The sequence below is a fragment of the Cupriavidus oxalaticus genome, assembly GCF_038900635.1.
Lineage (GTDB): Bacteria > Pseudomonadota > Gammaproteobacteria > Burkholderiales > Burkholderiaceae > Cupriavidus > Cupriavidus oxalaticus_B.
Window position 1 is genome coordinate 1 of the sequence record NZ_JAYMRX010000007.1, and the last position, 113,933, is coordinate 113,933.

Sequence of the window (113,933 nt, forward strand, 5' to 3'; positions counted from 1 at the left end):
CGCCGGCGCTCCGGCCCCGTCAACACTTCCACCAATTCCTGCTTCGTTTTAGTCATAAACACAGTCGTATGCCTACCCGCTATTGTAAGTGGGGGACTGTGTCCGGCGATTCAGGGGGCCGCTCCAGTCTGGCTGGCTTTCCCGCTCCACTCATTCGCTTCCGGCCCACCCTTAAAAGTGATCGAGAGTTGCCTGGCATTCGACGCAATGTCTCCGACCGTATCTATCGAAGAACCTGATGAACCCGGCGTCGTCGATGACGGCTTCATGCGTGGGTATTCAACCTTTACGTATAGACGCAAAGGAAAGGTATTTGGCTACGCAGCGAACAAAGGAAAGCAAACCGACAAGATAGTTTTCGGATCGCAGGCACGCCCGATTTCCAGTGCGAAGCCGGTCGACAATGTAAAGCCGGAAAGGCTATCTACGACGTTGGCTGAGTTCGGTGTGATTCATTACCGATCGAAGGCGTATATGTGTATTTCATCCAACTTCGATGGGATTGGCCGTAGTGGTTCTTATCAAAACGTGAGGTTTGGCTACATTTCCCTCCTAACTGGAAAGGATGGCTCCACACTGGTGGGGCCGTTGTACTTTTTTGTTCGTGACATACGGACGTTTAGGCGGTAGCTGGGCTGAAGGGGGGCGCCAATTCATAGGCGCCCGACTAGTCCGCGCGGCTAGGACCCCGTATAGCCCCATCCACTGGGCGGTCGTCGACGGCTACTGCAGACACGTGCAATCGCGGAAATCGGTGCACGCAAAGGCACCTAGGTAAGTCGGTATCTTTCCTTCATTCGAGGCAATGACCCGCTCGCTGGAGCTGGCTTGTTGTGCTCTGTCCCCCACGGCTGCGCCTTCCGTCTGCCGACCTTATTACGCCCTTCCCCGCCCCCATCTTTCGGGAAAACGAATGTTGACAATCACCAAACCGTGATCTACAACATCGTCTACAGCATCAATCAATTTTGTAGACAATTTAGTAGACAGCACAACAGACCTCCCACGGCGCACAAAAGAGCCAGACGGCCGCACGTTCGCCTATCGTCAAGACAACCATCTGCCAGGAGACTCAGATGATGCAAACGACCGTAACGCCAGACGCGACCGCCGGCGCGCCGCAGGCGGGGCATGCCGCACACGGCAATGCCCTGATCAAGCCCACCTACGACGAACGGCTGACCAACGAGGACCTGGCGCCGCTGCGCAAGCAGACCTGGGGCACCTACAACATCTTTGCCTTCTGGATGTCTGACGTGCACAGCGTGGGCGGCTACATCACCGCCGGCAGCCTGTTCGCGCTGGGGCTGACCAGCTGGCAGGTGCTGGTGTCGCTGCTGGTCGGGATCGTGATCGTGCAATTCTTCTGCAACCTGGTGGCCAAGCCCAGCCAGGTGACCGGCACGCCGTACCCGGTGATCTGCCGGGCCTCGTTCGGCGTGCTCGGCGCGAATATCCCGGCGATCATCCGCGGGCTGATCGCGGTGGCGTGGTACGGGATCCAGACCTACCTGGCATCCAGTGCCTTCCTGGTGCTGGCGCTGCACTTCTTCCCATCGCTGGCGCCGTATGCCGACGTCAAGCTGCACGGCTTCGCCGGGCTGTCGACGCTGGGCTGGGCCGCGTTCATGGTGCTGTGGGTACTGCAGGCGCTGGTGTTCTGGACCGGCATGGAGACCATCCGCAAGTTCATCGACTGGGCCGGCCCGGCGGTGTACGTGGTGATGATCGCGCTGGCGATCTGGCTGGTGAACAAGGCCGGCTGGGAGAACGTCAACTTCACGCTGAGCTTCGTCAAATACACCGGCTGGGAAGCGGTGCCGGTGATGCTGAGCGCGATCGCGCTGGTGGTGTCGTATTTCTCCGGCCCGATGCTGAATTTCGGCGACTTCTCGCGCTATGCCAAGGATTTCAAGTCGGTCAAGCGCGGCAACTTCTGGGGCCTGCCGGTGAACTTCCTGGGCTTCTCGCTGCTGACCGTGATCACCACCTCGGCCACGCTGCCGGTGTTCGGCAAGCTGATCACCGATCCGGTGGAAACGGTGAGCCATATCGACAGCACCTTCGCCATGCTGCTGGGCGCCTTCACCTTCATGACCGCGACCATCGGCATCAACATCGTCGCCAACTTCGTATCGCCGGCGTTCGACTTCTCCAACGTCTCGCCCAAGCACATCAGCTGGCGTAACGGGGGCATGATCGCCGCCGTGGCCTCGATCTTCATCACGCCCTGGAACCTGTACAACAACCCGGCGGTGATCCACTACACGCTGGACGTGCTGGGCGCCTTCATCGGCCCGCTGTTCGGCATCCTGATCGCCGACTACTACCTGGTGCGGCGCCAGCACGTGGAAGTCGACGACCTGTACACGCTGAACCCGCGCGGCCGCTACTGGTACCGCAATGGCTTCAACCCGGCGGCGGTGGCCACCATGATTCCCGCGGCCATCATCCCGATCCTGTGCGTGGTGGTGCCGGCCTGGCAGGCGGCGGCCAACTACAGCTGGTTCATCGGCATGGGCATCGCGCTGGTGCTGTACCGCCAGCTGGCACCGCGCATGATGCCGGGCCACCTTGCCGCGCCCGCCGCCCCGGCCTCCAGCCAGGTTTGAACGACATCCCCCTTCGACAGCATCCATCTCAGAGCCGCACCCATGAAGCTGAAGATCATCAACCCCAATACCACCGAGAGCATGACCGAGAAGATCGGCCAGTGCGCCCGCGCCGTGGCCGAGCAAGGCACGCGCATCAGCGCGGTCAGCCCGCGCATGGGCCCGGCGTCGATCGAGAGCCATTATGACGAGGCGCTGTCGGTGCCCGGCATCCTCGACGAGATCCTGGCGGGCGAGCAGGAAGGCGTGGACGGCTACGTCATCGCCTGCTTCGGCGACCCCGGCCTTTATGCGGCACGCGAGGTGGCGCGCGGCCCTGTGATCGGCATCGCCGAGGCGGCGATGCACATGGCCAGCATGGTCGGCAGTAGCTTCAGCGTGGTGACCACGTTGGCACGCACCTGCAATATCGCCTGGCACCTGGCCGAGCGCTATGGCATGAAGCGCTTCTGCAGCAATGTGCGCGCCTGCGACCTGCCGGTGCTCGACCTGGAGCGCCCCGGCTCGGACGCGCGCCGCATCATCACCGAGGCCTGCCGCCGCGCGCTGGTGGAAGACCGCAGCGAATGCATCGTGCTGGGCTGCGCCGGCATGACCGACCTGTGCGACGAAATCGCCGATGCCATCGGCGCGCCGGTGATCGACGGCGTGACGTGCGCGGTCAAGCTGGCCGAGGCGATGGTCTCGGTGCGGCTGGCCACCAGCAAGCGCGGCGACTGGGCGCGGCCTCTGCCGAAGGCGTATGCCGGCATGCTGGCGCCTTATGCGCTCAACTGAGGCGCTCAACTGAGGCGCTCAACTGAGGCATTGAACTGAGGCGCTCAACCCAGGTGCTGAACTGACGCTTCGAGACCTACTTACCTGATCCAGCAACATGCTCCAGACACCTTATCCACGCGACCTGATCGGCTACGGCGCCCAACCTCCCCACGCGCGCTGGCCGGGCGGTGCGCGCGTTGCGCTGCAGTTCGTCCTCAACTACGAAGAAGGCGGCGAGAACTGCGTGCTGCACGGCGACGCCGCCTCCGAGCAGTTCCTCTCCGAGATCGTCGGCGCCGCGGCCTACCCCGACCGCCATATGAGCATGGAGGGCATCTATGAATACGGCTCGCGCGCCGGCGTCTGGCGCATCCTGCGCGAGTTCGAGCAGCGCGGGCTGCCGCTGACCATCTTCGGCGTGTCGATGGCGCTGCAGCGCCATCCGGAACTGACCCACGCCTTCGTCGAGCTGGGCCACGAGATCGCCTGCCACGGCTGGCGCTGGATCCACTACCAGAACATCGACGAGGCCACCGAGCGCGAGCACATGCGCATCGGCATGCAGATCATCCAGGACCTGACCGGCGAGCTGCCGCTGGGCTGGTACACCGGCCGCGACAGCCCCAACACCCGCCGCCTGGTGGTCGAGCATGGCGGCTTGCTGTACGACTCCGACTATTACGGCGACGACCTGCCCTTCTGGACCGAAGTGGAAGTCACCGGCGGCGAGAAGAAGCCCCACCTGGTGGTGCCATACACGCTGGACTCGAACGACATGCGCTTTGCCACGCCGCAGGGCTTCAATACCGGCGAGCAGTTCTTCCAGTACCTGAAGGATGCGTTCGACGTGCTGTATGAAGAAGGCGACCCGAGCGGACAGGACAGCCCCAAGATGCTGTCGATCGGCATGCACTGCCGGCTGCTCGGCCGTCCCGGCCGCTTCCGCGCGCTGCAGCGCTTCCTCGACTACGTGCAGGGCCATGACAAGGTGTGGATCTGCCGCCGTGTCGACATCGCGCGGCACTGGGCGCAAGTGCACCCGTTCCGCCCCGCGGCGACTGCCTCTGCTGCTGCCAGCCCGGCGCGGGAAGCCGCCACGGCCTGACCCGCGACGTCCGCGTCGCCATATTTGTGTACGATATAGCCGTGTTTCGTCGCCACTTCCGGCGACACCCCGACTGTCCGTACCCCGATATGGCAACCACATCGAAGAAGACGGCGCCCGGCGCGGCGGCGAAAGCGCCGCGCCGGCCCGCATCCAAAGCCGCACCCAAACCCGCGCCGCCAGCCATCCAGGAGGAACCGGCCGGCAACGAATCCGCCGCCGGAGAGGCCTCCGCCACCGAGGCCATCTATCTTGGCCTGCTCACCGCGATCATGGAGCATCGCCTGCTGGCCGGCACCAAGCTGGTAGAAGAGCGCCTGTGCGAAGTCACCGGCGCCAGCCGCGCTCGCATCCGGCAGGTGTTCGCCCGCCTCGCGCATGAAAAGCTGGTGACGCTGGTGCCCAACCGCGGCGCCTTCGTGTCGAGCCCCACGGTCGACGAGGCGCGCGAGGTCTTCCAGGCCCGCCGCGTGGTCGAACCCGCGCTGGCCGCGGAACTGGCGCTGGGCGCCACGCCGGCCAAGGTCCGCAGCCTGCGCCGCCATGCCTTGGAAGAAGACAACGCACGCGCCCGCGGCGACCGCGCCGCGATGATCCGCCTGTCCGGCGAATTCCATATCCTGCTGGCCGAGATGGCCGGCAATGCGATCCTGGAAAAGCTGATCCGCGAGATGGTTTCGCTGACCTGCCTGATCATCACGCTGTACGACCGCCCCGGCGCGCCCGCGTGCGCCGAGCATGAGCACCGCCAGCTGATCGATGCCATCGAGCAGCGCGACGCCGCGCGCGCCAGCGCACTGATGGCCGAGCACCTCGAGCATATCGAAGGCTCGCTCGACCTGAGCATGCCCGACAGCGGCGCGCCCGACTTCTACAGCATCTTCAGCAAGGGTTGAGTGAAGCACCGGCTTCGGCGGCCTGGTATTGCACTCGGCGCATGGCAGCCTAGACTGCCTGGATAACAACCCGCGCTTGCAACGCGCCGCAGGGGGTGCCATGGCCGCCACTGCCGAAACCGTCACAGCCCGTCCGCCGCTGGCCTTCGAGCGTCTCTATGCCGATGCCGACGGCGAATCCCACTTCGGCCCCGTTTCCGTAGCCATCACGGAGCGGCTGTTTGCCCCGCCCGCGCGTGCCTTCTGGGTATCGCCGCTGGCCGAGGCCGGGCGGCAGGGCTTCCTGCTGGTGCCGGCGGGCTGGGTCGGCGCGCTGCACCCATCGCCGATACGCATGTGGATCTTCGTGCTGGCCGGTGCGATGGAGTTCGAAGCCAGCGATGGCGAGCGCCGGGCCCTGTCGGCAGGCAGCGCGCTGCTGCTGGAAGACACCACGGGCAAGGGGCACGTCAGCAGGGTCGTCGGCCCTGACGACGCCACGCTGGCTGCGGTGCAACTGCCGGAAGGCCACGCCTGAGGCTCCGATGGAACCTCCCACCGGCCCCGCTACGCCCCCGAAGCCCGTACCGCCGATGGTACCCAGCGGCTACCGCCAGGGCATCATCACGGCCATCACGGTGCTGCTGGGCTTCTCGCTGGCGTTCTGGCGCTTCTGGGGCTTCGAAAGTCCGGGGCACTGGAATGTGCGCGCGGTGTTCGCCGCGATCTCCCTGCTGGCGGCTGTCTCGCTGCAGATCGTCGCGCTGTTCCGCGCGCTGCGCATCGAGGACGATGCGGTGGAGGAATACCGCAAGACCGTGCGCTGGTTTATCGCTTCCGCACTGGCGTTGCTGACGGGACTCGCCGTGGCCATGATCGACGCGGCGCTGTCACCCTGAACCCCGCATTTCCCCGGCCGGCACATTCAGGCCGCGGCATCGCCGATGTCGATGCTGTCGACGCGATCCGGATAGAAAGCCACATGCGACGCAATCGCGGCGACCGCATCGTAAGGCGCCTCGTAGCTCCATACCGCATTGCGCCCGCGCTCGCCGGCGGCCGGGATGGAGAAGTAGCTGCAATCGCCCTTGTACGGGCAATAGGTGCCGTGATCGCTGCGCGCGAGCTGTGCCATGTCGACATCGGCACGCGGGATGTACTGCACCGGCGCGTAGCTGGCTTCCTGCAGCGTCAGCGCCGCGGTGCTGTCGGCGACAACGCGCCCCGCCACCTTGACCACCACGCGGCCCGGCGTCGGCTCGATGGTGATGGGATGGTCGGGGCCGGGGATCTTGACGGGCTTGCCTGACATCGTCGTGCTCCTGCATGGCGGGATGCAGGACATTCTAGGCGCTTGCCGGGCAGCCCGTCGGCGCGAATACCCCCGGCACGGCGCAAACGGCGAGTCGCGCGCGCAACTTCCTGTGCGTTTCGAGGGTTAGCCCGAGGCGTTTTCGCAAGCTTATGTTGCGTGCCGTTGCGTAGACTGGCTTGCGTTTTTCGCTGCCGGCCACGATGGTTGAAAAAGAAAAAAAGGCGGGCGAAGCCTGATCACGACAATGCGCGCCCCACGGCGCAGGAGAGACGCAAATGAACTTCAACGGCAAGAACGTACTGGTCACCGGCGCAGGCGGCAACCTGGGGCGCGCTGTCGCGCACGCCTTCGCGCAGGCAGGCGCGCGCGTGGTGCTGCTGGACCGCCATGCCGCACCGCTGCCGGAAGCCGGCAGCGGCCACCTTGCTCTGCAGGCCGACCTGCTTGATGCGGACAGCCTCGGCAAGGCAATCGGCGAAGCCGTGCAGGCGTGCGGGCGCATCGACGTGGTGTGCAACCTGGCCGGCGGCTTCGCCATGGGCACGGGCATCCACGAAACCAACGCGGCCGACTGGAACCGCCTGTTCGACATGAACGTGGGCACGGTGCTGAACATGGCGCGCGCCGTGGTGCCGCACATGCTGTCCGCAGGCGGCGGGGCCATCGTCAACGTGGGTGCCAATTCGGCGGCGCGCGGACTGGCGCAGATGGGCGCCTACTGCGCATCGAAGGACGCGCTGGCACGTGTCACCGAATCGATGTCGGCCGAACTGCGCGACCAGGGCATCCGCGTCAACGCGGTGCTGCCCAGCATCCTCGACACGCCCGAGAACCGCCAGGCCATGCCGGATGCCGATACCTCGCGCTGGGTCGGCCTGGATGCGCTGGCCGATGTGATCCTGTTCCTCGCCTCCGACGCGGCCCGCGCGGTGCAAGGCGCACTGGTGCCGGTGGTCAACCGCGCCTGACCGCTGGCCGGGCCGGCTTGCGCGCGGCAGGCCTTTGCTGCGGCTGTGGCTGCGGCTGCGGCTGCGGTTGCGGCTGCAGCGAGCCGGCCACTTCCTGGATCTGCTGGCGCAGCCAGCGCCGCAGCCGGTCGGCATCGGTGCGCGCATGCCAGATCTGCATCATCTCCACCCTGGGCAAGGCGAACGGCACCGGCAGCAGCAACAGGTCCGGGTCGCGCGCGACCGCCTCTTCCGCCACCGACCGCAGGCACGTCAGCAGCAAGGCCGTGCCGCGCACCAGCCGGCTCGGTGCCAGGAAGCTCGACAGCCCCGCCACCACCTTGCGCTTTCGTCCCTGCACCGCCAGCGCGCGGTCGACCACGCCATTGAGGTCGCCGGTCAGCGTCGTCAGCAGGTGCTCGCAGGCAAGGAATGCATCGAGATCGAGGCCGCGCGCCAGGTGAGGGTTGGACTTCGATGCCAGCACGACGAAGTCTTCACTGCACAGGCGCTGCTGGTGAAAGGTATCCGGCAGGTTCTCGTAGAAGCCCGCGATCGCCAGGTCGCAGGTGCCCTTCTCCAGTTCCTCGCGCGGCAGCTCGCCGCGGGTGTTGTGCGTGACCACGACCAGTCCTGGCGCTTCGCGCCGCAGCCGCGGCAGCAGCGCGGGAAGCAGCAATTGCTCCATGTAGTCGGTGGTGTAGAGATGGACGGCCTCGCCGCGTGCAAGGAAGTCGCGGCCATCGCAGGCGTCGTAGAAGGCATCCAGTTCCGCCACCAGCCGCTGCACCTGCGGTGCCAGCTCATGCGCTCGCGGCGTCGGCGTCAGGCCGCGCGGCGCGCGCACGAACAGCGGGTCGCCCAGCTCGTCGCGCAGCCGGTTCAGCTTGTGGCTCAGCGCCGGCTGGCTCAGCGCCATGCGCGCCGCCGCGCGCGAGGCGTTGCCTTCCTGGTAGAGCACATGGAAGACGTAGAGCAGGTTCAGGTCCTTGCCGGCGATATTCATTTTTTGGATGGCAGAAATCGAAGATTCGAAGTTTTCGAATCATAGCCAGCTGCTTAGGATGTTGCCAATGCCGGGGCTGCCCCGGCCTGACCGTAGACGCAAACCGGAGAACGAACATGAAAATCCTGATGGTGCTGACCTCGCACGACCAGCTTGGCAATACGGGCAAGAAGACCGGCTTCTGGCTGGAGGAATTCGCGGCGCCCTACTACGTCTTCAAGGATGCGGGCGCCGACATCACGCTGGCTTCGCCCAAGGGTGGCCAGCCGCCGATCGATCCCAAGAGCGACGATCCGGATGCGCAGACCGATTCGACCCGCCGCTTCCGCGTCGATGCAGCTGCGCAGGGGGCACTGGCCAACACGCTGACGCTGGACCAGGTCAAGGCCGACGACTTCGACGCGGTGTTCTATCCCGGCGGCCATGGCCCGCTGTGGGACCTTGCGGAAGACAAGCGTTCGATCGCGCTGATCGAGCAGTTCGACCGGCTCGGAAAGCCAGTGGGCGCCGTGTGCCATGCGCCGGGGGTGCTGCGGCACGTCAAGGGTGCGGACGGGCAGCCGCTGGTGAAGGGCAAGGAAGTCACCGGCTTTACCAACAGCGAGGAAGCGGCTGTGCAGTTGACCGAGGTGGTGCCATTCCTGGTGGAGGACGTGCTCAAGGCCAGCGGCGGGCGCTTTACGCGTGGGGATGACTGGGCCAGCCATGTTGCGGTAGCTGGAAAACTGGTGACGGGGCAGAATCCGGCGTCGTCGGAGGCGGGGGCTGAGGCGGTGTTGGGGTTGTTGAAGTAAAGCGAGGGTCTTCCCCCTGCTTGAGATTTCGCTCCCCGCACCCGCGCGCAGGAGAATAAGGGGGCGCTTTCGCGCCCCGACCAGACTGATTTTATTTGCCCTTGCTGAACGCCTTAAATTTCTTCGTATTTTCCATCGTGTAATAAAGTTGAAGGAAACGACCCTTCTTTGGCGGAAATTCTCCGATGTATCCATCGACTACGAAAGCTGCGGAACCTTGCCCATTGGCTTGCGTCAAGCAAACATAGCGATGAGCACCATAACGTATCGTTCCGTATGATGCAAGCAGAGGCGATTCTATGCGCTGTGGCTCACGTTCCAGTTCTGACAATGGAATCGCCTTCCTTATGTATCCACGATACTTTCCTATGAATACATAATCGTTTTCATTTTTTTGGCTAGTTGCGTAGCCAACCTGCTCACCCGTCATTCTTTCTGGCCATGTACGCCGATAGCCGGCATCGTCCTGGATGGACATGTAGTGGGTATCACCAAGCTTGACCGTAACACGCTTGATGGATGGATATCCGAGCAAACAACTCTCGACAACGACGCGTGGTGGTTGGGCATACGTCAACTGGCACGTCAAAGTGACAATAATCCCGAATCCGAACCGCTTCATATGTATTCCTTTCCGCCTTTTATTTTCAAATAATCGTCGGAAAATTTCCAGAATATCGTTCCGCCGTACGCTGCAGTTGACTCGTATTGATAGCTTACCGTACCAAGCACCTTCCTTTCCAACACCATCCTTCCCTTGACCCGCCTTTCTACGGTTATCGCTATTTCGAATTTTCCTTCACTTCCCTTGATCTTGTAAATATTGTGCGCCTCATGAGTGAAATGAATCCCCCTTGCCACCTTGAAATGAGTGGAATAACTCGATTTGATGTCCGCGCCATCCCAAAAATAGGCGCCGTTTGAATAATCGATTCCATCACTCATAGCATTTTCGGCTGCTTTCACAGCAGCGGAGAGAACCTTGTCTTTTTCTATCTCCTTTTCCGTTGCCTTCATGAGTCGCCCATACCGCTCATTTCCGTCCTTTACAACAAAGGTAAACGACTTCACTTTACCAACGAAGGCCGAGACGGTAGCAAAACCACGTGCCTTTGCTTGTCGCAGCATAACGCTGGCAATGCCGGCCATCTCTTCATAAACATCCTTCGAGGACGATTCGCCATAGGCGATTGCCGCGAGGAGCCGGGTTTCAGCATTTAGCGTCATTGGGACCCCTCATCGTTCCAAAGCACAATGGAAATTTCTTTAGGTCCATGCACGAAACGCGTGCGTCCGTTTCGCATGGGCTCACTGCTTATATGCAAGTCGCCATTCACGTAAAGGTCATATCGTACATTTGAAACTGCCTCCCCCGTTTTGGCGTTAATATATTCAACATGCTGCCTTATTACTTCACCGCCTTCTTGCATGCGGCCGGCGTAATATGCGGCTTGCGCCAGACTCGTGCCAGATCCGCTTCTATTTACTTCGACGGTGAAATCGTGTTGCGACGCCATAACGGTTGGCTTAACTTGGCATGCGCAATGCACACGAGCGCCGCTCACTAACGTTTGTCTACCGCTTACCTCAAAATTCGGGAAGCAATTATTAAAGACGGGTCCATTCGAATTACATACGGGGCAACTAGCGACGTCTCCCTCTAGAGCCATGGATAGACCAGAGTGTGTTGTATTGGGTCGGATTGCGATCAGCGTACCGCCCGTGCTGGTCGGATCGCCATGACGTAATACATAGCGCATGTCAGCCATGTTATTAGCTCCTTTTAATCGATATTGAAAAGTGCGGCAGCATCCCGCACTATCGGGTCTACCCTAGACGAGGCGGCACTGACCATGGGATTAATCCGATAATGAGGAGGAATCATCCCGGGGTGAAAGCAAAGGCGGCCGTAACCGGTGGTACCAAGAGGAATGAAACGACTGCGCGCGAGTGCACGCGCATGAAGTGCGAGCTTGCGAAAAATGACGCGCATCAGCGCCGACTAAAGCCAACGAAAGCAAGGTGAGCGTTTCTGACCTGTTGGCCAAAGCCAGCGCTGTGCTGGGCGAGCGCACCGAAAGCGGGCAGTGTCGTTAGGGGGCGCCGTCGAAGCCGAGAACGGCCCCGCTGGCGATGATTTGCAAGGCGATGGTTGGGGCAGCCGGACGGCCGAGCTCAGCCTAGAGGCAATGTTGGGCGCGCTGTGGAAGGCTGACGACCGAAGCCCCGCATGTGCCCTGCATCTCTGTAAAAGCGTGTGCAAAGGGCTGCGCGGACGCTGTGATAGTTCGATAAGACCGTGGCTGGTTGCCAGCCAACCACGTTACGCCAAAGACTCCCCCAGATGGCGCGGCCGATTTCCGGAAAACCGCGCCAGACAACGGATACATTTGAGAGGGAGCATTTTCAGGATGGTGCCTCCATAAATTGCGCTTGCGAGGGGTGGGTCAGACGCCTCTCACTGCGGCACCAACTCCAACCTCTCCCTGCTCGCCTTCTCCACCGCCTTGCGCGTATAAACCAGCGGGAAATACTCTCCCTTGGCCCACAACGGCGCCAGGTCGCGGTAATGCGCGCTGGCCGGATTCCCCGACTGCCCCGGCGTGTTGATCACGCGCGAGCCATCCCAGTTGCCCACATCCAGCACCATGCGGAACGAAGCCCCCGCGGTCAGCCGGAAATCGTTGTTGCGGTAGCTGGTATTCATCGGCGTAAAGGCCGAGCCGCCGATCGGGCCGGCGTTGACGTTGAACTGCTGCCGTTCGGCGTCATTCAGGATCGGGTCCATCGGGTGCGTGAAGACCGCGGTGTGCAGCTTGCCCCATTGCCAGCCGCGCGGGTCCGGGCCGAGCTTGCCTTCCAGCTCCGCCATCGCGGCCTTCAGCGATTCGAGCATTACCGCGTTGCGCCGGGCCACCGGCATCCACGGATCGGGCTGCTCCAGCACCGCGACCACGCGCGCGGCATCGCCGGCGCCGACCAGCCGGGCGGCATCTGCGGGCAAGGCCGCGCGCACCACCGCCGGGCGCAGGTGCTTGCTGAACCAGACCTCGAACAACGCCGCCGCGGCGCTGTCGGCGCGTTCGTTGCCGTCCCAGCCGCGCAGCAAATCCAGGCCGCGCGCCAGTTGCGCGTCATCGCTGCGAACGTCGCGCAGCAGCGCCACCACGCGCTGCGCCGGCAGCGACACCGTGTCGTTCTGCCACGCCATCGAGTCCTGCACCGAGCTGCGCGGATTGGCGCCCACCACCGCCTTCAGGCGCCGCGCGCGCGAGCTGTCGCTCCATTCGTAGCCCACGCCCAGCTTCGCCGCCGGATGCTCGGGCGGGATGTTGTTCTCGTTGGCGGTGACGATATAGCCGGGCGCCGGGTTGTAGGCCCACGGCAGTTCATCCATGTTGCGGTAGCCGGCCCATTCATAGCGGCCATCGCCCGGCACCGGCGTGAGCCCGTCCCAGTTGGGGCGCTTGACGGTCAGGCCGCCGGGGATCCAGCCGATATTGCCGCCGGTGTCGGCATAGACCTGGTTTTCGCCGGGCGCGCCCCAGCGGTTCATGGCGGCGCGGAACTGGTCCCAGTTGCGCGCGCGCATGTAGTCCATCGAGCCGAAGTACGGCGCCATGCCGTAGTCGAGCCACGCCGCGCGCAGTACCCAGGCGCGCGCGGCGTCGGCGTGCAGCACGGGGCCGTGGCGGGTGAAGTCGACGGTGACCTTGCGCGGCGCGGACTCGCCCTTGACGACAATCTCCTCGGTGACGGTCTCCATCGGCTCCCAGCGGCCCTTGTACTTGTATTCGCGCGGGTTGGCCGGGTTGAGCTCGTAGCCGTAGAGGTCTTCCTGGTCCATGTAGAAGCGCGTCAGTCCGAACGCGATGGTGCCGTTGTGCCCGATCGAGATGCCCGGCAGGAACGGCTCGCCCGCGCCGATCACCGACATGCCGGGCGCGTTCAGGTGGCTGATGTAGCGCAGGCTGGGCGCGCCATGCGAGCGGTGTGGGTCGTTGGCCAGGATCGGCCGGCCGGTGGTGGTGCGCTTGCCGCCGATGACCCAGTTGTTGGAGCCGAGGCTGCGGCCGGTATCGCTGTTGGGATCGACCAGTGCGTAGAGCTGGTCGAGCGGGATGCTGGCGTTCTGGACGCCGCTCCATGCGTCCTTGGGAAAGCGCGCGGCGGCGGTGGCCAGTTCATAGGCGCGGCGCAGTTCGGCGGCGGGCACCGTGCAGGGATCGAGGCCGGCGCTGAGCCTGGGCTCGACCGGTGGGTCGAGTTCGCGCCGGATCCAGTCGGCGCGTACGGCATCGGCCCTGGCTTCGCAGAACAACCGGGCGCGATCGATCTCGCCGGTGAAGTTCAGTGTCAGGCCGTGGTGGCGGATGCGCACGATGTCATCGGCCTGCCAGCGCGCGGGCTTGTAGCCGAGCTTGCGGAACTCGGGCGGCAGCAGTTCCGGCTTCTGCTCGGTCAGCGCCACGTAGGCGTTCACGCCGGCGACGAAGGCCTCGGCGACGCGCTTGGCGTCGGAGCCGTAGGCCAGCCATTCGCGGTACATGTCGCCGCGGAACAGCACCGCGCGTGCCATGCGGTCGCCGTCGGCGTAGGCGGGGCCGAAGTCCTTCGCCATTTCGCCGAGGCCGCGCTTGCGCCACAGGTCGATCTGCCACAGGCGGTCGCGCGCGGCCATGAAGCCCTGCACGTAGAAGGCGTCGTAAAGCGTGCCGGCGTAGATATGCGGCACGCCCCAGCGGTCGACCAGGACTGTCGCGGGTTTCTCCAGGCCGGGAACAGCGAGGCGGTCGGCGCGCGCGGGCGCCTCGGCCATGGCGGCGGGAATGGTGACGGGGATGGCGGTGGCAACCAAAGCCAGCGCAGCGGCAAGGCGGCGGGGGGTGCGTAGCATCAGGTCTCCTCGGTTTTGTATGTTTGCTGCAAATGCTTTGCAGTCCACACCGAAGATAGTGCATGCGCGGCCGGGGCGCGAGCCGCGCGGCCGATCTCCGCACGGCGCGTGGCGTGATCAGTAGACGTCGCGCCGGTAGCGGCCGTCGTCGGCAAGCTGGCGCAGGGCGGATTCGCCGAGGATTTCCGCGAGGGCCTCGTTGACGCCGCCGGCCATGCCTTGCAGGCTGCCGCAGACATAGATCGCCGCGCCTTCCTGCACCCACTCGCGCACCAGCGCCGCCTGCGCACGCAGGGCGTCCTGCACGTAGCGCGGCGTACCGCCGTCGCGCGACCAGGCTTGGTCGACGCGCTGCAGCGTGCCGTCGGACTGCCACGCGGCCAGTTCGTCGGCGAAGAATGCGTCATGCTGCGCCGAGCGCTCGCCGGACAGCAGCCAGTTGCGGCGCCGTCCCGCCGCGGCGCGCGCCTTCAGGTGCGCGCGCAGGCCAGCCAGGCCGGTGCCGTTGCCGACCAGGATCAGCGGCCGGTCGTCGACGGGCGGATGGAAGCTGCGGTTGGTGCGGATGCGCAGCGCAATGTGCGCGCCCACGGCCGCATGCTCGGTCAGCCAGCCGGAAGCCAGCCCCAGGCGGCCGTCGTCGCGGCGCGCCTGCCGCACCAGCAGATCAAGCCTGCCGTCCTGCGGCAGCGATGCGATCGAATACTCGCGGTGCGGCAGCGGCGACAGTGCATCGACCAGCTGCTGCGCCGGCACGCCCTGCATCGCGGCAAAGTGGGCGTCGGGCAGCGGCATGCGCGTGGCCAGCGCTTCAGCCAGCGTCAGGTCGCGGGCGTCGCAACGCACCGGCGTGGCACCGTCCAGCGCGAGCCGGGCCAGCAGCCGCGCGACCTCGGCCGGCGCGCGGCACGGACCGACCTCGGCGATGTCGCCCGGCTGCCAGTCGAGCGCGTCGCGGTCCTGCGGCGCCAGCACCAGATGGAACGCCGGCGCGCCCTGGCTGCCGGGATTCAGGTGGTGGCGCTGCGCCAGCACCCAGTCGCCGTAGCGCGGGCGCTCCCAGTCGGCAATCTCGGCGCCGCCGCTGAGCGCCGACAGGTGGTTCTGCCAGTGGCGCAGCGCGCCGGCATCGCCGTTGTCGACCTCGATCAGGTCGAACAGCGGCTGCGCGCGATGGCGCTGCAGCCAGTGGTCGAGCGCGTGGCCAAAGGCGCAGAAGCGCGCGTAGCTGCTGTCGCCGAGCGCAAGGATGCCATAGCGCAGCTCGCGCAGGCCGTCCGCACGGCCAGCCAGCAGCCGGCGCGCAAACCCGGATGCACTGTCGGGCGCGTCGCCCTCGCCAGTGGTGCTGACCACGAACAGCGCCTGCCGGCAGGCGGCCAGCCGGCCGGCATCGACCTCGGCCAGCGACAGCAATTGCACCGGCACGCCGGCGCCCTGCAGCGCGGTCGCGGTCTGCAGCGCCAGCTGCTCGGCAAACCCGGTCTGGCTGGCATAGGCAACCAGCGTGGCGCCGTCCGTGGTGTCCGTGGCATTGGCCAGCGCCGCCACGCGCGCGCGCCGCTGGCGGTGGTGCGCCAGCACCGTGCCGCAGAAGCCGGCATAGGCGGCGACCACGCCGGCGGCGATGGCGCCGCGCGACGGCCCCGTCAGCGACAGCGCCACGCCGCCTGCCAGCGCGAGCCAGCTGGCGCCGGCGAAGGGCGAAAAAAGGCCTGAAAGCATGGAGCGGCTCATGCCAGCATCGCGGCAAAAGCCGGGGAATGATGTTCGTCGAAACCGCCCGGCGTGCGCACCAGGAAGCGCGCGGCAATACCGTGGCGGCGCGCGTGCGCCATGCCGGCGTCCGGGCCGAGCACGGTCAGCGCGGTCGACAGCGCATCGGCCAGCATGCACTGCGCGTGGATCACCGTGACCGAAGCCAGCGCGTGGCTGGCCGGATAGCCGGTGCGCGGGTCGATGGTATGGGCATAGCGCCGGCCGTCGCTGTCGAAGTAGCGACGGTAGTCGCCGGAGGTGGCGACAGAAAGGCCGTGCAGCGCCACCAGGGTCTGCCCGTCCTGTTTTTCCTGTGCGTCGCTGCCGAGGCCGGGCGGCGCTTCCAGTGCGACCCACCAGGGCATGCCGTCAGGCTTGACGCCATGGCCGCGCAGTTCGCCGCCGATCTCGGTGAGATGATGGTCCACGCCCTGCGCGTCGAGATAGCGTGCCACCGCGTCTACGGCAAAACCCTTGGCGATAGCGCAGAAATCCAGTGACACGCCGCCGGGCTGGCGTGCGCGCAGTGCGTCGGCATCGAGTTCGATGCGCGACCAGCCGCAGCGGCCGCGTGCCGCCCTGACGGCGTCGGGCGACGGCGGCGCGCTGCGCCGCGGTGCCGGGCCGAAACCCCACAGGTCGACCAGCGGCCCGGCGCTCGGGTCATACGCGCCGCCGCTGTCGCGCGCCACCTGCAGCGCGCATTGCAGCACGGTAAAACAATCGGGGGGCAGCTCGTGCCAGCTGCCCGTCTCGGCGCGGTTGAAGCGGCTGATAGCGGAATCCGGCTCCCAGTTGCTCATCTGGGCAATCACGCCGTCGAGCACGGCGACGATACCCGCGCCGATGGCATCGGCGTCCGCCGCGGGCGGCAGCAATGCCACGACCGACCAGGTCGTGCCCATGCTTGCGCCGCCCCAGCGGTGCTGCCGCGCATCGGGCGCGGGCGGCACCGGGGGCGCCTGCAGCGCGACGGGGACCAGGATGCGGTTCAAACCGGATTCAGCCGAGCCAGGCCACGCTTATTGCGGCAGCACTTCCACCGTCACCGCATAGGTCGCGCGGCGCGACTTGGCCTGCTTGAAGGTAGCCTTGTCGTCGCGCACCTCGGCTTCCATCCAGTACATGCCCGGCGCCGGCCACTTGACGCTGAACTTGCCGTCGGCGTCGGTGGTGGCGCTGATCTCCTGCAGCTTGTCGCGATAGCGGATGCCGCCCGGCACCACCTCGACCTTCAGGTTGGCGGCGGGCTTGCCGTCGAGCAGCAGGCGGAAGCTGGCGGTGTCGCCGGCAACCAGGTCGTTGGGGTGCGTGATCGGCGCCAGTTCCAGGCCGCGGCCGGTGATGCGCAGGCCCTTGTCGCTGGGCTTGCCGGCGGTGACGAAGGACTCGACCCGGCCTTCGGCCTGCGTGACCGTCAGGTCCTGCGCGTTGGCAGGGACTTCCCTGGCGAAGTTGTCCGCCGAGCCGCGCCAGCGCTTGGCCTGGCCATCGACCTTGTAGCTGGCGAACAGGCCCTGGTTGACCACCGCCACGCGGTACGTGCCCGGCTGCGTCAGGTGCAGGTCGAAGGTGCTGCGGTACTTGCCGGTCGCCGCGTTCTCGGCCTTGACGGCGCTGCCGTCGGGCGCGGTCACCTGCAGGTTGTCGAGGCGCAGCGGCACGTGCTCGAAGTAGAACAGGTCGTTGGAGACGGCGGCGTCAACGGTCACCCACGGGTCATTGCCCGACAGCACGGTGGCCGACGGCAGCAGCCACTGGCGGTGCGCGTGCGCGGCCAGCGGCGCCAGCGCGGCAAGGGCGAGCACGGCCATGCGGGTGGCCATGCGGGAACGGGAGGGGGACACGACGGCAGACAGGATCGCGGCAGGTTTCATCGTCAGGCTCCGGAAAGGATTACGGCTTCAGGTCGACGGTGACACCGCCGAGTTCGTGGTCGCCCTTGGCGCGGGCGGTCTGTGCGGATTGCGGCGGCCAGGTGAACGGCACGCGCACCAGTTCGCGCCCGCCGACTTCACGCGCGGCTTCGACCACCAGCTGGTAGTCGCCCGCCGGCAGCTTGCCCAGCGGGTTCTTGCCGTCGCGGAAGCTGACCGAGTGCTCGCCCGGCGCGCGGGTCGCGCCCGAGATGCCGTCGGCCGGCATGTTCAGGTCGCGGCCGGCCTTGCGCCACCACTGGCGCATGTCCTTGAGCCACTTGGTGCCCTCGTTTTCCTTGAGCTTGCCGTCGTACCAGACCGCCAGGGTCTGCACCGGGCTCTGGTCGGCGCGCTCGACCCACATCGCCACGTAGGGCTTGTGATACTCGGCCACGTTGAGTCGCGGGATTTCCACCTTGACGGTCAGGTCGGCGGCCAGCGCGGGACCCGCGAACGGGACCGTGGCCATGCCGGTCAGGGTGACGGAGAGCAGTCGGCGCATATTCGGAGAAACCTCGTCAGTGAGATGCAGCAGGAAAATCGTTCGGGATGCCGGCGTGCCTGGCGCAGGCGATGCTCAGTGAATGAACAACACCGCCAGCAGCAGCGGTACCACCAGCCCCAGGCCGACCAGCGGCCAGGTCGCCAGGCGCCCGCCCGCATGCAGCTTGAGCAGGAACAGGCCGGTGACGCTGAAGACCAGGCACGCGAATGCGAACACATCCAGGAACAGGCTCCATGCCTGGCCGGTGTTGCGGCCCTTGTGCAGGTCGTTCAGGTAGGAGATCGCGCCGCGCGTGGTCTTCTCGTACTGGGCCTCGCCGCTGTCGAGCTCAAGGCTGACCCAGGCATCTCCGCCGGGGCGCGGCAGTGCCACGTAGATCTCGTCGGCCGACCATTCGGCCTCGCGGCCGCTGGCATCGACATCGAGCGCCTGTGCCAGCCATGCGGCCAGCGCTTCGGGCACCGGGGCCTTGCGATCGCGGGACTTGCTTGCGCCGGCGGGCTCCTGTTCGCGCAGCGTGTCGAGCAGCGCGGCGGGCACGGTCGCATGGCGCGTCTCGACCGCGGGCTTTGCCTCGATCTGCGATGCGTGGTTGAGCGTGAAACCGGTCACGGCAAACAACATCATCCCGATCAGGCAGATCGCGGAACTGATCCAGTGCCACTGGTGAAGGTGCTTGAGCCAGAACGCGCGGCGCTGCTGGCCGGAAGCTGGCTGGGTTTCGGTCATTGCGGTGGTAAGCGGCTGGCCCCCGTCGGGCCGGCGGCCGGCCCTGCTGGGAATCCTGGGAAGCTGGAGCGCCGTCGCGCGCTTTAGACGCGGTGGTTGTGCCATTGCCATCACAATGGCCGACGCAGGAGAGAAGGATAATCGTTCGCATTTGAATGCGCAAACGGTTCCGGGGCGCGTCAGGTTACGGCGCATTACAAGGGTCAAGCTGTGTTGTGTGTCGTGCGTGCGGCCCGCGCCCCTTCCTCGGATGCGCCGCTCGGGCCGCCACTGCAGCGGCACTACAGCCACATGCCCGCCGCCCACCCCGCCACGCCGCTGGCCAGCACCACCAGCCAGGGCGGCAGCTTCCACACCATCAGCGCCACCAGCGCCAGCGCGACCAGCACGATATCGAGCGGGCCGCGCACCGCGCTGACCCACACCGGCTGCCACAGCGCCGCCAGCAGCAGCCCGACCACGGCCGCGTTGATGCCGGCCAGCGCGGCTTGCGCCCGGCGGTTGCGGCGCAGGCTTTCCCAGTAGGGCAGCGTGCCGACCACCAGCAGCGCGCCCGGCAGGAAGATCGCCACCGTGCACAGCAGCCCGCCGGCCCAGCCGGCCGGAGGCACCTGCGACGAGGCGCCCAGGAAGGCGGCAAACGTAAACAGCGGGCCGGGCATGGCCTGGGCCACGCCATAGCCGGCGAGGAAGGTTTCCTTGCCGACCCAGCCGGGCGCCACCACTTCGGCGTCCAGCAGCGGCAGCACCACGTGGCCGCCGCCGAAGACCAGCGCCCCGGCGCGGTAGAAGGCGTCGAACAGGCGCATGGCAGGATCGGCGCTCAGTTGCGCCAGCACCGGCAGGCCGGCCAGCAGCACGGCGAACGCCACCAGCAGCAGCGCGCCGGCACGATGGCTGACCGGCAGCCCGAGCGGCTCATGCGTGCCGGCCAACGCCGGCCGCAGCAGCATGGCCCCCGCCAGCGCCGCCAACGCCATCACCGCCACCTGCGTCCACGCCCCCGGCAGCGCCAGCACCGTGCCTGTGGCGGCGACCATGATGGCGATGCGCACCGGGCCCCGGCACAGCGTGCGCGCCATGCCCCACACCGCCTGCGCCACCACCGCCACCGCCACCAGCTTGAGGCCGTGCAGCACCCCGGGTGCCGCCAGCATGCCGTAGTGGGAGATGCCCAGCGCGAACAGGATCATCAGCAATGCCGACGGCAGCGTGAAACCCAGCCATGCGGCGAGGGCGCCGGCATACCCCGCGCGCGCCAGCCCCAGCGCGATCCCGGTCTGGCTGCTGGCCGGGCCGGGCAGGCACTGGCACAGCGCGACCACGTCGGCATAGGCGGCCTCGCTCAGCCACTGCCGGCGCCGCACCAGTTCCTCGCGGAAAAACGCCAGGTGCGCGACGGGGCCACCGAACGAAGTCAGCCCCAGCCGCAGGAACGTGAGAAACACGGCAAGCGGGCCGTCATGGCGGCGGCTGTCTTCGGAGGGACTCGGCAAGGTGGCCATACGTGCGGGCGACAGGCGTGAGGAGAGGGTTGCGTCGGTACAACGCGCAGATTCTGCCGGATTTCAATGGTCAACGGCGTGACAGGAGATGCCGGAATCACGTCACTTGCCCCACCGGCAGCCATTAGCGCCCGTTACATCACTTTAATTTCGCGGTTGTTAAAACCAATCAACCATATGCATGGCATGGACGGTATTACCCCAATCAAGTTAGTTTCCCGTCCCGCCGTTAGCCCGCAGACGCACACGCATGCCCGGACAGGCGTCAACCATGAATGACGCCGCAAATGCGTGTCACCGATGAGCAATGCGCAATGCGCTGACGGAGGAATGGAAAGCATGCTGGACAAACTGAGCCTGAAGAAAAAACTGCTGCTGCCGCTGGTGCTGAGCTGGGTCTGCCTGCTCGGCATCACGCTGTGGAACGCCTGGCACCTGCGCACGCTGCGCATGGATGAGCGCCGGCTCGACCTGGCCCACGTCACCGACACCGCGCTCTCGGTGGTGGCCGAGTACGAGGCGCTGGCGAAGGCGGGCAAGCTGCCGGCCGACGAGGCGAAGCAACAGGCCATCGAGCGCGTGCGCGCGATGCGCTTCGGTGCCGACGGCTACTTCACGCTGATGCGTTCCGACACCGTGGTGCTGATGCACCCGTTCAAGCCGGAGATGAACGGCAAGGCCATGGAGGGAATGAAGGATCCCAACGGGGTCTACCTGTTCCGCGACATCGCCGCGATCGGCAAGGGCGCCGGCAAGGGCTACGTCGAATACCTGTGGCCCAAGCCGGGCGCCGAGGCGCCGCAGCCGAAGCTGAGCTACGTGGCCAACTTCCGCCCGTGGGACTGGAACTTTATCGCCGGACTGTACCTGGATGACATCGAAGCGGCGTTCCGCGCCGAGCTGTGGAAGGCGCTGGGCCTGTTGCTGGCGGTCGGCGCGCTGATGTCGCTGGCGATGGTGCGCGTCTCCGCCAGCCTGCACCGCCAGCTCGGCGGCGAGCCGGCCACCACCGCGCAGATCGCCGGCCGCATTGCCGAGGGCGACCTCGCCGGCCATGTCGAGGTGCGGCCGGGCGACGAGCACAGCGTGCTGTTCGCGATGCAGCGCATGCAGGCGCGCCTGACCGGCGCGATCGGCAGCATCCGCGGCTCGGCCGATGCGATCGCCGGCGCGGCCAAGCAGATCGCCGCGGGCAATGCCGACCTGTCGCGCCGCAGCGAAGAACAGGCCGCCTCGCTGCAGGAAACCGCCGCGAGCATGGAGCAGCTCACCAGCACCGTGCGCCAGAGCGCCGACAACGCGCGCCAGGCCAGCCGCCTGGCCGAGGGTGCCTCGGACATCGCCGTGCGCGGCGGCACCATCGTCAACCAGGTGGTCGGCACCATGGGCGAGATCAAGCAGGCTTCGGGCAAAGTGGTCGACATCATCGGCGTGATCGAGGGCATCGCTTTCCAGACCAACATCCTGGCGCTGAACGCCGCGGTGGAAGCCGCGCGCGCCGGCGAACAGGGGCGCGGCTTCGCCGTGGTGGCCGGCGAGGTGCGCACGCTGGCGCAGCGCAGCGCCACCGCCGCCAAGGAGATCAAGGCGCTGATCGGCGACTCGGCGCAGCGCGTGGAGGACGGCGCGGTGCTGGTGGAAAGCGCCGGCAAGGCGATGGACGAGATCGTGGAAGCGGTCAAGCGCGTGACCGACCTGATGGGCGAGATGCGGGCGGCCACCGAGGAGCAGACCGGCGGCATCGAGCAGGTCAACCAGGCGGTGTCGCAGATGGACCAGATGGCGCAGCAGAACGCGGCATTGGTGGAAGAGGCGGCGGCCGCGGCGGCATCGCTGGAAGACCAGGCCGACATGCTGCACCGGGCCGTCGGTCAGTTCCGGCTGGCACGAGCCTGAGCGCGGCGGCGCTGTCACTCCAGCGTCATACGCAGCCTCCGGCTGCGTGTATCATGAAGCGCAGCCGGCTGCACCATGCAGCCGGCCCCCATCCTAAGCAGTCCTCTACCGGGAGCGCGCCATGATGGCATTCATCGGCACCGTGTTCGTTGGCCTCATCGTCGGACTGATCGCACGGGCGGTGAAGCCCGGCGACGACAAGATGGGCTGGATCATGACCATCATCCTCGGCGTGCTCGGCTCGGTGGTGGCCGGCTACGTCGGGCGCGGAATGGGCTGGTACCAGCCAGGCGAACCGGCTGGCTGGTTCGCCTCGGTGATCGGCGCGATCGTGCTGCTGGTGATCTACGGCATGGTCCGCCGCAAGGGCTGACTGGCCTTGCGCACGGTGATGGCATCGTTGGCATCGGCCAGGCTCGGCGCTTCGGGCTTGGCCGGCGCGGGCGCCGCAGGCTGAGCCACCGCGTCTGCGCGGGGCGGCGCTTCCAGCCCTTGCGCCAGCGTGGCGCCCGGCACGGCTTCGGTCGGTGCCGCCATGGTCGGCATGCGCGGCGTGCGCAGGCCCGGCGCCGCATCGCGGCAGCGCAGCAGCGCGCGGTCGCCGCCTGGCGCCATCGCCGACACCTGTGGCGCGATCGCGCGCAGCACCCGCACCGCCAGCGCGCTGGTAAAGCTGTAGCGCACCGCGTACGGTTCGCGCACGTTGACCACCACGGTGCCGAAGAAACGCTCGCCCAGCGTAAACACGAAAGTCGCCGAGCGGTTCACCGAGCGCGACGAGATCAGCCGCCCGCCCGGCCCGTACACCTGGAAGCGCTGGTCGCCGGTGCCGGTCTTGCCCGCCACCGTCAGCGTCGCGCCGTCGCGGCCCGGCACCGTGAAGGCGCCGCGGATCGACTTGGCGGTGCCGCGTTCCACCACGTCCAGCATCGAACGCCGCGCCAGTTCTGCCACTTCGGCCGGCAGCACGCGCTTGCCCGGTCCCGGCTGCAGCACGTAGCGCGTGGCGTACGGCGTGCCGTCGGCAAAGGCCAGGCTGCGCACCGCGGCGCTCTGCGTGACCACGCCGCCAGCCAGCAGGATGCCGGCCAGTTCGGCCAGCGCCGCCGGACGGTCGCCCGCCGCGCCGATCGCGCTGGCGTACGACGGCGTCAGCGAATCGAACGGGTAGCCCACCCGCTGCCAGCGCCTGGCGATGCGGGTGAAGGCGTCCTGCTCCAGCAGCGTGCGGATGCGGTTGTCCTGGCCCGCCTTGCTGCGCGTCTTGAACAGCCACTTGTAGACTTCCTGGCGCTCCGCCGTGCTGGCGCGCAGCAGCTCCGTCAGCGTGGCGTCGGGGTGCTGGTCCAGGTACTCCACCATCCACAGTTCCAGCGGGTGCACCCGTGACAGGTAGCCGCGGTCGTTCAGGTTGAACTTGTCCTTGCCGTACTTGCGGTACAGCGCGGGCAGGTCTTCCTTGGCCAGCTGCTTGTCGCCCAGGCGCGCGCGCATGATGCGGATATAGCTGTCCTCATCCAGGTACGGGCGCGCGCTCAGCAGCGTCACCGACATGCGCACCGCGTTGATATGCGGGATGGTCATGCGCACGCGGCCCAGCAGCGTGTCCAGCCGCTGCCCGGAGGTCTTGCCACGGTAGCGCTGGTAGAAGTTGACCATGTAGGCGCTGCCTTCCTGGTCGGCGAAGCGCTCCAGGTACTCGCGCCGGCCCGGTGCGTAGCGGTCCTCGAACAGGTCGCCGATGTCCGGGTTGGCGTGGAAGGTCTCGTAGCGCACGATGTCGCGCATCATGCGGATGAAGACCAGGTTGACCGAATGCTGGAACGCGATGCGCACGGTCATGTTGCGCTCGCCCGCCTCGCGCTCGAAGTTGGTGAAGCTCTGCAGCCCGCCGCCGGTGTAGAAGCCTTCCCCGGCGCTGCCGGAGTACTTGCGCTCCATCGCGGCCTCGAGCATCGCCATCAGTTCGCGCTCCTCGGGCTTCTTCGCCTTGGACAGGTAATCCACCGCCCAGTGAGCGAGCGCATCCTGCCGTGCCAGCCGCACCGCGGCCAGCTCCGCGCGGCCCATGCCGGCGTATTGCGCATGCAGTTCGCTGATGATTTCCAGGTAGGTCACCAGCGTGCGCAGCTTGGCGGTCGAACCGAGGTTCAGCCGCGCGCCGCTATTGATGTCGAACGGCTGGTCGATGTTGTCGGCCTGGACCCGCACCACGCTGGCGTTGCCGACACGCTCGAACAGCGTGAAGCTGGTCATCAGCTTCGACGGGTCGTCGTTGTCGCGCAGCAGGTTGTGGCCGTACAGGCCCATGGCGCGCGCATCGGCCTTGTTGTTCACGCGCTGCAGCGTCTCGGTGACGATGCGCTGCGCCTCGCGGTTGATGGTGCTGTCGACCGTCAGGTCGAGCCGGTCCATGTCGTAGCGGCTTTCCACGCCGGTCAGGCGGGTGACATCGGCGCGCACGCGGTTGACGGCCTTGCGCGTGACGAACGGTTCCTGCGGCCCGCGCTGCGGCGGAGCGGCCTTGTCCAGCGGCTGCGCCAGCGCCGCGTCGCGCAACTCGGCGGTGATGACGCTGTTGGCGGCCAGCAGGCGCAGGTAGCTGGCCGTCAGCGCATCCAGGTTGGTGTCGTCGCGGCGCAAATGGTATGACGGCCGGCGCTGCGAGATGATCAGCGACAGCGCTCGCTTGAACACCTGCGCCTGGCGCGGCTCGGGCGCGCGCTGGTCCATTTCCTTGAGCAGCCGGTTGACCTCGCCAAAGTCCTCGCCGTACCACACCCACAGCGCGTCGCCGATGCCGTTGATCTCGCCGAAGCCCTCGCGCGCCGACAGCGGCACGGTGTTGAGGTAGTCGACCACGATGCGTTCGCGCGCGCGCTGCGTGTCGGGCCCGTCCAGGTAGGCGCGCAGCGACGCCGACGCCATCTGCCGGAATTTCTCGGGGATCGACGCGGTGCGGCCCTCGGGCGAGTGGCGGTACTTCTCGATCTGCGTGGCCAGCGTGCTGCCGCCGGGCGCGTCGTGCGAACGGTCGGCCAGCCGGATGAACTGGTCGAGCACCGCGCGCGACAGCCGGCGCCAGTCCAGCGCCGGGTTCATGTTGGGGTATTCGGGGTTGAGCAGGCCCTGGTTCTCGACGTACAGCAGCGCGCTGACCAGCAGCGGAGGCACCGTGGCGAAATCGGGATACTGGCGCTGCGGATAACGCTCGAACGCCAGCGTCAGCCCGTTGCAGTCGCGCAGCAAGATGCCTGCCTGGTTCTTCTCGCGGTAAGGCGCGAACAAGCCCTGGTCCATCAGCCGGACCATGTCGGGCGACATGCGCGCCTGTTCGGCGGGAACGTAGCCGCGCTGCTGCAGCCGCTGCGCGAACTGCGGCAGCAGGCCGTAGCCCATGCGTGCATCATACGGACCGGAATGCGGGAAGCGGATGCTGTCGCTGGCGCCAGGCTGGATCTCGAAGGTCAGCCGCTGGCCGAGCTCGCCGATGAGCCGCGCCTGCCAGTGCGAATTGCGCACTTCGCTCGCGACAAAGCTATACACGACGTAGACGCCCCCGGTGAGGGCGACCGCCAAGCCAGCGAAGATCCAGCCACGACGCGACACGTTTGGGCTTCCCTGTTGGGCCGGCCTTGCGCGCATCGGAATCCGCGCACCAGCTCGAAGCGCAATGTTCTCGCGGCACGCGCAGGGCGCGTGCCGTATATCTTGATATTAGTAGGAGTCTGGCCGGCGTGCAGCAAGCATGCGAGGGGTTGTCGCAAGGTTGCTAACACGCGCTATTCGGAGACGCGCTTGCGGCACATGACGCCGCCTTGCTCCGCCGGCGGGTGTCGCATTTTCACGCTTTCTGCGCGCGTGCCGCCGGCCTTCCCCCGAACGGGTAGCCCGGGTCGTTGTAGCCGTGGGTCGACGCATGCCCCGGCACGACCAGAGCATCGATCATCGATTCTTCCCCGGGCGTGATTGCGACACCCAGCGCACCGAAGTAGTCTTCGAACTGCGCCAGCGTGCGCGGCCCCGCGATGACCGACGAGACGATGGGATTGGCCAGCACCCACGCCGTGGCGAACTGCCCCGGCGTCAGGCCGCGCGCCTCGGCATGCGCCTTGAGTTGCTGCGCGATCACCAGCGATTCCTCGCGGAACTCGGTTTCCATCATGCGGCGGTCTGCGCGTCCGGCGCGCGAGCCCTGTTCCGGCGCCTGGCCGGGCGCGTACTTGCCGGTCAGCACGCCGCGCGCCACCGGGCTGTAAGGCACCACGCCCAGGCCATAGTGCGCGCACGCCGGCAGGATTTCGACCTCGGGCACGCGGTTCAGCAGGTTGTAGTACGGCTGGCAGGCCACCGGGCGCGGCACGCCCAGCTTGCCGCACAGCCGCGCGATCTCGGCGATGCGCCAGCCGCGGAAGTTCGACACCGCCCAGTAGCGGATCTTGCCGCTGCGCACCAGGTCGCCCATCGCGCGAACCGCCTCTTCCAGGTTCTCGCCGGGATAGTCGCGATGCAGGTAGAGGATGTCGATGTAGTCGGTCGCGAGCCGGTGCAGGCTGTCCTCGACCGCGCGCGTGATCCACACGCGCGAGTAGTGCGAGTGGTTGGGCGTGGCCCGCATGGCGTTGCCGAGCTTGGTCGCTAGCACCCAGTCGTGGCGGTTGGCGGCCAGCAGGCGGCCGACCATCTGCTCCGAAGCGCCCTTGGTGTAGACGTCGGCGGTATCGATGAAATTCACGCCGTGGTCACGCGCGCTGGCAACGATGCGCGCGGCCTCGGCTTCGTCGGTCTGGTCGGCAAACATCATGGTGCCCAGACACAGCGCCGAAACGCGCAGGTTGCTGGCGCCGAGACGGCGGTAGGGCATGGTGGTGTCTGGCATGGGGTTCTCCGGAAAGGGTGTGTGACCACGGTCCCACATTTTGCCGGGAGTTCGGCGGGCTTGCCCGCAAGCACACCGGCAGTTGGGCGGCAGCGAAATAAACACGGCCGCCATGCCACTTTTATTGCGCCCTTTGCTGCACGCCGATTCCGCGCGACAGCGGCCTGAAATGGTTTCAAGATGTTGCTGGCACGCCAACTGGGGGCGTTTTGCCGCCATATTCTTGCGTTTGCCAGCGGCCTCTAGCCCGCCGGCTGACCAAGAACAAGGAACGGACACCATGCAAACGGAAACCACGGATGTCGTCATCATCGGCGCGGGCCCGGCAGGCTCGGTCGCGGCGGGCTTGCTGCGCAAGCACGGAATCCCGGTACTGGTGATCGAGAAAGAAATCTTTCCGCGCTTTTCGATCGGCGAGAGTCTGCTGCCGCAGAGCATGGCTTATATCGAAAGCGCCGGCATGCTGCGCGCGGTGGTGGAAGCCGGCTTCCAGTACAAGAACGGCGCCGCGTTCTCCCGCGCCGGCCAGCACACCGCCTTCGACTTCCGGGAAAAGTTCTCTCCCGGCTGGGGCACGACCTACCAGGTGCAGCGCGCCCGCTTCGACGATGTGCTGATCCGCGAGGCGGCACGCCAGGGCGCCGAAGTCCGCTTCGCGCATCTGGTCGAGAATGTCGATGTCAGCGGCGCGCAGCCGGAGGTGACGGTGCGCGCGCCGGACGGCAGCCAGTACCGGGTGCGCGCGAAATTCCTGCTCGATGCCTCGGGCTTCGGCCGCATCCTGCCGCGCCTGCTCAAGCTGGAGTCGCCGTCGGGCTTTCCGGTGCGCAGCGCGCTCTTCACCCATGTCGAAGACCGGGTCGCGCCGGGGGCCTTTGACCGCAACAAGATCCTGATCAGCGTGCATCCGCAGCATCCGGATGTCTGGTACTGGACCATCCCGTTCTCGGACGGCCGCTGCTCGCTCGGCGTAGTCGCCGAGAAGGCATTCCTGGACAACTACACCGGCACCGAGACCGAGCGGCTGCGCGCGCTGGTGGCCGAGGAGCCCGGGCTGGCCAGCCTGCTTGCCGATGCCTGCTGGGACACCCCGGCGCGCCAGATCGCGGGCTATTCGGCCAACGTCAGTTCGCTGTGGGGCAATGGCTACGCGCTGCTCGGCAACGCCGGCGAATTCCTCGACCCGGTGTTTTCCTCCGGCGTCACCATCGCCTTCAAGTCGGCCAGCCTGGCCGCGGACTGCCTGGTGCGCCAGCTCGGCGGCGAAACGGTGGACTGGGAGAAAGATTTCGCGCAGCCGCTGCGCGCGGGCGTGGATTGCTTCCGCGTCTTTGTCGAAGCATGGTATGAAGGCCGCTTCCAGAAGCTGATCTTCCACCCCAATGCCACGCCGGAGATCCGCGGGATGATCAGCGCGGTGCTGGCCGGGTATGCATGGGACCGCAACAACCCGTTCGTCGCCGATCCGCGCCGCCGCATGGCGGTGCTGGAGGAATTCTGCAACGTCTGACCGCCGCCGAGCCGGCATGGTCTTTCTGCAAGGACAACAAGCATGACCAATCCGACCGTACTGGTCACCGGATCGTCGCGCGGCATCGGCCGCGCCATCGCGCTGCGCCTGGCGCGCGATGGCTATGACGTGGTGGTTCATTGCCGCGCACGCCGCGACGAGGCCGAAGCCGTGGCCGACGCGGTGCGCGCCCATGGCAGCAGGTCGCGCGTGCTGTGCTTCGACGTCAGCCGCCGCGACGAGGCAGCGGCCACGCTGCTGGCCGACATCGCCACGCACGGCTGCTACTACGGCGTGGTCTGCAATGCCGGGCTGGCCCGCGACGCGGCGTTTCCGGCCATGACCGGCGCCGAATGGGACGAGGTGGTGCACACCAACCTCGACGCCTTCTACAACGTGCTTAACCCGGTGGTGATGCCGATGGTGCAGCGCCGCCAGCCTGGCCGCATCGTCACGCTGTCGTCGGTCTCCGGACTGGTCGGCAACCGCGGGCAGACCAACTACAGCGCCGCCAAGGCGGGCATCATCGGCGCCACCAAGGCGCTTGCCATCGAACTGGCCAAGCGCGCCATCACAGTTAACTGCGTCGCGCCCGGCCTGATCGACACCGACATGGTCGAGCCGCACGTGCGCGAGGAAGTGCTGCGCCTGATCCCGGCGCGGCGCATGGGCACGCCGGACGAGGTTGCCGCCACCGTGGCCTTCCTGCTGTCGCCCGATGCCGGCTATATCACGCGGCAGGTGATTTCGGTCAACGGCGGGATGTTCGGATAAGGCGCGTCGTACCGCCGTCTTTCCGCCGGCGCTGTCCCCGGCAACGCCGGCAGCGACCCAGCAATGGCCGCGGCATCCGGCGATAGCAAGTGCTGGCTGACGCGGACGCGCGCTGCGTCAGTCCCGGTCCGGAGCGCCGGGCGGAAAGAACGAGCGGTAGGGCCGCGCCTCGTCGACGGCACGGGCGAAGGATGGCCGGGCCAGCAGCCGGGAGCGGTACGCGCGCACATGGGGGCATGACGCAGGAACGGGATGCACCCAGTCCGCATAGAACAGCGACGGCGCCGCCGCACAATCGGCCAGCGTGAAAGCAGCCCCTGAGGCCCATTCGCGGCCGGCGAGCCTGGCGTCCAGCCAGGCATAGGCGCTTTCCAGCAGCTTGCGCGCCTCGGCCACGCCATAGGCATCGCGCTGGCCGGGCGGGCGGAGATAGTCGAGCACGATGCGCTGCATCGGCGTCATCACGTACTGGTCGAAGAAGCGGTCCAGCAGGCGGACTTCGAGCGCGTCATCGGGCGCATCGGGCAGCCAGCGCACTTCGCCCCGGTGATGCTGGTCGAGGTATTCGATGATGATGCTGGACTCGAATACCGTGCGCGGGCCATCGACCAGCACCGGCATCCGCTGCAATGGCCATAGCCGCGCATGTTCGGCTGCATGCTCCGGGTGGTCGGGCGACAGCATGCGAAACTCGAACGGGATCGCGTTCTCGTACAGCGCGATCAGCACCTTCTGGCAGTAGGAAGAAAACGGGTGGGCATAAAGCTGCATCGCGGGCTGCATCGCGGTCTCCTGTTGGCCCGCCCGCCTACGCCTCGGCGAAGCGGTCGGTGGCGGCGATCAGCTGGTCCATGATCCCCGGCTCGGTCCACGCGTGGCCTGCCCCTTCGATCAGGTGGAAATCCGCCTTCGGCCACGCCTTGTGCAGGGCATGGGCATAGCGCACCGGGCAGGGCATGTCATAGCGCCCGTGCACGATGACGCCGGGGATATCGGCCAGCTTGCCTGCGTCGCGCAGCAGCTGTCCATCCTCCAGCCAGCAGCGGTGCGTGAAGTAATGGTTCTCCAGCCGCGCGAAAGCCAGCGCGAAGTGGCTGTCGTCATGCCTGGCGCTGTTGCCGGCATCCGGCAGCAGCGTGATGGTCTCGCCTTCCCACACGCTCCAGGCGCGCGCGGCTTCGATCTGCATGTCCTTGTCGTCGCCGGTCAGCAGCTTGCGATAGGCCGCCATCATGTTGCCGCGTTCCGCTTCGGGCACCGGCGCCTGGAAGCGCTCCCATTTCTCGGGGAACATCTCGGACACGCCGTACTGGTAGTACCAGTCCAGCTCCGCCTGCGACACCGTGTAGATGCCGCGCAGCACCAGTTCGCTGACGCGCTGCGGATGCTTCTGCGCATAAGCCAGGGCCAGCGTCGAGCCCCAGGAACCGCCGAATACCAGCCAGCGCTGCACGCCGGCGATTTCGCGCAGCCGCTCGATATCGTCGACCAGGTGCCACGTCGTGTTGTTTTCCAGCCCCGCATGCGGCGTCGATCGTCCGCAGCCGCGCTGGTCGAACAGCAGCACGTCATAGCGCGCCGGGTCGAACAGCCTCCGATGGTCGGCCGAGATCCCGCCACCGGGGCCGCCGTGCAGGAACACCGCCGGCTTGGCGCCTGGCGTGCCGACGCGCTCGTAGTAGAGGACGTGGCCGTCGCCGACGTCGAGCGTACCGGTGTGGTACGGCTCGACTTCGGGGTAGAGGGTGCGGAGGGGGGACATGAGGTGTGGCTCCGGTAGTCTCGAGGCCACAGTGTACGCCGCCAGATCGTTGGATCGCGTCAGCCGGCGCTCAGCCTTGTTCCATCTCGTGCTGTCCAGCAGGCGTTGCTTGAGGCGGCATAAAAAAACGGCACCCAAAGGTGCCGTTTTGCTTGCCAGGCAGATCGCGCCAGCCGGCGCGATCCCGCTCAGTCTTCCAGCTTCGGCAGCGAAGCGCTCACCTGCGTCGACAGCAGGCCCGTCTTCGCATACGTCTGCAGCTTCTCGCGCGTATCGACGATATCCAGCGTACGCATGGTCAGCTGGCCGATGCGGTCCAGCGGCGTGAACATCGACTCGCCCTTTTCCATGGTCAGCCGTTCCGGCTTGTAGGTCAGGTTGGGCGAGGTGGTGTTCAGGATCGAGTAGTCGTTGCCGCGGCGCAGTTCGATGGTGACTTCGCCGGTGATGGCGCCGGCCACCCAGCGCTGGGCGGTTTCGCGCAGCATGATGGCTTGCGGGTCGAACCAGCGGCCCTGGTACAGCAGGCGGCCCAGGCGGCGGCCGTTGTCGCGGTACTGCTCGATGGTGTCTTCGTTGTGGATGCCGGTGATCAGGCGCTCGTAGGCGATGAACAGCAGCGCCAGGCCCGGGGCTTCGTAGATGCCGCGGCTCTTGGCTTCGATGATGCGGTTCTCGATCTGGTCGCTCATGCCCAGGCCATGGCGGCCGCCGATGCGGTTGGCTTCCATGAACAGGTCGACGGCGTTGGCGAAGGTCTGGCCGTTCAGCGCGACCGGCTGGCCTTCCTCGAAGCGCACGGTGACTTCCTCGCGCTTGACTTCGACGTCATCGCGCCAGAACTGCACGCCCATGATCGGCTGGACGATGCGGATGCCCGAATCCAGGTGCTCCAGGTCCTTGGCCTCGTGGGTGGCGCCCAGCATGTTGGAGTCGGTCGAGTACGCCTTCTCGGCCGACATCTTGTAGTCGAAGCCGTTCTGGCGCATGAACTCGGACATCTCGGCGCGGCCGCCCAGTTCGTCGATGAACTGCTGGTCCAGCCATGGCTTGTAGATCTGCAGGCCGGGGTTGGTCAGGAGGCCGTAGCGGTAGAAGCGCTCAATGTCATTGCCCTTGAACGTGCTGCCATCGCCCCAGATGTTGACGCCATCTTCCTTCATTGCGGCAACCAGCATGGTGCCGGTGACCGCGCGGCCGATCGGGGTGGTGTTGAAGTAGGTGATGCCGGCGGTGGAGATGTGGAACGCGCCGCACTGCATGGCGGCGATGCCTTCGGCCACCAGTTGCGTGCGGCAGTCGACCAGGCGGGCTTCCTCGGCGCCGTAGGCCTTGGCGCGGCGCGGGATGTCGTCGTAGTCGGGCTCGTCGGGCTGGCCCAGGTTGGCGGTGTAGGCGTAGGGGACGGCGCCCTTCTGGCGCATCCAGAGGAGTGCCGCGCTGGTGTCAAGGCCGCCGGAGAAGGCGATACCGACGCGCTCGCCGGTAGGAATGTGCTGCAGGATCGTAGTCATCGCCAGAAATCTAAGTGAATTTGTCGGCTCTTGGGCGGGCTTCCGCCGCGTTGCCCGAAAGGGCGCCAGCGCGCGCGGAAGCACGGCGACGCGGCCGGCCGAGTCACGGGCCGAGTCAGTGCCAAACGCGAATTGTGACACGGCAGCGCCCACGCGCCAAACGGCCGCCGCCGCCGGGCCGTTGGCGGCACCCCGGCCGAGCGTTGAAATGCCGCGAACGCGCCCTTCAAAACTCTCGACTGGTTCGCTCGCGGGACCCCTCCCTATACTCCGCCGCATCGTTGTTTTGAGAGCGGAATCGTCATGCTGCATCGCGCCCTGCAAGGGATCCGGGTCCTGGACCTGTCGCGCATTCTCGCCGGTCCCTGGTGTACCCAGAACCTGGCCGACCTGGGCGCCGAGGTGACCAAGGTCGAACATCCCCGGCGCGGCGACGACACCCGCGGCTGGGGTCCCCCCTACCTCGACGCACCGGCCGGCACCGAAGGCGATCCGCGCCTGTCGGGCTATTTCATTTGCTGCAACCGCGGCAAGCGCTCGGTGGCGATCGACTACGGCACACCGGAAGGCGCCGCGCAGGTGCGCGAGCTGGCGCGCGAGGCCGACGTGCTGGTCGAGAACTACAAGGTCGGCACGCTGCGCCGCTACGGGCTCGACTACGAATCCCTGAAGGCGATCAACCCGCGCCTGGTTTATCTGTCGATCACCGGCTTCGGCCAGGACGGGCCGATGGCCGACAAACCCGGCTACGACTATGTCTTCCAGGGCATGGGCGGCTTGATGAGCTATACCGGCCAGCCCGACGGCGCACCGGGCGCGGGACCGCTGCGCACCGGCGTGGCGGTGGTGGACCTGAGCACCGGCATGTATGCGACCTCGGCGGTGCTGGCCGCGCTGTACCAGCGGCAGTCGACCGGAGTCGGCGCTCACCTCGACATCGCGCTGCTCGACGTGGCGGTGGCGATGAACGCCAACCAGGCTGCCAACTACCTGGTCTCTGGCCAGAACCCGCAGCGCAGCGGCAACGCGCATCCCAACTGCGCGCCGTATGAAGTGTTCCGCTGCGCCGACGGCCACCTGATCCTGGCGATCGGCAATGACGGCCAGTTCGCCCGCTTCTGCGCGGTGGCGGGCATGCCCGAGCTGGCGCAGGATCCGCGCTACGCCACCAATTCGGCGCGCATCGAGCACCTGCCGGCGCTGCGCGCGCTGCTGACCGAGCTCTTCCCTGCCCGCACGCGCACCGACTGGACCGAAGCGTTTGACGCCAACGGCGTGCCGTGGGGCCCGATCCACTCCATGGACGAAGTCTTCGCCCACCCGCAGGTGCAGCACCGCGGCCTGATGCGCGTGGCGGAGCATGCCGTCATGGGCCGCGTGCCGATGGTGCGCAACCCGATGCTGGCGGGCCACGACGGCCCGCTCGTGCCACCGCCGCTGCTGGGCGAGCACAACGCCGCCGACTGATGTTCCTGCCCACACAAGACCGACAAACCCTGCTCCGGAGACACCCGATGAAGCCAGTCCTTTCCACCGTTGCCCTGTTCGCCGCGCTCGCCACTGCCGGCGCCGCGCAGGCCAGCGCCTACCCCGACCGCCCGATCAAGCTGATCGTGCCCTACGCCGCGGGCGGCACCACCGACATCATCGCCCGCATCGTCGGCACGCACCTTGGCCCGGTGCTGGGCCAGCCGGTGGTCGTGGAGAACCGCCCCGGTGCCGGCGGCGCGGTGGGCAGCGCCTATGCCGCCAAGCAGCCTGCCGACGGCTACACGCTGGTGATGGAGGTGGAAAGCTCGCATGCGGTGAATCCCAACGTGTACGTCAAGACCGCGTATGACCCGGTGAAGGACTTCGCGCCGATCAGCAACCTCGCCGACGTCCCGAACGTGCTGGTGGTCAACCCGTCGTTCCCGGCCGGCGACCTGCAGTCATTCATCAAGCTGCTGAAAGCCAATCCCGGCAAGTATTCGTTCGGCTCGTCGGGCAACGGCGGCCTGAGCCACATGAACGGCGAGCTGTTCATGAACGCCACCGGCACGCGCATGCTGCACGTGCCCTACAAGGGCCTGGGGCCGGCGCTCAACGATGCGGTCGCTGGCCAGATCCAGGTTGTGTTCGACAACATTCCGTCGTCGTCCGCGCTGATCCAGGGTGGCCGGCTGAAGCCGCTGGCGGTCGCGGCGAAGCAGCGCCTGAAGGTGCTGCCCAACGTGCCGACCTATGCCGAAGCCGGCCTGCCGGCGATGAACAATCCGTCGTGGTTCGGACTGGGCGCGCCGGCCGGCACGCCGGCCCCTATCCTTGACAAGCTGAACCAGGCCGTGCGCAAGGTGCTGGCCGAACCCGACGTGATCGCCGCGATCGAGAAGCAGGGCGCGATCCCCGCGCCCACCTCGCGCCAGGCCTTCTCCGAACTGGTGCGCGGGCAGAATGCGCACTGGAAGAAGGTCGTCGACGATATCCAGTTCACCAGGCTCCAGTAAGCAAGCCACCAGCAAGGAACGACATGAACGAATCCATCCGGGAACAGCACGCCGGCGTCGACATCGACGCGCGCGGCATTGCCACCGTCACCATCCGCGACGCAGGCTCCCTCAACATCCTCGGCACGCCAGTGATCGCCTCGGTCACGCGCGCGATCGAGGCGCTGGCCGCCAATGACGCCGTGCGCGTGGTGGTACTGCGCGGCACCGGCGACAAGGGCTTTATCGGCGGCGCCGACATCAAGGAAATGGCCGCGCTGGACCGCGCCAGCGCACAGGCATTCATCAGCGGCCTGCGCCGCCTGTGCGACGCGGTGCGTCACTGCCCGGCGCCGGTGATCGCGCGCATGCCGGGCTGGTGCCTGGGCGGCGGGCTGGAGCTGGCGCTGGCGTGCGATATCCGCATTGCCGCCGACAATGCTCAGCTCGGCATGCCCGAGGTCAAGGTCGGCATCCCGTCGGTGATCCACGCGGCGCTGATGCCGCGCCTGATCGGCAATGCGCGCGCGTCATGGCTGCTGCTGACGGGGGAGATCGCCAATGCCGAAGACGCGCTGCAGTGGGGGCTGGTCAGCCGGGTGGTGCCGCTGGATGCGCTGGACCAGGAGGTCGAGCGCGTGGCCGCGCTGCTGGCGGGGTTCGGCCTCGTTGCCGTGCGCCAGCAGAAGCGCCTGCTGCGCGAGTGGGAAGACGCGCCGGTCGATGTGTCGATCAACAACAGCGTGGCGGAATTCGGCAGCGCGTTCGACACCGGCGAGCCGCAGCAGCATATGGCCACGTTTCTCAACCGCAAGCGCTGAGCCGCGCCTCGGTTTGCGCGATTACGGCGCCGTGCTGGCCACGGCGCCACCCTCGCGCGTGGCCACCACGCGCGGATCGTTGAGCAGGAACTGCGCGAACGCCTCGGCAAATGACGGCAGCTTGCCGTCGGCGCGCACGATCAGGTTGAGCTCGCGCAGCGCCCAGGGCTCGGCCAGCCGCACGCCCACTACGCGCGCTTCGCGCAGCGCCTGTGCCGCCACGCTGCGCGGCACGAGTGCCACCCCTACCCCCGCCTCGGCCAGCGACAACACCGCGTCGAAACTGTGCGCATGCAGCCGCACGTTCGGACTTTTGCCCGCACGCTGCGCCATGTCGCGCAGGAACAGGAAGTTGCTGCTGGTGCGGCTCATGCACACAAAGTCGAAAGCCAGTGCCGCGCCGAAGCGGACCTCCGGCTCGCGCGCCAGCGGATGCTCCGCCGCGACCGCCAGGATCAGTTCGTCGCGCGCATAGCGCACCGAGCGCACGCCGGTGGTCTCGAAGTCGCCGGCAAGGATGCCGACGTCTGCCTCGTGCGCCGCGACCGCGGTCAGGATCGACTGGCTGGCGCGTTCCTCCAGGTCGATGTTCACGTCCGGGTTGGCCAGCAGGAAGCGGCTCACGCTCGGGATGATGAAGCCGTTGAGCGAGCTGCTGTTGGCCAGCAGCCGGATATTGCCTTTCAGCCCCGCCGAGAAACGGCCCACCTCGCCGTGCATGCGCTCGACGCCGAGCAGCAACTCGCGCACATGGACCAGCAGTGTCTCCCCGGCCGGTGTCAGTTCCATGCCGCGCGCGGTGCGCACGAACAGCGGCGTGCCCATCGCATGCTCGAGGTTCTTGAGCCGGTAGCTGGCCGCCGAGGCGGTGATATGCGTGGCCGAAGCGCCGCCGGAGAGACTTTGTGCATCGGCAATCGCCTGGAACAGGCGCAGGTCGGTCAGTTCGTAACGCAAGGCAGCCCCGGAGGTCTAAGGTGGTCAGGCGAGAGCCGGATCGTGCCGGTTCGCGGGCATTCTAGTGCAGCCCGGCATGCGCGCCTTCGCCGGCGACGGTTTCGCATTTATGTGGACACCAGTCACTTTGTTTGCTAAGGTATGTGGACGGCGTACACAAAAGCGCTGCGGCCGTTTCCGGATCCCCGAGGCGATCGTCCGCACAACGGACCGTACGACGGCTACGTTCTTCCTGGCTGCCCCGCCCGGGTGGCCCTCACTACAGGAGTTGTCATGCAAGTCCAGCCCTATCTCTTTCTTGAAGGTCGTTGCGATGAAGCTGTCGAGTTCTACAAGAAGATCCTTGGCGCCAAGGTCAATATGCGGATGACGTTCAAGGAGAACCCCGAGCCCGAGAAGGCTGACCCCGGCTGCCAGGCTCCGCCGGGAACGGAAGACAAGGTCATGCACATGGAATTCCAGATCGGCGACAGCGTGATCATGGCTTCCGACGGCCGCTGCTCGAACCAGCCGAAGTTCGAGGGCTTCGGCCTGACCATCAGCTTTGCCGACAAGGCCGGGGGGGAAAAGGCCTTCAACGGCCTGAAGGAAGGCGGCCAGGTGGTGATGCCGCTGGACAAGACTTTCTTCGCCGAGCAGTTTGGGATGGTCACCGACCGCTTCGGCGTCATGTGGATGCTGATCACCGAGCAGAAGTAAGCGCGGCGCGGTTTCGCCGGCGGCGGCATACGGGATTACAATGCGCGCCGCCAGCCGGAGAAACCGGCGAACCCACGACAGCCACGCGCCATGGACGAACGCATCACGGAACTCGAAATCAAGCTCGCCTTCCAGGAAGACCTGCTCGATACGCTCAACACCACGGTGGCGCGCCAGCAGCAGCAGATCGACCTGCTGCAGGAGCAGTTCCGCGCGTTGTACCAGCAGTTGCGCAGCGCCACGTCGACGGCGGCAGAGTCCGATCCCCTGCAGGAAATCCCGCCGCATTACTGAGGCCGCGCGCATGCGCGCCAGCGCAATGTGACGGAACACCATCCCGCGCGCGCGGTCTGACTGGCTGACCCCCATTCATGGCGCGCCGGCGAGGCGCGCACCATCCGCCACATGCGCCTGCGCCCCTCCCTGCTCCTTGCCTCCGCGGCCTTCCTTGCGGCCGTCTGTACGGCCGCCACGCCCGCGCTGGCCGGCTACAACGTCTGGACCGGCGAATACACGCTCACCCGCCAGGAACTGCAGGCCGCGCTGGAGCAGCGTTTTCCCGCCACGCTGCGCTATGCGGAAGTGGTGACCGTACAGCTTAGCCACCCCCGGCTGGTGCTCGACGAGGCCAGCAATCGGCTTATCACCCATGTCGACGCCCGGCTGACCAACGCACTGCTGCCCTCGCCGCCGGTCGACGGCAAGCTGGCGCTCAACAGCGGCGTGCGCTACGACTCAGGCAAGCGCGCCGTGCTGCTCGACAACCCCACGGTGCAGCAAGTCGAGGTGACCGGCATGGCCCAGTACCGCGAGCAGCTCAATGCCATTGGCGCGGTCGTTGCGCAGCAGCTGCTGAAGGACTATCCGGTCTACACCTTCAAGCCCGAGGAACTGCGCTTCGGCGGCAAGGAGGTCGAGCCGGGGACGATCACGGTCGGCAAGGACGAAGTGCGGGTCGAAGTGAAGAACCGCTAACGCTGCACCGTATCCCGCTTGCCGCGGAACACCAGCGCCAGTCCCGCCAGCACCGCCGCCATCCCGGCAACCGCCAGCGGCGCCATCCGGTTGCCCAGCAGCAGGTAATCCAGCACCGCGGTGCCGGCAGGCACCAGGTAGAACAGGCTGGTCACATTGACCAGGTTGCCCGCGCGGATCAGCCGGTAGAACAACAGCGTGGCGCCGATCGAGATGCCGAGCGTCAGCCACAGCAGCGGCAGCGCGAACGGCAGCGACACCTCGAAGGCAAAGGGCTGGAACGGCAGGCACAGCAGGCATGCCGCGAGGCTGGCGCCATACTGCAGCGGCAGCACCTGCGCCGGCTCGCGCGTGATGCGCTTCTGCAGGATGGCGCCGACGGTCATGCAAGCCAGCGATGCCAGCCCGCACAGCACGCCCGCCACGGAAAGCCGTGCCAGCAGCAGGCTGTCCGCGACCACCAGCGCCAACCCGGCGAGCGCGAGCGCCAGACCCGCCATGCGGGTGGCGCTGTAGCGCCGCTCGGTCAGCAACAGGGTCAGCATCGGTTGCGCGCCCAGCACGGTGGCCAGCACACCAGGCGTCATGCCATGGTCGAGTGCAAGGAAGTAGAACACGGCGTAGCCGCCAATCAGCAGCAGGCCGGTCAGCGCCACGTGCAGCCGTTCGCCGCGCGGCGGCAGCACGTGGCCGCGTGCCAGGCCGATGGCGCCGAGCACCGCCAGCGTCATGGCGAAGCGCAATGTCAGCAAGGCAAAGGGCGTGGCATGGTCCAGCCCGAGGCGCGCCGCGATGGCGCCGCTGCTCCACAGCAGCACGAACAGCGGTGTGGCCCAGAACGCGGCGGATACCGCATGCGGGGAGTTGGCCGCGGCGCCCAGTTGCGCCGCGCAGTCTTTTTCGGTGGTCATGGATGTCATCTGTCGAAAGCATGGCAGACCCCGGCGCGCAGGCGCGCGCATCGACCGGTAGCGGCGCGCGGTGCGCGCTGCTACCGTGCCGTCAGGCACACGCAGGCGTGAATACCGGGGACGAGATGCGGGCCGCGATGCGCGCCCGTCAGCCGCGCGGCGGCGGGGGCGGATGCGCGCCGCCGGAGAACGGCGGCGGCGGTGCGACAGAGACGAACGCAGGCTGGCGACGCACGCACGGCAACGCGTCGCACGGCGGTGCGGCGTTGACGGGGCGTTGGCGGTCTGCGGTCATGACGAAATCGGAAATTTGATGCGAGGGTCTGGCGATGCTAAGCCTGCGCGGGGGCCGCGTCAACGGGCGGGATGCATGGCCCCGGCCGCCGCTCAATCTGGAGCGCCTGCATCAAGCTGCGCCACCAGCGCCTGCAGCGTAGGCGCGCAGCCGGCTTCCACCTTCAGCGCCAGCATGTCGTCCGCGCGCGTGGTGCCGAGGTTGAGCGCCGCCACCGGCTTGCCCATCTGCTCAGCCCAGAAGCAGAAGCGGTAGCCCGAGTAGACCATCAGCGACGAGCCCACCACCAGCATCGCATCGGCGGCCTCGAGCGCCGCGCGCGCGGCATCGACGCGCACGCGCGGGACCGACTCGCCGAAGAAGACCACGTCAGGCTTGAGGATGCCGCCGCAGCGCGCGCACTCGGGCACGCGGAACTGCGCGAACAGCGGCGATTCGAAATGCACGTCGCCATCGGCGGCAGGCTCGGCGATCACGTCGCGCAGCGCGGCGTTCTGGTCCAGCAGCCAGTCCTGCAGGCCGGCGCGGTCATGGCGCGCGCCGCAGTCCAGGCAGATGGCGCTGGCCAGACTGCCGTGCAGCTCGATCACGCCGCGGCTGCCGGCACGCTGGTGCAGGCCGTCGACATTCTGCGTGACCAGCGCACCCAGGCGGCCCTGCTCGTCCAGCCGAGCCAGCGCATGGTGCGCGCCGTTGGGCCGCGCCTGCCACGCCACCGGCCAGCCCAGCATGCTGCGCGCCCAGTAGCGCTGGCGCCCGGCGTGCGAGCCGAGGAAGGCCTGCAGCGTGATCGGCTGCGAACGCTGCCACTGGCCGCGCGCGTCGCGATAGCCGGGGATGCCGGAATCCGTGCTGATACCGGCGCCGGTCAGCACGAACAGGCGCGGATGGCGCCGTACGAAGTCGAGCAGCGCGTTCAATTGGCCGGATCCTCCGCGCTGGCCGGATCCTCCGCGCTGGCCGGGTCCTCCGCGTGCCGCGCGGCCTGGCGCGCTTCCCACGCGCGCAGTTCCTCGCGGTAGCGGTCCAGCTCCTGGTAGTAGAAATCGAAGATGCATGGATCGCAGCCGGAGCCGCAGCATTCGTCGTCGCCGGGCCGTTCGGGCGGCACCGGGCGCGGGTCGTCGACGGGGTTGGCGGCAGGATTGACGGGAGACGCTTGGGACACGGACTGCACGCCGCTGCGGGCGCAATTGGCGGATCAGCCGCCAGTATATGCCGCTGGCGCCAACCACGCCGCCGACCCCACTGCGTCCCTGCAGCACCGGGCCAGTGACGCTCAGTGATTCAGCAGCACGTTTCCGACCGGGATCACCAGCGGCGTGCCGGACAGGCAGGCCATGTCATCGTCGGCAAGCCAGCGCGCCACCAGATCGGCCAGCCGCGCGCCGATGCGGGCCAGTTCGGGCGGGTCGGCCAGGTAGACCGCGTCGATCACGTCCTGGTCGAACGCCAGCGACGCGCTGATGCGGCAGCGGCCGGGCGAACCGGGCGGCTCGGCCTGCCAGCTCACCTCCACCTCGCTGCCCCCGGCACGATGGTATTCGGCCGACATCGGGAACAGCCGGCAGGTATGTTCACGGGTCCACTCAACCAGTGCGGTCATGGCGATTCCCCCCCTAAGTATTGTCCGTGCGGTCCCATGCGGCCCGCCGGGTGCGCCGCTGGCGGCTTCAGCGGCTCCGTGCATGGCAGAGCCGGTCGTGCGCGCGTGGCGGCACGCCCGGCGCGCCTGCGTCGATAAGCCGGACCCGCACGCATATCGCGCCGCCGAACAGCGCATTCACCGCTGCCTGGGCATCCGGGTACCGCCCCATCACGCCATTGCCCAGCATCAGCATCCAGCCCCATTTTCCCGGCGAATCAGCGCCAGTTGCTGCGCGGCGGCCTGGCAAAGGAAACAACCGTGCATCTTCCCCACCCGCCCTGGCCTGCGTTCATCTTAGTCACTGCACGCGCCCTGCGCAGTGCGCTCCCGGCAGCGGATGCCGATCTGCATGCTTCCGAGCGGCATGATGAATTGTTTCGCGGCGCACACGCCAGGCGGCCCGAGCGCCGCGTTTTTGCCCGAAGATAAGCCGACGCCCATCCCGGCCGCGCACAGACCGGGCAACCGGCGCCGCATTGCGGCTGCCTGCTGAACGGACGACGACATGAAGGCAGCCACACCCCTGGGGTTGCGGATCCTGCGGCTGGCAGCGCTTGCGCTGGCGGCTTGCCTTGCCGTTGGCGCCCGGGCCGCGCCGGACTCTGCGCCGGCCTCAGCGCCCATACCGGCCTCAGCGCCCATACCGGCATCAGCGATCACGGCACCAGCGATCGCGCCCCCGGCACCCGCCGCGACCGACACGTCCGCCACCGCCACCGCCAACGCCACCGCCGCCCCGGCCCGCGGCACGCGTCCGCGCATCTGCCTGGTGCTGTCCGGCGGCGGCGCGCGCGGCGCCGCGCATATCGGCGTGCTCAAGGTGCTGGAGGAGTTGCGCGTGCCGGTAGACTGCATCGCAGGAACCAGCATGGGTTCGCTGGTCGGCGGCGCCTATGCCACCGGCATGTCGCCCGCCGAGATGGAGCGGCTGGTCAGCGGGCTGAGCACCGAAAAGCTGTTCAAGGAACGCCCGCCGCGCAAGGACCTGACCATCCGCCGCAAGCAGGACGACTTCACCAACCTGTTCACGCCCGAGATCGGCGTGCAGGCGAGCGGCCTGCTGCTGCCCAAGGGCGCGGTCTCGGGCGTGCAGCTGGAAACGGTGCTGCGCCAGCTGGCGCGCACGCCGGGCTACCGCGACTTCGACAAGCTGCCGATTCCCTACCGCGCCGTCGCCACCGACCTGGTCTCCGGCACGCCGGTGGTGTTCAACGCCGGCGAGCTGGCCAACGTGATGCGCGCCAGCATGTCGGTGCCGGGCGCGGTGGCGCCGTCGGAATACCAGGGAAAGCTGCTGGTCGATGGCGGGCTTACCGACAACCTGCCGGTCGGCGTGGCGCGCGCGATGGGCGCCGATGTCATCATCGCCGTCAATCTCGGCACGCCGCTGATGAAGCGCGAGGAGCTGACCTCGGTCATCGGCGTGACAGGCCAGATGCTCAACATCCTGACCGAGCAGAACGTGCGCGCCTCGCTGACCTCGCTGGGTCCCGCCGACGTGCTGATCGAGCCCGCGCTCGGCGATTTTTCCGCGACTGACTTCGACCACCTGACCGCCACCATCCCCATCGGCGAAGCCGCGGCGCGCAAGGTGGCCGAACGCCTCGCGCCGCTGGCGCTGCCGCCGGCGCAGTACGCGCAGCTGCGCGCGGCGCAGCAGGCGGTGCCGCCGCCTGACACGCGGCCGGTCGATGCGATCGAGATGGCGCCGCTGCATCGCGTCAACCCCGAGGTCGCCACGGCGGTGATGGAGACCAAGCCGGGCGAGCCGCTCGACCAGGCCACGCTCGACCAGGACATGCGGCGGCTGTTCGGCACCGGCGACTTCGAGCACGTCAACTACGGCCTCCTGGAAGAGCCGGGCAAGCGCATCCTGGTGGTCAATGCGGTCGAGAAATCGTACGGGCCGGACTATCTGCGCTTCGGCCTCGGGCTCAGTTCGGACTTCCGCGGCGATGCGTTCTTCAACCTGGTCGGCAGCTACCGGCGCACCTGGCTGAACTCGCTTGGCGCCGAATGGCGCACCGATGCCCAGGTGGGCCAGACCACTTCGCTGATAAGCGAGTTCTACCAGCCGCTCGACACGCGCCAGTATTTCTTCATCGCCCCGCGCGTCGAGCTGGAGCGGCGGCCGGTCAACGTGTTTCAGGGCAGCACCCGCCTGGCCACCTATGACCTGCGCCGCTTCGACGTAGCGCTGGACGTGGGCAGCCAGTTCACCAAGTACGGCGAGCTGCGGGTGGGCGTGCAGACCGGCACGCTGGACGCCACGCTGAGCACCGGTCCGGAGGCGCTGTCGCCGGGCCCCGGCAGGATCAAGCGCGGCGCCATTACCGGCCGGCTCTTCTTCGACCAGCTCGACAGCGTCGACTTCCCACGCTTCGGCTATTCGGGCTCGTTACGCGTCTACGCCTCGCAACCGGGGCTTGGTGCCGACGATTCCTATGTCAAGGCGCAGGTTGAAGCGATATATGCGCATTCGTTCGGCAACCATACCGTCTCGCTCGGGCTCAAGGCCGGCACCAATGTCGGCAACCCGCTGCCGCGCTATGACCTGTTCCAGTGGGGCGGCTTCCTGCAGCAATCCGGCTATGCGACCGGGCAACTGCTGGGCGGCAACCTGCAGTTTGCGCGGCTGGTCTACTACAACAAGCTGGCGCGGCAGACGCTGCTGCAGGGCATCTACGCCGGCTTTTCGCTGGAGGCGGGCCGCATGGGCGCGCCGCTGGTGCCGGGCAGCCCGACCGGGCTGCTCAAGTCGGGATCGCTGTTCCTGGCGCTGGACAGCCCGCTCGGGCCGCTCTATTTCGCCTATGGCCGGGCCGCGGCCGGGACATACAGCTTCTACCTCTACCTCGGCAAGCCGTTCTGAGGCGCGAGACCTCCGCAGCGCGGAGGCCGACATGTGCCGCATGCGTACCCCACCAAAGTTGTATGTAATGTCTTAATTCAAATGTCTATACTTTTCCTGTCAGCAAGACCCCTCTTGATTGACAGACCCTTCCCCGGTCGCCGCCACCCCAGCGGCGACTTTTTTATGGGCGGTCGCCGCATGCCAGGCAATGACCGCCAGTGCATGGCTACCCACTCCTATAATCCCCGCCTCGGGCCGCGCTGCCGGCCACACTCGCGGAGATTTCCATGCAGATCGATTTCACCCATTTCACGCCATGGCTGTCGCTGGCCGGCGGGCTCGTCATCGGGCTGGCCGCGGCGCTGCTGATCCTGGGCCTGGGCCGGATTGCCGGCATCAGCGGCATCGTCGGCGGCATGCTGTCGCTGCCGCACGGGGACACCGGGTGGCGCGCCGCCTTTGTCGCCGGGCTGCTGCTGGCGCCGTGGCTGGCCGGCGCCTTCGGGACCATGCCGCAGGCGCGCATCGACGCGGGCTGGGGCACGGTGCTGGCCGCGGGGCTGCTGGTCGGGATCGGCACGCGCTATGCCGGCGGCTGCACCAGCGGCCACGGTGTATGCGGTCTGTCGCGCGGTTCGGTGCGTTCGCTGGTGGCCACGCTGACCTTCATGGCGGCAGGCTTCCTGACGGTGCTGGTGCAACGCCACCTGCTCGGAGGCTGACATGACGGTCTGGTTTGCGCTGCTGGCCGGGCTGGTGTTCGGCATCGGGCTGATCGTGTCCGGCATGGCCGATCCGGGCAAGGTGCTTGGCTTCCTGGACCTGGCGGGTGCCTGGGATCCGTCGCTGGCATTCGTGATGGCCGGCGCCGTGCTGGTGGGCACGCTGGCGTTTGCGCTGGCGCGCCGGCGCTCGCATGCGTGGCTGGGCCAGGCCATGCATTGGCCCACCGCGTCCGCGATCACGCCCCGGCTGGTGCTGGGCAGCGCCGCGTTCGGGGTGGGCTGGGGGCTCGCCGGTTTCTGTCCCGGCCCGGCACTGGTGGCGCTGGGCGCGGGCTATGCCAAGGCGTGGGGTTTTGTCGGCGCGATGCTGGCCGGCATGGCGTTGTTCGAGGTGGCGGAGCGGGTACGCAGGCGGCGCTGAGCCCGACGCCTCAAGGCAAAGCATCGATCACAGAACGTGCATCGTGCCCACCGGGACACACTTGGATGCACGCAATGCTGGCCCGTTGCGCCAAGCCGGTTTAAGATTGCGCGATTATCGAACAACGAACCCGGACAAGCACAGCCCAATGGAAGTCCTCCGCCCCATCGGTCTCGGTCATGCACAGGCCGACACCGTCCGCGTCGCCCGGCCGCACGCCGATTTGCTGAGCAGCTTTGCCGGCGATCCCAATTTCATGCTGTCGCTGGCGCGCGGGCTTACCGTGCTGGAGGCCTTCTCGGAACGCAAGCGTCCGCTGACCATCTCGCAGGTGGCACAGCGCACGCAGCTGTCGCGCGCGTCGGTGCGGCGCTGCCTCTATACGCTGGAACAGCTCGGCTATGTCAGCCAGCAGGACGGCCAGTTCGCGCTGCGTCCGCGCGTGCTGCACCTGGGGCATGCGTATTTCTCTTCGACTTCGCTGGTGTCGCTGGCGCAGCCGATCCTGGACAACCTGAGCGCGCGCATCCACGAGACCTGCGCACTGGCCATCCTTGACGGCACCGACATCCTCTACCTGGTCCGTTCCGAAGTGCAGCGCGTGCTGAACTACTCGCTGGGCATGGGCAGCCGCCTGCCGGCCTACTGCACCTCAAACGGCCGGCTGCTGCTGGCGCACCAGCCGGCCACGGTGCTCGACGGCTTTTTCGAGCATGCCGAGCTGCGGCCGCGCACGCTGCAGACCAAGGTGTCGCGGCAGGAGCTGGAGGCATGCTTCGAGCGAGCGCGCGAAGTCGACTACGTGATCGTCGATGAGGAACTGGAGCCGGGCCTGCGCGCGATGTCCGTGCCGGTGCGCTCGGCCTCGGGCATCGTGCTGGCCGGCCTGAGCGTGAGCGTGCGCGCCGCGCGCGTGTCGGAAAGCGAGATGGTTACGCGGCTGCTGCCGCCGATGCGCGAAGCCGCCGCGGCGATCGGGCGGCTGATCGGCTCCTAGGCGCGCAGCCGCGCCGGGCTGGGCATGGCCGCGGTCACGCCGTGGCCGGCGATATGCTGCGGCACCAGACGTCCCTGCGCCAGCGCGGCACAGGCCTCGCGCCCGGCGCGGACCCTTCAGCCCCGGTGTGCCAGTTCCAGCGCGAACACCAGCCGCTGCAGGAAGTTTTCCATGCGGCCGTCCGGATTGATAAAGGCGCAGCCGAAGTGGTGGATGGCGTTGCCGTCGTGGCCGACCAGCCAGTGGCCGACCACCTGCAGGTCGAGCTCGACCTTGCCCAGCTCGCGGAAGTCGAGGCGGCACTTGGCCACGGTGGTGCCGACCGGCAACTGCTCGTCGGTGACGGTCTTGGAGCGCAGCCCGACGCCGGACAGCGACAGGTCGGCAATGTCCAGGCACAGCAGCGCATTGTCGACGTTGCGGATCTCGCAGCGATAGCCCTTGGTCACCAGCGTGCGCGCGCGGAAATGGCGGCGGCGCTGGAAGTGATAGAGCTTTTCCGGAAACTCGACGAGAAAGGCCGGGCCTTGCTCGAAGCGGGTCGCGGCCGGCTGCCCGACCATGAAGTTCACCGGCACGCCGCGCAGCAAACCCGAGAACGCATTTTCTTCCGAGGTCATCAGCGACTGCCGCTCGGCGTCGGCATTGCACCAGTCGAACACGAAGGTCCGGTTGACCGGATCGACATGCAGGATCGAGGTGACGAACTGGTGGCCGGTGCGGGTACGCACACTCAGCATGCACTTCTGCCACGACAGGTCGCGCAGCACGGTGCCGATCTGGGAGTTGTGCGTGAGGCGGTAACGATCATCCGCCGGCGTGGCGGCGTCGACAGTGTCGGTATCGGTTCCGGTGCCGGCCCCGGTGGCTTCGTGCTGATTCATGGATTCACGCAACGTCTGGTATAGCGGGATGCCGCCGGGTAATGGGGTGTGGGGGCGCGGCAGCCAGTCGGCCTGCCGGCCGCGCGCCGCATGTTAAGCGCGTGCCCCCGCGTCCGGCAAGACTCATGGCGACACCTTCGGCAAAACTGTGGCAGAACTTGAGCACAGACTTACGGGGGGTAGCGTCCGCGCCGCTTTCAGGCGTCCTTCGGCTCCAATGGCGGGCCCGCGGGGGACGCGGCCGGCGCCGCAAGGGTAGCCTGCGCCTCTTCGCGCAGCCATGCGAGCAGCAGCAGCCGGCGCGTGTCGTGCTCGAACGGCGCCGGCGACAACAGATGGTACGCCGATCCGTCCGGCGTGAAGCCGAACGGGGCAGCCAGGCGCCCGTCCGCGATCTCGTCGGCGGCCATCAGCCGCGAAGCCATGGCCCAGCCCAGACCCGCCGCGGTGGCCTGCAGGCTCAGGTAGAAGTGCTCGTACCAGGCATCGCCCTCGAACCGGGCAGCCAGCGCGGCCGGCCCGGCCGCGGCCAGCCAGCGTTGCCAGGCATCGGGCCGGGTGCGCGTATGCAACCGTGCCGGAACAGCGGCGGCACCCTGGGCCAGCAGCGGGCGGCACACCGGCCCGACCCATTCCTGCGCCACCTCGCGCGCGTGCCAGCGCGGCTCGAAGGCGAAGTCATTGCGCCGCAGCGCCAGGTCGGCGCCGCTGCGCGCGAAATCGATCGGCCCGCCCGCCGCCATCAAGTGCAGCGGGATGTCTGGGTGGCGCGCGGCAAAGCGCGGCAAGCGCGGGATCAGCCAGCGCATCGCCACGGTGGGCTCGCACGACAGCACCAGCGCGCGGCCGGGCGGCTGGGTGCGGATGCGCGCGGCGGCGCCGGCCAGCATCTCCATTGACTGGGAGGCGGCTGCGAACAGCGTGCGCCCCGCTTCGGTCAGGAAGACGCCGCAGCCAGTGCATCGGTATTTTCAGTCAGTTTTTCTCACGGATTTGCGCGAGTATATATCGGTTGTGGGCCCCGTTGCCGGCACGCAGAATTGGGTACGCTTTGCCGTGCCGGGCCAGTCCGGAGGCGGCGATCTGCCCAACCACCCACAACGTAATCTCACACAAGATGATTCCCTTCGCCGAATCGCTGGCGGTCGCCGCGGTGACCGTGCTAGCCGTGGTCAGTCCCGGCCCGGACTTCGCCATGGTGACCCGCAACAGTTACCTGTACGGCCGCCGCGCCGGGCTGCTCAGCGCCTCTGGCATCGCGCTCGGGGTGCAGGTCCATGTGCTGTACACGATGTTCGGCGTGGCGCTGCTGATGGCGCATGCGCACAGCGTGCTGACGGTGGTGAAGGCGCTGGGCGCGGCCTACCTGGTGTGGATCGGCCTGCAGACGCTGCGCCGGCGCGCGCCGCTGACGGTCGACCTGCACGGCGCACCGGCACTGCGGCCGGCCGCGGCCTTGCGCATGGGCTTCCTGACCAATGCGCTGAACCCGAAATGCACGCTGTTCGTGGTCAGCACCTATACGCAGGTGGTCGATGCGCACACGCCGGTGCCGGTGCAGTTCGGCTATGGCGCTTTCATGTCGCTGGCGCACCTCGCGTGGTTCAGCCTGGTGGCCTGTGTGTTCACCGCGCCGGCGCTGCGGGCGGCAATGCTGCGCCGGCAGCGGCTGCTTGACGGCACCATCGGGTCGGCGCTGTGCGGGCTCGGAGTCGCCCTGGGGCTCAGCAACCTGGCGTAGCAGCGGGCCGGGCAAGCGGCCACGCCTGCTGCACCAGGTGCTCCGCGCCCTGCGGTCCAAGCCGGCTTTCGAACAGCACCAGCCGCTGCACCGGCCAGGGATCGCTGGCGAGCATGCGTTGCGCGTCGAGCCAGGCGCGCAACATGGCCTCGGGTACCGTCGGGCGGCAGCGCGCCAGCGTCAGGTGGGGGTGGTAGCGGCGGCGTTCCGGCTCAATGCCGGCGGCCTGCGCCAGCGCCTGACCCACCGCGGCGTGCAGCGCGCGCAGCGCGTCAAGCCCTGGGCCCGGGGCAAGGCCCGCCCACAGCACCGACCCCTGGCCGGTGCGGAAGCGGCCAGTGCCTGCGGCCTGCAGCGTGAAGGCGGGCGCGACGAGTCCGCCGAGCGCGGCATTCAGCTGCGCCTCGGGCACGCCGCATTCGCCGAGAAAATGCAGGGTGAGATGAACCTGGGTGGCCGGCACCGGGCGCAGGCCACTCGCGTCCGGCAGGGTCGACAGCAACCGCGCCGCCTGCGCCGGCGGGACTTCCACGGCGAAAAACAGGCGCGGCATGGCGCCGGCTCAAGCGCCCGCCGGGCCGACGCCCTCGCGCCGCAGCAGCGCGCGCTTGCGCTCGATGCCGCCGGCGTAGCCGGTCAGCGCGCCGGCGGTGCCGATCACGCGATGGCAGGGCACGATCACCGACAGCGGGTTGCGCCCCACCGCGCCGCCGACCGCGCGCGCGTGCGTCGGCGGCAGGCCGAGGGCGCCGGCCAGTTCGCCGTAGGACGCGGTTGCGCCGCATGGAATGTCCTGCAGCGCCTGCCACACGCGCTGCTGGAACCGGCTGCCCGCGAAGCGCACCGGCACGGCAAAGGTGTCGCGCTTGCCGGCGAAGTATTCGGCCAGCTCCAGCGCGGCGCGTTCGAGCACGGCCGCTTCCTGCGGCGATGCCTCGCCACTGTTTCCTGCCACGTTGGCGGGATAGTACTTCTGCCCGGCGAAGAACACGCCGGTCAGGCACGCCCCTTCCGCGCGCAGCAGCATGGTGCCCAGCGGGCTGTCGATCTCGCGATAGCTGCTCATGTCATGGTCTCCGGTTCGGACGCGGCAGGCGCGTCCTTCATGGTCTCATAGCGATGCCACAGGTGCACCGCCGCATAGGCCCGCCATGGCGCCCATTGTGCGGTGCGCGCGTGCATCGCACGCACGGTGTCGACGCCCAGCACCTTGCGCAGCGCATAGTCGGTGCCAGGGAAGGCATCAGGCCAGCCGAGCGCGCGCATGGCGACATACTGCGCGGTCCAGTCGCCGATGCCGTCGATGGCGCGCAGCGCAGCGACGGTCGCTTCGGGCGGCGCGAGCGCGTCAAGCGCGAGTGTGCCGTCGGCCACGCGCTGCGCCAGCGCTTGCAAGGTACGCGCCTTGCCCGCCGTCACGCCGGCGTCGCGCAGGTCCTGCGGCGGCATGGCGGCGATGGCGGCGGCGCTCGGGAACAGGCAGCGCAGGCTGCCCGGCAGGGTATCGGGCAGCGTTGTCGCCGATTCCGCACGCTGCGCCAGTGCGGCCAGGATGCGGCGTGCATGCACGACCGAAATGACCTGCCCCACCACTGCACGCACGGCAATCTCGAACCCGTCGACGCTGCCCGGCAGCCGCATGCCCGGCACGGCCTGCGCGAGCTCGCCGAGATGGCGGTCGACCACATCGGGACGGCAGCCCAGGTCGCACAGCCGCCGCACCTTGCCCAGCGCCTGCGGGATCGCGCGCGCCAGCGACGCCGACAAGGTCACGCGCAACACCATGCGGCGCGGCACATGCTCGATGCGGACCCAGCCGTCATACACGGTGCCGCCCGCTTCCACGCGCAGCGTGCGCGCATAGGCGCCGTCGCGGATCTCTTCGATGCCATCCACCGCGCGCGCGGCCAGGAAACGCAGCAGCGCCTCCCAAGCCAGCGGCGGCCGGTAGCCAAGCTCGAACACGAGCCGGTCGGCCACGCCGTCGGCGGCGCGCCGGCGCAGCGCGAGCGGGGTCAGGCCGTAACGCGTCTTCAGCACATCGTTGAAGCGGCGCACGCTGCCGAAGCCCGCCGCCAGTGCCACCTCGGTCACCGGCAGCGCGGTGTCGGCCAGCAGGCGCTTGGCCAGCAGCAGTCGCTGCGTCTGCGCGTACTCGAGCACCGAGACACCGAACTGCGCATCGAACAGGCGCCGCAAATGCCGCTCGGTCACGCCGATGCGCGCAGCCAGCGTGGTGACGCTGCCTTCGGCCATGAAGCCTTCGTCGATCAGCGTGGCGGCAGCCTGCGCGAGCCGGCCCGAAATATCGGCAAGGCCGTGCCCGGGCGCCAGTTCGGGGCGGCAGCGCAGGCAGGGACGGAAGCCATGCTTCTCGGCGGCGGCGGCACTTTCGTAGAAGGTGCAATTCTCGCGCTTGGGGGTGCGTACTGCGCACACCGGCCGGCAGTACACGCCGGTCGAGGATACGCCCACGAAGAAGCGCCCGTCGAAGCGGCGGTCGTGCGATGCCACGGCCTTGTAGCAGGTATCGGGATCGAGGTTCATGCCGGCATGCTACCGCTTCGGCCGCCTGCGCACCGGCTGGATTCGGACATTCCCCTCTGGCATGCAGAGGTGGGCTGCGGCACAGTTCCAGGTACGGGCGGCAGCTAGAATTGCGCTTTGCGCCACTGCCATCTGGCTCCTCACCCGGCAGCCAGCCCACACCGGAGACGCCATGCGCCGCTTTGTCCTGCACTTGTCGATGCTCGCCTCGCTGGCCCCGCTGCCCGCGCCGGCACAAACCGTGCAGCCCATGCAGCCGGTGCCGGCGGCATCGCCTGCGCTGGCGCAGGTCGCCACCGTGGAAGGCATCACCGAATACCGCCTGCCCAACGGCCTGCGCATCGTACTGGCGCCGGATGCGGCCAAGCCCACCACCACGGTCAACATCACCTACCTCGTGGGCAGCCGCCACGAGAACTACGGCGAGACCGGCATGGCCCACCTGCTCGAGCACCTGCTGTTCAAGGGCACGCCTTCGCTGCCGGGCAAGGCCATTCCGACCGAGTTCGCGCGGCGCGGCATGAGCGTCAATGGCACCACCACGCAGGACCGTACCAACTACTTCGGCACCTTTGCCGCCAGCGACGAAAACCTCGACTGGGCGCTGCGCATGGAAGCGGACCGCATGGTCAACAGCGTGCTGTCCAAGGCCGACCTCGACAGCGAAATGACCGTGGTGCGCAACGAGATGGAAATGGGCGAGAACAGCCCGTCGCGCATGCTGATGCAGCAGACCATGTCGGCCGCATACCGCTGGCACAACTACGGCAAGGCACCGATCGGCGCGCGCAGCGACGTCGAGAGCGTCAGCATCGACAACCTGCGCGCGTTCTACCGGCGCTACTACCAGCCCGACAACGCGGTACTGGTGGTGGCGGGCAAGTTCGATCCCGCCGCCACGCTGGCCCGCATCGAGCGCTACTTCGGCCCGATCCCGCGCCCCACGCGCGTGCTGCCGCCCGAGCATACGGTCGAGCCGGCGCAGGAAGGCGCGCGCGAACTGGTGATCTTGCGGCCCGGCGACAACAGCCTGGTGGCCGCGCAGTACCACGTCAGCCCCGGCGCACATCCCGATACCACGGCGCTCTCGATGCTGACGATCATCCTCGGCGACACACCCGGCGGGCGCCTGTACAAGGCGCTGGTCGAGCGCGGCCAGGCCGCTTCGATCGGCAGCGCGTTCTATGCAATGAAGGATCCCGGCACGCTGCTGTTCATGGCGGAGACGTCCAGGGACCAGTCGCTGGCCGCCGCGCGCGCAGGCCTGATCACGCAGGTCGAAGGCTTTGCCGAGGCCCCCGTGACCGAAGCCGAGCTGGAACGCGCACGCGTGCGCATGCGCAATGCCTACGACCACTACATGAGCGACCCGGGCGCGCTTGGCATCGCCCTGTCGGAGGCCATTGCAAAAGGCGACTGGCGGCTGTTCTTCGTGAACCGCGATCGCATCGAGACCACCACACTGGCGGACGTGCAGCGCGTGGCACAGAATTACCTGCAGTCGTCGAACCGCACCGTGGGCCTGTTCGTGCCGTCAGCGCAGCCGGCCCGCGCACAGGTACCCGCTACGGCGGACGTGGCCGCGATGGTCAACGGCTACCAGGGCAAGCCGGCGCTGGCGGCGGTCGCGCCGTTCGACCCCAGTCCCGCCAATATCGACGCCCATACCACGCGCCAGACGCTGGCCAACGGTATGCAGCTGGCCCTGCTGCCGAAGCCCGCGCGCGGCGAGGTGGTGCATGGCATGCTGGTGCTGCGCATGGGCGACGTGCAGAGCCTGCAAGGGCTGACCACGGTGGGGGCGATGACCGCGTCGATGCTTCGGCGCGGCGCCGGCGGCATGAACCGCGAGCAGCTCGCCGACCGCATCGAGGCGCTGCGCGCGCGCGTCGGCATCGGCGGCAGTTCGGAGCGGGTGACCGTCAGCTTCGAGACACGCCGGGCGCAATTGCCCGAGCTGCTGGCACTGCTGCGCGAGATCCTGCGCGCGCCCGACTTTCCCGAAGCGGAATTCGAGACGCTGCGCAAGACCAGCATCGCGGATATCGAAAGCGTCCAGAGCCAGCCGGGCGTGATGGCGTCGAATGCACTGGGCCGTCACGGCGATCCCTATCCCGCGGGCGATCCGCGCCACGCGCGCAGCTTTGCCGAGAACATCGCCGACCTGCGCGCGGCCACGCTGGCGCAGGTGCGTGATTTCCACGCACGCTTCTACGGTGCGGGGAATGCGCAGTTGAGCCTGGTCGGCGACTTCGACGCGCCGGCCGCGGCGGCGCAGGTCGCGCAATTGTTCGGCGACTGGACTGCGGCGCAGCCATATGCGCACGTCGAGCGGCCATTCGTGCCGATTCCGCCGGCAGAATTGACACTGCCCGCGCCGGGCAAGGCCAATGCCGTCTACGTGGCCGCCGCGCCGATCGACCTGATCAACGACTCGCCGGACTATGCGCTGCTGATGATCGCGAATCGCGTGCTGGGTGGCGCCAGCCTGCGCAGCCGGCTGGCCGACCGCCTGCGCCAGCAGGAGGGGTTGAGCTATGGCGCCAGCAGCTGGGTACAGGTGGGCGCGCTCGACCGCGCCGGCCGCTTTGGCGTGCAGGCGCAGTACGCGCCGCAGAACCTCGCGCGCTTGCAGCGCGCGGTCGCCGACGAGCTCGAGCGCTTCACGCGCGACGGCATCACCGCACCGGAACTGGCGGAAGCGGTCAGCGGCCTGCTGCAGCAAGGCACGGTCAGCCGCAGCAATGACGCGGCGCTGGCGGGTACGCTTGCCAACCAGCTCTACCTGGGCCGCACCATGGCCTTCACCGCGGAACTCGAGGCGCGGCTGCGCGCGGCCACGACGGAATCGGTCAACGCCGCGATCCGGCGCTATATGCAGGCGGGCGGAATGTCCCGCGTCTATGCGGGCGACTTCAGCGGCGCCCCCGCGCCGCAGCCGACCCAGGCACGCGATGCGGCCAACGGCAGCCAGGCAGGCGGCGGGACGAGCACCGAAGCGGCCGGCACCACGCCTGCCGCGCAGCCCTGACATACCGGGGAAACAAAGTTCGGCTGCACTGGCGGGAAGCGCAGGAACGGCCAGGCAGCGTCATGCTGCCCGGGCGGCCAGGGTAAGGGCCCTGCGCGAAAGACCGGGCACGGCAGGCTGGGCGCACAAGGCCAGGCGCGAAAGATTAGGCTGGCAGGCACCGCCGCGGTGCAGGCTCTTGCCGCGACCCCGGGTTGACTGTATATTCGTACAGTATAAGTCGATACAAGAGGTGTGGATGTCAATCGTGCGAGCTGGCAGCAAGGCAGAAGCGCTCCGGCTTCTGGCCTCGGAAGACGTGCTGGCGCTGGAGCTGGACTACGAGACAGGCTGGCAGGATGCGGTCGAACTCGGCAGGCTCGGAGAAAAGCGCGGTATCAAGGTGCAGTATCGCGGACAGGAAAGCATCGCTGTCCGCTCCCGCGAAGCCCTGATCGAAGGGCTCGCCAAACCCAAGGGCACGTTCCGCCAACGCAATCTCTATTGCCAGTTCGATCTCGGCACGCTGGCGGATCATGAACTGCTCGACCTCGAGGCCAAGGCCACGCGGCTCGGGGACTATATTCTCGCGGGCCACCTGCTGCGCGATGTCGATGGAGTGTGGCCGCAGCAATAGACGCTGCGATCAGATCGGCACTGCAAGCAAAAATAAAGGCCGCCATGCCGGCGGCCTTCGACCTTCCGATCGCGCGCGGTGCGATCAGTGCCAGAGCCGCGTCGCGTTGGCCCAGCGCGCCGCGCACGATTGCGTGGCGGCGGCAGCGGTCGCCTCGGCTGCAGCACCGGCTTCGGCAAACAGGCCGTCATCGGCCAACGTCTGCGCGGCGCTGTCCAGTGCCGTGCGCCACATGACTGCCGATACCAGCGTCTTGCATTGGCGGCGTTCGCCATGCGCCAGCGCCAGCAGGCGCTCGAAGCCCTCCATCACGATCAGGCGGTCGCCGCGGCACGGCTGCAGTTGCAGCGTGTACAGGTGATCGCATTCGCAATGCAGGCTACCGCCGCTTACCGCCAGCACGATTGCGCCGGGCAGCGCGATACCGCTGGCCTGCACCTCGCAGCGCAAGCGCGCCAGGTGCGCCTGCGCGCGCGGGTCGCTGCCCTGGGCGATGTCGGCCGGCACCGCGCCCAGCGCCATCAACTCCGCGGGCGATACCGCCAGCGTGTACGCCTGCAGCGCACTGCGATAGGACGCCACCACCGCGCGCAGGCGGTGCGGCGTGTCAACCTCATGGCCTGCCGGCCCGCGATCCTGCCAATCGTTCATGTCGACTCCTGCCGCGCCGGGCGGTTACATGGTCAGTCGCGCAGCAGCTGCTTGGCGATGATCAACTGCTGGATCTGCGTGGTGCCTTCATACAGGCGCAGCAGGCGCACGTCGCGGTAGAAGCGCTCGGCCTTGTACTCGGCGATATAGCCGGCGCCGCCGTGGATCTGCACCGCGCGGTCGGCCACGCGGCCCACCATCTCGGTACAGAACATCTTGGTGCAGGAGGCCAGCATGCTGACTTCCGGGTCGCTCTTGCCGGCGGGCTTCGCATCGTAGCGCTGCGCGCAGTCGCGCACCATCGACAGGCCGGCATAGAGTTCGGCCTGACTGTCGGCCAGCATCGCCTGGATCAGCTGGAAATCGCCGATGGGCTTGCCGAACTGCTTGCGCTCCTTGGCATAGGCCACGGCATCGGTGATCAGGCGATGCGCCATGCCGCAGGCCAGTGCCGAGATATGCAGACGGCCGCGGTCGAGCACCTTCATGGCGGTCTTGAAACCCATGCCCGGCACGCCGCCGATAATGTTGGCGGCGGGCACGCGCGCGTTCTCCAGCACCACGTCGCAAGTCTTGGTGCCACGCTGGCCCATCTTCTTGTCGGGCTTGCCCAGCGAGATGCCCGGGGTGTCGGCCGGCACGATGAAGGACGAAATGCCCGAGGCACCCGCACCGCCGGTGCGCGCCATCAGCGTAAAGGCGCCGGCGCGCGGTGCATTGGTGATAAAGCGCTTGGTGCCGTTGATGACGTAGTGGTCGCCGTCCAGCTCGGCCCTGGTCTGCAGCGAGGCCGCGTCGGAGCCGGCATTCGGTTCGGTCAGCGCAAACGAGATGATCAGGTCGCCGCTGGCGATACGCGGCAGGTAAGACTGCTTCTGCTCTTCGGTGCCATCCATCAGGATGCCCTGCGAGCCGATGCCGACGTTGGTGCCGAACACCGAGCGGAAGGCAAACGCGGTGTGGCCAAGGTCGTACACCACATCGCATTCCTGCGACATCGACAGGCCGATGCCGCCGTAGTTTTCGGGAATGGAGATGCCGAACAGGCCCATCTCCTTCATGTCCGCGACGATATCGGCGGGGACGTCGTCGGTCTCTTCCAGCGTGTCCTCGGCGGGCTTCAGGCGTTCGTCGATGAAGCGCTGCACCGAGGCGCGCAGCAGGGCAAAGGATTCTTGGTCAAGGGCCATGAGGATTCTCCGGGTCAGGCGATACGACTGTCTGGCCGACATGGTACGCCGGCCGCGTGATTTGACAATCCACTGGAGATTGGACAGAAGCGTCAATGGAATTTGACAATCCGCCGCTGTCAGCGCCACGTCACTGCGAACAGCCCCGCCAGCCCGAGCGCCAGCGCCGCCAGCGCGTCGCCGGCGATCAGGCCGCCGCCCAGCAGCGATGCGGTGCTCATGTCCTCTGGCAGTGCCTGCCGCTCCCGCCTGGCCCCAGGCCTGGGCCCGGCCATGGCGCCACCGACGCTTGCCACCACGCCGCCCGCGGCCATCCAGCCAGCAGCCGCCAGGTTGACGAAGCCGCCGAAGGACGACGCATAGGGTGACGGCAGCAGCACTGCATCGAGCAGGAAGTCCGCCACCTTGCCCCGCCGGCCGGATTGCGCGAAGCGCCGCCATGCCGGGCCGCCCAGGATGACCTTGCGCAGCACCGCCGTTGCCAGACCCAGTGCCAGCCCCAGCGCCACCGCGGCGTGCTGGGCGGCGCGCGGCTGTGCCAGCCCGTGCAGCACGCCGACGATCTTGTAGGTCATGGCCGAGGCCCAGCGCGCCGGCTGCTGGTCCGCGGGCAGCCGGGTCTGGTCCAGCGCCAGCACCGGATATGCCTGCATGAACAGCCGCGCCATCGCCACGGCAACGAGGGCTCCCACCACGATGCCTGCGACCTGGTAGCCGAACTGCACCATGCGGTCGCTGCCCAGGCGCCAGCCGGTGGAACGGTCCTGCTGCATGTCGCTGGCTTCGGCGGTCGCCACCAGCAGCACGGTCGCCGCGATCAGGCCGACATGCGGCGCGCGCAAACCGGCCGCGGCCATCAGGATCACCGTCAGCACGAAGGCGGACGAGATCGGGTTCTGGTCGACCATGCCGACCGAGATGCCGTTGACCAGCGCGAACACCAGCACCAGCAGCACCGCCATCAGCTGGAATCCCAACGGCTGGCCGAACCACGCCACGCCCGCCGCAACCGTGGCTGCGCCCCACAGCAGCGCCCACGCGGCCACCCACGCCATGCCGGGCCCACGCCGCGGCTGCGCCGCCCGCGGGGCCCGGCTGCGCCACTGTCGCCACGCCTGCGCCAGCAGCAGCGCGACGTCGAGCGCGGCCGCGCCCATGATCATGCCCAGCGCCACCAGGAAAGTGGCCTTGCGATACGGCTCGCCAGGCGCGAGCCACCCCACGGACACGAACCACGGCGTCAGCGCCCAGCCGGCAAGCCCGCCCATCAGCGCCGCAATACCGATACGCGCCCCGACGATCATGCCGGCGCCGAAGGTCGCCGCCGACAGGTCCAGCGCCGCCAGCCACGGCACTCGCGCGGCGCCCAGGCCGCTGGCCAGCCCCAGCGCCATGCCACCGCCCAGCCGCGCAACCGAGCGCCGCAGCAGCACCGGGTCGGTCAGCGCGCGCAGGATATTGGCAACCGCCAGTCCCGACGGGAACGTCAGCTGCATCCGGTCCACCAGCAATGGCGTGTACAGCATGCCGATGCCCACGCCGTACATGCCGATGCACAGCATGTAGAGCACCAGCTGCCACAGCGGCGGCTGTGGAAGGCCGAGCCAGGTCATCGCCTGCAGTACCACCGCCATGCCGCCCATGCCAGCCACCGATGCCGCCGCGGTCTGGATGTAATTGGCGCCATGCCGGCCCGGTGCGCCATAACCGGCCGTCACCACCGAGCCAAGTATGCCGGCCAGCACCTGGCCCCCGACAAAGAAGCCCAGCGAGAAATTCATGTAAGCCGCGGCAATGCCGCCGAGCGGCCCGAGCACCAGCATGCCGGCTGCGCCCAGCAGCGCGTGGTAGCGCCAGCTGCCGCCAGCGGGCAGCCAGCTGGCGCGGGGCACGGCATCGGTGGGCAAGGTCGGCATGGCGAAGGCTCGGAGGCAGCAGCGGGTTGCGCTCTGCGAAGCATAGGCCACGACACCGGATGGGCGATGTGCGCCTTGTCTCCCTTTGGTGGCGGAACCGCCGCGCCAACCGGGTAAACACTAGTTTCGTGCGCAACCATCTGGTATATAGTTGCGCACGAAACCAATTACATCGAGCGAGACCAGCCATGACCGACTCCACCGCCCCGCACGCCGCAGTGCCACCGGCACCGCCTCCCGCTACCCGGCGCCCCTGGCCGCGCCACGTACCCGTGCTGATCGCCGGCGGTGGCCCGGTCGGGCTGGCGCTGGCGGCGCTGCTGGCGCGCTACGGCATCGACACGCTGGTGGTCGAGGCCGACGATGGCTACTGCGCCGGCAGCCGCGCCATCTGCATGTCGCGCCGCTCGCTCGAGATCCTGGGCTGGGTCGGCGCGGACCAGCAAACCGTCGAAACGGGCCTGCCCTGGGTGGGCGGCCGCAGTTACTACCGCGACGCCGAGGTGCTGCACTTCCGCATGCCGAGCGAGCCCGACGAGCGCTTCGCGCCGATGGTCAATATCCAGCAGTACTACCTTGAGGCGTTCGCGCACGAGGCCGCGCTGCGCGGCACCACGCCGGCGGACGTGCGCTTCGGCGCGCGCGTGCGCACGGTGCGTCCGCATGACGGCGGCGTGGTCGCGGAAATCGAGAGCGCCGACGGCGTGGCGCAGGTCGACGCGCAATGGCTGGTGGCCTGCGACGGCGGGCGCAGCACCGTGCGCGAGCAAATGGGCCTGCGCATGGAGGGCACGCAATATGAAGGCCGCTATGTGATCGTCGACATCGTGCAGAAGACCCGGCGCGAGGTGGAGCGGCTGGCCTGGTTCGACCCGCCGTCGAATCCGGGCTCGACCATCCTGATGCACCGCCAGCCCGACGACGTCTGGCGCATCGACTACCAGATCCGCGACGACGAGGACCCCGAGGAAGCGGTCAAGCCGGAGAACGTGCTGCCGCGCGTGCAGAGCCACCTCGACATGATCGGCGAGACCGAACCCTGGCAGCCGCTGTGGATCTCGATCTACAACGCCAAGTGCCTGTCGCTGCAGGACTATCGCCACGGCCGCGTGCTGTTCGCCGGCGACGCCGCGCACCTGGTGCCGATCTTCGGCGTGCGCGGGCTCAACTCGGGGCTGGATGATGCCGGCAACCTGGCGTGGAAGCTGGCCGCGGTCGTGCGCGGCCAGGCCGCCGACAGCCTGCTCGACTCCTATTCGGCCGAGCGCGTCCACGCCAGCCGGCAGAACATCGCCTACGGCGCCAAGAGCACCGAATTCATGGCGCCGCCCGACTTTGCCTTCCGCCTGATGCGCGAGGCCACGCTGCGGCTGGCGCAGGGCGACAGCCCGGTGCGTTCGCTGATCAACCCGCGCCAGTCGGCACCAATCGCCTACGCCGGATCGCCGCTGAACGGCGCCAGCGACTTCGGCGACGACTGCCCCGGCGCCGCGCCCGGGTTGCCCGCTCCGGAGGCGCGCGTCGCCAGCGCGCAAGGTGTCGGCCACCTGACGCAATGCTTCGGGCAGCGCTTCACGTTGCTCTACTTCGGCGATTCGCCCGCGCTGCCCGCCCCGCTGGCCGCGCTGGCGCAGGCCCATCCGCATACGTTGCAGGCACGCGTGATCGTCGACGGTACCGCCGCCCCCGCGGAGGGTACGCTCGCCGATGTCGCCGGCCAGGCGCGGGCGCGCTACGGCGCCCGGCCCGGCACGCTCTACGCGATCCGCCCCGACGGCTACGTGCTGTCGCGCTGGCGCGCGCCGGCCTGGGAAGACGTCGTCGCAACCCTCGCCCCCCTGATGCAAACCCCGCAATCCCCGCAACCCCAACCGGCCGGAGCCCCCCATGCAAGCTGATGACCTCGACCTCGCCTATACCCGCCTGTGCGAAGCCATGGGCCGCGTCGGCGAAGAACGATCCCCGCTGCTGCTGGCGATGATGTGCCTGGGACTGATGAGCCGGCAGGAAACGCTGGCGCCCGTGCTTGCATTGATCGACGAGGCGGAGGCGCGCAGCCAGGCCTAGGGTCTGTTCCCATATAACGCGCGTGCGTTTTATACGGGGACAGACCCTACGCACTACAATGCCGACGCCCGACCGGACATCGCCATGAAACCACTGCCACGCCTGGACCAGTTCCTGACCTACCGCCTGCACCAGGTCAACAAGCTCAGCGACAAGGACAGCGCCGCCGCCTACCTGGAGCAGTGCGGCCTGCTGCTGAGCGAAGGCCGCTGCCTGGCGGCGATCGGCGCGTTTGCGCCGCTGTCGGTCAATGCGCTGGCGCACCGCGCCAACCTGACCAAGGGCCAGGCCAGCCGCTCGGCGCAGGCGCTGGTGGAACGGGGGCTGGTGAGCAAGGAAACCAGCGCGGACGATGGCCGCGGCGTGGTGCTGTCGCTGACCGCGCAGGGCAAGCCGCTGTACCGGCAGGCGATCGCCATGATTGCGCGGCGCAATGACGAGATCTTCGGCTGCCTGAGCGAGGTCGAGCAGGCGCTGCTGGGCAGCCTGCTCGACCGGCTGGCCGCGTACGCCGCCGCGCAGGACGGCGCGGCGGAGAGTGACGAGGCCTAGCGGCGCAAGCCGTCTACGTGCGCGCGCGCACCGTCGCGGCGCGCGGCGTCGGCTACCTCATTGGGGACCACGGTCTGGCCGATCGGAGCCAGCGCGATGCCGGCCAGCTTCAGGTGCTGGATCGCGAACGGGATGCCGATGATGGTGACGAAGTTGGCGACTGCCGCCATCACGTGGCCGATCGCCAGCCACACGCCGGCAAACACAAACCAAAGCACATTGCCCACCAGCCCCAGCGCGCCGGTGCCGACATCGTCGCGCCCGGTCAGCTCGCGCCGGCTGATAGCCTGCTTGCCAAACGGGAAGAAGGTGAAGCTGCCGATCACGAAGCAGGCCTTGCCCCACGGGATGCCGACAATCGAGATAAAGCAGAGCAGCCCTGCCAGCCACCAGGCCAGGCCCATCACCACGCCGCCGAGGATGAACCAGAGAAAGTTGCCGATTGCGCGCATGCGAGCCTTTTGTATGTGAGCAGGAGAGGACTCCGATGATACGCGCGGCGCCGGAGCGTACCCGTTTCTGCGTGTCGCGCCAGGGGATGCCCAACACGCTTCTGAACACGACGTGCGCGCCCTCCAACGTGCCGCTTCTGCGAGCCAATCGCTGCCGCCAAGCGCGGTCCGGCGCCGGCTCGCGACGGCAAAGCGTACCCGTTTCTGCGTACTCGTTTCGGTGTGACCGCTGCAGCCGTGGCCGCCTCCAGAAAGCTCGCGATGGCGGCGCAAAATTGTGACGCCCGACGGCCATTTGCCCGGCATCACGGAGATTGACGTCGGCAGGCCCGGGCTCAGGCGGCCGGAAAGGCGACCCTGACGCGCAGCCCCGGCCGCGCGTCTTCCAGCGCCACGCGGGCGCCGTGCGACTGCGCGATCTCGGCCACGATCGCCAGGCCCAGTCCGCTGCCGCCGGTGGGCGCCTCGGGCACGCGGTAGAAGCGGTCGAACACGCGTTCGCGTTCCTCGGCCGGAATGCCGGGGCCATTGTCGCTGACCACCAGCTCGACCGAACGCCCGTCGCTGCCGCGTGCCACCCGCACGTCGATGCGGCTGCCGGCCGGGACATAAGCCAGCGCGTTATCCAGCAGGTTGGTCAGCAGGATGCGCAAGGCATCGGCATCGCCATGCACGATGGCCGGCACCGCACCGGCTTCGCCATCCACGCCCAGGTCGATGTCGCGATCCAGCGCGGCCTGGGCCAGCTCGGCCACCACGCCGGTGGCGAGCGCGCGCAGCTCGACCGGCTCATGCGGCGGCGTGGCAGCGCCGGGCTCCTGCCGCGCCAGCGTCAGCAATTGCGTGACGAGGTGGGTCAGCCGCTCCAGCCCCTGGCGCAACTTCGCCACGGCCTCGTCGCGCGCCGCACCGTTGTCGGCACGCTCGACCAGCTGGGCCTGCAGTTGCAGCGCGGCCAGCGGCGTGCGCAGCGCGTGGGCGGCGTCGGCCACAAAGGCGCGCTGCGTGTCGATGGCGTGCGAGAGCCGCGCCAGCAGCTGGTTCAGCGCGGCGCTGAGCGGCGCGATCTCGTCCGGCATCTGCCGCACCGCCAGCGGTGCGAGCGTAGTGGCATCGCGCGCGCGCACTTCAGCGGCGATCTCGCGCAGCGGCCGCAGCCCGCGGCCCACCGCCATCCACACCAGCCAGCCAAGCAGCGGCAGCAGCAACAGCAGCGGCGCCACGGTGCGCAGCGCCATGCGCGCGGCCAGCGTGCGGCGCGCGCTCATGGGCTGCGCGATCTGCACCACGGTGGGTCCGAGCTGCATGCTGTACAGCCGCCATTCGCCTTGCTGCGTGGTCACGTTGGAGAAGCCCAGCTCGGCGCGCGCTGGCAGCGCCGTGTGCGAGTGCGACAGGTACAGGCTGCGCCCGGAGCCATCCCAGATATGGATGACGACGTCCTCGTCGGCATGCGACAGGTCGCCGGGCGAGCCGATGAAGGGCGGCACCACCGGGTCGGCAAACTGGCTCGGCAGCGCCGCGGCCATCTGCTTCATCTGGTAGTCGAACAGCGCATTGGCTTCCTGGCGCGCCTGGCCGTAGATCAGCGCGGTGGCAATGGCAATGCCGGCGAGCAGTCCCGCGGCCAGCCACCACAGCAGCGTTCGCTGGATGGAGCGCATCAGCCGGGCTCTCCCTCGCCATCCAGACGCGGCACCACGTAGCCCACGCCGCGGATATTGCGGATCAGCGCGGCGCCGAGCTTCTTGCGCAGCGCGTGGATATAGACCTCGACGGTATTGCTGCCAACCTCGTCGTCCCAGCCGTACAGGCGCTCCTGCAGCTGCGGCACCGACCACACCTTGCCCGGCCGCGACATCAGCGCCGACAGCAGCGCAAACTCGCGCGCCGACAGCCGCACCGGCTCGCCGCGGTGCGTGACCTCGCGCGTGGACGGGTTGAGCACGATCTCGCCATAGGTCACCAGCGGCTCGGCCCGCCCCGCGGCGCGGCGCGCGAGCGCGTGCATGCGCGCGGCCAGTTCCTGCAGGTCGAAGGGCTTGACCAGGTAGTCGTCGGCGCCGGCATTGAGGCCGGCGACGCGGTCGGCGACCGCGTCGCGCGCGGTCAGGATCAGCACCGGCGTCGGCACGCCGCGCGTGCGCAGCGCACGCAGCACGTCCAGCCCCGAGCGGCGCGGCAGGCCGAGATCGAGCAGCACCAGGTCGTAGCAGGCTTCACCGTCCTGCGACGAGGTGGCCGCGGCCAGGCCCGCTTCGCCATCGCGTACCCAGTCGACGGTAAAGCCCTCCTGCCGCAGCGCCTGCCTGACGCTGTCGCCGATCATGGCGTCGTCTTCCACCAGCAGGACGCGCATGGCTAGGCGTTCCCCGCTTCGCGGTCCAGGCGCTCGGCCAGCGCCCGCGCCAACCCGGGCAGCGCGGGGTGGCGCGCGGTGACGACATGGACCGGCACGTCTTCGAGCCAGCCGCGCATGCGGCCCTTGGCGACAAAGCGCTCGGCGAAGGAAGAATCCTGCAGCGCCGGCACGAAACGCGGCAGGATGCCGCCGCCCAGATAGACGCCACCGCGCGCGCCCAGCACCAGCGCGATATCGGCCACGACCGAGCCCAGCAGCCCGAAGAACACCGTCATGGTGCGCTGGCACAGCGGGTCGTTGCGCTGGAAAGCGCCGTCGGTGACCTGCTCCGGCTGCAGCGGCGCGAGCAAAAGCGTACCCGTTTCTGCGGCGAGCGCGGCATGGATCTGCGACAGCCCCGCGCCCGACAACAGCCTTTCCGCGGACACCCGTCCGAGCTGTCGATGCGCCGCGCGCCATGCCACCCACTCGTCGTCGGTAGCCGGCATCAGCTCCATATGGCCGCCCTCGCCGGCCAGCGCCACCATCTGCCCGCCCGGTGCCGGCACCAGCCCCGACACGCCCAGTCCGGTGCCCGGTCCCACCAGCGCCAGCGGCGCGGTCGGCACCGCGGTGCCGGCGCGCACCCGCGCCAGGCCGTCCGCCGGCAGGTGCGGCAGCGCCAGCGCCAGCGCGGTGAAGTCGTTCAGCGCCACCAGCGTCTGCAGGCCGAGCGCGCGGCGCATGCCCTCGATCGAGAACGACCAGTTGTGATTGGTCAGCTTGACCTGGTCGCCGGTGACCGGATTGGCCAACCCGATCGCCGCATGGCGCGGCACGCGCTGCCCGGTGGCCGTCAGGCCATCCAGGAACTGGCGCAGCGCAGCTTCGAGCGAGGGAAAGTCGGCGACCTTGAGCGCGGTCACCGGGCCGATCTGCATCGGCGCGGACTCGAGCGCGAAGCGCACGTTGGTGCCGCCGACATCGCCGAGCAGCCGCGGGAAGCTGGCGGTGGCGGTCGCGGGAGTGGAGGCGGTGTCAGCCATGGCGTCGGTCACGTCCCCTTCAGTCAGAATTCAGGCCTTGAACACATCGAATCCGTGCCGGTGGCGCGACGCCACCAGGCTCACCGGCAGCGTGGGCGTCGGCGCCTGCAGCGCGCATTCGAGCACCTTGGCCTTGGCTGCCCCGGTGATGGACAGGAATGCGCGTTCGGCCGCCAGCAGCGCGGCCAGGTTCAGCGTGATGCGCGCATGCGGCGCGGTGCCCGGATGCGTCAGCAGGTAGGCGGGCTGCGGATCGCTCAGCGCGTCCTGGAGTTCGGGCGCGTCCGGGAACAGCGACGCGGTATGGCCATCCTCGCCCATGCCGAGCACCACCACGTCAGGCTGGCGGAACGCGCGATTGGCGCGCGCCGTCGCCGCGGCCGGATCGGCCGCGTCCTGTGCATCGGCCACCAGCGGGATGAAGGCGGCACTGCCGGCGGCCTCGCGCAGCAAGTGCGCGCGCACCAGCGCGGCATTGCTGTCGGAGTGGTCGGGCGGTACCACGCGTTCGTCGACCAGCGTCACCGTCACCGCGTCCCAGCGCAGCGGGCGGTAGCGCAGCCGCTCGAACATCGGCACCGGCGAGCGTCCGCCGGACACCGCCAGCACCGCCCAGCCGTTGACGCGGATGGCGAGTTCGAGCGCATTGCTGATCGAGATGGCCAGGGCCTCGGCCTGGTCCATTGGAGTGGGATGTTCGAACAGGCGCATGTTGTTTCCTCTGGTTCAAGCTTCTTCGTGCCACAAGCCGCCGTCGCGCGACATCAGCGCCGACGACGCGGCCGGGCCCCAGGTGCCGGCGGTGTAGGGCTTGGGCGGTACCGTGCTGGCTTCCCAGGTATCGATGATGGGCTCGACCCAGCGCCACGCCTGCACCTGCTCGTCGCGGCGCACGAACAGGCCCAACCGGCCGCGGATCACGTCGAGCAGCAGCCGCTCGTAGGCGCCGGCGCGGCGCACCTTGAACGAGTTGGCGAAGTCGAGGTCGAGCGAGGTCGGCGTCAGCTCGAGCGTGTCGCCGGGCTGCTTGACCAGGCAATACAGCCGGATGCTTTCCTCGGGCTGCAGCTGGATCACCAGCCGGTTCTGCGGCGACAGCGTCAGCGGGCGCGGGAAGATCGCATGCGGCACGTCGCGGAAGTGGATCACGATCTCGGCCACGCGCGCCTGCATGCGCTTGCCGGTGCGCAGGTAGAACGGCACGCCTTCCCAGCGCCAGTTGGCGATCTCGGCCTTGATCGCGACAAAGGTCTCGGTGCGGCTGTCGGGCGCAATGCCGGCCTCATCGGTGTAGCCCGGCACCGGCTTGCCGCCGATGGCGCCCGCGCGGTACTGGCCGCGCACGGTTTTTTCGGCAACGTCCTGCGGCGTGATCGGCTTGAGCGCCTTCAGGATCTTGATCTTCTCGTCGCGGATGGCGTCTTCCGAAAGGCTCGCGGGCGGCTCCATCGCGACCATGCACAGCAGCTGCAGCAGGTGGTTCTGCACCATGTCGCGCAGCGCGCCGGTCTGGTCGTAGAAATCGCCGCGCGTTTCCACGCCGAGCTCTTCGGCGATGGTGATCTGCACGTCCTGCACCCACTCGCGCCGCCACAGCGGCTCGAACAGGGCATTGCCGAAGCGGATCGCCATCAGGTTCTGCACCGACTCCTTGCCGAGGTAGTGGTCGATACGGTAGATCTGCTCTTCGGCGAAGAAATTCGCCACCGCCGAGTTGATCGCCTCGTTCGATTCGAGGTCGTGGCCCAGCGGTTTTTCCAGCACGATACGTACGTTCGGCACATTGGGCGCCGTGCGCGTATTGAGGCCCGTGCGCGCAAGCTGTTCGCAGATCGACACGAACAGGTGCGGCGCGGTGGCGAGATAGCACACCACCACTTCCGGCTTGCGCGACAGCACCTTGTCGGCGAGCGCGTCGAAATGCGCGGGCACGCGTGCGTCGGCCTGCACGTAGCTGATGCGCGCGCAGAACTTCTCCCATGACTCCGGCGGCGCATGGGCCAGCGCGGGCCGCACGGTCTGCTCCAGTGACGCGAGGTAGTCGCCGGTCGACAAGGGCTGGCTGCCGGTGGCGAGGATGCGCGCGGCCGGATGCAGCAGGCCGGCGTGGTGCGCGTCGAACAGGGAAGGCAGCAGCTTGCGCCGCGCCAGGTCGCCGGTGCCGCCGAACAGCACCATGTCGAAATCAGGCATGCTCACCCTGCGCTCCTTGAGGATTCGAGTTGTCGCGGCCAGCGCGCGATGGCGGGCCGTGTTGCGGCCAGTTTACGTGAGTCGCTACGGCTTGGCGAGGCAAGCGTACCCATTTCTGCGTGGCTCGCCTGGACTGCGGGCGGGCATCCGGCGTGCAGCGTCCGGCAAAGTGCGCTAGGCTGAAAGCTCCCCCGCAGGAGAACCCCATGCCACGTCATCCAGTGCTCGAGCGGGTCACCGCCCGCATCGTCTCCCGCAGTGCCGCCACGCGCCAGGCGTACCTGGACCGCACCCGCGCCATGGCCGGGCAGAAAGTGGAACGCGCCCAGCTCTCTTGTACCAACCTGGCCCACGCGGTAGCCGCGATGCCTGACGAAGCCAAGATCCGGCTGAAGGCCGATGAGCGGCCTAACCTGGCGATCGTCTCCGCCTACAACGACATGCTGTCGGCGCACCAGCCGCTGGCGGCCTATCCCCAATGGATCAAGGAGGCGGCGCTCGAGGCCGGCGGCACCGCGCAGTTCGCCGGCGGCACGCCGGCAATGTGCGATGGCGTGACGCAGGGCCAGGACGGCATGGACCTGTCGCTGTTCTCGCGCGACGTGATTGCGCTGGCCTCGGCCGTGGCGCTGTCGCACCAGATGTTCGACGCCGCGCTGTACCTGGGCGTGTGCGACAAGATCGTGCCCGGCCTGGTGATGGGCGCGCTGTCGTTCGGCCACCTGCCCGCGGTGTTCGTGCCGGGCGGGCCGATGACCACCGGTATCAGCAACGACGAAAAGGCGCACACGCGCCAGCTCTATGCGGAAGGCAAGATCGGGCGCGAGGCACTGCTCGAAGCCGAGACCCGCTCCTATCACGGCCCCGGCACCTGCACCTTCTACGGCACCGCCAATTCCAACCAGATGCTGATGGAAATGATGGGGCTGCACCTGCCGGGCACCGCCTTCGTCAACCCCGGCACGCCGCTGCGCGAGGCGCTGACGCGCGAGGCCGCGCGCCAGGCGCTCAAGCTCGTGCATGGCGGCGAGCGCTACACGCCGGTGGCCGAAGTGCTGGATGAACGCGCCTTCGTCAACGGCATCGTCGGGCTGCTGGCCACCGGCGGCTCCACCAACCACACGCTGCACCTGATTGCGATGGCGCGCGTGGGTGGCATCGTGCTGGGATGGGACGACTTTGACGAATTGTCCGCGGTGGTGCCGCTGCTGGCGCGCGTGTACCCCAACGGCAAGGCCGACGTGAACCAGTTCCAGGCCGCGGGCGGACTGCCGGTGGTGATCCGCGGGCTGCTGTCGCTGGGACTGCTGCACGACGACGTGACCACCATCTTCGGGCGCGGGCTGGAGGACTATACGCGCGAGCCGGTGCTGCGCGACGGCAAGCTCGGCTGGATCGACGGCCCTGCGGCGCCGCTCGACGACAGCATCGTGCGCAGCGCCGGCCAGCCGTTCGCGCCGGACGGCGGCATCAAGGTCCTCGATGGCAAGCTGGGCCGGGCGGTCATCAAGACCTCGGCGGTCAAGCCCGAGCACCAGGTGGTGCAGGCGCCGGCGATCGTGTTCGAGCGTCAGGACGACGTGCTGCACGCGTTCAAGCGCGGCGAGCTGGAGCGCGACTTTATCGCGGTGCTGCCGTGGCAGGGCCCGGCCGCGTGCGGCATGCCCGAGCTGCACAAGCTGACGCCGACGCTGACGGTGCTGCAGGATCGCGGCTTTCATGTCGCGCTGGTCACCGACGGGCGCATGTCGGGCGCATCGGGCAAGGTGCCGGCAGCGATCCATGTCTGTCCGGAAGCGTTGCGCGGCGGCGCGATCGCGCGTGTGCGCACTGGCGACCTGATGCGCGTGGATGCGCCTGCGGGCGTGCTCGAGGTGCTGGTGCCGGATGACGAATGGCGTGCGCGCGAGGCGGCCAATCCGGACCTCAGTGCCAACCGGCACGGTGTCGGCCGCGACCTGTTCGCGGCCTTCCGCAGCAACGTCAGCACGGCCGAAAGCGGTGCCTGCACGCTGTTTGCCGACGAAGGCAAGGCCGCCTAGCCGAGCCCCTGCACCGGCTGGCGCGGCGCGGCGCCGGCGGCGCGCGCATGGGCCGGGTTTGGGGCCGGGTTTGGCGCGGCGTTTGGGGCCGATACCGGCGCGCCCTCCGACACCTTCACGGAGCCGGGCACCGAGCCCGCGCCCGGCACGTGCAGTTCCTGGATCGGCACCGCCAGCTTGCTGCCCGCTTGCTCCAGCACTTGCTTGATGCGCTCGTAGAAGGCGAAGCGCACGTTCCAGTAGTCGCCGTTCGAGGTCCAGTAGCGCACGTTGAGCGTGATGCCCTGCTGCGTGTAGTTGACCACCATGGCTTCCGGGCGCGGCTCGGACAGCAGGCGCGACTCGCGCGCCAGCATGCCGCGCAGCGCTTCGAGGCTGTGCTGCACATCGCTGTCGAAGGTCACCGTGGCCTCGATATCCGCGCGGCGCGTGGCGTTCTCGCTGTAGTTGGTGATCGCGCTGCCCCACAGCTTGCCGTTGGGCACGCGCAGGCAGACGCCGTCGAAGGTGGTCAGCTCGGTCATGAACAGGCCCGTCTCCCGCACCGTGCCCGCCACGCCCTGCGCATCGATGTACTGGCCGACGCGGAACGGGCGCAGCAGCACCAGCATGATGCCGGCGGCGATGTTCTGCAGCGTGCCCTGCAGCGCCAGGCCTATGGCCAGCCCCGCGGCGCCCAGCATGGCGATGATGCTGGCCGTCTGCACGCCGAACTGCGACAGCACCAGCACGATGGTCAGCACACGCACCATCCACTGCAGCGCATTGGCCAGCAGCGGCCGCATGGTTTCATCCACGTGGGTACCGCTCAGCGCGCGCCGGGCCGCATTGGCCACGCGCCCGGACAGCCACCAGCCGGCGAACAGGATCAGGATCGCCGCCAGGCAGTTCATGCCCTGGTTGATGGCGAACTGGACCAGGTAGGTCCAGCCCGCCTCCAGCTTGTTGGCATCGATGAAGTTCAGGTCCATGCGTCGGCTCCGATTGTTAGTGTTGGTTAGGGTTGGTCTGCGGGTAGCGGGATGCGTACCCGTTTCTGCGTACTCGCCGGCAGGATGCGGGCCGCGCCGGCAGCCGGCGGCCCGCTCAAACTTTCCATTAATTACCGGCTTTTTGTGCGCAAGATGTCAGACGATCACCAACAAAGGCATCGCCCGCGCCACAGTGAAGGGGACAACCGACGGGGCAATTGGTTTCCCGTGCAATCCGCCAGGAGCGCGTGCACCGTCTCGCCAGCCCTTGCCCGGCAAGGGCTGGCGGCGAATCACGCGGAGCGCGGCAATCCAGCGCGCCAGGTGCCGGGTGTGACCCCGAAAGCGGCACGGAAGCGGTGGCTCAAGTGGCTGGCGGAGGCAAACCCGGCACGCGCGGCCACTTCGTTCAGGCCCGGCCGTGGCTCGGCCAGTAGCTGGCGGGCGCGCTCGAGCCGCGCCCGCAGGATCCACGCATGCGGCGGCATGCCGAACGACACCCGGAACATGCGCGCGAAGTGGAACTCCGACAGGCCCGCCAGCGCAGCCAGCTCGCCCAGGGTCGGGTTGTGCGCGGGGTGGCTTTCGATCCAGTCGCGCACCGTGCGCCTGGCCTGCGCCGACAGGCCGCCGCGCCAGTCCGTCGGCGCAGCGCGCCCGGCATGTTGCAGCACCAGGTGGCTGACTGCCTCATGCGCCAGCGCGTTGCAGGCCATGCGCGCCTCGGGCTGCTGCCAGTCGAGCGCGGCCAGCCGCTGGCTCAATGCATACAGGAACGGATCGTCGGCAAAGGTCAGGTCCCGCAGCGCGACCGAACGCGGCTCGCGGTCGAGCAGGCGCACGCAGTGCCAGGCCAGCATCTCCGGCCTGAAATACAGGTGAAAGAATCGCTGCGGGCCGCCCACATGCCAGCGCGACTCCTGGTCCGCCGGCAACAGACAGAGCCGACCGGGCGCGCCCTTGTTTCCGGGCTGGTCGTACCGGTAGGTGCCAAGGCCGCCTTCCAGGTAGACCGAAATGGTGTGATGGCCGGGATGGGCGTAGGCGGTATCGTCGTCCCGGTTGCGCCACAGCGCCACGCCCAGCCCATCGCCCAGCACGGCCGCGCGCTCCAGCGACGCGCGCGAACTGGTGAGCACGGCAAAGACCGCGTGGCGCCGGAGCGAATCGGACGGAGCGGTCATGTGGTGGAGGCTGATACGCGTTGACGGGGCGACGTCGGCGACGCCTGAGGCCAACTTTCAGCGACGAAAGTCGGGCCGAAAAGCGGCCGTACAAGGCTTTACTATACCGTCAGCCGGGGCTGGCGGCTGATGCGGCAGCCAGCCAGGGGCCACGCAGCGACTACGCAGAAATGGGTACGCTTTGCGGCAACGCCAGCCCGGACTTGCCCGGGCGGCGAACGATCTGCGCTCATCAGGTGGCGTGCTCATGCAGCCGGTCGCGCGACGCCAGCGCCGGGAACAGCCGCATCCACACCGCCACCACCAGCAGCGTGCCAACGCCCCCAAGGATCACCGCGCCCACCGGGCCGAACAGCGCCGCGGTCACGCCGGACTCGAACTCGCCCAACTGGTTGGAGGCACCGATGAATACCGAGTTGACCGCGCCAACACGCCCGCGCATGTCGTCTGGCGTATCCAGCTGGACCAGCGTCGAGCGCACCACCACGCTGATCATGTCCGAGGCGCCCAGCACAACCAGCGCGGCCATCGACAGCGGCAGCCACGTCGACACCCCGAACACCACGGTGGCGACGCCGAACAGCGCGACCGCGCCGAACATGATGGGCCCGGCGCGCCGGTTCAGCGGGTGGCGCGCCAGCCACAGCGCCATGACCAGCGCACCGACCGCCGGCGACGAGCGCAGCAATCCCAGGCCCCACGGCCCGGTATGCAGGATGTCGCGCGCGTAGATCGGCAGCAGCGCCACCGCGCCGCCCAGCAGCACCGCGAACAGGTCCAGCGAGATCGCACCCAGCAGCACCGGCCGGCTGCGGATATAGGAAAAGCCGGCAAACACCGTGCTCAGGCTGACCGGCGCGGTCAGCCGCTGCGCGGCCTGGCGCAGCGTGATGCCGCTGACCAGCACCGCGGCGATGACGAACAGCGTCGCGCTCAGCGCGTACACCACGCCGGGGCCCGCCACGTACGCGAAGCCGCCGATGGCCGGGCCGATGATGATCGCGGTCTGCCCGGCGGAGCTGGCCAGCGCCACCGCGCGTGGCAGCTGGCGAGGTGTCACCACGCTGGGCAGCAGCGCCTGCAGCGTGGGATTCTCGAACGCGCGCGTGGCGCCGATCAGTGCGACGAAGACAAAGATGTGATGGCTGTCGATCCAGCCGGTCAGGCTGGCCACGGCCATGCCGGCGGCCAGCAGCGCTTCGATCGACTGGCAGGTGCGCACGATACGGCGCCGGTCGAAGCGGTCGGCGACGTGGCCGGACATCAGGATCAGCACCACCGAGGGCAGGAACTGCACCAGCCCGACCATGCCCAGCATCAGCGGGTCGCGCGTCAGGTCATACATCTGCCAGCCCACCGCCACGGTAAAGATCTGGTAGCCGATGGTGGTGCACAGGCGGGCGAACCAGTAGCGGCGGAACACGGCGTCGCCGAAGACGCTATCCGGCTCGGCGGCCGGGACGGTGGCAGGGGAAGACATGAATGCGGGAGGCGGGGTCAGACAGAGAAGGGGCGCCATGCAGGCGCCACAGCGATACGGCGGCGACGCGACGGCATAAAGGCACGATTTTACGGTGACCGCTGAATTAGTGCATACACATGCATGCGTTGCGAACTGACTGACGGCAGGCGTTATTTTTTAGTCACATTTCGTGGTCTAAATGTATTAGCTGTGATGCATGGATGCGACAAACGCACCGACTTTGATCTGGCTAATCGCATCTGAGAATCACTCGCACCTATAATCCGACCCCATTCGGCGCATCCGCCAGTGGACTGCGCTGCCTTTCCAGGACCCCTCATCTTGCAGCCCGCTTTCCGACTCACCGCCAGTGCCATCGGCGCCGCCCTGCTGTTCACCCTCCCCGCCCACGCCCAGACTGCCACTACGGCCACCGCCGCCGGCAATGCCAACGCCAACGCGGAAGCCACCCTCAATGCCGTCACCGTGGTCGGCAACTGGCTGGACAATGCCGATGAAGCCAAGGTGCTGGAGCATCCCGGCGCCCGCACCATCGTCGACCGCGTAACCTTCCAGGAAGCCGGCGCAAACAACGTGCGCGAGGTGCTGCGCCGCGTTCCGGGCGTGCAGGTGCAGGAGAACAACGGCACCGGCGGCAGCGATGTGTCACTGAACGTGGGCGTGCGCGGCCTGACGTCACGCCTGTCGCCGCGCTCGACCATCCTGATGGACGGCGTGCCGCTGGCGGTGGCGCCCTATGGCCAGCCGCAGCTGTCGATGGCACCGCTGTCACTGGGGAATCTGGAAAGCATCGACGTGGTGCGCGGCGCGGGTTCGGTGCGCTACGGCCCGCAGAACGTGGGCGGCATCATCAACTTCGCGACGCGCTCGATCCCGAAGAACTTCGCGGCCGATGCCTCGGTTTCGACCGACATCTACAGCCACGGCGGCAACGTCAAGACCAACCCGACCGCGTTCATCGGCGGCACCAACGACAACGGGCTGGGCGGCGCGCTGCTGTATTCGGGCATCCACGGCAATGGCTATCGCGAGAGCAACGACCACGTCAATATCGACGACCTGCTGCTCAAGGGCAACTACCGGATCTCCAAGACCGACGAACTGAGCGCTGCCTTCCACTATTACGAGGGCAGGGCCGGCATGCCCGGCGGCCTGACGGCGGCGCAGTACGCGGCCGATCCGTTCCAGTCGGTGCGGCCCTACGACAATTTCGACGGCCGCCGCAACGACTTCAGCCTGAAGTACAGCCACAACGACAACAACCGCAAGTTCGAGGTGCTGACGTACTACACCGACAGCTTCCGCGGCAGCAACATCGAGCAGCAAGGCACGGGCGCATCGGCCAACTTGCGCCGCCTGACCTCGGCGCCGCGCAACTACCATACATTCGCGATCGAGCCGCGCTACTCGCAGCTGTTCCGCGGCGAGAACATGAGCCACGAGGTCAGCGTCGGCTACCGCTTCCTGCGCGAAGCCAGCGACGAGAAGGCCTCGCGCACGGTGTTCTACACGCCGGGCACCATCGATCCGACCACGCTGCCGTCGCCGGTGTACCAGTCGCGCACGGGCGGCACTACCGCCAACGCCGTCTATATCGACGACACCATCAACGTCGGCAGCTGGACCATCACGCCGGGCCTGCGCTACGAATTCATCCGTTCGTACGTGACCGACAACTTCACCGGCGCGCGCAACGATGTCTCGTCCAACGAGCCGCTGCCGTCGCTGGCGGTGATGTACCACGTCAGCGACCAGTGGAAACTGTTTGCCAACGCCGGCGTCTCGTTCGGGCCGCTGCAGTACTTCCAGATCGCGCAGACCACCAACGGCCTGGTGCCCGAGAAGGCAAAGACGTACGAAATCGGCACGCACTTCAACAGCAGCGGCTGGGGCGGCGAGCTGACGCTGTTCAATATCGACTTCGACGACGAGCTGCAACTGCGCGGCGGCACCGGCGGGGCGCCGGATGCGTGGACCAACCTCGGCGCCACCACGCACCGCGGCGTGGAATCGTCGCTGCGCTATGACTTCGGCGCGCTCGACAAGTCGCTGGCCGGCCTGTCGGCGTACGCGACCTACACCTTCACCGAAGCCACCTACAACCAGGGCAACTTCGCCGGGCGCGACCTGCCGTTCTATTCGCGGCATGTGGCCACCGTGGGCATGCGCTATGCGCGCAATCGCTGGGCCTTCAATATCGACGGCTACGCGCAGTCGAAGCAGCATTCGCCGGGTGACCCGAGCACGTCGACCACGTACCAGACCGCGGAGAGCGCCAATGGCGCGCTGGGCGACATCCCCGGGTACGCGCTGCTGAACATGCGGCTGGGCTACGACTTCGGCAAGTCGGCGCAGAACCTGAAGCTGGCGGTGGGGGTGAAGAACCTGTTCGACAAGCGCTATTTCACGCGCTCGACGGACAACAATTTGGGCAAGTATGTGGGGATGCCGCGGACGTTCTATATCCAGGCGTCGCTGGCGTACTGAGCAGACTTCCGGACAAGAAAACGGCTCGCCTTGGCGAGCCGTTTTTTTTGCAATTCGGATACCGATCAGACGATCTCGCGCGTCTCCAGGAACTGCAGCTCCGGGAACCGCTCCTGCGTCAGCCGCAGGTTCACCATGCTCGGCGCCAGGTAGACGTGGTCGCCGGCGCCGTCCAGCGCCACGTTATGCCCGGCCTTGGCGATCAGCTTCTCGATCTCCGCGGGCGAACCCTTGAGCCAGCGCGCCGTGGCGCACTCGTGCGACTCGAAAATGGCATCGACGCCGTACTCATGCTCGAGCCGGTGCGCCACCACATCGAATTGCAGGATGCCGACCGCGCCCAGCACCAGGTCGTTGGAGACGAGCGGTCGGAACATCTGCGTCGCGCCCTCTTCGGCCAGCTGCTGCAGGCCCTTCTGCAGCTGCTTGACCTTGAGCGGGTTGTTCAGGCGCGCGCGGCGGAAGAATTCCGGCGCGAACGACGGGATGCCGGTGAACTTGAGCGGCTCGCCTTCGGTGAAGACATCGCCCAGGCGGATGGTGCCGTGGTTGGGCACGCCGATGATGTCGCCGGCGTAGGCCTCTTCCGTCGTGTTGCGGTCCTGCGCCATGAAGGTGATGGCGTTGTTGATCGCCACGGTCTTGCCGGCGGAGACGTGCAGCAGTTTCATGCCGCGCTCGAAGCGGCCGGAGCATACGCGCACGAAGGCAATGCGGTCGCGATGGCGCGGGTCCATATTGGCCTGGATCTTGAAGACGAAGCCGGTGAACTTGCCTTCGTTCGGCTCGACCACGCGCGTGTCGGTGTTGCGCGCCAGCGGCGGCGGCGACAGCTCGCACAGCGCGTCCAGCAGCGACTGCACGCCGAAGTTGTTGATCGCCGAGCCGAAGTAGACCGGGGTCTGCTTGCCGGCAAGGAACGCTTCCTTGTCGAAGGTGTGCGACGCGCCGCGCACCAGCTCGATCTCCACGCGCAGCTCCTCGGCCTGGCTGCCGAGGATGCGGTCCAGTTCCGGGTTATCCAGGCCGTCCAGGACCGCCGCGGTGCCCTTGTCGCCTTTCGGGTCGAACAGCTGCACCTTGTCGTCGATCAGGTGGTACACGCCGCGGAACTGCTTGCCCATGCCGATCGGCCAGGTCATCGGCGCGCACTGGATCTGCAGCACGTCTTCGATCTCATCGAGCAGCTCGATCGGCGAGCGGCCTTCGCGGTCAAGCTTGTTGATGAAGGTCAGGATGGGGGTGTCGCGCAGGCGGCAGACGTTGAGCAGCTTGATGGTCTGCGCTTCCACGCCGTTGACGGAGTCGATCACCATCACGGCCGAGTCGACCGCAGTCAGCGTGCGGTAGGTATCTTCCGAGAAGTCCTCGTGGCCCGGCGTGTCGAGCAGGTTGACGATGTTCTCCTGCGCGTTGCCGTCAGCGGTCTCACGGCCATACGGGAACTGCATCACCGACGAGGTTACCGAGATGCCGCGCTGCTTTTCCAGTTCCATCCAGTCGGAGGTGGCATGGCGGTCGGCCTTGCGCGCGCGCACCTCGCCCGCGACCTGGATGGCGCCGCCGAACCACAGCAGCTTTTCGGTCAGGGTCGTCTTGCCCGCGTCGGGGTGGGAGATGATGGCAAAGGTGCGACGACGCGCAATTTCGGATACGAGCGAGCTCACGGAATCTGGCTGGGAAAAGTAGAGGGTGCGGCATCAGCCGGCACCCGGACCGGCGCCGCCGCAGGCGGCACTGCGCCGGGCCCTGCGGGACTTACGGAAGGAATGGGGCGCTATTTTACCGGTTCGCGGGCCAGGCCGGGGTTTTGCCTTCGCGCTTGCCATCCCCCTCTCCTCCCATGCCCGGCACGCCGCGCAGGCTGCCGAACTGCAGCGCGTACTGGCGCGTCAGCTCGGCGCCAAAGAAGAAGATCTGCGCCGAGTAGTAGATCCACAGCATCAGCGCCACCACCGAGCCCGCCGCGCCGTACGAGGAGGCCACGGCACTATTGCCCAGATAGAGGCCGATCAGCCGCTTGCCCACCGAAAACAGCAGCGCGGTAATGACGGCGCCCATGGTCACATCGCGCCAGGCGATGCGCGCGTTGGGCAGCATCTTGAAGATCACCGCGAACAACGCGGTCACGACCGCAAAGGAAAACGCCGTCGAGATCACGTCAGCCACCGGGGCGAACCAGGATTGCGTCCACAGCTGGCCCCAGATGCGCTCGACCACCGCCAGCGCGGCATTGACGATCAGCGACACCAGCAGCATGAAGGCCAGCACCAGCACCAGGCTGAACGACAGCAGGCGCGCGCGCAGCAGCGTCTGCCAGCCCGCGGTCTTGGGTACCGGCACATGCCAGATGTCGTCGAGGCTGCTCTTGAGTTCGGCGAAGGCGCTGGTGGCGCCGACAAACAGGATACCCATGGCGATCAACGCGGCCATGCCGCTGCCGCCGGCGCGGTGCGTGGCAGCCAGGATCTGCTCGATCGCGGTGGCGCCCTGTTCGCCGACCAGTCCTTCGATCTGGGTGAAGATTTCGCCGCGCGCGGCCTCGGCGCCGAAGAACAGGCCGGCGATCGAGATCACCAGTACCAGGATCGGCGCGAGCGAGAACAGCATGTAGAAGGACAGCGCCGCGCCCTTGCTGGCGGCGCGGTGGTCGAACCAGGAGGCCACCGCCGCGGTGACCACGCGCAGCGTGCGCGCGCCGGTGTGGCGGTCCGGCAGCCAGTGAGGGCGGTGGGGTCGCGGCTGCGGGGCGTCGCTGCCAGCGGGCGATGCGGGTCGGTGTTCGGAGTTGTCGTTCACGGCCTTGGGTTTGCCCGGTTCGGGAGCCCTGGTACGCAATGGTACGCAGGGACGGGTAACCGGAACGCCTGGCGCGAGCGGCGGCGGGACGCTCCGGTAGCGAGGGCGCTTGCGTTCATCATACTGCGCATCGCGCGGCTTGCCCAAGCGGCACCCCCGGGGCGACCTGCTACAGTAAGACCAGGCACACCTGCCGGCGCATCCGTGCCAGCGCGCCGGCGCAAGGAGGCATCCGTGATCCGTTTCCTCTCCGCACGCCCGGTGGCCGCCATGCTCGTGGTCGGGATGCTGGGTGTCGCCGGCTGCGAGCGCAGCCAGCCCGGCCCCAAACCCATCTCAGGCACTGCCACGACCTCATCCGCCGCGGCCGCTCAGCCGGCTGCACCCAGCACTCCAGGCAAGGCCCGCTGACCCGCTCACCCGCGGATGCGCCCTGCCACGAAGGACGCTGCGTACCCGTTTCTGCGTACTGCGCCGTGCTTCTCGACCACGCGGACAGCGCTCGCTGATGTCCAGGACTCGGCACTCTGGGTCCTGGACAGCGGGGTCCCGGCATTCCCCGGTGTTCCCCGCTGTTACGCCTATGCAAGGCTGAAGTAACTCCGGTTTCAAAGATGCAACCCGGTGCAGAGCGGAGAATGCGCCGCTGCCCGGGCGCGCTATCCCGCACCCGGCGTGGGTATCAGGCGGCCATACGCGCACATGCGCGGGCGCGGCGGGCGGTGGCGCTGGCCGCACGCGTTGCAACGGCGAAACCGAATGGTCCCGTGGCGACGTCGCGGCCGCGCGCCGCGCGGCCGGGCTGGCCGCAAACCCGCATGGCACAAGCCTTTGCGGCCATTGGCACACTTGTCGCTCAGCATTCGCAGGGACGCCGCGCGTCCAGACCATCAACCAGCCACTACTGCGGAGAGAGACCAGCCATGCGTCATCCGCCTTCACGCATGACGGCGCGCCGGCGCTCATACCGGTTGGCGGGCCCCCCGCCTACGGTGACGGACCTGCTTTCGCCGCCACTGCTGCCCTACCCGCGCGCGCGGGTCGAGCCGGCACTGCTGGATACGGCCAGCGCACCGTGCCCCGGCGGTGCACGCCGGGCCAGGGGGCCGTCCTGCACGCGCGCGGCCGGCAGGCGTCCGGCCGGGAAGCGGCGCGCCTGACCGGGAGCAGGTGCGAAACAAGCGGCACGCGGGCCAGCGTGCCCGTGCGGATTTGTGCTCCGTCCCCCGGCGGGCACTTTTTTTCCACGAGGAGGAGACACAATGAAAGCCGCAACCCCTGCCGCAGGCGTGCTGGCCGCCCTGGCGGTCTTCTCGGCCCCTGCCCTGGCAGCCAGCTATGCCTGGTTCGATCGTCCGGACGACGCCAGCGCGAACAGCCACGCGGCGGTCAGCAATGATGTTTATGTGCGCGGCTTCGGCTGGGCCTGGGGCGAACTGCGCATGCAGCAGGACACCTCGCCGGGCGCGGCAGCACCTGCGGCGCCGCAAGGCCGCCGTCAGGCGCGCGACTACCCGGACCGGCGCGACGCGCCGCCTTGGCTGCAACGGGACGACAACGACCCGCCGCGCACGCCGCGCGGCAAGATCAGCATGAATCTCGCGGCTGTCCCGGCGGATGGGACCCTTGGAGCAGGCGCGGCCGTCCAGCCTCGCGCGGTTGTGCGCTGACGTGCCAGCGGGCACGGGGAAAGGCGGAACCGGCGAGCGGACGTCGGCGGTTCCCCTTTCCTGTGGCGCGCAGCCTGATGCGAGGCAGCGTGGTGCCCCACGGCGTGGCGCTCAACAGCAACGGATGGCGGCAGCCGGCGCTTGCGCGGTGGCTTGCCGGCCTACTCGCCCGCGACGGGCTGGCTCTCCACGCGGATATTGTGCTTGTGCATCAGCCGGTACAGGGTCACGCGCGACACGTTGAGTTCGCGCGCGGCCGGCACCACGTGGAAGCCATGGCTGGCCATCACGTTGCGGATCGCCTCGCGCTCGGCCTCCTCGCGGATCGCATCGAGGGTCTTGCGCGGCAGTTCGGCACCGCCGTGCAGTTGCAGATCCTCGGCCGTGATCTTGCGGTTGTCGGTCATCACGATGGCGCGGCGCACGCGGTTGATCAGCTCGCGCACGTTGCCTGGCCACGCGTACTGCATCATGGCCTGGGTCGCGCATGCCGAGAAGCCGCGGATGCGCCGGTGCGCCTCGTGCCCGTGCTCGGCCAGCACGGCGTTGGCCAACTGCAGGATGTCCTCGCCGCGCTCGCGCAGCGGCGGAATGCCCAGCGTCAGCACACACAGCCGGTGGAACAGGTCGGAGCGGAAGCGTCCGTCGCCCTGCGCGGCCACCAGGTCCACGTGCGTGGCCGAGATGATGCGCAGGTTCAGCGGGATCGACTGGTGCCCGCCGAGCCGCGTGATGGTGCCCTGCTGCAGAAAGCGCAGCAGCGCCACCTGGCTTTCCAGCGGCAGGTCGCCGATCTCGTCGAGAAACAGCGTGCCTCCCTGTGCCTGCTCGATCCAGCCGATCTTGCGCTGGTTGGCGCCGGTGAACGCGCCCTTCTCGTAGCCGAACAGCTCCGACTGCACCAGGTGCGAGGGGATGGCACCGCAGTTGATGGCGATGAACGGCCCCTTGCGCCGGCTCGAGGCATCGTGGATTGCCTGCGCGGCCAGTTCCTTGCCGGTGCCGGATTCGCCGGAGATGAATACCGGCGCCTCGTTGTGCGCCACCTTGGCCAGCGAGCGGAACATGGCGCGCATGGCCGCGCACTCGCCGATCATGGTGCCGCGCGATGGCGTCTCCTGCGCGCGCGCGCCATGCAGCGACGCCATGCCATGCGCGTGCTTGAGTGTGTAGATCAGCTCCTGCACCGAGAACGGCGTGCGCACATAGTCCACGCAATAATCGCGGATCAGCCTGCGCACGCGCTCGTCGGCAAGCATCGCGTTGCAGGTGATGGCCACCCAGGTGACATGCAGATGCTGCAGCGCGAGTTCGAGCTGGCCGAGCTCGGCATCGCTGTATTCCGCCTGCAGGTCGATCACGCCGGCGGCGGGCGGGCTCGCGCGCACCACGCGTTCGACGTCACGGATCTGCTGCACGCGGCGCAGTTCCCATCCCGGTCCGAAGCTGGACGGGTCAAAACCAAAATCTTCATGACGCGACACGACCACGATCTGCGCAGTGCGTGGCGCCTTGCACAGTCGGTCCATCACGATCTCCCGGACGTTCGGCTTGTTCTTGGTTCCGGCACCCGGCGCCGCGGCCTGTGGCCGTGGCGCGGACTGGGGCTGGACTGGCTGCGGGTTGGCGCCCGCCAGCAACGTCGGTATCACGAGGTGGACAGACTGCGGGACGGCTCTTCGGGCGCGGCGAGATAGCCGCTGCCCCCCTGGAGCTGTTCGCGGATGCGCCGCCGCACCGCTTCCTTCTCACGCATCAGCTCTACGCGCGGTGCCTCGGGCGTCTGTCCGGAGTACTGGTAGTAGAGCGACTTGTAGGTGAGCTGGCTCAGGATCCATTCCTGCAGCATGGCGCGCTGGCGTACCAGCTCGCCCTCCAGCAGACGATGGCGGCGCAACAGGTTTTCCACCGCGGCACGGGCGCTCTCGCTGAGCGCGCTGTCATCAGCCAGCAGGGCCGCCACGTCGGCAGCGGCGCCATCGTGGCTGGCGCGGTTTGCGGGCATTTCGCCTGCGGCTTCCCCCAAAGCAGCCCAGGCATGGTGAATGGATCGGCTAGTGGATCGGCTTATGGACTCCCTGATGGGCCCGATGGCGGGTCGCCGGATCTCTCCTGCGGTCATGATTATCCCCGTTGAACAACATCCCCCGGCACTACACGTCTGCGGATACCACTTGTCAGTCTTGGAATTATTTGTCTCTGCGTGGCGCACGTGTTTTCCGCACGCTCCCTGGTCGTGGCCTGCCGCCTTGCCTGGCGGTCTCATCCGAGCTGTCCACCGACTGGCGGACGGCGCCAACGCGCGCTCGGTGTGCTCCGGCAATCCAGCCGCATGCACCGGAGTCAAGAAGGGGCGCCTTGCCGCGCCCCTCTTTGCCACGCCTATAGTTCAGTGCATTTGGGGCGGTTTGTCCAGTCCTGAGTGGGTGACTTACACCCAATCTCATACTTTGGAATGAGCCGGCCTGCACACCGCCAATCCGGCCCGCCGGACGCGGCCTTCGGGCTGTTTCGTGACATATTTGCGACCGAATTTCGAGCCAAATTTCGGACTGAATTTTGGACTAAATTTCGGACTGGATTGCTGCCTGCCTGTCACGCTGCCGGCTCCCTTTTCGACGCCCGCATGGTACGCAGAAACGGGTACGCTTTCGCGCCCCGAACGGGTGATGGCAACGGTGTCGGCAGGCACCCGCGGTTGGCGTGCGGGGTGGTATCGCTTGCGGCAAGGCGTATCGGATTGCGGCCCGCAGAAACAGGTACGCCGCGGGTTCTCATGTGGCCGCGGACGGGCCCCGGAAGGGCCGCAGAAACGGGTACGCCTTGCGCGCGTTCCGGCATTCCGGCCTGGCGCCATTGTGTTGAAGGAACAACTGGTGGGCGCAAAAAAAATGGGCGGCCTGTGCCGCCCATGTCTGCTCTCGCCGCCACGAGGGGTCAGTGACCCGGCAGGTAGTAGAACTTGAAGACAAAGATCGCGGCAATGATCCAGACCATTACCGGCACGCCCCGCGCGCGCCCGGTCAGCAGCTTGAGCGCCGCGTAGCTGATGAAGCCGAACGCCACCCCGTTCGCGACCGAATACGTGAAGGGCATGCCCAGCGCGGTCATGACCGCCGGCACGACTTCGGTGACATCGTTCCAGTCGATCTCAAGCAGCTCGCGCAACATCAGGCAGGACACATACAGCAGCGCCGGCGCGGTGGCATAGGCCGGAACCGTGCCCGCCAGAGGCGCGATGAACAGCGCCGCCAGGAACAACACCGCCACGGTCACCGCGGTCAGCCCCGTGCGCCCGCCGGCCTGCACGCCGGAAGCGCTTTCGATATACGCAGTAGTCGACGACGTACCGAGGAACGAGCCGGCCATGATGGCGGTGCTGTCCGCCATCAGCGCCTTGTTCAGCCGGTCCATGCGGCCCGCTTTGAGCAGGCCGGCGCGGTTGGCCACGCCCATCAGCGTGCCGGTGGCATCGAACAGCTCGACCAGGAAGAACACCAGCACGACATTGATGATGCCGATCGACAACGCCGCGGAGATATCGAGCTTCAGCAGCGTCGGGCTCAGCGAAGGCGGCGCGGAAAACACGCCGTGGAAAGTATTGCCGGCAAAGGCGAAGCTCAGCAGCGTGGTCAGCAGGATACCGATCAGGATCGCGCCCTTCACGCGCAGGTGGTCCAGCGCGACGATCACAAAGAAGCCCACGATGGCCAGCACAGCCGGGGGTTGGTGCAGGTCGCCGAGGGTGACCAGCGTTGCCGGGCTCGCGGCCACGATGCCGGCATTCTTCAGCGCGACGATCGCCAGGAACAAGCCGATGCCCGCGGTGATCGCCACGCGGATGGAATGCGGGATGCCGTTGACGATCATCTCGCGCACGCGGAACAGCGTCACCAGCAGGAACAGGCAGCCCGAGATAAAGACCGCGCCCAGCGCCGCCTCCCACGGAAAGCCCATGCCCTTCACCACGGTGTACGCAAAGTACGCGTTCAGGCCCATGCCGGGTGCCAGCGCGATCGGGTAATTGGCATAGAACCCCATGATCAGGGTACCGATCGCCGCGGCCACGCAGGTGGCGACGAATACCGCGTCCTTGGGCATGCCGGCGTCGCCCAGGATCGACGGGTTGACGAAGATGATGTACGCCATCGTCAGGAAGGTGGTGATGCCTGCAAGGATCTCCGTGCGGACATCGGTCTGGTGCTCGCGCAGCTTGAACAGGCGCTCGAGCAGCGTCGGCTGGCCGCGCGAGGGGTTGACGGAAGGCGTACCCGGCTTGGAAGCGGGTTCCGGCATCGACATGACTAAGTCTCCTGGTATCGTTATCGTGTCCGCGTCAGGCATCGCCGCGCAGCCGGGACAGCGTGGCGCGCCATCATTCGGCAAGCGTACTCTCGTCCAGCATGGGCCCGATACGCCACGGCGCACACGAATGAGCGATATGCAAAAGGCGTGATGATCGCACAGCGGATACCGGCGCACAGGGGCGCGGCGCGGCGCCGGCACGTCCGTGCGGGACCGGGTCGGGGCTGGCCCCAACTTGACGCTGGCTCCAATCCCCCGTATAAACCCGGCTAGATTCAAGCGACGAGGCAACAGTTCATTCGTTAGCCACCGTCTGGTACTTCGGTTGTCCATGGTGTCCTTTCCTTGAGTTCCCCTGTCGGATGGCGCGTGCGTCGTGCGACGTTTTATATCCTTTTTCTGGAAAGCAAATCATGCAAACCGGTATCGTCAAGTGGTTCAACGACGCCAAGGGTTTCGGCTTCATCAAGCCGGACGCAGGTGGTGACGACCTCTTCGCCCACTTCTCGGAAATCCGCTCCGAGGGCTTCAAGTCGCTGCAGGAAAACCAGCGCGTGCAGTTCGAAGTCAAGAACGGCCCGAAGGGCCTGCAGGCAGCGAACATCACCCCGCTGTAAGCGTTGCCCATGGCGCGCCATGTGCGCGCTACGCAACTGAAAAACCCCGCCTTGGCGGGGTTTTTTGTTTTCTGGCGGTTCGGGCTGCGGGGGCTTGATGTTCCGCCAGGATGGCCCGCCGCTTTCTCGCCATCCCGCTCCCGGCCTCCCCGGCCTCCCCGGCCTCCCAGCCTCCCCAGCCTCCCCAGCCTCCCCAGCCTCCCCAGCCTCCCCAGCCTCGTCGCCTCCCCAGCCTCGTCGCCTCGTCGCCTTCGGCTTCCCGCTTCCCCGGTTCCCAACTCCTCGCCTCCCAGATTTCCGCGGCCTTCGCGATGTCAGCGCACATTGCTGTCCATGCGCCTTCCGCAGAAACGGGTACGCCTTGCTGCAGTGCGAACCGAGGTCGTTACTCCGCGGCATACGCAGAAACGGGTACGCCCGCCGCATAACGCCTCCCCCACGCCCGCGAGAACGCAGAAATGGGTACGGTTGGTGCAAGCGCTACCCGCGCGCGTCCATGCCCTCGCAGAAATAGGTACGCCCCGGTCCCGCCACGTTGCCTGGCTTGCTGGGTTCAATGGAGGCGAGAAGAACAGCCGGACACTGAGATATCCACACGACCGGCCCGCAGACGCCACGCAGAAACGGGTACGCCTCGCATTGCAGTGCACAAAATACATTCCTCCAAAGATTTGAAACGTGCCGCCGCAGAAACAGGTACGCCCCATGTGCTCGCGCCCGCCGTTCTGTCGCGCAGAAACGGGTACGGCGGCCGGGCTATCCGGCCACTTCGGCTTGCTGGGGCGAAGCGCGGCGCCGGCTGACTCGCAGAATCAGGTACGCCCACTCAAAAGACGGCCTTCTCACGTATACGTTGAGTGTAAGCGCTAGCTTTTTGTGTATTGCCGATGTACAATGGAAACTTGGCAATGCGTCTATCCGCATACTCGCTTCATTCAGCGCAGAAACAGGTACGGATACGATCACGGCGCCGCGGGGTCACCCCGCAGAAACGGGTACGCAGACCAAAGCCTGGCGCATAGCTGTATGGACGCAGAATTGGGTACGCCGCAGAAATGGGTACGCGGAGACAAAGACCGGGGCGTTTTTCTTCGCCACGCAGAATCGGGTACGGCTCCGGGCCGCCTTCCGCAGAAATAGGTACGCTGCCGCCGCTGGACGCCTGTCGGCGGTCCGGGGTTCGAACCCTTTTCTGCGTGGATAACCCATGCCGCAGACCCCGTGACGGCGCAATCTGACGGTAAACCGGGCGTAAACGGCGTATACCGGCCCGGCCGCCGCAGAAACAGGTACGCTTTGCAGAGCCTCTGCTGTGGAAAAGCCTGTGGAAACACGGGGTTATCCCCGCAGAAACCAGTACGCGCGGTCCGCAGATACAGGTTCGGGGCATCGCAGATACGGGTTCGGCCCTTCGCAGAATCGGGTACGTTTGTCCGCAGATTCGGGTTCGCAGGGGTGGTTTTTTCCCTTACGAATCAAGGCGCTGATCTTCTCGTATACGGTTTACAAGTAGTTAACCCGTATCGGTATTGTTTACCGGTAGTCACAGGGTTGCGCACCGTGGACAACCCTCCCGGGTTGCCCACCGTCCGCCCCCCCGCTGCCAGTCGTGAGAGTCCCCGCATGGCAAAAAACCAGCAAGCAAGGCCAAACCTCAGCGTACCTGTTTCTGCGTGACAACTTTTGCGGCTTCGAGTACAAAGGCGGGTAATCCGAAGCACGCCAATATGCCCATCAAACGCTCCCCGGCCGCCACGGGGGATCGACGCATCCTCGACATGGATGCCGAGCCCTCCCGCATCATTGTTCCCGGCAACGAGAACAGCCTGGTTCCGTCCGAGAAATTCCAGCGCCTGTTTGACGAGGCGCAGGCCATGGAACGCGAAGACGCCTGGCAAAGCGGCGAAGTTGGTTTCCTCAGCCGCGCCAGCGTCCAGGTTACGCTGCCATATCGGGCTCCCAAGGGCGCACCGCCGGTATGGACGCGCACCAGCGGCAATATTTCGCTGATGATCCAGCCTGGCTATTTCACGCAGCAGCGCTCCGAGCGTGCCGCCAACGGCCGCCAGAAGCTGGTGTCGGAAACCGTCTCGCTGGGCTATCCCTACGGCTCCTATCCGCGCCTGATGCTTGCCTGGATCGGCAAGGAGATCATGGCGAAGAAGAAGCGCGGTGAGTTCACCGGGACGGTGGAAGACCGGCGCATCTCGCTGGGCAATTCGTTGTCCGAGTTCATGTACAACCTCGGTATCCCGATGGCCACTGGCGGCAAGCGGGGCACCATGACGCTGGTGCGCCAGCAGATGATCCGGCTGTTCTCGGCGACCATTGCGATCGTGCAGAACAAGTCGACGCCCAGCCAGAACCAGAACCCGAACCACGAACCGTTATCGATCGACCGTGTGGGCTATCTGCTCGCCGACCAGCTGTCGACCTGGTGGGATCCGATGCAGCCGGGGCAGGGCTCGATGTTCGAGAGCTTTGTGGTGCTGTCCGAGCCGTTTTTCAACGAGCTGGTCAACCGGCCGGTACCGGTGGACATGCGCGCATTGAAGGCGCTGAAGCAATCGCCATTTGCGCTGGACGTTTATTCCTGGCTGACCTACCGGTTTTTCACGATCCAGCGGCGCACCGAGATCCCTTGGGAAGCCCTGCAGATGCAGTTCGGCACGGAAACCGAAAGCGAGCGCAAGTTCCGCGCGTTGTTCCGCAAGGCGCTGAAGGACGTGCTGGTAGTCTATCCGGGGGCCAAGGTCGACGCCGATTCGTCCAAGGCGCTGATCCTGCAGCCGTCCCGTACCAGCGTGCGCAAGCTGGGCTGAGCCCCTGGCCAGCAGCAGGCCAGATACAAAAAAGGCAAGCGTTCAACGCTTGCCTTTTTGTTTGTCCGCCGCGGCAGGGCTGCTGCAGCGGGCAAATCAGCTGGATCAGGCCGGCTTGATGCCCGAAGCCTGCAGGCCCTTCGGACCCTGCTTGACTTCAAACGTCACGCGCTGCCCATCCTTCAGGGTCTTGAAGCCCGAACCCTGGATTTCGGAGAAGTGCGCGAACAGATCTGCACCGCCGTCGTCCGGGGTAATGAAGCCGAAGCCCTTGGTCTCGTTAAACCACTTGACCGTACCGGTTGCCATAAGAATTTCCTTTTCGAAGCAAGTTCTAGTACACCACGCAAACAACCGTTCAAGCACGTTGAGTTCTCGTAGATACCGAACGGAAGCCGACGAGGTTGACACGACTTGACTCGACTGTAGCGCGCATCATAACCACTTTGGAATGCGGTGTCATGTGCGGCGTAATGCGCACTACAAATACTTTAGACACAGGGGCGGGCGCATTTCAAGCAAATTTATTGTCGAACCGAACTTCACTCGCCAAAAAGCCCCAAACGCGAACCCGCGCACCTTCAACAAAATATTTGTAAATTTGTAAAAAGGTTGAAGCGTCACCTCGTTTTGGCTACAGTTGCGCCTTAAGAGTCAACCGCGCTTTCAGCGCTGAAAGAGAGGTCTCAGTGGCAGCCAAAATCATCACCGTCTTCAATCAGAAAGGCGGTTGCGGGAAGACCACGGTCAGCATGCATCTGGCGGGAACACTTGGCTTGCGCGGTGCCCGATCCATGCTGGTCGATATGGACGAACAAGGCACCGCCACCCGCTGGGCTGCCCAGGCCAGCGATGAGCGTCCGTTCCCGGCATCGGTGATCGGCCTGGCGCCCTCGGGTGGCGCCATGCACCGGGAAGTTCGGAAGTTTGTGCAGGACTACGACTACATCGTGGTCGATTGCCCACCTGCGGTTCATTCGGCAGCGCCGTCCAGTGCGCTGCTGATTTCCGACCTTGCCATCATTCCGGTGGTGCCCTCGCCTCCGGACCTCTGGGCGGCGGTCGCAGCAAAAACGCTGGCGCAGCATGCGCAAGTCCAGAATGAAACCTTGCTGATCCGGGTGATGGCCAATATGGTGCAGCGGCGCGTGTCGATCGCACGCCAGGCAATCGAGATCCTGGGGGACGATGGCGAGGTGCCGCTTTTGAATTCGATGATTGGATCGCGCTCGGCCTTCCGGGAGTGCCAGGCGATCGGCTGTACCGTCCATGGCGTTGCCGGGGCGCGCGAGGCGGTACAGGAGGTCGACATGATGGTCGACGAAGTGTTGTCTTTGATTGAGCAATAAGGCATGGCTACAAAACTGAAAAGCCTCAAGGCCGGCATGCTCGCAGGCATGGTGGCGGAGAAGCATCGCAACGACACGCTGGACCGGTTTGCGCGGGCCGAGGCAGCGATTTCGCAGCATCCAAATGGGCTGCTGCAGGGCAGGGCCAACGACGCCGCCGCGGTTTTCAGCGCTGAAAGTGCGGGCGAAATGGCGTCCGGCCGGCAACTGGTGCGCATTCCGCTGGCGCAGCTTCACGATAATCCACTGAATGCCCGGCGCATCTATGATCCCGCGGTCGTACAGGAGCGTGCGGCGTCGATCGCCACGCATGGGCAGAAGACTCCCGGCCTCGCAGCCCCCGACCCGTCGCGTCCCGGCCACTACATCCTGATCGACGGTCACTACCGCAAACGAGCGCTGGCGTCAGCCGGCAAGCTCGAGATGGAGTGCTTTGTCGAGGACGACCTGAGCGACCTGGACTTCTACCGGCTGTCGTTCATGCTCAACGAGCAGCGCTCTGACCAGTCGGCGCTGGACAATGCGATTGCCTGGCGCCAGCTGCTCGACGAAGGCAAGGTCCAGAAGGAAGAAGAAATCTGCGAGCTGACCGGGATGTCCGCCGGCACGGTCAACAAGACGCTGGCGCTGTTGCGCCTGCCGGACTCCGTGCTTGGCGTGATGCGCGAGCGGCCGAGCGCGATCGGCATCGCCGCGGGCTATGAGCTGACGCTGTACTTCAAACTGGCGGGGGAGGAGCGCACCCGCGAACTGGCGACACGGATTATCAACGATGGCCTGTCAAGCCGCGAAGTCGAGGCGATCCGCAAGCAGGCGCAGGAAGGCAAGGCGCGCAAGGTCAAGGAAATCAGCCGGCAATACAAGATCCGAACCGACAGCGGCCAGTTGCTCGGAACCATCAAGGAATGGGATTCGGGACGCGTTGTGCTCGATGTCCAGCTGGGCGACCGCAGCGCCCGCGAGGACCTGGTCGAGCTGCTCAAGGCTCGCTTCGGGCTGGACAAGACCTTGCTCTGAGTAGTCAGATGCCTGGGAGGCGGGCTACGAATCCCCGTCCTCCCAAGGCATCAAAGAGTCCCCGGACGTGGCAGGATCGCTCGGCGAGACGCTGCAGCGTACCCAGTTCTTCGCTGGAAACCTCGCCCCGCAGCATCCCGTTCTGTACCACCCGTCCCTACGGCGACTCTCCGTCCGTACCAACTTCTTCGATCGAAACCAACGCTGTCCGGCAACGCCGCACCTCGCGAACGAGGTCACGCGGCGACCAGGCCGGAAAGGTCGCATCCCGCTTCCGATAACGCGTAATCACCGCCGACAGCAGTGCATGCAGCCCTCGCACCGAGTAGGGCGGGTGGCTCATGCTGGCGAGCTTGCTCTGCGCCCGCCGCGTGGGCGGCGCAGCGGGCGGGCCGAGCAGGGGCACATCCGCCGCAGCGGGCGCCTCCAGGTCCAACCCCCGGTCTTGCCAGTGGCGGCGTAGCGCGGCCAGCGCCGTCCCGCTGAGCGCAACCCGGTCGTCTGGTGCTTCTTCCGCGTTCGTTTCCGGCGCCCGGTCGACGAGCCGCAGGTCATTCCAGCGCAGCGCCACCAACCCGGCAAAGCGCGGCCGGCATTCACGCAGCAGCGCGACCGCCGCGGCCGCTGCCCGGTAGCGCCTGCCGTCCGGCTGGGTGCATTCGTTTTCCAGCCAGGCAGTGAAGCGCGTCAGCGATATGTCGACGACAAATCCCTCATGGGCAGTGCTGCCAGAATCCGGCCCGGATACCACATCTCCTGCCGCGGGCACCATGCCGATAGCCGCCGCTACACCTCTGGCCGCTCCGCCTGCTGGCATCCACCGCCCGGCCGAGTCGTACCCATTGCGCGCCATCCAGGCCCACAAGGCACCCAGGACACGCATGCTATGGCGCCGGCTGTTGTTGCCCTGCGGCCCGGTAAATGGCCGCCAGGCTCCGACTTGCCTGGGAGCCCGCGGCCCGCACCAGCGCGCCGCCGGTTGCGGGTCCGCAAGGAAGGCCAGGTATGCCTCGCGGTCCTGCTGGTCAAGTGCGGCGAGACCCTTGCGGCGTTCGATCGCCGCCCACAACAGCAACCGTTCGGCCTCCTTGCGGTACGCCGCGAATGTGGCGCCGGCGGGGGGAGCGCTGGCGTGCAACCACTTGCGCACCACGTCGACTCCGCGGGCAAAGGGACAGGGGACAGCCGCCCCGGCTTCACCGGCGAGAAGCTCCAGCGGCAGGAGACGCGGCATCTCCGGTGCCAACGCGCCGCGCGCCAGCGGCGTGCGGTTGCCTACATGCGGTGCCAACATGGGCTGCCCATGCGGGGTGCGGACCAGTTCGCGATGCTCTGCCAGCCAGCGGTTGACCGCCTGGCCGGCGAGGGCACCGATACGCGGCACGCGCCGCCACCATCCCGTGCCGCGGACGTTGATCAATGCAATAAGTGCATTAATAGTAACAATTTCGGCATTGCGGAGCCGGCGTGCCAGGGACGGCCCAAACCATAGTTCCACGCCATGCTCCGCCCGCGGCGCCGCCATACCGAGCCGTTCCAGTTCCGCCAACGCGTCCACCCGGCGATCCATGCCGCGGTTGGAACGGCCCGGACCGGCGACCAGCAGTTCGGCCAGATCGGCGCGGCCATGGAGATGGGCGAGCTGGACCATGCGGTCGCGCAGCCCCAGCAGCGTGCGCAGCGCCGATTCACCGGCATCGTCGTCATCGCCCTCGTCGGCCAGGTAGCGGCCGACGACCATCGCCGCCGGCATGCCCTGGACGTAGGCGCGGACGGCGGCGAATTCGCTGCGGGTCAGGCTGACGGAGTGGGATCCGGACAACATGGTCAGTGGCGCGGGATGGTGGGTGGGGGAGGGCGCATAGTCTGGCGTAACTTCTTGATTTATAAGGTACTTGAACTCAGCCCAAATCTATCCGGGCGGAAATGCACAGCAAAGAGCAATGCCGATAATCTTATGCGAGGTATGCGGCATTCCGCCAGTCCCCAGCCACCCGAACACTTGTCTACCGTTCTAAGCTCGATGGCAGGGTCGCAGTGGGTGCGCGTGACAGAGTTCCGAGACGAAGGGAACCCCTCTTCGGGAATACCCGCTGCAATGCAACAGTGGCTTGCTTTAGACGCCCCTGTTTCATAAGCTGAAGATCAGAATTAGATTCTGTTAAATTTGGTCTGAAAGTTACTAAAGCGTCAGTCATGAACTGCGGCGTCCGGCACCAGCCGGCCGGCACGGTTCGAACGGCGCAAACGGGGCGATTCGGCACTCCAAGGGAAGGGACGGGCACGGCAACCGACGGGACGCCGTACCAGGCCAGGAACAAGCCGGATCGTATGGATCGACGAGCCGCAGCATAGCGGAAGCTGGTCCAACAGCAAGAACGGGTTTGTCGCAGGGCCTGGGCTTGCCGCAATAAGAAGGAGAGCGGCCATGGCCAGCATCCTCTTGGTCGAACACCATCCACTGCTGCGCCTGGGTCTTCGCCACCTCCTGGCCCAAGCGCATCTCCCGGGCGATCTGATCGATATCGATCCGCTTGCGCCGATCGACCCCGACCTCTGGCTGATAGACGCCGACTTGCTGGTCTACGGGCTACCGCCCGACGCGGCGGCAGGCTGGGCGCAGCTCGACGATCTGTGCGAGCGCCTGCGGCCCCGACGCGTGCTGCTGCTGACCGAACGGCCCGCCGCGGCACTGTCACGTCCGGCACTGCCGGAGTCCGTACGTGGCTGCCTGCACAAGGCCGCCAGCGCCGAAGCGCTCGACGCCGCGGTGCGGCTCGTGCTGGCCGGTGGGGAGTGCTTCCCGGCGCTGCTGCTGTCCGAGCCGGCGAGCGGGCGCGGCGATGAAGCCGGCGCGCTGGCCATGTCCGCACCGTCCGCGCCATCGATGCCGTCCGGCCACGCCGCCCCGGTGGTGGTGCCGCTGCATGCGTTGCGCGGCGAAACACCGGCCACGCAGCCTGCGCATACGAGCGAAACGCCGTCGACCGGCGCGCATCTGCTCAATATCACCGAACGACAGTACGAGGTGCTGGCCCTGCTCGCGCGCGGCTATCCGATCAAGACTGTCAGCCGGATGCTCAATATCTCCGTCGCTACGGCCAAGACGCATGCCTGCACGCTGTACCAGCGGCTCCATGTCCGCAACAAGGGCGAAGCCGTCTACGTGGCGCTGCAGCGAGGCGCCACGCTGGACTGGGCCGGCCCGCCGGCGGTGCGGCCGCTCGGCGCGTGCCAGGCCGCCTGAAGTCCCCGCATGACCGTTCCTGGGTGCATCGGTTGCAGCCATGATGCAGGCGCCGGCCGGCTCCGGCGCCGCGGTCATCCCCGCGGGTCATCCTTTTGACGTGACGGTCTCCACCAAAAGCATGAGGCGGTGCCGGGGAGCGCTTGCTACGTTGACAGGGAGGCGTTCGCCGCCGCTTGCCGCCCGCCATGCGACAGGCGTTCAGCGGCAGGGGCGCGCGCCGCGAGGCACGCCATGTCGTCACGGCGTGCCATCCGGCCACTTGACCTTCTGACCCCTGGGCCCATCGCGCCGCACCGGCCGTGGGCTCCATTGCCGATTCGATGCCGACCTACCTGATTGCCAGCAACGAAATGATGTGCCGCACCCTGGTGCGGCGTCTGGAAGCGCTGGGCCTGCCGCGCCCGATCCGATGGTGCGCGCCGCAATGGTTGCAGGAGGGTGCTGCCGCCCGGCAGCGTCATCCCGATGCGGACGAGCCCGGCAGCGACCCGGCCGATGTCGCGCTGATCGATTGCAGCGGGATGGACGGCGACCCGCGCAAGCTGCTCGAACAGATGCAGGCCCGGCTCGCGCCGCGCCGCTGGCTGGTGTTGTCAGACCGGCTGGACGCGACGCTGATCGTCCACGCCGCGCTGCTGGGCGCGAGCGGTTGCCTGGCGGCGCCGGCGCCTGCCGAGCTCGTCTGCGCCGCGACCGCGCTGGTGTGGGCTGGCGGCCAGTGCTTCCCGCGCATGGCGCTTTCACTGATGCAGGCAACGCCCCACGACAGCGTCGGCGCCGCCTGAATCTACCTGTCCCTCTCGCGCTTCCGTCCTTCGGCCACCACAGGATTACAGCCTGCGGATGAGGGCGCTCTGTGCGCGCAAGCACTATGCTTGAGATGCCCGGCGTTCGAGCAGCCCCGTTCCAAGAGGCATGCCGCACCGGGATGCTAGGGGGTCGTATGGAAGGCGGGATGGATTACCTGGTCGTGCATGGCTTCGCCCTGCGCGAGGGCCGGGGCAAGTGGGCTTGCTGCTTCGAGATCCGGTTGGCTGGTGCGGGCGAGCAGCCGCTGCTGTACCGCGGAGAACTGCATGGTCGCCGCTTCGATTGCGAGCATGCCGCAGCGCAGGCCGCGCGTGAAGCAGGACAGCGTGAAGCGGTGTTGCGGGTGGAAAGCCTGCGCGCACTGATCCTGGCGCAGCATCGCCTGCGCCTGCCGGCAGCCACGCTGCCCTGAGCCAGGGCGCCGCGGCGTCTTGCCGCTCTCTCCCCCGCATGCCTCGCCAGCGCCAACGCCAGGGCGAGGCGCGATCACTGCTGCCTTAGTCCTGCAGCGGTGGCTACCAGTCCCGCTCGCCGACCTTTGCCACGCACCCACAGGTGCGCATGCCTGCTGGCCTCCCCCGCGCCGTGCCATGCCACAAAAAAAGAAGCCCGCCGACCGGGGGACCATGCGGGCTTTGAAGACGTGCGGGCAATACTGCCCCGCCCACACGTCTTCTTGACGATATCCAATCGGCACGCACGCCTGTATCCGCCAGAAGCACCATGCGTGTCACGCATGCGGCTGAACGCCACTCAACCGGCTCAACCGGGACTCAACCTCTGCGCCTCTGCGGCGACCGGAACAGACGCGCTTCTCGTTGGCATGCGCCGCCTTGCGCCGCGCAACGATGGCCTGACCCAGTGACCTGTGCAAGGTTTGTGCGCCGTCCAACAGACTGTCCTGAACCGTGCGCGCCAAGATCGCCATCACGACCGATGGCGCAAGCATTTGGCTCGGTGCAGGGAGAAGGCGGGCATGACGACGGACAGTCAGTGCACGGCAGCCGGAACGCGAGCGCGAGGGCACGCATCCGGAGCGGGCCGTGCACACCCGCAAATGGATCGGCATGGCAGGCGCGGAGGTCTCTAGTGTACGGCGACACCAAGATGCGTGGACGTGGTGGGCCTGGGTTGCGTGGCGGCAATCCGGTGTGGTCGCACGTCAATTGCCATATCGACCTGTGGATCGAGTTGCTGCACGGGCTCGAGCTGCCACCGGTCGCCGCGCTGCCGTGCGCAGTGCGCCAGGATTTCGAGGCCGACCATTTCACGCAGTGCCGCTTTCCGCTGGCGGACCTGGAGCGGCTCTACGGGCTGACCGCCCATGCGCTGACACTGTACGACTCGCTCGAGTCGCACGTGGCGGCGCAGACCGCGCGGGGCCATCTCGTGGTGATCGAGCTCGACAGCAGCCAGCTGCCGCCACCGCCCGGCGCGGGCTACCAGCGCCACCGCACGCCGACCTGCATCGCCGTCGACGTGCTGATCCCCGAGGCGGGCGCGGTCGGCTATTACCACACCGACGGCTACCACACCGCCAGCGGCGAGGACTACGCCGCGATCTTCAGGCTGGCGCCCGGAGCGCGCAATGCCGAGTCGTTGCCCTTCGTGCATGCCGAAGTGGTGCGCCGCGATGGCCGGTTGCGCGGGCGCGAGTCGCTGCTCGACGCCTCGCTGGCGCTGCTGCGCACGCATCTCGGCAACCGCCCGCAGCAGAATCCCGTGACACAGTTCCGCGCCGTGTTTCCCGCGCACCTGGAGCGGCTGATGGCGCGCGGCGAGCCGGGCTTCCACCACTACGCCTCGGGCGTGCTGCGCCAGCTCGGCGCCAATTTCGAGCTGCTCGCGCGCTACCTGCGCTGGCTGGTGATGCAGGGACAGGACGTTCCCGAGAAGGCGGCCGAAGCTTGCTACACGATGGCGTCGGAAGCGATGGTGATGCAGTTCCGGCTGATGCGCGCCGTGATCAGCCGCAAGCCGGATCGCTGCGAAGACTGCCTGGACCAGCTCGAGGCCTCTTACCAGGCCAGCGTGCCGGCGCTGGCCCGGCATTTCGGCGAGTATGCCCCATGACCGCCGATGCCGCGGCCTCGGGCCGGCCAGCCGCTGTCCTCGTCCCGGCCGTCGGCGTCACGCCCTTCACCGCCTTCACCGACGTCGCGTCGCACGCGCCTTGCGGCCCGTGGCGATGGCTGCAGACGCTGCCCGGCGCGGCACCGTCGCCCGCGGTGCTTGACGACGGCGCGTGCTGGCTGCCGGCGCCGGTGCCGGGTTCGGTTGCGATGGCCATGCAGGCCGCGGGCCGCTTGCGCGAAGGCGCGCCGGTGCCGCTGCACTGCCACGACTACTGGTACCAACTGCGCTTTGCCGGACAGGGGCCGCGGCTGTTGCGCCTGCGCGGCCTGGTGCGCGGCACCGAGGCGTGGTTCAACGGGCGCCAGGTGATTGCCGTGGATGACGCGATCGGCCGTGGCACCGAACTGCGCGCACTGCGCGAGATGGATGAACTGCACGACATGCACGCGCTGCCTCCATTGCACGAGGCAGAGATCGAACTGTCGGGCATGAACACGATCCACCTGTGCTTCCGCGCGCCGCGCGTGCTGCATCCCGCCGCGGCGGCGGTGCGTGGCTGGCGCTGCACCGTGGTGGCCGCCGCTGGCCACCTGGCCGGCTTTCTTCCGCGCGCCTTGCCGCTGGATGAGGTCGGGCCATGCCAGCCCATCGAATTGCTGGCGCCCCGTGTGTCCCTTATGTCCCTTCCGGCGCCACTCGCCTGCGCCGCCCGCCCCGCGCTTCCACCCATCTCCGACTTTTGCAGGAGGGCCCGGCGCCTGCCTGCGCCGCTGCCGCGCGCCGCACGCTGAATGCGCCGCGGCGGGGCATTCCGCTCGGCTTTCCGGCCAACCTCCCGATGGATGAGCGCTTCCCAACCATTCGCCTACTGTCGCAGCGTCTCGCCATGACGCTAAATAGAGTCACTGGCTTGCAGTCAGCGCCGCAGCAGGGTCAACGGCGCAGCCAGGCAGTCGGAAACCAGTCATGCCGGCCATGCCGGCGCTGAACGGGGACCGGCAAGGCTGAAGCCCGTTTTCCCGAGTGGCGTTCGCCGAGCCGGCTGAACGTTGTTCCCGAAAACGGGTTTGGACAGGGGGTACGAAAAATGATTACGCATCGGTCGGAACTGCATGTCAATCACCTGCTCAGCGCGTTGCCGCGCGGCGAGTGGGAAGCGCTGGCCCAGCACTTCGAGCTGGTCCGGCTGCGCGCCGGGGAGTTGCTCACGGATTCCGGCCAGCGCATCGTCCACGTCTACTTTCCAACCACCGCCGTGGTCTCGCTGCTGTCGCTGCTCGAAGACGGCGCGACCGTCGAGATCGCCGCGGTCGGCCATGAAGGCCTGGTCGGCATCCCGGTGGTGACCGGCGGCGACACCATGCCCAGCCGCGTCGAAGTGCGCAGCCCCGGCCTGGCCTACCGCATTCCCGCACGCATGCTGCGCGCCGAGCTGCCGCGCCTGCCCACGCTGCAGCGCGTGACACTGCTGTACGTGCAGGCGATGCTGACGCAGATCGCACAAACCGCCGCGTGCAACCGCCACCACTCTCTGAACAAGCAGCTGTGCCGCTGGCTGCTGCTGGCGATCGACCGGCTCAGTTCCAACGAGCTGGTGATCACGCAGCAGGTCATCGCCAACATGCTCGGCGTGCGCCGCGAAGGCGTGACCGAAGCCGCGGGCAAGCTGGAGGACCTGGGATTGATCCACCACAGCCGTGGCCATATCACAGTACTTGACCGCTGCGGCCTGGAGAAGCATTCGTGCGAATGCTACAAGCTGGTCAAGCGCGAATATGACCGGCTGCTGCCCGCGCTGGCCAACGCCTGAACGGCGGAGCCGGCTGCCCCTGGCAGCGTGCGGCTGACCACGCGCGGCGCAGGACGCCGCGCTGATCCCATTTGAGGAGCGGTACCCGTGAGCAGACTGTCATATGCCGGCGCACCGGCGGAAGGTGCGGCCCCCCGGCGCGAAACCCAGCCCGCCAGCACGCGCCAGGCGCGTGCACTGATGGACCATATGGGCTGGATCGCCGCCGCGGGCGTGGTCGGCGCCGGCGTCGGCGTACTGGTGGCGTTGTCCGAACCGCCGCAATACCGCGCGCAGGCGCTGGTGCAGGTGGAAGGCCGCGACGGCGGCGTGCGCAGCGTGGCGCAGACGCAAGGCGCCGCCGGCTTCGACGCGGGGCTGCTCAAGAGCCGTGCTGTGGTCGGGCCCGTGGTGGAGCGGCTGCGCCTGGATATCACCGCGCGGCCGCTGCGCGCGCCGCTGGTGGGCGCGCTGGTGGACCGCTTCTCCACGCCCGGCCACGTGCGCGGCACCTGGCCCGCAAGCCAGGGCTATGCCTGGGGTGGCGAACGCCTGGTGGTCGACACCATGAGCGTGCCCGAAGACCTGGTGGACCAGCCCCTGCTGTTCGAGACGCGCCGCGACGGCGCCTACCGCCTCTTCGACCACGACGTGCTGCTGCTCGAGGGCCGTGTCGGCGAGACCGCCAGCGGCAACGGCATTACGCTGCGCGTGGACCGCATCGAGGCCGCGCCCGGGACGCGCTTCGCGCTGACGCGGCATGACCTCGCACGCACCGCCGAGGCCGTGCGCAGGGGCCTGCAGGTCGAGAGCGAAGGCGCGCAGATGTCCGCGAGCCCAGGTGGCGCACCGGCGCAGCCGGGCGGCACGGTGCGTGTGGGCTGGCAGTATGCGGACCGCCAGCTTGCCGCCGAGCTGGTCAACGGCGTCACGCGCGCCTATATCGACGGACAGACCACCAAGCGCCGCGAGGACGCCGCCGGCACGCTGGCCTTCCTGTCCAACGAACTGCCGCGCGTGCAGGCCGAACTGACCCGCGCCGAAGAGGCACTGACCCGCTACCGCGCGCGTACCGGCTCGCTGGCGCCCAGCCGCGACGCGCAGTCGTTCCTGAACAACAGCATGGAATACCAGCGCCAGATCGCCGCGCTCAAGCTCGAGCGCACGCGGCTGCTGCAGCGCTTTACCACCGAGGCCAATGAAGTGCGCATGGTCGACAGCCAGATCCAGCAGATGACGCGCGAGCGCGCCGAGATCGATGCGCGCATGCAAAGCCTGTCGACCTCCGAGCGCGAATCGGTGGCGCTGACGCGCGACGTCAAGGTGGCCGAGGACATGTACATGACCCTGCGCGGCAAGGTCGAGCAGCTGTCGCTGATGCTCTCCGACAGCTCCAGCCAGCTGCGCGTGGTCGACGCCGCGATCGCGCCGGTGACGCCGGTCGGGATCGGCACCTGGCCGTTCGCTTCCGTGGGCGCACTGCTCGGGCTGTGCCTGGGCGTGGCCGGCGTCAACCTGCGCCAGCGCCTGCGGCCGTCGGTGGCCAGCGCGGCCGACGCCGAAGAGCGGCTTGGCATGGCGATGCTAGGCGACATTGCCTTCAGCAACGAGCAGGCCGAGCTGGAACGCCAGATCGAGACCAAGCGCCGCCTGGGCATTGCCGCGGGCTTCACCCTGCCGAGCGAGGCACGCCTGGGCTGGCCCGAGCCGGGCACCGAGGTGATCGATGCCGACGCCGCGGCCGCGCCCGAGGACGAGCGTACGCGCGCCGAACGGCTGCTGCGCCAGGGGCTGCACGACCAGTTCCTGCTGTCGCGGCGCGCGCCGCATTCGCTGGCGGTGGAGGGCCTGCGCACCTTGCGCGCCGCGCTGCACTTCGCACTGCGCGATGCGCCCAATTGCGTGGTGGCGATCACCAGCCCGGCCAGCGGCGCGGGCAAGACCTTTACCGCGGTCAACCTCGCGGTGCTGTTCGCCGAGGCCGGCCAGCGCGTGCTGCTGATCGATGCCGACCTGCGCCGCGGGCGCGTGGCTGACTGGTTCGACCAGCTGGTCGAGCCGGGCCTGGCCGAAGTGCTGTCCGGGCGCGCCGCGATTGCCGATGCGGTCAGGCCGAGCGTGGTCAGCGGCCTGTTCCTGCTCAACCGCGGCGCGGCGCCGGCGAATCCGTCCGAGCTGCTGATGCTGCCGGCGCTGGCGGAAACGCTGCGCCTGTGCGCGGGCCGCTTCGACCTGGTGCTGGTCGATACGCCGCCGGTGCTGGCCGTGGCCGATGCCACGCTGGTGGCCAACCTGGCGGGCTCGACGCTGGTGGTGGTGCGTGCGGACGTGACCGCGGCGGGCCAGGTGGACGACACCCTCAAGCGCCTGGCGCATGCCAATGCGCGGCTGGCGGGCGGGATCCTGAACGGGGTCATGCCACGGCGCAGCAACCGGTCGGACTTCAACACGATCAATCCTTACCTGGGCATGCCGCTGCCGCTGGCGCAGAGCAAGCACCTTGCCCTGGAAAAGGCGGAAGCGCCGAAGCGGTCCTGAGCCGGGCCATGCGCGACGTGACGCCGCGTAATCCGGCGTACCCGTTTCTGCGTGCGATCCGAGATTGCCGGCTGCAGGGATAGGCGCACCGCCGGGGACGGCGGTGCGCTGGCCGTCATTGCGCGAACAGGATGTGCGCGCCAACGTCGTTGTTCGCCGTATCGGTGCCTGCGCCGACCTTGATCGTGTACTTGCCGCCAGTCAGGTCCGTGGTAATCGAGTTGTTTTTGAACGTGGATGCCTTGATGATGCCGACCACGGCCTTGTTGCCGAAGTTCTGCCGGGGATAGGCGATCCTGTTGCCGGAGAAGCTGGCAACGCCGGCCCTGATATTGGGAAAATCGTCACGGTAGTCCGGCGTGTGGGTGCTGATGAGTGTGTTGTTCTCGATCAGGACCCTGGCCCCGACATCGAGCGCCTGAAGCCCGACGCCGCTGCTCCGGATGGTGTTGCCCCTGACGATGGTGTTCACCGTCTTCATGTCGCCGATACCCTCTGAAAACGAAGGGTAGACACCGCCATCGACGGTATCGATCACGTTGTTCTCGATGACCGATCCGGGCGCCGACAGGATCATCACGTAGGGATGCTTGTTGCCGGCGCGCCCCACGATTTCCGAGTTCCTGATGGTGACGTTTTCGGTGTTCCTGCCATTGTCGCCGCCGACGAACTGCGAGCCCTTGTTGTTCGCGAAGCGGCAGGCATCGAAGACGATATTGCCCGTTCTCGCCGTCACGCCTTCGGCTGGCGCGTCGGGCTCGATATCCACACCGGCGGCGGGAGCATGGGTCGGGTAGGACCCGCCGGTGATGCCGGTGTCGCGGAACGAGGATCTGGTGATCCGCAAGGACCTGGCCTGCATGATGCTCATGCCCTGGCGGGCATTGTTGTAGGAATCCACGTTGTGGATGATGCCGTTGCGATCGGCGGTGAACTCCCCGCCGATGTACAGGCCGTCGCAGGCAAAGTGATGGATCTTCAGGTGGCTGAGTTCATAGTTGGAACTCGCGTTCGTCTGGATACCGTGTGAAGACGTTTCACTCAGCGGCCTGCCATCCGGCGAAGGCGGCCGCGACATCTTGTCCACGTTGCCGTAGAGCTCGAGGCCCGAAATCCTGAAGTTGTCGGAATGCCTGATCTCGAACCCGAGCTGGTGCCGGTAGGAGTACCAGGACTGACCGCCGCTCTTGTCGTTGGTGATGGTGAAGTCCCCCTTGAAGGAAACCACGGAACCGGTGCAGCCGATCAGGCTGAAGTTGCTGGCTTTCGCCAGCCGGATATTCTGGATTCCGTTCGCGCCGGGGCCGCCGGCGATCGCGAAGCGATCGATGTTGTAGGTGCCCTTGGGGAAATATACGATCTTGCGCTTGATATACCTGTAGTTGGAAATCTCTGCCGCCATTCTCTGGAACGCGGCATAGTCGTCCATCACGCCATCCCCCCTGGCCCCGTAGGCGGTGATGGACTTCACGATCGCGCCGGGATACGCCCGCTTCTCGGCGGTCAGCAGCGGACAAGGATCTCCGGCTTCATCCGGGCTCCTGGCAGCAGCCTGGAATCCTGGCTGCGCATGGCCCGCAAGCGGCAGGCATGCACAACAGACGGCTGCAGCGATGGCAGTCCGGACCAGCTTCGGCTTGGTTCGCTTCGGCGAAGCAGACATGGCGCTCCCCTTTGAGTGACGCGATGGATTTGCCAGCCTCTGCCCGGGGCCAGCATCGGCATAGCGGACCAGGCTACGCAAGTGCGCTGCCTGAGCCGGCGGCCGCATTCGCCTGCCGCCGCGCGCCCGAATGGCAAGCCCTCCGGTCCGGCAGCGGACGGAGGGCAGTCAAGCCGGCAACCAAGCCGGCAACCAAGCCGGCAATCACCAGCAATGGCCGGAAGCGCGGCGACAGTCCTTGCTGCGCTCAGGCGCGCTTGGCCGGTTTCGCGCTGTATTCGCCGAGGTAACGGTACTTGCCGAAGTAGTAATGGGCGCGGTACCAGCGACCCTCGATGCGCAGGCCATTGAGCAGTACGCCTTTGACGTCCGCCCCGCTCTGCTGGAGCATCCGCTGGGATGCCTGCAGCTCGCCGACGGTGGTCTTCTCCGCGAGCGCCACCAGGAACACGGCGGCTGCCTTGCTGGCCAGGATGCCGGCGTCGGTCGCCGCCAGGATCGGCGGGGTGTCGATGATGACCAGGTCGTACCGCATCGTCAGCGTGTCGATCAGGTTCTCCATCGCCGGGCTGAGCAGGACATCCGCGGCATGCGGCGGCTCGCTGCCCGTTGAAATGAAGTCCAGGCCAGGCGCCACTTCCCTCTGCACGACCTGCTCGAACGGCGCACCCAGCAGCAGTTCGGTGAGCCCCGGCGTGCGCCGGGCGCCAAAGCGGCGATGCAGGGACCCGCGCCGCAGGTCGGCGTCGATCAGCACCACGCGCTTGCCGCTGGCGGCGATCGCCGAGAAGTTCGCGCAGATGAAGGACTTGCCCACGCCGGGTGCGGGCCCGGTGATGACCACGGTCCGGTTCTTGTTCCCGGCCAGTGCGAACTGCAGCGCGGTGCGGAAGCTGCGCAGCGTCTCCACGGCGGGATCGTCAGGCTGCCGGCGCACCAGCAGCCCGCCGCCCTTGGCGTCGTCCTGCGTTTGTGCTTCCTGCGGGCTGAAGGGGATCGTGGTGTAGACCACCATGCCCGTGCGCCGCTCGATCTCATCGGCATCCGCGACGCCGCCGTTGAAGGCGTGGCGCAGGATGACCCCCGCCAGGCCGGCGAACAGGCCGAGCACGACCGCCAGCGTGGCAATTACCTCGCGGTTCGGGCGGATCGGGTTGATCGGCACTTCCGCCGCGTCGACCAGGCGCGAGGTGCCGACCTTGCTGGCCTTCATCAGCTTGAGCTGCTGCATGTCGTTCAGCAGCGACTGGAGCATCTCGGTGCTGACCTTCACGTCGCGCATCAGGCGCAGTACGTTCTGCTCGACGTCAGGCAGCTTCTGGATGCGGCCGGTCAGCCCGTTGATCTGCGCGTTGACGCTGGCGATCTGGCCGTCGATCAGCGAGATGATGGGATGGTTTGGCGTGAAGCGCGCGTCCAGTTCCTGCCGTTTCTGGCGAAGCTCCTGCAGCTTGGTCTGGAGCTGCACCGACTGGTTCAGCATCAGCCTGGATTCCTCGGGCAGGTCAACGGTGCCGCGCTGGTTGCGCATGGCGTTGTAACGGTTCTCCGAGGTTTCGACCTGCTGCCTGAGCTGCGGCAACTGCTGCTCCAGGAAGGCCAGCGATTTCTCTGCTTCGGCGGCCTTGCGCAGCACGTTCTGCTCCACGTAGGCGTTGGCGATTTCATTGAGGGTGCCAGCCACCATCCTGGGGTCGCTGCCTTCCAGCGAGATGCCGATCACGCCGCTTTGCCGGCCGCGCTCGGTGATCACCAGCCTGCTCTGCAAGCTGGCGATAGCAGCGCTGCGCGGCACGCGACGCAGGTCGAAGCGCACGCCGCTGCGCGCGTCGAGTTCCTTGACCAGCAGGTGCACGGGTCCCGCCGGCGTTGCGACGGAGAGGAGCGTGCCGACCTTGCCGTCGGCCCTGATCTCGCCGCCATTGAACGACACCGAGTAACCCCCGGCGCCGGTCGCCGTCAGCAGGATCCTGCTATCTTCCATCGACTCCGGCACGTCCAGCTGCTGCACGGTAATCGCTTCGCGGCCCCAGGCGTAGCCACCCCAGCCGAACAGGCCCGGCTTGGACAAGTCCTGGTTGAAGTGCGCAATGGCCTGTCCGACCAGCGGAAAGTAGCGCGGCCGCGCTTCGATATCGAGACGCAGCGCCGCAATGGCCTTGCCGACGACCATCCGGGAGCGCAGCAGTTCGATTTCCGCCGAGGCCTCCGGCTTGATGTCCAGCCCCGGCGATATCGACGTGGACAGCTTCGCGGCACTATTCACCGGGCTATTGCTCTCTTCCACCTGCACCACGACGTCGGAGCGGTAGACCGGCGACGCGATCAGCGCGTAGAACAGCCCCAGCGCGACGACGACGACGGCGGCGCCCAGGAACGTCCATCGATAGCGGACCAGGATGTCGAGATACGAAGTCAGGTCGATGGACTTTTCGCGCTCGACGGGTTCCTCGAATGTCTCATCCCGCTTGCTTATCGCTCTCATGTCGGCTCCCTGTGGCTGTCAGCCGCGGCAACGGAGTTCTCCCGCTCCAGTTGCAGCGACCAGGACGAGATTCCCTGCTTGATCAATTCCAGGACGATGCTGAACATCTGCTGCGAACAGCCGTACGGGTCGGGTATGTCAAGGTCCAGTCCTTCACAAAGCCTGAAGGTCTTGCCGCGCGACTGCGGGAAACGCTCCTCGAGCGTTTCCCGCTGGAGGCTTTCCATGACCAGCACCAGGTCCGCGGATTCCACCAGGGCATGGTCCACGGCGCGGGCGCGGTGTCCGGCCAGGCTGCAGCCTTCGTTGGCCAGAAGGCGCACGACGCGCGGATCCGCCGCGGCGCCGACCGGCGGCGCCAGCCCGGCGGAGGTCACCCTGCAGTCAGGCAGGGCGCGGTTGAGCAGCACGGCCGCCATCGGGCTGCGGCAGATATTGCCGAGGCAGACGACGAGGATGGTTCTTTGCATACCGGTTCACTCGCTTATTTGAGTCCTGACGCCGTGCCCAACAGCGATGTGGACGGCAGAAGCAGGTTCATCACCCGACTCCAGCGAACCAGGTCGCGGGCGTCGACATAGACCACGTCTTTCGGCTCCAGCTCAAAGCCTTCGGCGATGGCAAGCGCCGCCGGCGACGTGCCGTCCAGGTGGAACACCTTGGGCTCGCCGCTCGCCTCCTTGCGGATGACGAAGATCTGCTCGGCATTGGCCGTGCCCGGATTGACGCCGCCTGCGTCACCCAGCGCCTCGTTCAGTGTCATGCGCCCGTTGCGCATCAGCAGCGACGACGGCTTCGCCACTTCGCCGGTCACGAAGATCTTGTTGTCCTCGCGCTGCTCCACGCGCACGATGTCGCCGGAGCGCAGCATGATGCGCGCCGGGTCGACGCCCTTGGCCAGCAGCGCCGGGATATTGACGTACCAGCTGCGTTCGCCGCGCGTCACCCGTATGCGGCTGTTGTCGCCGGTCAGGTTGAGCACGCCGCCGGCACGGTTGAGCGCCTCGACCAGCGTCATGGGCGCGTCGTCGATGGCAAGCATGCCCGGGGTGCGCACTTCGCCGTCGACGTAGACGCGCTGGCTGCGGAAGCCCAGCACGCGCACGGTCATCTGCGGGTCGCGCACCACCCGGGAGAGGATGCGGGCCATCTCCTTGCGCACTTCGTTGGCGGTCCTGCCGGCAACCTTCATGACGCCGGCATAGGGGAACTGGATGTCTCCCTGCGGGCTCACCACGTAGCCGGGCAGGTTGGAGCCGCCGCTTGACTGCGGGATCTCAAGGCTGGCCGCGGGGCTGTAGGTCTGGGTCGGAAAGACCAGTTCCGGGTGGTCCCAGACCACCACGGAAATAATGTCGCCCGGGCCGATCCGGTACGGCTCCGCCTTGGCGAACAGCTCTTCGACGCGCTCGTTGGCTGGCTTGCTCTTGCTGCGCAGCTCGCGCACGAGGTCGAGCGTGATCGGCGTCACGCTTGGCTTCGCGTCGGGCCCGACCGCCTTGACCGGGGCGTTGCTGTCGAAAACCATGCCGGGAGAGGCGGCGCAAGCGGACAGCAGCGCTGCGCTCAGAAGCGGCAGCAGCAATGCCGCCGGGCCGCGGCGCCTGGCTTGGTTGGGACGACGCTGGATGTTACGACTGCAGATTGATCTCACGGCGATCTCCTCGCGAAGCGGGCAAGCACCCAAGCCGGCACTGCACCCACGATGCGCTGATCGTAGGAATGCCGGCCGAAAAGCTCGGTGCGCTGACACACATTGCATGCGGGCGGAGATGCCCCGAAAGCTGCCGTAGCCAAGGCAGCACGGCACGGGCCGCGGCCCGGCTCCTCCATCAGGAGGAGATGAACCATCTGGACGATGCCGCTGCCAGGGCAAGGCTGTAATCTGCGGAGAAACACCGCCGGTACGGCAACATGTCTGGTCAGCGAATCGAGCATAGGCAATGGTCCGTGAGAGCGACACGGCAGGATGGCCGCCAGTGTGCGGGGGGCAACAGTGAGCGCGGCGGCGGCGCTGACACAATGTTTGGAATCGGTGCAGGCCAGGGGGCGGACCTTCAGAACCAGGGCGCTGTCAGGGCGACTCGGGCGGGGCATGTGTCCAGCAACAGCATGCTGTGCAGGGCAGCGCCGCGTGACGATGCCTGATCGTGCCATTGCAGAAGGGTTCCGCTGAAGGCCGGCAAGACCGGCAGGCCGCACGGCACACCCGCCGGCCGCGCCGGCAACGACGTTACCGATCTTCTTTCGGGAGAAACTGGCATGCGTATGCAGATTGCCCGCAACGTGCTCTGGCTGGTGCTGGAGCGGGGCCTTCAGGTGGTGTTCGGCATCGCGAGCGTAGCCCTGATCGCACGCGCCGTCGGGCCTGTGGGCTTTGCGGAGTTCCAGTACGCGCAGTCACTGGTGCTGATTGCCTCGGCGTTCGCGCTGATCTGCGGCAACGAAGTGGTCATCCCGCGCCTGGTTGCCGACCAGGCGCCGGCCGCGCAGCACAGGCTGCTGGCCCATGTCTTCGGCTTGCGCGAGCTTGCCGCGATGGTGGGCTATGTAATTCTCGTGGCGGTCGTGGCCATGACGGAAGACGATCAGGTCATTGTCGTGATCGTCTTCATCGTGGGTATCCCCATGCTGTTCCGCGAACCGTTCGGCGCGGTGCGCTCCTGGCTGCAGTCGCGTACCGACAGTCGCCCGGGCGTGATCTTCGGCATGGTCGGCCTTGCCTTCCGGATGGTTGCGGTCGGGGCGCTTTACCTGGCGGGCACCGATTCGGCGCCGGACTATGCCTGGGTGGTCGCCGTGGAATCCCTGCTGTTTGCCGTGCTGCTGGGCCGCTACTACCGCAAGCGCAGCCCGCGCGTCGCGGTGCAGTTTGACTGGTCGCTGGCCCGCACGCTGCTGCGCGACGGCACGGTGTTCTGGATGGGCATGATGCTGATGCTCTGTGCCAAGCGCGTCGATCAACTGCTGCTCAAGCCGCACATTGCCCTGTCCGAGCTGGGTGCCTATGCGGCTTCCATGCAGGTGCTGGACAACTTCATGATGCTCGGCGCGATCGTCGCCAGCTCGGTGGCTCCGCTGATGATCTACGCGCAACCGAATCTGGCCCTGGTACGGCGCAACGTCATGATCGTGACCGCCGGCATGGTCGCGATGGGAGTGGTGGGTGGGGGACTGCTGGCCTACTGCTCGCCGTGGATCATCGCCCTGATCTACGGCGAGCACTATGACGCTGCGGCCAGCCTGCTGCGCCTTTCCGCGATGGCGTCCGGACTGGTGTTCGCCGATGCGGCACTGTCGCTGCTGGTGATCTTCCTGCGCAAGCCGAACTGGCTGGTGGAAAAATGGCTGCTGGTGCTTTGCACCATGGTCGTGGTGGACCTCATTGCGATCCCGGCCTACGGTGCCCGCGGTGCCGTCTATGGCTATATCGCGGGCAACGCGGTGGCCGTGCTCGCCGGCATCGGGTTCTTCCTTCGCTCCCGCGAGCCGGTCGCGGTGGAGCAGGCGGCATGACGGCGGCGTGACCGCGGCGCGCCTGCAGTGGCCAATTCTTGCTTGGGGCTTCGACCATGGAATACGCATCGACTGCGTGGCATGTAATCAGCGCGACACTCGTGCTGCTGGCAGGCGCGCTGGTGGCGGTGAGCACGGGCAGAAAGTTCGGCACACGGCCGAAATGGGCGCTGCTGCTCTATGCCTGGCACACGATCTTCTGCATCGTCTACGCAAAGCTGGTGATGGAGACCGGCGGGGATGCAGCGGACTACTTCGAGGCTTCGCTGTTGCCGTCACCGGAGTTCGCCATCGGCACGCGCGCCGTGAGCTACTTCGCCCATATCTTCTCGCAGTACCTTGGCATGTCGTACCTCGGGGTGTTTCTTGTCTTCAACATCTTCGGGGCCATCGGCCTGCTGGCATTCGACGCCGTGCTGCGGACGGTGACCGCGGGCAGGAGCCGGTTCCTGCGGGGCCTGGCCATTGTGATCGTGCTGTTGCCCTCTGTCAGCTTCTGGACCGCCGCCATCGGCAAGGACTCGGTTGCCTTCATGGCGACCAGCCTTGCGCTGTGGGCAAGCATGTCCATGCCGCGCCGCAGCTGGCTCATGATCATCGCGATCGTGTGCATGTTCCTGATGCGGCCGCACATAGCGGCGGTGATGATCCTGTCGCTGGCTGCCGCGATGGTGATCTCGGCGAAGATGAGCTGGAAGTGGCGGGTTGCGCTGGTCAGCGTGGCAATGGTCGCCACCGCGGCCATCGTGCCGTTCACCATGCAGTACGCGGGCCTGGGCGAGGCGAAGGATGCCGCCACCATCGAGGCGTATGTCGAAACGCGCCAGGGCTACAACCAGCAGGGCGGAGGCGGTATCGACATCGCCAGCATGTCGCTGCCGATGCAGCTCTTCACTTATGTGTTCCGGCCCCTGCCGTACGAGGCGAACGGCATCTTCGGCCTGGCGGCGTCGCTGGACAACGTGGTGCTGCTGGTGCTTGCCATGCTCGGCATCTGGGGCATGATCCACCGGCGGGGCAGCCGCGTGGTGCTGAAGAACCACGCGTTCCTCTGGATCTACTGCATCGGCGCCTGGCTGATCCTGGCGCCGATGACGGCGAACCTGGGCATCTCCGTGCGGCAGAAATGGATGTTCGTGCCGATGCTGGTGTGCCTGCTGATCTGCAGCATCAGGGAGAGGCAGGTCAGGCGCCGCGCTCCGGCGACGGAGTACGGACCCCGCATCAGCAGCCGCTGAATACCAAGCGCAAATGCCAGCCGCTGGTCACCGGACCGGCGCCGCGCAGGAGCCGTCCCGCAAGTCAGCTGTTGGCCAATGTCTTCGCGAGCGCCATCTTCCCGCCGACCCGGCGATTGATACAGGCGCGCATTGGCTTCTCGATGGCAAGATGCAGCAGGACGGCGAAGCCGACAGTCAGCGCCAGCAGCAACGCGGCCTGCACGACCCCCGGCAGGGTGGCCACTGCTGCCGCCTTGTCACGCGCGAACTCGAACAGGTATTGGGGAATGCGCTGCACGATGTAGATGCAGTACGAGACTTCGCCGAGGAATACCAGGCCGCGCAGCGACAAAACGCGCGTCAGTGCATCCCTGGGATAGGACAGGCAGAACACCAGCCCGGCCGCGCCCGCCACGAACAGGACATCCACGCCCAGGCCGACGCCCAGCAGGCAGACGCCCAGCGACAGCATGCCGCCGGCGCGCAAGCCCTCATGACGCGGCATCGCTGAGCGCAGCCGGCAGAGCAGAACCCCCAGCAGGAATTCGGGAACCAGCCGCGCTACGCCGCCGCTCAGCGACAAATGGTCGGGGGAGGTGGCTTCCACGGCTGCCAGCGCCGCCAGGGCCATGCCGCCCGCCAGCAGGATGCGGGCCCGGTTCAGCCGCGGCGCGACCAGCAGGAAGAGCGGAAAGAATACATAGGCGAACCACTCGGCACTGACCGACCAGCCGACGTCATTCCAGCCGATGCCACCGGCATAGCGCCACGCGCTCAGCATCAGCATTTCCTGCAGGAAGTTCGACGCGGTATAGGCGCCCGTACCGACGTTGTTCGTGTGCAGCAGCAGGTCGCGCGCGATCACGGCGAGCGCGAAGGCGAGCAGGCAAACGAGGTAGACCGGGTAGATGCGGGCGATGCGCGCCACGATGAACCGCTTCCACTCTATCCCCCTGCCCGGCGCCGGATCGTAGTTGTAGGCAAGGATAAAGCCGCTGAGGATAAAGAAGCCGTCGACGCCCAGGTAGCCGTGGTCGAACCAGGTACTGGTAAAGCCGATGTCGAAGAACGTGCCTTGCGCGCCGTAGGCATGGAACCAGTGCCTGCACATCACCCATAAGGCCAGGAACAGGCGCAGGCTCGTGAGAGGCTTGAATTGCTGCATGGCAGGTCTCTGTGCGCTTTGCCAGGAGCGCTGGCACCCGGTCACGGGTGCCATGGCTGTCTCCCGCTATTCGGCCGGCACCTTGGCTTCCTGGAAGGCCGCAGGCGGGCGCTGCAACCCGCCGGGACCGCCTTCGGCATGGGCCTGTGGCACGCCCAGCGGCTCGAAGGGTCGGCTGCCACCCTCCTCGGCATGGCGCAGGCTGACATGCCGCGCAATGCGCGGCGCGGCATACTTGGCGCCGTAGACGAAGCGCAGCACCGGGCCGAAGCTCATCGCCGACGCGGGGCCGGTGACGTAGAGGCCCGGTACGTGGGATTCGAAGTTGCGCGACACCTCCGGCCAGCCTGTGACAAGCGAAAGTCCCGCGACGATCTCCGGCGACAGGAAGGGATGCCTTGCCAGGTCGACCCTGAAGCCGGTGGCGACCACGACGTGGTCACCGGTGACGGTAGACTGGCCGCTGCCGCTGCTCACGTCCAGCACCACTTCGCCATTGTGGACCGCGCCTTGCCGGACGGTGGTCTGCATCTGGACATCGACCTTGCCGACCACGCGGTCGCGCAGCCACCACGCGCCCGAAGGGCCGAACGAAGTCTCGGCGATCCGCTTGCGCAGCCGTTGCCCCAGCGACCGGAACACCTGGGGAAATTCCGACAGCACATAGGGATACCAGCCCTGGGCCAGCCCGCCCTCAGGACGGATCATGCGCGAGATCAGGCTGCGGTCGACCTCGGGGTCCTTGTTCCAGGTAATGATGCTGTCGCGGACCAGTACACGGACATGCGCGCCCAGTTCGTTGAACAGCGCCGCCAGCCCGAGGGCCGATTGCCCGCCGCCGACGATCACGATGCGCTTGCCGCGCGCCCACATCAGGTTGCCGATTTCGCCTGAGTGCAGCACGTGCGGCCTGGGCAGCCCTTGCAGCGACGGCGGCGTGTGCTCGAACCCCTTGAGCCCGAGGGCAACTACCGCGCGCCGCGCAAGCAGCGTGCCCCCGTCGCTCAGGGATACGCGGAAGCCATCGTGCTGGCGGCGCAGCTCGGTGACTTCCACCGGGCGCACATGGCTGACCAGTTGCGACTGGAACCAAAGACCGTATTCGACAAACCGTTCCAGCGGCAAGCGCATGCCGATCGGGGCATACGGCAGGTGCATGCGGCGGCTGTAATCCTCCAGCCTGTAGCCGGCGAAGGGCGCATACAGGTCCGAGGCAAAGGCCTCGGAGCGCATCAGCATTCCGGGCGGCATGAAATTGCGCCAGGCAAGCATGGGCTCGCCGAGCACCTGGTGGGGCACGCCACGATGGCTGAGGTGGGCCGAGATCGACAGGCCGTACGGGCCGGCACCGATAATCGCGGTATCTGTGGTCGAGATCATTGCTGTTCCTGTTGGACCTGCTCGCGACGATTGGAAGGAAACCAGCCGTTCCACCGCTGACGCAAGCGTTCGAGCGGCGGGTTCAGGCAGTAGTGATGGAGGGCCGGCAGCGGGTCATCCCAGCGCAGATAGCCGTCAAAGGTCTGTGCCCCGGGCGGCATCAGGCCGGCCGGCGCTCCGCGGATGATGGTGGCGCGCCAGACTGTGTCGGACCTGACGGGGGCACAGGGCAGGTCGGGCAATTCCAGTTCGTGGCGATGCGCCGCCAGCGGGATGTTCACGCCGCACAGCGTGGCGATTTCTTCCTGCCAGTCGATGCGCCCGACGGTCGGCTCGATCATCACGAAGCGCCGGTGCTTGTCGTCCCACTTGTACTCCATGCTGCCCATGCCGTCGAAGCCGGCAGCGCTGGCGAAGTCGAGCGTGATCCGCTCCAGCTCGGCGTGAGCTTCCGGCGCGCCGACGCAGACGGCGGTGCTGCCGATGTCGGGCGGCCAGCAGGCCAGCTTCCTGCCCGTAAACACCGCTGCCGCCTTGCCGTCCTTGCCGCGGTAGAAGAGGGTGAAATAGATATTGCTCTGCGGGCCGTCGATCCATTCCTGCGCGACGATGCCGCCCGGCGTGCGCAACATGGCGCGGGCGTGTTCCTGCGCCTCGGCCAGCGATTCCACGCGGATGGCGCGCTCCTTGTCCCCGCTCAGCGCCTGGCGCTTGTCGTCGGGTTTGATCACGCAGGGAAAGCGCAGGGAAGAAAGCAGAGGCACGTCGAACTGGCCATTCAGGATCACCGTGCGGGGTACCGGGAAGCCATGGTCCTGCGCAAAGCGGTGGAAGGCGGCCTTGCTGCTGAGCATGCGCACGCCCTGCGCGGACGGCAGGCGGAACCGGTACCAGCGTGCCAACTCCTCGCGCGCTTCCGAGACGCTGTGGACGGCATCCTCGTCAGTCAGGTACAACACTGGCCGATGCCCCAGGCTGCGCGCCAGTGCAATCATGTCGTCGATGAAATCGCGCCCCACGAAACCGCGGATGACATGCCGGCGGGCATGGCGGGACCACAGTGCCGCCGCGGCGCGCTTCGTTTCCGCCACGATGACGGGAATCCCCTGGTTTCCCAGCGACCGCACCAGTCCAAGCCCGCCGAGCTGGCCGCCGACGACTACCGCCGCGGGCATCTCTGCCGCATCGAGCCTGCTTTTCATCATGATCTCCAGGAGGGAATAAGGCTGTACGTGACAG

At 67.4% G+C, this 113,933-nt stretch carries 99 protein-coding genes and 1 pseudogene (1 of these 100 running past the window's edge); 45 read left to right on the forward strand and 55 right to left on the reverse strand.

The genetic code is table 11. From position 1 onward, the window contains the following. From VSR71_RS13540 to VSR71_RS13570, 7 genes are all read left to right on the forward strand, one after another. A partial coding sequence (locus VSR71_RS13540) for a hypothetical protein (protein ID WP_342914376.1) occupies window positions 1-630 on the forward strand: 630 nt, incomplete at its 5' end. 446 nt (window positions 631-1,076) lie between these two features. Then, window positions 1,077-2,612: an NCS1 family nucleobase:cation symporter-1 gene (locus VSR71_RS13545; RefSeq protein ID WP_342914377.1), complete on the forward strand. Its 1,536-nt coding sequence runs from the start codon at window positions 1,077-1,079 to the stop codon at window positions 2,610-2,612. A 42-nt stretch (window positions 2,613-2,654) separates the two neighbouring features. Next, complete coding sequence (locus VSR71_RS13550) at window positions 2,655-3,389, forward strand: aspartate/glutamate racemase family protein (RefSeq protein ID WP_029045211.1); 735 nt, start codon at window positions 2,655-2,657, stop codon at window positions 3,387-3,389. Window positions 3,390-3,486: 97 nt separating this feature from the next. Beyond that, window positions 3,487-4,476, forward strand: coding sequence for an allantoinase PuuE (gene puuE / locus VSR71_RS13555; RefSeq protein WP_342914378.1), 990 nt, complete (start codon window positions 3,487-3,489; stop codon window positions 4,474-4,476). An 89-nt stretch (window positions 4,477-4,565) separates the two neighbouring features. Continuing rightward, window positions 4,566-5,372 (forward strand): GntR family transcriptional regulator, encoded by an 807-nt coding sequence (locus VSR71_RS13560; RefSeq protein WP_342914379.1) that lies wholly within the window; start codon window positions 4,566-4,568, stop codon window positions 5,370-5,372. A 100-nt stretch (window positions 5,373-5,472) separates the two neighbouring features. Then, window positions 5,473-5,889: a cupin domain-containing protein gene (locus VSR71_RS13565; protein WP_342914380.1), complete on the forward strand. Its 417-nt coding sequence runs from the start codon at window positions 5,473-5,475 to the stop codon at window positions 5,887-5,889. A 7-nt stretch (window positions 5,890-5,896) separates the two neighbouring features. Then, window positions 5,897-6,250 carry a hypothetical protein gene (locus tag VSR71_RS13570; protein WP_342914381.1) on the forward strand — a complete coding sequence of 118 codons (354 nt, stop codon included), beginning with the start codon at window positions 5,897-5,899 and terminating at the stop codon, window positions 6,248-6,250. Between the two features lie 26 nt (window positions 6,251-6,276). Here the strand turns inward: VSR71_RS13570 and VSR71_RS13575 are convergent, their stop codons facing one another. Then, the gene (locus VSR71_RS13575) at window positions 6,277-6,663 is read right to left on the reverse strand and encodes a DUF427 domain-containing protein (RefSeq protein ID WP_342914382.1); all 387 of its coding nucleotides are present in this window, start codon (window positions 6,661-6,663) and stop codon (window positions 6,277-6,279) included. A 278-nt stretch (window positions 6,664-6,941) separates the two neighbouring features. On the opposite strand from VSR71_RS13575, the gene VSR71_RS13580 reads away from it, so the two are divergent. Beyond that, a complete protein-coding gene (locus tag VSR71_RS13580; protein ID WP_342914383.1) occupies window positions 6,942-7,634 on the forward strand; it encodes an SDR family NAD(P)-dependent oxidoreductase in 693 nt (230 codons plus the stop codon). Here the strand turns inward: VSR71_RS13580 and VSR71_RS13585 are convergent. Further along, window positions 7,621-8,619, reverse strand: coding sequence for a LysR family transcriptional regulator (locus tag VSR71_RS13585; RefSeq protein ID WP_342914384.1), 999 nt, complete (start codon window positions 8,617-8,619; stop codon window positions 7,621-7,623). The two genes, VSR71_RS13580 and VSR71_RS13585, sit on opposite strands and share 14 nt — an antisense overlap. Window positions 8,620-8,735: 116 nt before the next feature. Here VSR71_RS13585 and VSR71_RS13590 point away from each other — a divergent pair, with 116 nt between their 5' ends. After that, window positions 8,736-9,413, forward strand: coding sequence for a type 1 glutamine amidotransferase domain-containing protein (locus VSR71_RS13590; protein ID WP_342914385.1), 678 nt, complete (start codon window positions 8,736-8,738; stop codon window positions 9,411-9,413). A gap of 91 nt (window positions 9,414-9,504) precedes the next feature. Here VSR71_RS13590 and VSR71_RS13595 read toward each other — a convergent pair whose 3' ends face one another. From VSR71_RS13595 to chrA, 10 genes are all read right to left on the reverse strand, one after another. After that, complete coding sequence (locus tag VSR71_RS13595; RefSeq protein WP_342914386.1) at window positions 9,505-10,035, reverse strand: hypothetical protein; 531 nt, start codon at window positions 10,033-10,035, stop codon at window positions 9,505-9,507. Then, window positions 10,032-10,640 (reverse strand): hypothetical protein, encoded by a 609-nt coding sequence (locus VSR71_RS13600; protein ID WP_342914387.1) that lies wholly within the window; start codon window positions 10,638-10,640, stop codon window positions 10,032-10,034. The genes VSR71_RS13595 and VSR71_RS13600 overlap by 4 nt, the downstream gene beginning before the upstream one ends. Continuing rightward, entirely contained in the window at window positions 10,637-11,182 is a 546-nt protein-coding gene (locus VSR71_RS35305) for a PAAR domain-containing protein (protein ID WP_428979396.1), read from the reverse strand. Before VSR71_RS35305 ends, VSR71_RS13600 begins: the two co-directional genes overlap by 4 nt. 689 nt (window positions 11,183-11,871) lie before the next feature. Beyond that, a complete protein-coding gene (locus VSR71_RS13605) occupies window positions 11,872-14,310 on the reverse strand; it encodes a penicillin acylase family protein (protein WP_342914388.1) in 2,439 nt (812 codons plus the stop codon). A 117-nt stretch (window positions 14,311-14,427) separates the two neighbouring features. Continuing rightward, complete coding sequence (locus VSR71_RS13610; RefSeq protein ID WP_342914389.1) at window positions 14,428-16,035, reverse strand: sulfite reductase flavoprotein subunit alpha; 1,608 nt, start codon at window positions 16,033-16,035, stop codon at window positions 14,428-14,430. Between the two features lie 8 nt (window positions 16,036-16,043). Then, complete coding sequence (locus VSR71_RS13615; protein WP_342914390.1) at window positions 16,044-17,063, reverse strand: FAD:protein FMN transferase; 1,020 nt, start codon at window positions 17,061-17,063, stop codon at window positions 16,044-16,046. A gap of 27 nt (window positions 17,064-17,090) precedes the next feature. Continuing rightward, window positions 17,091-17,894: a DUF4198 domain-containing protein gene (locus VSR71_RS13620; protein WP_428979402.1), complete on the reverse strand. Its 804-nt coding sequence runs from the start codon at window positions 17,892-17,894 to the stop codon at window positions 17,091-17,093. Between the two features lie 70 nt (window positions 17,895-17,964). Continuing rightward, entirely contained in the window at window positions 17,965-18,489 is a 525-nt protein-coding gene (locus VSR71_RS13625; protein ID WP_342914392.1) for a DUF2271 domain-containing protein, read from the reverse strand. Window positions 18,490-18,564: 75 nt separating this feature from the next. Then, window positions 18,565-19,221, reverse strand: a complete 657-nt coding sequence (locus tag VSR71_RS13630; RefSeq protein WP_342914393.1) for a PepSY-associated TM helix domain-containing protein — start codon at window positions 19,219-19,221, stop codon at window positions 18,565-18,567. Window positions 19,222-19,502: 281 nt separating this feature from the next. After that, window positions 19,503-20,726 (reverse strand): chromate efflux transporter, encoded by a 1,224-nt coding sequence (chrA, locus tag VSR71_RS13635; RefSeq protein ID WP_342914394.1) that lies wholly within the window; start codon window positions 20,724-20,726, stop codon window positions 19,503-19,505. A 339-nt stretch (window positions 20,727-21,065) separates the two neighbouring features. On the opposite strand from chrA, the gene VSR71_RS13640 reads away from it, so the two are divergent. Both VSR71_RS13640 and VSR71_RS13645 read left to right on the forward strand, forming a co-directional pair. Next, a complete protein-coding gene (locus VSR71_RS13640; protein WP_342914395.1) occupies window positions 21,066-22,622 on the forward strand; it encodes a methyl-accepting chemotaxis protein in 1,557 nt (518 codons plus the stop codon). Window positions 22,623-22,743: 121 nt separating this feature from the next. Continuing rightward, entirely contained in the window at window positions 22,744-22,995 is a 252-nt protein-coding gene (locus tag VSR71_RS13645; protein WP_342914396.1) for a GlsB/YeaQ/YmgE family stress response membrane protein, read from the forward strand. On the opposite strand, the gene VSR71_RS13650 is transcribed toward VSR71_RS13645, so the two are convergent. Both VSR71_RS13650 and VSR71_RS13655 read right to left on the reverse strand, forming a co-directional pair. Further along, window positions 22,968-26,231 (reverse strand): transglycosylase domain-containing protein, encoded by a 3,264-nt coding sequence (locus VSR71_RS13650; RefSeq protein ID WP_342914397.1) that lies wholly within the window; start codon window positions 26,229-26,231, stop codon window positions 22,968-22,970. The genes VSR71_RS13645 and VSR71_RS13650 overlap by 28 nt on opposite strands. Before the next feature lie 235 nt (window positions 26,232-26,466). After that, the gene (locus VSR71_RS13655) at window positions 26,467-27,501 is read right to left on the reverse strand and encodes an aldo/keto reductase (protein WP_342914398.1); all 1,035 of its coding nucleotides are present in this window, start codon (window positions 27,499-27,501) and stop codon (window positions 26,467-26,469) included. A 280-nt stretch (window positions 27,502-27,781) separates the two neighbouring features. Between VSR71_RS13655 and VSR71_RS13660 the strand changes: the two genes are divergently transcribed. Together VSR71_RS13660 and fabG are read left to right on the forward strand one after the other, a co-directional pair. Beyond that, window positions 27,782-29,011, forward strand: a complete 1,230-nt coding sequence (locus VSR71_RS13660; RefSeq protein WP_342914399.1) for an NAD(P)/FAD-dependent oxidoreductase — start codon at window positions 27,782-27,784, stop codon at window positions 29,009-29,011. A gap of 42 nt (window positions 29,012-29,053) precedes the next feature. Continuing rightward, window positions 29,054-29,785 carry a 3-oxoacyl-ACP reductase FabG gene (gene fabG, locus VSR71_RS13665; RefSeq protein WP_342914400.1) on the forward strand — a complete coding sequence of 244 codons (732 nt, stop codon included), beginning with the start codon at window positions 29,054-29,056 and terminating at the stop codon, window positions 29,783-29,785. Between the two features lie 117 nt (window positions 29,786-29,902). On the opposite strand, the gene VSR71_RS13670 is transcribed toward fabG, so the two are convergent. From VSR71_RS13670 to argG, 3 genes are all read right to left on the reverse strand, one after another. Then, entirely contained in the window at window positions 29,903-30,556 is a 654-nt protein-coding gene (locus tag VSR71_RS13670; RefSeq protein WP_342914616.1) for a glutathione S-transferase family protein, read from the reverse strand. Between the two features lie 37 nt (window positions 30,557-30,593). Continuing rightward, entirely contained in the window at window positions 30,594-31,547 is a 954-nt protein-coding gene (gene pip / locus VSR71_RS13675; protein ID WP_342914401.1) for a prolyl aminopeptidase, read from the reverse strand. Between the two features lie 188 nt (window positions 31,548-31,735). Then, a complete protein-coding gene (gene argG, locus VSR71_RS13680) occupies window positions 31,736-33,061 on the reverse strand; it encodes an argininosuccinate synthase (RefSeq protein ID WP_342914402.1) in 1,326 nt (441 codons plus the stop codon). 303 nt (window positions 33,062-33,364) lie between these two features. On the opposite strand from argG, the gene VSR71_RS13685 reads away from it, so the two are divergent. From VSR71_RS13685 to VSR71_RS13695, 3 genes are read left to right on the forward strand one after another with little or no spacing between them, the layout of a single operon-like run. Then, window positions 33,365-34,528 (forward strand): CoA transferase, encoded by a 1,164-nt coding sequence (locus VSR71_RS13685; protein ID WP_342914403.1) that lies wholly within the window; start codon window positions 33,365-33,367, stop codon window positions 34,526-34,528. A 47-nt stretch (window positions 34,529-34,575) separates the two neighbouring features. Beyond that, window positions 34,576-35,547 (forward strand): tripartite tricarboxylate transporter substrate binding protein, encoded by a 972-nt coding sequence (locus VSR71_RS13690; RefSeq protein ID WP_342914404.1) that lies wholly within the window; start codon window positions 34,576-34,578, stop codon window positions 35,545-35,547. 23 nt (window positions 35,548-35,570) lie between these two features. Further along, window positions 35,571-36,347, forward strand: a complete 777-nt coding sequence (locus VSR71_RS13695; RefSeq protein WP_342914405.1) for an enoyl-CoA hydratase — start codon at window positions 35,571-35,573, stop codon at window positions 36,345-36,347. Between the two features lie 21 nt (window positions 36,348-36,368). Here VSR71_RS13695 and VSR71_RS13700 read toward each other — a convergent pair whose 3' ends face one another. Beyond that, window positions 36,369-37,304, reverse strand: coding sequence for a LysR family transcriptional regulator (locus VSR71_RS13700; RefSeq protein WP_342914406.1), 936 nt, complete (start codon window positions 37,302-37,304; stop codon window positions 36,369-36,371). Between the two features lie 273 nt (window positions 37,305-37,577). Between VSR71_RS13700 and VSR71_RS13705 the strand changes: the two genes are divergently transcribed. From VSR71_RS13705 to VSR71_RS13715, 3 genes are all read left to right on the forward strand, one after another. Further along, a complete protein-coding gene (locus VSR71_RS13705; protein ID WP_342914407.1) occupies window positions 37,578-38,003 on the forward strand; it encodes a VOC family protein in 426 nt (141 codons plus the stop codon). Between the two features lie 90 nt (window positions 38,004-38,093). Beyond that, entirely contained in the window at window positions 38,094-38,297 is a 204-nt protein-coding gene (locus VSR71_RS13710; protein WP_342914408.1) for a SlyX family protein, read from the forward strand. A gap of 111 nt (window positions 38,298-38,408) precedes the next feature. Beyond that, on the forward strand, window positions 38,409-38,978 hold the full coding sequence (locus tag VSR71_RS13715; RefSeq protein WP_342914409.1) for a DUF1439 domain-containing protein: 570 nt from the start codon (window positions 38,409-38,411) through the stop codon (window positions 38,976-38,978). Here the strand turns inward: VSR71_RS13715 and VSR71_RS13720 are convergent. The 6 genes from VSR71_RS13720 to VSR71_RS13745 form a co-directional block, all read right to left on the reverse strand. Then, the gene (locus VSR71_RS13720) at window positions 38,975-39,889 is read right to left on the reverse strand and encodes a DMT family transporter (protein ID WP_342914410.1); all 915 of its coding nucleotides are present in this window, start codon (window positions 39,887-39,889) and stop codon (window positions 38,975-38,977) included. The genes VSR71_RS13715 and VSR71_RS13720 overlap by 4 nt on opposite strands. A gap of 387 nt (window positions 39,890-40,276) precedes the next feature. Further along, window positions 40,277-41,104, reverse strand: coding sequence for an NAD-dependent protein deacetylase (locus VSR71_RS13725; protein ID WP_342914411.1), 828 nt, complete (start codon window positions 41,102-41,104; stop codon window positions 40,277-40,279). Then, the gene (locus tag VSR71_RS13730; protein ID WP_342914412.1) at window positions 41,101-41,352 is read right to left on the reverse strand and encodes an oxidoreductase-like domain-containing protein; all 252 of its coding nucleotides are present in this window, start codon (window positions 41,350-41,352) and stop codon (window positions 41,101-41,103) included. The genes VSR71_RS13725 and VSR71_RS13730 overlap by 4 nt, the downstream gene beginning before the upstream one ends. Window positions 41,353-41,463: 111 nt before the next feature. Further along, a complete protein-coding gene (locus tag VSR71_RS13735) occupies window positions 41,464-41,790 on the reverse strand; it encodes a hypothetical protein (RefSeq protein ID WP_342914413.1) in 327 nt (108 codons plus the stop codon). A 67-nt stretch (window positions 41,791-41,857) separates the two neighbouring features. Beyond that, on the reverse strand, window positions 41,858-42,025 hold the full coding sequence (locus VSR71_RS13740) for a hypothetical protein (RefSeq protein WP_342914414.1): 168 nt from the start codon (window positions 42,023-42,025) through the stop codon (window positions 41,858-41,860). 101 nt (window positions 42,026-42,126) lie between these two features. After that, complete coding sequence (locus VSR71_RS13745) at window positions 42,127-42,339, reverse strand: hypothetical protein (RefSeq protein WP_342914415.1); 213 nt, start codon at window positions 42,337-42,339, stop codon at window positions 42,127-42,129. Between VSR71_RS13745 and VSR71_RS13750 the strand changes: the two genes are divergently transcribed. From VSR71_RS13750 to VSR71_RS13765, 4 genes are all read left to right on the forward strand, one after another. Beyond that, complete coding sequence (locus VSR71_RS13750) at window positions 42,338-44,704, forward strand: patatin-like phospholipase family protein (RefSeq protein WP_342914416.1); 2,367 nt, start codon at window positions 42,338-42,340, stop codon at window positions 44,702-44,704. The two genes, VSR71_RS13745 and VSR71_RS13750, sit on opposite strands and share 2 nt — an antisense overlap. Window positions 44,705-44,973: 269 nt before the next feature. Continuing rightward, window positions 44,974-45,408 carry a YeeE/YedE family protein gene (locus tag VSR71_RS13755; RefSeq protein ID WP_342914417.1) on the forward strand — a complete coding sequence of 145 codons (435 nt, stop codon included), beginning with the start codon at window positions 44,974-44,976 and terminating at the stop codon, window positions 45,406-45,408. 1 nt (window position 45,409) lies between these two features. After that, window positions 45,410-45,832 carry a DUF6691 family protein gene (locus VSR71_RS13760; protein WP_342914418.1) on the forward strand — a complete coding sequence of 141 codons (423 nt, stop codon included), beginning with the start codon at window positions 45,410-45,412 and terminating at the stop codon, window positions 45,830-45,832. A 148-nt stretch (window positions 45,833-45,980) separates the two neighbouring features. Beyond that, the gene (locus tag VSR71_RS13765; protein WP_342914419.1) at window positions 45,981-46,829 is read left to right on the forward strand and encodes an IclR family transcriptional regulator domain-containing protein; all 849 of its coding nucleotides are present in this window, start codon (window positions 45,981-45,983) and stop codon (window positions 46,827-46,829) included. A 116-nt stretch (window positions 46,830-46,945) separates the two neighbouring features. On the opposite strand, the gene VSR71_RS13770 is transcribed toward VSR71_RS13765, so the two are convergent. Both VSR71_RS13770 and VSR71_RS13775 read right to left on the reverse strand, forming a co-directional pair. Next, window positions 46,946-47,713: a flagellar brake protein gene (locus tag VSR71_RS13770; protein ID WP_342914420.1), complete on the reverse strand. Its 768-nt coding sequence runs from the start codon at window positions 47,711-47,713 to the stop codon at window positions 46,946-46,948. 197 nt (window positions 47,714-47,910) lie between these two features. After that, window positions 47,911-48,663 (reverse strand): annotated as a pseudogene (locus tag VSR71_RS13775) (LysR substrate-binding domain-containing protein); the annotation flags it as partial. A gap of 167 nt (window positions 48,664-48,830) precedes the next feature. On the opposite strand from VSR71_RS13775, the gene VSR71_RS13780 reads away from it, so the two are divergent. Then, window positions 48,831-49,454 carry a LysE family transporter gene (locus VSR71_RS13780; protein WP_342914421.1) on the forward strand — a complete coding sequence of 208 codons (624 nt, stop codon included), beginning with the start codon at window positions 48,831-48,833 and terminating at the stop codon, window positions 49,452-49,454. Here VSR71_RS13780 and thpR read toward each other — a convergent pair. The 3 genes from thpR to VSR71_RS13795 are packed head-to-tail and all read right to left on the reverse strand — an operon-like array spanning window position 49,438 to window position 52,001. Continuing rightward, window positions 49,438-50,007: an RNA 2',3'-cyclic phosphodiesterase gene (thpR, locus tag VSR71_RS13785; protein WP_342914422.1), complete on the reverse strand. Its 570-nt coding sequence runs from the start codon at window positions 50,005-50,007 to the stop codon at window positions 49,438-49,440. The two genes, VSR71_RS13780 and thpR, sit on opposite strands and share 17 nt — an antisense overlap. Before the next feature lie 9 nt (window positions 50,008-50,016). Next, entirely contained in the window at window positions 50,017-50,520 is a 504-nt protein-coding gene (locus VSR71_RS13790; protein ID WP_342914423.1) for a methylated-DNA--[protein]-cysteine S-methyltransferase, read from the reverse strand. Then, the gene (locus VSR71_RS13795; RefSeq protein ID WP_342914424.1) at window positions 50,517-52,001 is read right to left on the reverse strand and encodes a DNA-3-methyladenine glycosylase 2 family protein; all 1,485 of its coding nucleotides are present in this window, start codon (window positions 51,999-52,001) and stop codon (window positions 50,517-50,519) included. Before VSR71_RS13795 ends, VSR71_RS13790 begins: the two co-directional genes overlap by 4 nt. A gap of 172 nt (window positions 52,002-52,173) precedes the next feature. Here VSR71_RS13795 and VSR71_RS13800 point away from each other — a divergent pair, with 172 nt between their 5' ends. Both VSR71_RS13800 and VSR71_RS13805 read left to right on the forward strand, forming a co-directional pair. Further along, the gene (locus VSR71_RS13800; RefSeq protein WP_342914425.1) at window positions 52,174-55,032 is read left to right on the forward strand and encodes a pitrilysin family protein; all 2,859 of its coding nucleotides are present in this window, start codon (window positions 52,174-52,176) and stop codon (window positions 55,030-55,032) included. Window positions 55,033-55,270: 238 nt separating this feature from the next. After that, window positions 55,271-55,648 (forward strand): PHA-granule associated protein 4, encoded by a 378-nt coding sequence (locus VSR71_RS13805; protein ID WP_209761851.1) that lies wholly within the window; start codon window positions 55,271-55,273, stop codon window positions 55,646-55,648. A gap of 84 nt (window positions 55,649-55,732) precedes the next feature. Here the strand turns inward: VSR71_RS13805 and VSR71_RS13810 are convergent, their stop codons facing one another. The 3 genes from VSR71_RS13810 to VSR71_RS13820 form a co-directional block, all read right to left on the reverse strand. Then, window positions 55,733-56,299, reverse strand: a complete 567-nt coding sequence (locus VSR71_RS13810) for a hypothetical protein (protein ID WP_342914426.1) — start codon at window positions 56,297-56,299, stop codon at window positions 55,733-55,735. A gap of 32 nt (window positions 56,300-56,331) precedes the next feature. Beyond that, window positions 56,332-57,489 (reverse strand): acyl-CoA dehydrogenase family protein, encoded by a 1,158-nt coding sequence (locus VSR71_RS13815; RefSeq protein ID WP_342914427.1) that lies wholly within the window; start codon window positions 57,487-57,489, stop codon window positions 56,332-56,334. A 119-nt stretch (window positions 57,490-57,608) separates the two neighbouring features. Continuing rightward, window positions 57,609-59,405: an OPT/YSL family transporter gene (locus tag VSR71_RS13820; RefSeq protein WP_342914428.1), complete on the reverse strand. Its 1,797-nt coding sequence runs from the start codon at window positions 59,403-59,405 to the stop codon at window positions 57,609-57,611. A gap of 188 nt (window positions 59,406-59,593) precedes the next feature. On the opposite strand from VSR71_RS13820, the gene VSR71_RS13825 reads away from it, so the two are divergent. The 3 genes from VSR71_RS13825 (at window position 59,594) to VSR71_RS13835 (ending at window position 62,024) form a co-directional block, all read left to right on the forward strand. Then, on the forward strand, window positions 59,594-61,303 hold the full coding sequence (locus tag VSR71_RS13825) for an FAD-dependent oxidoreductase (RefSeq protein ID WP_342914429.1): 1,710 nt from the start codon (window positions 59,594-59,596) through the stop codon (window positions 61,301-61,303). Further along, a complete protein-coding gene (locus VSR71_RS13830; protein WP_342914430.1) occupies window positions 61,293-61,472 on the forward strand; it encodes a hypothetical protein in 180 nt (59 codons plus the stop codon). Before VSR71_RS13825 ends, VSR71_RS13830 begins: the two co-directional genes overlap by 11 nt. Window positions 61,473-61,556: 84 nt before the next feature. Next, window positions 61,557-62,024 (forward strand): MarR family winged helix-turn-helix transcriptional regulator, encoded by a 468-nt coding sequence (locus tag VSR71_RS13835; RefSeq protein WP_342914431.1) that lies wholly within the window; start codon window positions 61,557-61,559, stop codon window positions 62,022-62,024. On the opposite strand, the gene VSR71_RS13840 is transcribed toward VSR71_RS13835, so the two are convergent. From VSR71_RS13840 to zwf, 6 genes are all read right to left on the reverse strand, one after another. After that, entirely contained in the window at window positions 62,021-62,476 is a 456-nt protein-coding gene (locus tag VSR71_RS13840; RefSeq protein WP_342914432.1) for a YccF domain-containing protein, read from the reverse strand. The two genes, VSR71_RS13835 and VSR71_RS13840, sit on opposite strands and share 4 nt — an antisense overlap. Before the next feature lie 335 nt (window positions 62,477-62,811). Beyond that, window positions 62,812-64,140, reverse strand: coding sequence for a sensor histidine kinase (locus tag VSR71_RS13845; RefSeq protein ID WP_342914433.1), 1,329 nt, complete (start codon window positions 64,138-64,140; stop codon window positions 62,812-62,814). Then, a complete protein-coding gene (locus VSR71_RS13850; RefSeq protein WP_342914434.1) occupies window positions 64,140-64,835 on the reverse strand; it encodes a response regulator transcription factor in 696 nt (231 codons plus the stop codon). Before VSR71_RS13850 ends, VSR71_RS13845 begins: the two co-directional genes overlap by 1 nt. A gap of 2 nt (window positions 64,836-64,837) precedes the next feature. Next, complete coding sequence (glk, locus tag VSR71_RS13855; RefSeq protein ID WP_342914435.1) at window positions 64,838-65,863, reverse strand: glucokinase; 1,026 nt, start codon at window positions 65,861-65,863, stop codon at window positions 64,838-64,840. Between the two features lie 30 nt (window positions 65,864-65,893). Then, a complete protein-coding gene (gene pgl, locus VSR71_RS13860; protein WP_342914436.1) occupies window positions 65,894-66,574 on the reverse strand; it encodes a 6-phosphogluconolactonase in 681 nt (226 codons plus the stop codon). 15 nt (window positions 66,575-66,589) lie between these two features. After that, entirely contained in the window at window positions 66,590-68,056 is a 1,467-nt protein-coding gene (gene zwf, locus VSR71_RS13865) for a glucose-6-phosphate dehydrogenase (protein ID WP_342914437.1), read from the reverse strand. Between the two features lie 206 nt (window positions 68,057-68,262). Here zwf and edd point away from each other — a divergent pair, with 206 nt between their 5' ends. Then, complete coding sequence (gene edd, locus VSR71_RS13870; RefSeq protein ID WP_342914438.1) at window positions 68,263-70,098, forward strand: phosphogluconate dehydratase; 1,836 nt, start codon at window positions 68,263-68,265, stop codon at window positions 70,096-70,098. Here edd and VSR71_RS13875 read toward each other — a convergent pair. From VSR71_RS13875 to VSR71_RS13885, 3 genes are all read right to left on the reverse strand, one after another. After that, complete coding sequence (locus VSR71_RS13875) at window positions 70,095-71,069, reverse strand: mechanosensitive ion channel family protein (RefSeq protein WP_342914439.1); 975 nt, start codon at window positions 71,067-71,069, stop codon at window positions 70,095-70,097. The two genes, edd and VSR71_RS13875, sit on opposite strands and share 4 nt — an antisense overlap. A 293-nt stretch (window positions 71,070-71,362) precedes the next feature. Next, complete coding sequence (locus VSR71_RS13880) at window positions 71,363-72,253, reverse strand: AraC family transcriptional regulator (protein WP_342914440.1); 891 nt, start codon at window positions 72,251-72,253, stop codon at window positions 71,363-71,365. A 232-nt stretch (window positions 72,254-72,485) separates the two neighbouring features. Next, entirely contained in the window at window positions 72,486-73,733 is a 1,248-nt protein-coding gene (locus tag VSR71_RS13885; RefSeq protein WP_342914441.1) for an MFS transporter, read from the reverse strand. 324 nt (window positions 73,734-74,057) lie between these two features. Between VSR71_RS13885 and VSR71_RS13890 the strand changes: the two genes are divergently transcribed. Continuing rightward, window positions 74,058-76,223, forward strand: coding sequence for a TonB-dependent siderophore receptor (locus VSR71_RS13890; protein WP_342914442.1), 2,166 nt, complete (start codon window positions 74,058-74,060; stop codon window positions 76,221-76,223). Window positions 76,224-76,288: 65 nt separating this feature from the next. On the opposite strand, the gene VSR71_RS13895 is transcribed toward VSR71_RS13890, so the two are convergent. Continuing rightward, on the reverse strand, window positions 76,289-77,890 hold the full coding sequence (locus tag VSR71_RS13895) for a peptide chain release factor 3 (RefSeq protein ID WP_342914443.1): 1,602 nt from the start codon (window positions 77,888-77,890) through the stop codon (window positions 76,289-76,291). Window positions 77,891-78,005: 115 nt separating this feature from the next. Next, entirely contained in the window at window positions 78,006-79,022 is a 1,017-nt protein-coding gene (locus tag VSR71_RS13900; protein ID WP_428979397.1) for a YihY/virulence factor BrkB family protein, read from the reverse strand. 1,262 nt (window positions 79,023-80,284) lie between these two features. Between VSR71_RS13900 and VSR71_RS13905 the strand changes: the two genes are divergently transcribed. Continuing rightward, window positions 80,285-80,692, forward strand: a complete 408-nt coding sequence (locus tag VSR71_RS13905; protein ID WP_342914444.1) for a hypothetical protein — start codon at window positions 80,285-80,287, stop codon at window positions 80,690-80,692. 161 nt (window positions 80,693-80,853) lie between these two features. On the opposite strand, the gene VSR71_RS13910 is transcribed toward VSR71_RS13905, so the two are convergent. From VSR71_RS13910 to VSR71_RS13920, 3 genes are all read right to left on the reverse strand, one after another. After that, window positions 80,854-82,221, reverse strand: a complete 1,368-nt coding sequence (locus VSR71_RS13910; RefSeq protein WP_342914445.1) for a sigma-54 dependent transcriptional regulator — start codon at window positions 82,219-82,221, stop codon at window positions 80,854-80,856. 119 nt (window positions 82,222-82,340) lie between these two features. Further along, window positions 82,341-82,697 (reverse strand): hypothetical protein, encoded by a 357-nt coding sequence (locus tag VSR71_RS13915; protein WP_428979398.1) that lies wholly within the window; start codon window positions 82,695-82,697, stop codon window positions 82,341-82,343. A gap of 932 nt (window positions 82,698-83,629) precedes the next feature. Then, window positions 83,630-84,994, reverse strand: coding sequence for an NCS2 family permease (locus VSR71_RS13920; protein ID WP_342914447.1), 1,365 nt, complete (start codon window positions 84,992-84,994; stop codon window positions 83,630-83,632). A 416-nt stretch (window positions 84,995-85,410) separates the two neighbouring features. Between VSR71_RS13920 and VSR71_RS13925 the strand changes: the two genes are divergently transcribed. Further along, entirely contained in the window at window positions 85,411-85,614 is a 204-nt protein-coding gene (locus VSR71_RS13925; protein WP_115699322.1) for a cold-shock protein, read from the forward strand. A gap of 1,727 nt (window positions 85,615-87,341) precedes the next feature. Continuing rightward, complete coding sequence (locus VSR71_RS13930; RefSeq protein ID WP_342914448.1) at window positions 87,342-88,436, forward strand: replication protein RepA; 1,095 nt, start codon at window positions 87,342-87,344, stop codon at window positions 88,434-88,436. 105 nt (window positions 88,437-88,541) lie between these two features. On the opposite strand, the gene VSR71_RS13935 is transcribed toward VSR71_RS13930, so the two are convergent. Beyond that, on the reverse strand, window positions 88,542-88,745 hold the full coding sequence (locus VSR71_RS13935) for a cold-shock protein (protein ID WP_029045138.1): 204 nt from the start codon (window positions 88,743-88,745) through the stop codon (window positions 88,542-88,544). Between the two features lie 380 nt (window positions 88,746-89,125). On the opposite strand from VSR71_RS13935, the gene VSR71_RS13940 reads away from it, so the two are divergent. Together VSR71_RS13940 and VSR71_RS13945 are read left to right on the forward strand one after the other, a co-directional pair. Beyond that, window positions 89,126-89,785 (forward strand): AAA family ATPase, encoded by a 660-nt coding sequence (locus tag VSR71_RS13940; RefSeq protein ID WP_063237647.1) that lies wholly within the window; start codon window positions 89,126-89,128, stop codon window positions 89,783-89,785. A 3-nt stretch (window positions 89,786-89,788) separates the two neighbouring features. Beyond that, a complete protein-coding gene (locus VSR71_RS13945; protein WP_342914449.1) occupies window positions 89,789-90,802 on the forward strand; it encodes a ParB/RepB/Spo0J family partition protein in 1,014 nt (337 codons plus the stop codon). A 157-nt stretch (window positions 90,803-90,959) separates the two neighbouring features. Here VSR71_RS13945 and VSR71_RS13950 read toward each other — a convergent pair whose 3' ends face one another. Continuing rightward, on the reverse strand, window positions 90,960-92,627 hold the full coding sequence (locus tag VSR71_RS13950; RefSeq protein WP_342914450.1) for a phage integrase family protein: 1,668 nt from the start codon (window positions 92,625-92,627) through the stop codon (window positions 90,960-90,962). Window positions 92,628-93,230: 603 nt separating this feature from the next. On the opposite strand from VSR71_RS13950, the gene VSR71_RS13955 reads away from it, so the two are divergent. The 7 genes from VSR71_RS13955 to VSR71_RS13985 all read left to right on the forward strand — a co-directional run bounded on the left by VSR71_RS13955 (window position 93,231) and on the right by VSR71_RS13985 (window position 101,265). Further along, the gene (locus VSR71_RS13955; protein WP_342914451.1) at window positions 93,231-94,049 is read left to right on the forward strand and encodes a helix-turn-helix transcriptional regulator; all 819 of its coding nucleotides are present in this window, start codon (window positions 93,231-93,233) and stop codon (window positions 94,047-94,049) included. A gap of 323 nt (window positions 94,050-94,372) precedes the next feature. After that, window positions 94,373-94,837, forward strand: a complete 465-nt coding sequence (locus VSR71_RS13960; RefSeq protein ID WP_342914452.1) for a DNA-binding response regulator — start codon at window positions 94,373-94,375, stop codon at window positions 94,835-94,837. A gap of 158 nt (window positions 94,838-94,995) precedes the next feature. Further along, a complete protein-coding gene (locus VSR71_RS13965; protein WP_209761877.1) occupies window positions 94,996-95,274 on the forward strand; it encodes a hypothetical protein in 279 nt (92 codons plus the stop codon). 677 nt (window positions 95,275-95,951) lie between these two features. Further along, window positions 95,952-96,935 carry a DUF1839 family protein gene (locus tag VSR71_RS13970; protein ID WP_428979399.1) on the forward strand — a complete coding sequence of 328 codons (984 nt, stop codon included), beginning with the start codon at window positions 95,952-95,954 and terminating at the stop codon, window positions 96,933-96,935. Beyond that, on the forward strand, window positions 96,932-97,729 hold the full coding sequence (locus VSR71_RS13975) for a hypothetical protein (RefSeq protein ID WP_342914454.1): 798 nt from the start codon (window positions 96,932-96,934) through the stop codon (window positions 97,727-97,729). The genes VSR71_RS13970 and VSR71_RS13975 overlap by 4 nt, the downstream gene beginning before the upstream one ends. Window positions 97,730-98,025: 296 nt before the next feature. Further along, entirely contained in the window at window positions 98,026-98,748 is a 723-nt protein-coding gene (locus VSR71_RS13980) for a Crp/Fnr family transcriptional regulator (protein WP_063237654.1), read from the forward strand. Between the two features lie 87 nt (window positions 98,749-98,835). Beyond that, entirely contained in the window at window positions 98,836-101,265 is a 2,430-nt protein-coding gene (locus tag VSR71_RS13985) for a polysaccharide biosynthesis tyrosine autokinase (RefSeq protein WP_342914455.1), read from the forward strand. A 115-nt stretch (window positions 101,266-101,380) separates the two neighbouring features. On the opposite strand, the gene VSR71_RS13990 is transcribed toward VSR71_RS13985, so the two are convergent. The 4 genes from VSR71_RS13990 to VSR71_RS14005 all read right to left on the reverse strand — a co-directional run bounded on the left by VSR71_RS13990 (window position 101,381) and on the right by VSR71_RS14005 (window position 107,067). Next, window positions 101,381-103,009 carry a right-handed parallel beta-helix repeat-containing protein gene (locus VSR71_RS13990; RefSeq protein ID WP_342914456.1) on the reverse strand — a complete coding sequence of 543 codons (1,629 nt, stop codon included), beginning with the start codon at window positions 103,007-103,009 and terminating at the stop codon, window positions 101,381-101,383. Window positions 103,010-103,175: 166 nt separating this feature from the next. Then, window positions 103,176-105,413, reverse strand: a complete 2,238-nt coding sequence (locus tag VSR71_RS13995; RefSeq protein ID WP_342914457.1) for a polysaccharide biosynthesis tyrosine autokinase — start codon at window positions 105,411-105,413, stop codon at window positions 103,176-103,178. Then, the gene (locus VSR71_RS14000; RefSeq protein WP_342914458.1) at window positions 105,410-105,883 is read right to left on the reverse strand and encodes a low molecular weight protein-tyrosine-phosphatase; all 474 of its coding nucleotides are present in this window, start codon (window positions 105,881-105,883) and stop codon (window positions 105,410-105,412) included. The genes VSR71_RS13995 and VSR71_RS14000 overlap by 4 nt, the downstream gene beginning before the upstream one ends. 14 nt (window positions 105,884-105,897) lie before the next feature. After that, a complete protein-coding gene (locus VSR71_RS14005; RefSeq protein WP_342914459.1) occupies window positions 105,898-107,067 on the reverse strand; it encodes a polysaccharide biosynthesis/export family protein in 1,170 nt (389 codons plus the stop codon). 608 nt (window positions 107,068-107,675) lie between these two features. Here VSR71_RS14005 and VSR71_RS14010 point away from each other — a divergent pair. After that, window positions 107,676-108,929 (forward strand): lipopolysaccharide biosynthesis protein, encoded by a 1,254-nt coding sequence (locus tag VSR71_RS14010; RefSeq protein ID WP_342914460.1) that lies wholly within the window; start codon window positions 107,676-107,678, stop codon window positions 108,927-108,929. Between the two features lie 56 nt (window positions 108,930-108,985). Continuing rightward, complete coding sequence (locus VSR71_RS14015; protein WP_342914461.1) at window positions 108,986-110,167, forward strand: hypothetical protein; 1,182 nt, start codon at window positions 108,986-108,988, stop codon at window positions 110,165-110,167. Between the two features lie 64 nt (window positions 110,168-110,231). Here VSR71_RS14015 and VSR71_RS14020 read toward each other — a convergent pair whose 3' ends face one another. The 3 genes from VSR71_RS14020 to VSR71_RS14030 form a co-directional block, all read right to left on the reverse strand. Then, the gene (locus VSR71_RS14020) at window positions 110,232-111,314 is read right to left on the reverse strand and encodes an acyltransferase (protein ID WP_342914462.1); all 1,083 of its coding nucleotides are present in this window, start codon (window positions 111,312-111,314) and stop codon (window positions 110,232-110,234) included. Between the two features lie 66 nt (window positions 111,315-111,380). Next, window positions 111,381-112,694: an NAD(P)-binding domain-containing protein gene (locus tag VSR71_RS14025; protein ID WP_342914463.1), complete on the reverse strand. Its 1,314-nt coding sequence runs from the start codon at window positions 112,692-112,694 to the stop codon at window positions 111,381-111,383. Then, window positions 112,691-113,933, reverse strand: partial view of a carboxylate--amine ligase gene (locus VSR71_RS14030; RefSeq protein WP_342914464.1) — the 3' portion only. Its footprint extends 128 nt past the window's final position; only the last 1,243 of its 1,371 coding nucleotides appear in the window; the start codon falls outside the window, past its right edge — the gene reads right to left on this strand; it ends in the stop codon at window positions 112,691-112,693. Before VSR71_RS14030 ends, VSR71_RS14025 begins: the two co-directional genes overlap by 4 nt.

Excerpts from the sequence above, each read along its gene's own strand:
- VSR71_RS13545 (WP_342914377.1), top strand. The coding sequence starts at position 1,077 with ATGATGCAAACGACCGTAACGCCAGACGCGACCGCCGGCGCGCCGCAG.
- VSR71_RS13550 (WP_029045211.1), top strand. The coding sequence starts at position 2,655 with ATGAAGCTGAAGATCATCAACCCCAATACCACCGAGAGCATGACCGAG.
- puuE (WP_342914378.1), top strand. The coding sequence starts at position 3,487 with ATGCTCCAGACACCTTATCCACGCGACCTGATCGGCTACGGCGCCCAA.
- VSR71_RS13560 (WP_342914379.1), top strand. The coding sequence starts at position 4,566 with ATGGCAACCACATCGAAGAAGACGGCGCCCGGCGCGGCGGCGAAAGCG.
- VSR71_RS13565 (WP_342914380.1), top strand. The coding sequence starts at position 5,473 with ATGGCCGCCACTGCCGAAACCGTCACAGCCCGTCCGCCGCTGGCCTTC.
- VSR71_RS13570 (WP_342914381.1), top strand. The coding sequence starts at position 5,897 with ATGGAACCTCCCACCGGCCCCGCTACGCCCCCGAAGCCCGTACCGCCG.
- VSR71_RS13575 (WP_342914382.1), bottom strand. The coding sequence starts at position 6,663 with ATGTCAGGCAAGCCCGTCAAGATCCCCGGCCCCGACCATCCCATCACC.
- VSR71_RS13580 (WP_342914383.1), top strand. The coding sequence starts at position 6,942 with ATGAACTTCAACGGCAAGAACGTACTGGTCACCGGCGCAGGCGGCAAC.
- VSR71_RS13585 (WP_342914384.1), bottom strand. The coding sequence starts at position 8,619 with ATGAATATCGCCGGCAAGGACCTGAACCTGCTCTACGTCTTCCATGTG.
- VSR71_RS13590 (WP_342914385.1), top strand. The coding sequence starts at position 8,736 with ATGAAAATCCTGATGGTGCTGACCTCGCACGACCAGCTTGGCAATACG.
- VSR71_RS13595 (WP_342914386.1), bottom strand. The coding sequence starts at position 10,035 with ATGAAGCGGTTCGGATTCGGGATTATTGTCACTTTGACGTGCCAGTTG.
- VSR71_RS13600 (WP_342914387.1), bottom strand. The coding sequence starts at position 10,640 with ATGACGCTAAATGCTGAAACCCGGCTCCTCGCGGCAATCGCCTATGGC.
- VSR71_RS35305 (WP_428979396.1), bottom strand. The coding sequence starts at position 11,182 with ATGGCTGACATGCGCTATGTATTACGTCATGGCGATCCGACCAGCACG.
- VSR71_RS13605 (WP_342914388.1), bottom strand. The coding sequence starts at position 14,310 with ATGCTACGCACCCCCCGCCGCCTTGCCGCTGCGCTGGCTTTGGTTGCC.
- VSR71_RS13610 (WP_342914389.1), bottom strand. The coding sequence starts at position 16,035 with ATGCTTTCAGGCCTTTTTTCGCCCTTCGCCGGCGCCAGCTGGCTCGCG.
- VSR71_RS13620 (WP_428979402.1), bottom strand. The coding sequence starts at position 17,894 with ATGGCCACCCGCATGGCCGTGCTCGCCCTTGCCGCGCTGGCGCCGCTG.
- VSR71_RS13625 (WP_342914392.1), bottom strand. The coding sequence starts at position 18,489 with ATGCGCCGACTGCTCTCCGTCACCCTGACCGGCATGGCCACGGTCCCG.
- VSR71_RS13630 (WP_342914393.1), bottom strand. The coding sequence starts at position 19,221 with ATGACCGAAACCCAGCCAGCTTCCGGCCAGCAGCGCCGCGCGTTCTGG.
- chrA (WP_342914394.1), bottom strand. The coding sequence starts at position 20,726 with ATGGCCACCTTGCCGAGTCCCTCCGAAGACAGCCGCCGCCATGACGGC.
- VSR71_RS13640 (WP_342914395.1), top strand. The coding sequence starts at position 21,066 with ATGCTGGACAAACTGAGCCTGAAGAAAAAACTGCTGCTGCCGCTGGTG.
- VSR71_RS13645 (WP_342914396.1), top strand. The coding sequence starts at position 22,744 with ATGATGGCATTCATCGGCACCGTGTTCGTTGGCCTCATCGTCGGACTG.
- VSR71_RS13655 (WP_342914398.1), bottom strand. The coding sequence starts at position 27,501 with ATGCCAGACACCACCATGCCCTACCGCCGTCTCGGCGCCAGCAACCTG.
- VSR71_RS13660 (WP_342914399.1), top strand. The coding sequence starts at position 27,782 with ATGCAAACGGAAACCACGGATGTCGTCATCATCGGCGCGGGCCCGGCA.
- fabG (WP_342914400.1), top strand. The coding sequence starts at position 29,054 with ATGACCAATCCGACCGTACTGGTCACCGGATCGTCGCGCGGCATCGGC.
- VSR71_RS13670 (WP_342914616.1), bottom strand. The coding sequence starts at position 30,556 with ATGCAGCTTTATGCCCACCCGTTTTCTTCCTACTGCCAGAAGGTGCTG.
- pip (WP_342914401.1), bottom strand. The coding sequence starts at position 31,547 with ATGTCCCCCCTCCGCACCCTCTACCCCGAAGTCGAGCCGTACCACACC.
- argG (WP_342914402.1), bottom strand. The coding sequence starts at position 33,061 with ATGACTACGATCCTGCAGCACATTCCTACCGGCGAGCGCGTCGGTATC.
- VSR71_RS13685 (WP_342914403.1), top strand. The coding sequence starts at position 33,365 with ATGCTGCATCGCGCCCTGCAAGGGATCCGGGTCCTGGACCTGTCGCGC.
- VSR71_RS13690 (WP_342914404.1), top strand. The coding sequence starts at position 34,576 with ATGAAGCCAGTCCTTTCCACCGTTGCCCTGTTCGCCGCGCTCGCCACT.
- VSR71_RS13695 (WP_342914405.1), top strand. The coding sequence starts at position 35,571 with ATGAACGAATCCATCCGGGAACAGCACGCCGGCGTCGACATCGACGCG.
- VSR71_RS13705 (WP_342914407.1), top strand. The coding sequence starts at position 37,578 with ATGCAAGTCCAGCCCTATCTCTTTCTTGAAGGTCGTTGCGATGAAGCT.
- VSR71_RS13710 (WP_342914408.1), top strand. The coding sequence starts at position 38,094 with ATGGACGAACGCATCACGGAACTCGAAATCAAGCTCGCCTTCCAGGAA.
- VSR71_RS13715 (WP_342914409.1), top strand. The coding sequence starts at position 38,409 with ATGCGCCTGCGCCCCTCCCTGCTCCTTGCCTCCGCGGCCTTCCTTGCG.
- VSR71_RS13720 (WP_342914410.1), bottom strand. The coding sequence starts at position 39,889 with ATGACCACCGAAAAAGACTGCGCGGCGCAACTGGGCGCCGCGGCCAAC.
- VSR71_RS13735 (WP_342914413.1), bottom strand. The coding sequence starts at position 41,790 with ATGACCGCACTGGTTGAGTGGACCCGTGAACATACCTGCCGGCTGTTC.
- VSR71_RS13740 (WP_342914414.1), bottom strand. The coding sequence starts at position 42,025 with ATGCTGATGCTGGGCAATGGCGTGATGGGGCGGTACCCGGATGCCCAG.
- VSR71_RS13750 (WP_342914416.1), top strand. The coding sequence starts at position 42,338 with ATGAAGGCAGCCACACCCCTGGGGTTGCGGATCCTGCGGCTGGCAGCG.
- VSR71_RS13745 (WP_342914415.1), bottom strand. The coding sequence starts at position 42,339 with ATGTCGTCGTCCGTTCAGCAGGCAGCCGCAATGCGGCGCCGGTTGCCC.
- VSR71_RS13755 (WP_342914417.1), top strand. The coding sequence starts at position 44,974 with ATGCAGATCGATTTCACCCATTTCACGCCATGGCTGTCGCTGGCCGGC.
- VSR71_RS13760 (WP_342914418.1), top strand. The coding sequence starts at position 45,410 with ATGACGGTCTGGTTTGCGCTGCTGGCCGGGCTGGTGTTCGGCATCGGG.
- VSR71_RS13765 (WP_342914419.1), top strand. The coding sequence starts at position 45,981 with ATGGAAGTCCTCCGCCCCATCGGTCTCGGTCATGCACAGGCCGACACC.
- VSR71_RS13770 (WP_342914420.1), bottom strand. The coding sequence starts at position 47,713 with ATGAATCAGCACGAAGCCACCGGGGCCGGCACCGGAACCGATACCGAC.
- VSR71_RS13780 (WP_342914421.1), top strand. The coding sequence starts at position 48,831 with ATGATTCCCTTCGCCGAATCGCTGGCGGTCGCCGCGGTGACCGTGCTA.
- thpR (WP_342914422.1), bottom strand. The coding sequence starts at position 50,007 with ATGCCGCGCCTGTTTTTCGCCGTGGAAGTCCCGCCGGCGCAGGCGGCG.
- VSR71_RS13790 (WP_342914423.1), bottom strand. The coding sequence starts at position 50,520 with ATGAGCAGCTATCGCGAGATCGACAGCCCGCTGGGCACCATGCTGCTG.
- VSR71_RS13795 (WP_342914424.1), bottom strand. The coding sequence starts at position 52,001 with ATGAACCTCGATCCCGATACCTGCTACAAGGCCGTGGCATCGCACGAC.
- VSR71_RS13800 (WP_342914425.1), top strand. The coding sequence starts at position 52,174 with ATGCGCCGCTTTGTCCTGCACTTGTCGATGCTCGCCTCGCTGGCCCCG.
- VSR71_RS13805 (WP_209761851.1), top strand. The coding sequence starts at position 55,271 with ATGTCAATCGTGCGAGCTGGCAGCAAGGCAGAAGCGCTCCGGCTTCTG.
- VSR71_RS13810 (WP_342914426.1), bottom strand. The coding sequence starts at position 56,299 with ATGAACGATTGGCAGGATCGCGGGCCGGCAGGCCATGAGGTTGACACG.
- VSR71_RS13815 (WP_342914427.1), bottom strand. The coding sequence starts at position 57,489 with ATGGCCCTTGACCAAGAATCCTTTGCCCTGCTGCGCGCCTCGGTGCAG.
- VSR71_RS13820 (WP_342914428.1), bottom strand. The coding sequence starts at position 59,405 with ATGCCGACCTTGCCCACCGATGCCGTGCCCCGCGCCAGCTGGCTGCCC.
- VSR71_RS13825 (WP_342914429.1), top strand. The coding sequence starts at position 59,594 with ATGACCGACTCCACCGCCCCGCACGCCGCAGTGCCACCGGCACCGCCT.
- VSR71_RS13830 (WP_342914430.1), top strand. The coding sequence starts at position 61,293 with ATGCAAGCTGATGACCTCGACCTCGCCTATACCCGCCTGTGCGAAGCC.
- VSR71_RS13835 (WP_342914431.1), top strand. The coding sequence starts at position 61,557 with ATGAAACCACTGCCACGCCTGGACCAGTTCCTGACCTACCGCCTGCAC.
- VSR71_RS13840 (WP_342914432.1), bottom strand. The coding sequence starts at position 62,476 with ATGCGCGCAATCGGCAACTTTCTCTGGTTCATCCTCGGCGGCGTGGTG.
- VSR71_RS13845 (WP_342914433.1), bottom strand. The coding sequence starts at position 64,140 with ATGCGCTCCATCCAGCGAACGCTGCTGTGGTGGCTGGCCGCGGGACTG.
- VSR71_RS13850 (WP_342914434.1), bottom strand. The coding sequence starts at position 64,835 with ATGCGCGTCCTGCTGGTGGAAGACGACGCCATGATCGGCGACAGCGTC.
- glk (WP_342914435.1), bottom strand. The coding sequence starts at position 65,863 with ATGGCTGACACCGCCTCCACTCCCGCGACCGCCACCGCCAGCTTCCCG.
- pgl (WP_342914436.1), bottom strand. The coding sequence starts at position 66,574 with ATGCGCCTGTTCGAACATCCCACTCCAATGGACCAGGCCGAGGCCCTG.
- zwf (WP_342914437.1), bottom strand. The coding sequence starts at position 68,056 with ATGCCTGATTTCGACATGGTGCTGTTCGGCGGCACCGGCGACCTGGCG.
- edd (WP_342914438.1), top strand. The coding sequence starts at position 68,263 with ATGCCACGTCATCCAGTGCTCGAGCGGGTCACCGCCCGCATCGTCTCC.
- VSR71_RS13875 (WP_342914439.1), bottom strand. The coding sequence starts at position 71,069 with ATGGACCTGAACTTCATCGATGCCAACAAGCTGGAGGCGGGCTGGACC.
- VSR71_RS13880 (WP_342914440.1), bottom strand. The coding sequence starts at position 72,253 with ATGACCGCTCCGTCCGATTCGCTCCGGCGCCACGCGGTCTTTGCCGTG.
- VSR71_RS13885 (WP_342914441.1), bottom strand. The coding sequence starts at position 73,733 with ATGTCTTCCCCTGCCACCGTCCCGGCCGCCGAGCCGGATAGCGTCTTC.
- VSR71_RS13905 (WP_342914444.1), top strand. The coding sequence starts at position 80,285 with ATGAAAGCCGCAACCCCTGCCGCAGGCGTGCTGGCCGCCCTGGCGGTC.
- VSR71_RS13910 (WP_342914445.1), bottom strand. The coding sequence starts at position 82,221 with ATGGACCGACTGTGCAAGGCGCCACGCACTGCGCAGATCGTGGTCGTG.
- VSR71_RS13915 (WP_428979398.1), bottom strand. The coding sequence starts at position 82,697 with ATGCCCGCAAACCGCGCCAGCCACGATGGCGCCGCTGCCGACGTGGCG.
- VSR71_RS13920 (WP_342914447.1), bottom strand. The coding sequence starts at position 84,994 with ATGTCGATGCCGGAACCCGCTTCCAAGCCGGGTACGCCTTCCGTCAAC.
- VSR71_RS13925 (WP_115699322.1), top strand. The coding sequence starts at position 85,411 with ATGCAAACCGGTATCGTCAAGTGGTTCAACGACGCCAAGGGTTTCGGC.
- VSR71_RS13930 (WP_342914448.1), top strand. The coding sequence starts at position 87,342 with ATGCCCATCAAACGCTCCCCGGCCGCCACGGGGGATCGACGCATCCTC.
- VSR71_RS13935 (WP_029045138.1), bottom strand. The coding sequence starts at position 88,745 with ATGGCAACCGGTACGGTCAAGTGGTTTAACGAGACCAAGGGCTTCGGC.
- VSR71_RS13945 (WP_342914449.1), top strand. The coding sequence starts at position 89,789 with ATGGCTACAAAACTGAAAAGCCTCAAGGCCGGCATGCTCGCAGGCATG.
- VSR71_RS13950 (WP_342914450.1), bottom strand. The coding sequence starts at position 92,627 with ATGTTGTCCGGATCCCACTCCGTCAGCCTGACCCGCAGCGAATTCGCC.
- VSR71_RS13955 (WP_342914451.1), top strand. The coding sequence starts at position 93,231 with ATGGCCAGCATCCTCTTGGTCGAACACCATCCACTGCTGCGCCTGGGT.
- VSR71_RS13960 (WP_342914452.1), top strand. The coding sequence starts at position 94,373 with ATGCCGACCTACCTGATTGCCAGCAACGAAATGATGTGCCGCACCCTG.
- VSR71_RS13965 (WP_209761877.1), top strand. The coding sequence starts at position 94,996 with ATGGAAGGCGGGATGGATTACCTGGTCGTGCATGGCTTCGCCCTGCGC.
- VSR71_RS13975 (WP_342914454.1), top strand. The coding sequence starts at position 96,932 with ATGACCGCCGATGCCGCGGCCTCGGGCCGGCCAGCCGCTGTCCTCGTC.
- VSR71_RS13980 (WP_063237654.1), top strand. The coding sequence starts at position 98,026 with ATGATTACGCATCGGTCGGAACTGCATGTCAATCACCTGCTCAGCGCG.
- VSR71_RS13995 (WP_342914457.1), bottom strand. The coding sequence starts at position 105,413 with ATGAGAGCGATAAGCAAGCGGGATGAGACATTCGAGGAACCCGTCGAG.
- VSR71_RS14000 (WP_342914458.1), bottom strand. The coding sequence starts at position 105,883 with ATGCAAAGAACCATCCTCGTCGTCTGCCTCGGCAATATCTGCCGCAGC.
- VSR71_RS14010 (WP_342914460.1), top strand. The coding sequence starts at position 107,676 with ATGCGTATGCAGATTGCCCGCAACGTGCTCTGGCTGGTGCTGGAGCGG.
- VSR71_RS14015 (WP_342914461.1), top strand. The coding sequence starts at position 108,986 with ATGGAATACGCATCGACTGCGTGGCATGTAATCAGCGCGACACTCGTG.
- VSR71_RS14020 (WP_342914462.1), bottom strand. The coding sequence starts at position 111,314 with ATGCAGCAATTCAAGCCTCTCACGAGCCTGCGCCTGTTCCTGGCCTTA.
- VSR71_RS14025 (WP_342914463.1), bottom strand. The coding sequence starts at position 112,694 with ATGATCTCGACCACAGATACCGCGATTATCGGTGCCGGCCCGTACGGC.